Source organism: Pseudomonas muyukensis (assembly GCF_019139535.1).
In the GTDB taxonomy this organism is placed as follows: domain Bacteria; phylum Pseudomonadota; class Gammaproteobacteria; order Pseudomonadales; family Pseudomonadaceae; genus Aquipseudomonas; species Aquipseudomonas muyukensis.
In genome coordinates, this window is record NZ_CP077073.1 from 5,253,080 (window position 1) to 5,368,422 (window position 115,343).

At 66.1% G+C, this 115,343-nt stretch carries 88 protein-coding genes, 4 pseudogenes and 1 riboswitch (2 of these 93 running past the window's edge); of the genes and pseudogenes, 37 read left to right on the forward strand and 55 right to left on the reverse strand.

Going from position 1 to position 115,343, the window contains the following annotated elements:
* From KSS95_RS23370 to hmpA, 13 genes are all read right to left on the reverse strand, one after another.
* A protein-coding gene (locus tag KSS95_RS23370) for an autotransporter-associated beta strand repeat-containing protein (RefSeq protein ID WP_217850093.1) crosses the window boundary here: on the reverse strand, positions 1-14,355 show its 5' portion. 930 nt of this gene lie to the left of the window's left edge; 14,355 of the gene's 15,285 nt are visible here — the first part of the coding sequence; it begins with the start codon at positions 14,353-14,355; the stop codon falls past the left edge of the window.
* 332 nt (positions 14,356-14,687) lie between these two features.
* Positions 14,688-15,071, reverse strand: coding sequence for a YkgJ family cysteine cluster protein (locus KSS95_RS23375; protein ID WP_217850095.1), 384 nt, complete (start codon positions 15,069-15,071; stop codon positions 14,688-14,690).
* A 200-nt stretch (positions 15,072-15,271) separates the two neighbouring features.
* Positions 15,272-16,480: an alanine transaminase gene (gene alaC, locus KSS95_RS23380; RefSeq protein ID WP_217850097.1), complete on the reverse strand. Its 1,209-nt coding sequence runs from the start codon at positions 16,478-16,480 to the stop codon at positions 15,272-15,274.
* Positions 16,481-16,787: 307 nt separating this feature from the next.
* On the reverse strand, positions 16,788-18,548 hold the full coding sequence (locus KSS95_RS23385) for an isocyanide synthase family protein (protein ID WP_217850098.1): 1,761 nt from the start codon (positions 18,546-18,548) through the stop codon (positions 16,788-16,790).
* Between the two features lie 24 nt (positions 18,549-18,572).
* Positions 18,573-19,286, reverse strand: coding sequence for an HAD family hydrolase (locus tag KSS95_RS23390; RefSeq protein WP_217850100.1), 714 nt, complete (start codon positions 19,284-19,286; stop codon positions 18,573-18,575).
* A complete protein-coding gene (locus tag KSS95_RS23395) occupies positions 19,286-20,278 on the reverse strand; it encodes an isocyanide synthase family protein (RefSeq protein WP_217850102.1) in 993 nt (330 codons plus the stop codon). Before KSS95_RS23395 ends, KSS95_RS23390 begins: the two co-directional genes overlap by 1 nt.
* Before the next feature lie 190 nt (positions 20,279-20,468).
* Positions 20,469-21,356, reverse strand: coding sequence for a heme o synthase (gene cyoE / locus KSS95_RS23400; protein ID WP_186658830.1), 888 nt, complete (start codon positions 21,354-21,356; stop codon positions 20,469-20,471).
* 11 nt (positions 21,357-21,367) lie between these two features.
* Complete coding sequence (gene cyoD / locus KSS95_RS23405) at positions 21,368-21,700, reverse strand: cytochrome o ubiquinol oxidase subunit IV (RefSeq protein ID WP_217850104.1); 333 nt, start codon at positions 21,698-21,700, stop codon at positions 21,368-21,370.
* On the reverse strand, positions 21,700-22,323 hold the full coding sequence (gene cyoC / locus KSS95_RS23410) for a cytochrome o ubiquinol oxidase subunit III (RefSeq protein WP_217850106.1): 624 nt from the start codon (positions 22,321-22,323) through the stop codon (positions 21,700-21,702). Before cyoC ends, cyoD begins: the two co-directional genes overlap by 1 nt.
* A 3-nt stretch (positions 22,324-22,326) precedes the next feature.
* On the reverse strand, positions 22,327-24,348 hold the full coding sequence (cyoB, locus tag KSS95_RS23415) for a cytochrome o ubiquinol oxidase subunit I (protein ID WP_134690015.1): 2,022 nt from the start codon (positions 24,346-24,348) through the stop codon (positions 22,327-22,329).
* A 3-nt stretch (positions 24,349-24,351) separates the two neighbouring features.
* Positions 24,352-25,296, reverse strand: a complete 945-nt coding sequence (gene cyoA, locus KSS95_RS23420) for a ubiquinol oxidase subunit II (protein WP_102682486.1) — start codon at positions 25,294-25,296, stop codon at positions 24,352-24,354.
* Between the two features lie 559 nt (positions 25,297-25,855).
* On the reverse strand, positions 25,856-26,362 hold the full coding sequence (locus KSS95_RS23425; protein ID WP_217850108.1) for a disulfide bond formation protein B: 507 nt from the start codon (positions 26,360-26,362) through the stop codon (positions 25,856-25,858).
* A gap of 522 nt (positions 26,363-26,884) precedes the next feature.
* Positions 26,885-28,063, reverse strand: a complete 1,179-nt coding sequence (gene hmpA / locus KSS95_RS23430) for an NO-inducible flavohemoprotein (protein ID WP_217850110.1) — start codon at positions 28,061-28,063, stop codon at positions 26,885-26,887.
* Positions 28,064-28,217: 154 nt separating this feature from the next.
* On the opposite strand from hmpA, the gene norR reads away from it, so the two are divergent.
* The 4 genes from norR to KSS95_RS23450 all read left to right on the forward strand — a co-directional run bounded on the left by norR (position 28,218) and on the right by KSS95_RS23450 (position 32,363).
* Complete coding sequence (norR, locus tag KSS95_RS23435) at positions 28,218-29,768, forward strand: nitric oxide reductase transcriptional regulator NorR (RefSeq protein ID WP_217850112.1); 1,551 nt, start codon at positions 28,218-28,220, stop codon at positions 29,766-29,768.
* A 561-nt stretch (positions 29,769-30,329) separates the two neighbouring features.
* Complete coding sequence (locus tag KSS95_RS23440; RefSeq protein WP_217850115.1) at positions 30,330-31,229, forward strand: chemotaxis protein; 900 nt, start codon at positions 30,330-30,332, stop codon at positions 31,227-31,229.
* Positions 31,230-31,317: 88 nt separating this feature from the next.
* Positions 31,318-31,632: a hypothetical protein gene (locus tag KSS95_RS23445; RefSeq protein WP_217850117.1), complete on the forward strand. Its 315-nt coding sequence runs from the start codon at positions 31,318-31,320 to the stop codon at positions 31,630-31,632.
* Positions 31,629-32,363, forward strand: coding sequence for a YkgJ family cysteine cluster protein (locus tag KSS95_RS23450; protein WP_217850119.1), 735 nt, complete (start codon positions 31,629-31,631; stop codon positions 32,361-32,363). The genes KSS95_RS23445 and KSS95_RS23450 overlap by 4 nt, the downstream gene beginning before the upstream one ends.
* Positions 32,364-32,391: 28 nt before the next feature.
* Here the strand turns inward: KSS95_RS23450 and KSS95_RS23455 are convergent, their stop codons facing one another.
* On the reverse strand, positions 32,392-33,972 hold the full coding sequence (locus KSS95_RS23455) for a methyl-accepting chemotaxis protein (protein ID WP_217850121.1): 1,581 nt from the start codon (positions 33,970-33,972) through the stop codon (positions 32,392-32,394).
* 222 nt (positions 33,973-34,194) lie between these two features.
* Here KSS95_RS23455 and KSS95_RS23460 point away from each other — a divergent pair, with 222 nt between their 5' ends.
* From KSS95_RS23460 to KSS95_RS23490, 7 genes are all read left to right on the forward strand, one after another.
* Positions 34,195-35,358, forward strand: a complete 1,164-nt coding sequence (locus KSS95_RS23460) for an efflux RND transporter periplasmic adaptor subunit (protein WP_217850123.1) — start codon at positions 34,195-34,197, stop codon at positions 35,356-35,358.
* Positions 35,355-38,447: a multidrug efflux RND transporter permease subunit gene (locus KSS95_RS23465; RefSeq protein ID WP_217850125.1), complete on the forward strand. Its 3,093-nt coding sequence runs from the start codon at positions 35,355-35,357 to the stop codon at positions 38,445-38,447. Before KSS95_RS23460 ends, KSS95_RS23465 begins: the two co-directional genes overlap by 4 nt.
* Before the next feature lie 9 nt (positions 38,448-38,456).
* Positions 38,457-39,128, forward strand: a complete 672-nt coding sequence (locus KSS95_RS23470; protein ID WP_217850127.1) for a heavy metal response regulator transcription factor — start codon at positions 38,457-38,459, stop codon at positions 39,126-39,128.
* A gap of 123 nt (positions 39,129-39,251) precedes the next feature.
* A complete protein-coding gene (locus tag KSS95_RS23475) occupies positions 39,252-40,667 on the forward strand; it encodes a heavy metal sensor histidine kinase (RefSeq protein ID WP_217850129.1) in 1,416 nt (471 codons plus the stop codon).
* A gap of 130 nt (positions 40,668-40,797) precedes the next feature.
* Positions 40,798-41,022 (forward strand): hypothetical protein, encoded by a 225-nt coding sequence (locus KSS95_RS23480; RefSeq protein ID WP_217850130.1) that lies wholly within the window; start codon positions 40,798-40,800, stop codon positions 41,020-41,022.
* 203 nt (positions 41,023-41,225) lie between these two features.
* On the forward strand, positions 41,226-42,536 hold the full coding sequence (locus tag KSS95_RS23485) for an OprD family porin (protein WP_217850132.1): 1,311 nt from the start codon (positions 41,226-41,228) through the stop codon (positions 42,534-42,536).
* 323 nt (positions 42,537-42,859) lie between these two features.
* A complete protein-coding gene (locus tag KSS95_RS23490) occupies positions 42,860-44,356 on the forward strand; it encodes a GGDEF domain-containing protein (protein WP_217854070.1) in 1,497 nt (498 codons plus the stop codon).
* A gap of 114 nt (positions 44,357-44,470) precedes the next feature.
* Here KSS95_RS23490 and KSS95_RS23495 read toward each other — a convergent pair whose 3' ends face one another.
* On the reverse strand, positions 44,471-44,947 hold the full coding sequence (locus KSS95_RS23495) for a ferritin-like domain-containing protein (RefSeq protein WP_217850134.1): 477 nt from the start codon (positions 44,945-44,947) through the stop codon (positions 44,471-44,473).
* A 203-nt stretch (positions 44,948-45,150) separates the two neighbouring features.
* On the opposite strand from KSS95_RS23495, the gene KSS95_RS23500 reads away from it, so the two are divergent.
* Positions 45,151-45,372: a DUF3820 family protein gene (locus KSS95_RS23500; protein WP_050703784.1), complete on the forward strand. Its 222-nt coding sequence runs from the start codon at positions 45,151-45,153 to the stop codon at positions 45,370-45,372.
* A 237-nt stretch (positions 45,373-45,609) separates the two neighbouring features.
* Here the strand turns inward: KSS95_RS23500 and KSS95_RS23505 are convergent, their stop codons facing one another.
* The 3 genes from KSS95_RS23505 to ptsP are packed head-to-tail and all read right to left on the reverse strand — an operon-like array spanning position 45,610 to position 51,129.
* Complete coding sequence (locus KSS95_RS23505) at positions 45,610-47,331, reverse strand: PTS fructose-like transporter subunit IIB (protein WP_217850136.1); 1,722 nt, start codon at positions 47,329-47,331, stop codon at positions 45,610-45,612.
* The gene (gene pfkB / locus KSS95_RS23510; RefSeq protein WP_217850138.1) at positions 47,331-48,278 is read right to left on the reverse strand and encodes a 1-phosphofructokinase; all 948 of its coding nucleotides are present in this window, start codon (positions 48,276-48,278) and stop codon (positions 47,331-47,333) included. The genes KSS95_RS23505 and pfkB overlap by 1 nt, the downstream gene beginning before the upstream one ends.
* Before the next feature lies 1 nt (position 48,279).
* Positions 48,280-51,129, reverse strand: coding sequence for a phosphoenolpyruvate--protein phosphotransferase (gene ptsP / locus KSS95_RS23515; RefSeq protein ID WP_217850140.1), 2,850 nt, complete (start codon positions 51,127-51,129; stop codon positions 48,280-48,282).
* 297 nt (positions 51,130-51,426) lie between these two features.
* On the opposite strand from ptsP, the gene cra reads away from it, so the two are divergent.
* Together cra and KSS95_RS23525 are read left to right on the forward strand one after the other, a co-directional pair.
* The gene (gene cra, locus KSS95_RS23520) at positions 51,427-52,422 is read left to right on the forward strand and encodes a catabolite repressor/activator (RefSeq protein ID WP_217850142.1); all 996 of its coding nucleotides are present in this window, start codon (positions 51,427-51,429) and stop codon (positions 52,420-52,422) included.
* Positions 52,423-52,424: 2 nt separating this feature from the next.
* Positions 52,425-53,201 (forward strand): TatD family hydrolase, encoded by a 777-nt coding sequence (locus tag KSS95_RS23525; protein WP_217850144.1) that lies wholly within the window; start codon positions 52,425-52,427, stop codon positions 53,199-53,201.
* Between the two features lie 149 nt (positions 53,202-53,350).
* On the opposite strand, the gene KSS95_RS24950 is transcribed toward KSS95_RS23525, so the two are convergent.
* The 5 genes and pseudogenes from KSS95_RS24950 to KSS95_RS23545 all read right to left on the reverse strand — a co-directional run bounded on the left by KSS95_RS24950 (position 53,351) and on the right by KSS95_RS23545 (position 59,248).
* Positions 53,351-54,064, reverse strand: a complete 714-nt coding sequence (locus KSS95_RS24950) for a methyl-accepting chemotaxis protein (RefSeq protein WP_437179628.1) — start codon at positions 54,062-54,064, stop codon at positions 53,351-53,353.
* 144 nt (positions 54,065-54,208) lie between these two features.
* Positions 54,209-55,330, reverse strand: a pseudogene (locus tag KSS95_RS24955) (HAMP domain-containing protein); the annotation flags it as partial.
* Between the two features lie 276 nt (positions 55,331-55,606).
* Positions 55,607-56,437, reverse strand: a complete 831-nt coding sequence (ampE, locus tag KSS95_RS23535) for a regulatory signaling modulator protein AmpE (protein WP_217850153.1) — start codon at positions 56,435-56,437, stop codon at positions 55,607-55,609.
* Positions 56,434-57,000, reverse strand: coding sequence for a 1,6-anhydro-N-acetylmuramyl-L-alanine amidase AmpD (gene ampD / locus KSS95_RS23540; RefSeq protein ID WP_217850154.1), 567 nt, complete (start codon positions 56,998-57,000; stop codon positions 56,434-56,436). The genes ampE and ampD overlap by 4 nt, the downstream gene beginning before the upstream one ends.
* A gap of 100 nt (positions 57,001-57,100) precedes the next feature.
* Positions 57,101-59,248 carry a DUF1631 domain-containing protein gene (locus KSS95_RS23545; protein WP_217850156.1) on the reverse strand — a complete coding sequence of 716 codons (2,148 nt, stop codon included), beginning with the start codon at positions 59,246-59,248 and terminating at the stop codon, positions 57,101-57,103.
* A 244-nt stretch (positions 59,249-59,492) separates the two neighbouring features.
* Between KSS95_RS23545 and nadC the strand changes: the two genes are divergently transcribed.
* Complete coding sequence (gene nadC, locus KSS95_RS23550; RefSeq protein ID WP_217850158.1) at positions 59,493-60,341, forward strand: carboxylating nicotinate-nucleotide diphosphorylase; 849 nt, start codon at positions 59,493-59,495, stop codon at positions 60,339-60,341.
* 88 nt (positions 60,342-60,429) lie between these two features.
* Here nadC and trxB read toward each other — a convergent pair whose 3' ends face one another.
* Positions 60,430-61,392 (reverse strand): thioredoxin-disulfide reductase, encoded by a 963-nt coding sequence (trxB, locus tag KSS95_RS23555; RefSeq protein ID WP_217850159.1) that lies wholly within the window; start codon positions 61,390-61,392, stop codon positions 60,430-60,432.
* A gap of 328 nt (positions 61,393-61,720) precedes the next feature.
* Here trxB and cysZ point away from each other — a divergent pair, with 328 nt between their 5' ends.
* On the forward strand, positions 61,721-62,449 hold the full coding sequence (cysZ, locus tag KSS95_RS23560; RefSeq protein ID WP_217850161.1) for a sulfate transporter CysZ: 729 nt from the start codon (positions 61,721-61,723) through the stop codon (positions 62,447-62,449).
* Positions 62,450-62,539: 90 nt separating this feature from the next.
* Here cysZ and KSS95_RS24960 read toward each other — a convergent pair whose 3' ends face one another.
* Positions 62,540-62,971: a methyl-accepting chemotaxis protein gene (locus KSS95_RS24960; RefSeq protein ID WP_373694315.1), complete on the reverse strand. Its 432-nt coding sequence runs from the start codon at positions 62,969-62,971 to the stop codon at positions 62,540-62,542.
* A 162-nt stretch (positions 62,972-63,133) separates the two neighbouring features.
* Positions 63,134-63,979 (reverse strand): annotated as a pseudogene (locus KSS95_RS24965) (PAS domain-containing protein); the annotation flags it as partial.
* A gap of 44 nt (positions 63,980-64,023) precedes the next feature.
* On the opposite strand from KSS95_RS24965, the gene KSS95_RS23570 reads away from it, so the two are divergent.
* Positions 64,024-65,232, forward strand: coding sequence for a glycosyltransferase family 4 protein (locus KSS95_RS23570; RefSeq protein ID WP_217850165.1), 1,209 nt, complete (start codon positions 64,024-64,026; stop codon positions 65,230-65,232).
* On the opposite strand, the gene KSS95_RS23575 is transcribed toward KSS95_RS23570, so the two are convergent.
* The 3 genes from KSS95_RS23575 to KSS95_RS23585 all read right to left on the reverse strand — a co-directional run bounded on the left by KSS95_RS23575 (position 65,201) and on the right by KSS95_RS23585 (position 67,563).
* Positions 65,201-66,304 (reverse strand): NADH:flavin oxidoreductase, encoded by a 1,104-nt coding sequence (locus KSS95_RS23575; RefSeq protein ID WP_217850166.1) that lies wholly within the window; start codon positions 66,302-66,304, stop codon positions 65,201-65,203. The two genes, KSS95_RS23570 and KSS95_RS23575, sit on opposite strands and share 32 nt — an antisense overlap.
* Before the next feature lie 144 nt (positions 66,305-66,448).
* On the reverse strand, positions 66,449-66,931 hold the full coding sequence (locus tag KSS95_RS23580; RefSeq protein ID WP_217850168.1) for a glutathione peroxidase: 483 nt from the start codon (positions 66,929-66,931) through the stop codon (positions 66,449-66,451).
* A gap of 146 nt (positions 66,932-67,077) precedes the next feature.
* The gene (locus KSS95_RS23585) at positions 67,078-67,563 is read right to left on the reverse strand and encodes an FKBP-type peptidyl-prolyl cis-trans isomerase (RefSeq protein ID WP_217850170.1); all 486 of its coding nucleotides are present in this window, start codon (positions 67,561-67,563) and stop codon (positions 67,078-67,080) included.
* Here KSS95_RS23585 and KSS95_RS24720 point away from each other — a divergent pair.
* A pseudogene (locus KSS95_RS24720) lies at positions 67,532-67,865 on the forward strand (DUF3565 domain-containing protein). The gene KSS95_RS23585 and the pseudogene KSS95_RS24720 sit on opposite strands and share 32 nt — an antisense overlap.
* A gap of 32 nt (positions 67,866-67,897) precedes the next feature.
* Positions 67,898-69,988, forward strand: a complete 2,091-nt coding sequence (pta, locus tag KSS95_RS23595; RefSeq protein ID WP_217850178.1) for a phosphate acetyltransferase — start codon at positions 67,898-67,900, stop codon at positions 69,986-69,988.
* A 69-nt stretch (positions 69,989-70,057) separates the two neighbouring features.
* On the opposite strand, the gene KSS95_RS23600 is transcribed toward pta, so the two are convergent.
* From KSS95_RS23600 to KSS95_RS23645, 10 genes are all read right to left on the reverse strand, one after another.
* Positions 70,058-70,777: a YiaD family glycine zipper/OmpA-like lipoprotein gene (locus KSS95_RS23600; RefSeq protein WP_134690053.1), complete on the reverse strand. Its 720-nt coding sequence runs from the start codon at positions 70,775-70,777 to the stop codon at positions 70,058-70,060.
* Positions 70,778-70,872: 95 nt separating this feature from the next.
* Positions 70,873-71,517 carry an MBL fold metallo-hydrolase gene (locus KSS95_RS23605; protein WP_217850185.1) on the reverse strand — a complete coding sequence of 215 codons (645 nt, stop codon included), beginning with the start codon at positions 71,515-71,517 and terminating at the stop codon, positions 70,873-70,875.
* A 14-nt stretch (positions 71,518-71,531) separates the two neighbouring features.
* Entirely contained in the window at positions 71,532-71,879 is a 348-nt protein-coding gene (locus tag KSS95_RS23610) for a type II toxin-antitoxin system ChpB family toxin (protein ID WP_217850186.1), read from the reverse strand.
* Positions 71,876-72,154, reverse strand: a complete 279-nt coding sequence (locus KSS95_RS23615; protein ID WP_217850188.1) for an AbrB/MazE/SpoVT family DNA-binding domain-containing protein — start codon at positions 72,152-72,154, stop codon at positions 71,876-71,878. Before KSS95_RS23615 ends, KSS95_RS23610 begins: the two co-directional genes overlap by 4 nt.
* A 159-nt stretch (positions 72,155-72,313) precedes the next feature.
* The gene (locus KSS95_RS23620; protein WP_217850192.1) at positions 72,314-73,006 is read right to left on the reverse strand and encodes a sensor histidine kinase; all 693 of its coding nucleotides are present in this window, start codon (positions 73,004-73,006) and stop codon (positions 72,314-72,316) included.
* Entirely contained in the window at positions 73,003-74,610 is a 1,608-nt protein-coding gene (locus tag KSS95_RS23625; protein WP_217850194.1) for a tetratricopeptide repeat-containing response regulator, read from the reverse strand. Before KSS95_RS23625 ends, KSS95_RS23620 begins: the two co-directional genes overlap by 4 nt.
* A 150-nt stretch (positions 74,611-74,760) precedes the next feature.
* Positions 74,761-77,478 (reverse strand): winged helix-turn-helix domain-containing protein, encoded by a 2,718-nt coding sequence (locus tag KSS95_RS23630; RefSeq protein ID WP_217850195.1) that lies wholly within the window; start codon positions 77,476-77,478, stop codon positions 74,761-74,763.
* A gap of 229 nt (positions 77,479-77,707) precedes the next feature.
* Positions 77,708-79,072 (reverse strand): DUF1329 domain-containing protein, encoded by a 1,365-nt coding sequence (locus tag KSS95_RS23635; protein ID WP_217850197.1) that lies wholly within the window; start codon positions 79,070-79,072, stop codon positions 77,708-77,710.
* A gap of 26 nt (positions 79,073-79,098) precedes the next feature.
* Positions 79,099-81,024, reverse strand: coding sequence for a DUF1302 domain-containing protein (locus KSS95_RS23640; RefSeq protein ID WP_217850199.1), 1,926 nt, complete (start codon positions 81,022-81,024; stop codon positions 79,099-79,101).
* Between the two features lie 331 nt (positions 81,025-81,355).
* The gene (locus tag KSS95_RS23645) at positions 81,356-83,038 is read right to left on the reverse strand and encodes a fatty acid--CoA ligase (RefSeq protein ID WP_217850201.1); all 1,683 of its coding nucleotides are present in this window, start codon (positions 83,036-83,038) and stop codon (positions 81,356-81,358) included.
* A gap of 187 nt (positions 83,039-83,225) precedes the next feature.
* Between KSS95_RS23645 and KSS95_RS23650 the strand changes: the two genes are divergently transcribed.
* The 3 genes from KSS95_RS23650 (at position 83,226) to KSS95_RS23660 (ending at position 86,078) form a co-directional block, all read left to right on the forward strand.
* Positions 83,226-84,191 carry a 2-hydroxyacid dehydrogenase gene (locus KSS95_RS23650; protein ID WP_217850202.1) on the forward strand — a complete coding sequence of 322 codons (966 nt, stop codon included), beginning with the start codon at positions 83,226-83,228 and terminating at the stop codon, positions 84,189-84,191.
* A gap of 51 nt (positions 84,192-84,242) precedes the next feature.
* Positions 84,243-85,241 carry a methyltransferase gene (locus tag KSS95_RS23655; protein ID WP_217850204.1) on the forward strand — a complete coding sequence of 333 codons (999 nt, stop codon included), beginning with the start codon at positions 84,243-84,245 and terminating at the stop codon, positions 85,239-85,241.
* 38 nt (positions 85,242-85,279) lie between these two features.
* Positions 85,280-85,401, forward strand: a riboswitch (yybP-ykoY riboswitch).
* 92 nt (positions 85,402-85,493) lie between these two features.
* Entirely contained in the window at positions 85,494-86,078 is a 585-nt protein-coding gene (locus KSS95_RS23660; RefSeq protein WP_217854071.1) for a TMEM165/GDT1 family protein, read from the forward strand.
* A 108-nt stretch (positions 86,079-86,186) separates the two neighbouring features.
* Here the strand turns inward: KSS95_RS23660 and KSS95_RS23665 are convergent, their stop codons facing one another.
* A complete protein-coding gene (locus tag KSS95_RS23665; RefSeq protein WP_134690064.1) occupies positions 86,187-87,002 on the reverse strand; it encodes a M48 family metallopeptidase in 816 nt (271 codons plus the stop codon).
* Between the two features lie 1,396 nt (positions 87,003-88,398).
* Between KSS95_RS23665 and KSS95_RS24970 the strand changes: the two are divergent.
* Positions 88,399-88,602, forward strand: a pseudogene (locus tag KSS95_RS24970) (HAMP domain-containing protein); the annotation flags it as partial.
* A gap of 111 nt (positions 88,603-88,713) precedes the next feature.
* Positions 88,714-89,457, forward strand: coding sequence for a methyl-accepting chemotaxis protein (locus tag KSS95_RS24975; RefSeq protein WP_437179629.1), 744 nt, complete (start codon positions 88,714-88,716; stop codon positions 89,455-89,457).
* Between the two features lie 37 nt (positions 89,458-89,494).
* On the opposite strand, the gene KSS95_RS23675 is transcribed toward KSS95_RS24975, so the two are convergent.
* Genes KSS95_RS23675 through KSS95_RS23685 form a run of 3 tightly spaced genes read right to left on the reverse strand, consistent with a single transcriptional unit; the run spans position 89,495 to position 90,573 of the window.
* A complete protein-coding gene (locus KSS95_RS23675; RefSeq protein ID WP_217850207.1) occupies positions 89,495-90,115 on the reverse strand; it encodes an SOS response-associated peptidase in 621 nt (206 codons plus the stop codon).
* A 15-nt stretch (positions 90,116-90,130) separates the two neighbouring features.
* A complete protein-coding gene (locus KSS95_RS23680; RefSeq protein WP_217850209.1) occupies positions 90,131-90,391 on the reverse strand; it encodes a putative signal transducing protein in 261 nt (86 codons plus the stop codon).
* On the reverse strand, positions 90,391-90,573 hold the full coding sequence (locus KSS95_RS23685; RefSeq protein WP_217850211.1) for a CPXCG motif-containing cysteine-rich protein: 183 nt from the start codon (positions 90,571-90,573) through the stop codon (positions 90,391-90,393). The genes KSS95_RS23680 and KSS95_RS23685 overlap by 1 nt, the downstream gene beginning before the upstream one ends.
* A 125-nt stretch (positions 90,574-90,698) precedes the next feature.
* Here KSS95_RS23685 and KSS95_RS23690 point away from each other — a divergent pair, with 125 nt between their 5' ends.
* Positions 90,699-91,865: a 1-acyl-sn-glycerol-3-phosphate acyltransferase gene (locus KSS95_RS23690; RefSeq protein ID WP_217854072.1), complete on the forward strand. Its 1,167-nt coding sequence runs from the start codon at positions 90,699-90,701 to the stop codon at positions 91,863-91,865.
* A gap of 111 nt (positions 91,866-91,976) precedes the next feature.
* Here the strand turns inward: KSS95_RS23690 and KSS95_RS23695 are convergent, their stop codons facing one another.
* Complete coding sequence (locus tag KSS95_RS23695) at positions 91,977-92,237, reverse strand: hypothetical protein (protein ID WP_217850213.1); 261 nt, start codon at positions 92,235-92,237, stop codon at positions 91,977-91,979.
* A gap of 158 nt (positions 92,238-92,395) precedes the next feature.
* On the opposite strand from KSS95_RS23695, the gene KSS95_RS23700 reads away from it, so the two are divergent.
* Positions 92,396-92,602, forward strand: coding sequence for a hypothetical protein (locus tag KSS95_RS23700; RefSeq protein WP_217850215.1), 207 nt, complete (start codon positions 92,396-92,398; stop codon positions 92,600-92,602).
* Positions 92,603-92,783: 181 nt separating this feature from the next.
* On the opposite strand, the gene KSS95_RS23705 is transcribed toward KSS95_RS23700, so the two are convergent.
* Positions 92,784-93,368, reverse strand: coding sequence for a YajG family lipoprotein (locus KSS95_RS23705; protein ID WP_217850217.1), 585 nt, complete (start codon positions 93,366-93,368; stop codon positions 92,784-92,786).
* A gap of 783 nt (positions 93,369-94,151) precedes the next feature.
* Here KSS95_RS23705 and mqo point away from each other — a divergent pair.
* Entirely contained in the window at positions 94,152-95,657 is a 1,506-nt protein-coding gene (mqo, locus tag KSS95_RS23710; protein ID WP_217850219.1) for a malate dehydrogenase (quinone), read from the forward strand.
* A 189-nt stretch (positions 95,658-95,846) separates the two neighbouring features.
* Here the strand turns inward: mqo and KSS95_RS23715 are convergent, their stop codons facing one another.
* The 3 genes from KSS95_RS23715 to KSS95_RS23725 all read right to left on the reverse strand — a co-directional run bounded on the left by KSS95_RS23715 (position 95,847) and on the right by KSS95_RS23725 (position 97,340).
* Positions 95,847-96,137, reverse strand: a complete 291-nt coding sequence (locus tag KSS95_RS23715) for a PA4642 family protein (protein ID WP_186659004.1) — start codon at positions 96,135-96,137, stop codon at positions 95,847-95,849.
* A 70-nt stretch (positions 96,138-96,207) separates the two neighbouring features.
* Entirely contained in the window at positions 96,208-96,678 is a 471-nt protein-coding gene (locus tag KSS95_RS23720; protein WP_217850221.1) for a hypothetical protein, read from the reverse strand.
* A 104-nt stretch (positions 96,679-96,782) separates the two neighbouring features.
* Positions 96,783-97,340 (reverse strand): hypoxanthine-guanine phosphoribosyltransferase, encoded by a 558-nt coding sequence (locus KSS95_RS23725; RefSeq protein WP_134690078.1) that lies wholly within the window; start codon positions 97,338-97,340, stop codon positions 96,783-96,785.
* Positions 97,341-97,505: 165 nt separating this feature from the next.
* Between KSS95_RS23725 and upp the strand changes: the two genes are divergently transcribed.
* Entirely contained in the window at positions 97,506-98,144 is a 639-nt protein-coding gene (upp, locus tag KSS95_RS23730) for a uracil phosphoribosyltransferase (RefSeq protein WP_217850223.1), read from the forward strand.
* Between the two features lie 2 nt (positions 98,145-98,146).
* Positions 98,147-99,421, forward strand: coding sequence for a uracil-xanthine permease family protein (locus KSS95_RS23735; protein WP_134690080.1), 1,275 nt, complete (start codon positions 98,147-98,149; stop codon positions 99,419-99,421).
* Between the two features lie 52 nt (positions 99,422-99,473).
* Here KSS95_RS23735 and hemH read toward each other — a convergent pair whose 3' ends face one another.
* Positions 99,474-100,487 carry a ferrochelatase gene (hemH, locus tag KSS95_RS23740; protein ID WP_217850225.1) on the reverse strand — a complete coding sequence of 338 codons (1,014 nt, stop codon included), beginning with the start codon at positions 100,485-100,487 and terminating at the stop codon, positions 99,474-99,476.
* A 13-nt stretch (positions 100,488-100,500) separates the two neighbouring features.
* Positions 100,501-101,406 (reverse strand): TIGR01777 family oxidoreductase, encoded by a 906-nt coding sequence (locus KSS95_RS23745; protein ID WP_217850227.1) that lies wholly within the window; start codon positions 101,404-101,406, stop codon positions 100,501-100,503.
* Between the two features lie 188 nt (positions 101,407-101,594).
* Between KSS95_RS23745 and KSS95_RS23750 the strand changes: the two genes are divergently transcribed.
* The 5 genes from KSS95_RS23750 to KSS95_RS23770 all read left to right on the forward strand — a co-directional run bounded on the left by KSS95_RS23750 (position 101,595) and on the right by KSS95_RS23770 (position 106,670).
* Positions 101,595-102,581: an NAD(P)/FAD-dependent oxidoreductase gene (locus KSS95_RS23750; RefSeq protein WP_217850229.1), complete on the forward strand. Its 987-nt coding sequence runs from the start codon at positions 101,595-101,597 to the stop codon at positions 102,579-102,581.
* 107 nt (positions 102,582-102,688) lie between these two features.
* Positions 102,689-103,657, forward strand: coding sequence for a YbgA family protein (locus tag KSS95_RS23755; RefSeq protein ID WP_217850235.1), 969 nt, complete (start codon positions 102,689-102,691; stop codon positions 103,655-103,657).
* Positions 103,647-104,516, forward strand: coding sequence for a MerR family transcriptional regulator (locus KSS95_RS23760; protein ID WP_217850237.1), 870 nt, complete (start codon positions 103,647-103,649; stop codon positions 104,514-104,516). The genes KSS95_RS23755 and KSS95_RS23760 overlap by 11 nt, the downstream gene beginning before the upstream one ends.
* 22 nt (positions 104,517-104,538) lie before the next feature.
* On the forward strand, positions 104,539-105,981 hold the full coding sequence (gene phrB / locus KSS95_RS23765) for a deoxyribodipyrimidine photo-lyase (RefSeq protein ID WP_217850239.1): 1,443 nt from the start codon (positions 104,539-104,541) through the stop codon (positions 105,979-105,981).
* Positions 105,978-106,670 (forward strand): SDR family NAD(P)-dependent oxidoreductase, encoded by a 693-nt coding sequence (locus tag KSS95_RS23770; protein ID WP_217850241.1) that lies wholly within the window; start codon positions 105,978-105,980, stop codon positions 106,668-106,670. The genes phrB and KSS95_RS23770 overlap by 4 nt, the downstream gene beginning before the upstream one ends.
* Before the next feature lie 149 nt (positions 106,671-106,819).
* Here the strand turns inward: KSS95_RS23770 and murI are convergent, their stop codons facing one another.
* From murI to hemA, 5 genes are read right to left on the reverse strand one after another with little or no spacing between them, the layout of a single operon-like run.
* Positions 106,820-107,617: a glutamate racemase gene (murI, locus tag KSS95_RS23775; RefSeq protein WP_217850243.1), complete on the reverse strand. Its 798-nt coding sequence runs from the start codon at positions 107,615-107,617 to the stop codon at positions 106,820-106,822.
* Positions 107,610-108,365, reverse strand: coding sequence for a molybdopterin-synthase adenylyltransferase MoeB (locus tag KSS95_RS23780; protein WP_217850245.1), 756 nt, complete (start codon positions 108,363-108,365; stop codon positions 107,610-107,612). The genes murI and KSS95_RS23780 overlap by 8 nt, the downstream gene beginning before the upstream one ends.
* Positions 108,359-109,189 carry a peptide chain release factor N(5)-glutamine methyltransferase gene (gene prmC, locus KSS95_RS23785; protein WP_217850246.1) on the reverse strand — a complete coding sequence of 277 codons (831 nt, stop codon included), beginning with the start codon at positions 109,187-109,189 and terminating at the stop codon, positions 108,359-108,361. The genes KSS95_RS23780 and prmC overlap by 7 nt, the downstream gene beginning before the upstream one ends.
* Before the next feature lies 1 nt (position 109,190).
* On the reverse strand, positions 109,191-110,273 hold the full coding sequence (gene prfA, locus KSS95_RS23790; RefSeq protein WP_217850248.1) for a peptide chain release factor 1: 1,083 nt from the start codon (positions 110,271-110,273) through the stop codon (positions 109,191-109,193).
* Positions 110,270-111,547: a glutamyl-tRNA reductase gene (gene hemA / locus KSS95_RS23795; protein WP_134690091.1), complete on the reverse strand. Its 1,278-nt coding sequence runs from the start codon at positions 111,545-111,547 to the stop codon at positions 110,270-110,272. Before hemA ends, prfA begins: the two co-directional genes overlap by 4 nt.
* 1,022 nt (positions 111,548-112,569) lie before the next feature.
* On the opposite strand from hemA, the gene KSS95_RS23800 reads away from it, so the two are divergent.
* The 3 genes in view from KSS95_RS23800 to ispE are tightly spaced (at most 4 nt apart) and all read left to right on the forward strand, a layout consistent with a single transcriptional unit that may run on beyond the window.
* Positions 112,570-114,291, forward strand: a complete 1,722-nt coding sequence (locus tag KSS95_RS23800) for a tetratricopeptide repeat protein (RefSeq protein ID WP_217850250.1) — start codon at positions 112,570-112,572, stop codon at positions 114,289-114,291.
* A gap of 3 nt (positions 114,292-114,294) precedes the next feature.
* Positions 114,295-114,912 (forward strand): lipoprotein insertase outer membrane protein LolB, encoded by a 618-nt coding sequence (lolB, locus tag KSS95_RS23805; protein ID WP_217850252.1) that lies wholly within the window; start codon positions 114,295-114,297, stop codon positions 114,910-114,912.
* Between the two features lie 4 nt (positions 114,913-114,916).
* Positions 114,917-115,343 carry the 5' end (the start) of a 4-(cytidine 5'-diphospho)-2-C-methyl-D-erythritol kinase gene (ispE, locus tag KSS95_RS23810; protein WP_217850259.1) on the forward strand. Its footprint extends 434 nt past the window's final position, so only the first 427 of its 861 coding nucleotides appear in the window; it begins with the start codon at positions 114,917-114,919; its stop codon lies beyond the right edge, outside the window.

A 115,343-nucleotide genomic window follows, 5' to 3' on the forward strand; every position in this document is an offset into this window, starting at 1 on the left:
CGCCTCACGCACGTAGCGCGAATCCTCGATCAGCACCGTCGCGGTACTGGCGTGGATCTCGCCGGACAAGCTGTCGAACGCGGCCTGCGCACCCTGGCTGTCGAGCGGCAGCAGGTTGTTGACCAGCGTCGCCGGCGCCCCGGCACTGCTCAGGGCATTGGCCACGCCGCGCTGGTTGCCGGTGGCGGCAACGTCGGCGAACGAGGTGCCGTTGCGGCTGACCGACAGGGTCACCTGGTTGGCGCCGTAGGCCAGCGCGCTGTTGATGAACGCCGAGTTGGCCAGGTTGGTGGTGGCGAAGGTGCCATTCACCCCGCCCGCGGCGTTGACCACGGTGTACTGGCCGTTGCCGCTGGCGAGGTTGGCCACCATCAGGCTGCCGCCGAGGTTGGCGGTGCCGCCCACGTTCAGGTAGTTCACCGGCGCGGTGCCCAGGTCGATGACCAAGGTCCCGCTGGCGCCGTTGGTGAAGTTGCCCGAGACATTCAGGTTGCCAGCCGGCCCCGGCAGCACGGTGCCGTTGTTGGTCAGCCCGGCGACGGTGCCGTTGCCCGTCAGCGCAGCGCCGTTGGCCACGGTGACCTGGGCGCCGAGGGTGCTGCCCGGATTGGCCGCATCGCCCACTTGCAGCACGCCCTGGTTGACGTTGAAGGCGCCGCTGAATGGCTGGTTGCCGGTTAGCAGCAAGGTGCCGCCGCCTTGCTTGGTGGTGGTGCCGGTACCGCTGAGGGTGCCGTTGAAGGTGCCGTTGCTGCCCTGGGCGAAGACCAGGCTGGCGTTGTTGAGGATGTTGCCTTGCAGGCTGGTGGTGTTGCCGACCAGGGTACCGCCGCTGACGGTGGTGCCACCGCTGTAGGTGTTGGCACCGGCCAGGATCAGGGTACCGGCGTCGAGCTTCTCGATGCCGCCACTGCCCACCAGGGGCGCGCTGACGGTGGCAGTGGCGCCGGCGTTGACCCGTACCGATGCCAGGCTGCCGTCAGGGTCGTTGACCGGGGTCAGGCTGCCGCCGGCACCCGGTACCACCTGGTAGCCGTCGCTGAGGAACTGCAAGCCCTCGAACGACTGGTTGCCGACCACGGTGACGGTACCCGGGGTACCGCCGAACACCGCGTAGCCGCCGCTCCAGCCTTCATTGCTGGTGCCGCTGGCGTTGGTCCAGCCGGTGTTCGAGCCCCAGGTGCCGCTGCCGCCGCCGATGCTGCCATCGGGGTTGGTCTTGCCGCCGTTCCAGAACTGCAGTTCCTCGCCGTAGTTCTGCACCACCAGGTTGATCTGGTTGGCGATGGCGGTCTGCAAGGCCAGGTCGCCCAGCACCACGCTGCCCGGAATGGCGCCGAACACCAGGCCATTGTCGGTGAGCACGCCGCCGTAGCTGAACAGCTGGTACACGCCGGTGCCGAAGCCGCCGGCATCGGTGATGTTCAACGTGCCGTCGAGCACCAGGTTGCCGTTGACCTTGACCACGGTGGTGGAGGCCGCCGGGGCGCCGAGGTTGAAGTCCAGGGCGCTGCCTGAGGCCAGGTCGAGGCTGCCGACGGTGAGCGGCGTGGTGCTCTGCCCGGCCGCCAGGGTGGCGCCGTTGGCCACCTGTACCGCGCCAGCCACGGTGCCGCTGCCGCCCAGGCGGGCGCCGGTGGCGACCTGCACGGTGGCGCTGTCCAGGCGACCGCCCACCAGCAGGCTGCCGGCATTGACGCTGGTGGCGCCGGTAAGGCTGTTGACGCCGGTCAGCAGCAGCTCGCCGGTGCCGTTCTTGGCCAGGGTGCCGGTGCCGCTGAGGTTGCCGGTGTAGCTGCCGTTGCTGTTCTGCTCGAAGGTCAGCGCGGCATTGTTGAGGATGGCGCCCTGCAGGCTGCTGGTGTTGCCCACCACGCTGCCGGCGTTGATCTGGGTGCCGCCGGTGTAGCTGTTGCTGCCGCCCAGGGTCAGCTGGCCGGCGCCGTTCTTGACCAGGCCGCCGCTGCCGCTGATGGCGCCGTTGAGGGTCAGGGCATTGCTGCCGGCGATGGCCAGGGCGCCATTGAGCACGGCGTCGTTGGCCAGGGTCACGGCGCGGTTGCTGTCCAGCGTGGTGCCGGCGGCGGCGGTCAGGGTGCCGCTGCCCAACGCGCTGTCGTTGCCCAGCACCAGGGCGCCGCCGTTGAGCGCGGTACCACCGCTGTAGCCGTTGGCGGCGTTGAGCACCAAGGTGCCGGCATCCTGCTTGGCCAGGCTGCCGGTGCCGTTGAGGGCAACGTTGAGGGTAGCGCTGACACCCGGATTGACCCGCAGGTTGGTGACGCCATTGCCCAGCAGCTCGCCTGCCGCGCCAGCGTCGAGCACGTAGCCGTCGGTGAGGAACTGCAGGCCGCTGATGCTGTGGCTGCCGTCCACGGTGACGGTGCCCGTGGCGCCCTGGAACACCGCGAAGGTGTCGTTCCAGGTGCCGTTGAGCACGCCGTTGACGTCGGTCCAGTTGCTGTTGGTGGCGTTCCAGGTGCCGCTGCCGCCATCGATCAGGCCGTTGGCGACGGTCTGGCTGCCATCCCAGAACAGCACGTTGCTGGCCCCGCCGACCACCAGGTTGACCTGGTTGGCGACCGCGGTCTGCACGGTGAGGTCGGTGACCGGCACCGGCGTGCTGCCAAAGCTCATGCCGTTGTTGACCAGGCTGCCGCCGTAGCTGAACAGGCTATACACCCCGGCACCGAAGCCACCGATATCGGTGATGTTCAGGGTGCCGCCGAGGGTCAGGTTGTTGGCCACGCTGACCAGCGGGCCAGCGCCGGTGCCGGCGGTGCCGAGCGCGGCGTTGAAGTTGGCGCCGTTGCCCAGGCTCAGGTCGCCGGCACTCAGGGTACTGCCACTGGTGGCGTTGAGGTTGCCGCCGTTGGCCACGTTCACCGTGCCGCCCAGGCTGCCGGCACCGGCCAGGCTGGCGCCGCTGGCGACGTTGACGGTGCTGCTGGCCAGGCTGCCATCGACTTTCAGGCTGCCGGCCTGGACGTTGGTGGTGCCGCTGTGGCTGTTGGCGGCGCTGAGGGCCAGGACGCCGACGCCCAACTTGTTGAGGGTACCGCTGCCGCCGATGTTGCCGGCGAAGTTGCCGCCCTCGACATTGAGGCTGTTGCCGGCGGCGATGTCGATCACGCCGCTGCCGCCGATGTCGCCCAGGGTGGTGTTGCCGTCGAGGTTGAGCGTGGCGCCACTGCTGACGTTCAGCTCGCTCTGGGTACCCAGGGCGGTGGTGCCGATGGTGCTGAGGCTGCCGGACAGCAGGTTGAGGACACCGCTGAAGGTGTTGTTGCCCGACAGGGTCAGGTCGGCCAGGCCGCTCTTGTTCAGGGTGCCGGCGCCACTGAGCACGCCAGCCAGGTGCAGGTCGTTGCTGCCAAGCACGTTGAGCACGCCGCCGACATTGACCGGGTTGGCCAGGGTCACGGCGCTGGCGCTGTCGAGGTTGGCATTGCCGGTGACATCCAGGCCGCCGCTGCCGAGGGCGCCGTTGTTGCCGAGCACCAGGGTGCCGGCCTGCAGCTCGGTGCCGCCGCTGTAGGTGTTGGCGCCCATCAGGGCGAAGCGGGCAAGGCCAGCCTTGAGCAGGCGGCCGCTGCCAGCGACGCTGCCGCCGAGGGTCAGGTCGTTGCTGCCCAGCACAGTGAGGTCGCCGCTGACGTTGAGGTTGTTGGCCAGGGTTACCGGCTGGCTGCTGTCCAGGCTGGTGCCGGAGGTGGTGTTCAAGGAGCCGCTGCCCAGGGCGCTGTTGCTGCCCACGACCAGGGTGCCGCCATTGAGCGCGGTGTTGCCGGCGTAGCTGTTGTTGCCGGCCAGCGACAGCCGAGCGCTGCCGGCCTTGACCAGGCCACCGGCGCCACTGATGACGCCGCCCAGGGCCAGGTCGTTGCTGCCGGCGATGTTCAACGGGCCGTCCAGGGTGATGGCATTGCCCAGGGCGACCGCCTGGTTGGCGTCCAGGGTGGTGCCGCTGGCGGCATCGAGCGCGCCGCTGCCCAGGGCGCTGTTGCTGCCCAGCACCAGGGCGCCGCCACTGAGGCGGGTGCCGCCACTGTAGGTATTGGCACCGTTGAGCACCAGGGTGCCGCTGTCGAGCTTGTTGAGCTTGCCGCTGCCGGCCAGGCCGACATCGAGGGTGGCGATCACGCCCGGGTCGACCCGCACGCTGGTGTCGCCGCTGCTGCCGTTGACCAGGTTGAGCGCCCCGGCGGTGCCGGCCAGCAGGCGATAGCCATTGCTGACGAACTGCATGCCGGTGAGGCTCTGGCTGCCGTCGACGGTGACATCGCCTGCCGTGCCCTGGAAGACCGCGAAGGTGTTGCCCCAGGTGTTGTTGGCGGTGCCATTGAGGTCGGTCCAGTTGCTGTTGCTGGCGTTCCACACGCCGCTGCCGCCGTCGACCTGGCCGTTCGCCGTGGTCTGGCTGCCGTCCCAGAACTGCACGTTCAGGCCTGCGGCGCTGACCAGCAGGTTGACCTGGTTGGCCAGGGCGGTTTGCAGGGCCACGTCGCCCAGGCCGACCCCCAATGGCAGGCTGCCGAAGTCGAGGCCGTTGTCGGTCAAGGCGCCGCTGTAGTCGAAGATGCGGTATACGCCGTTGCCGAAGCCACCGATGTTGCTGACGTTGAGGGTACCGTCGAGGGTCAGGTTGCCGCCGACGTTGAACAGCGCGGTGTTGCCGGTGGACGGTGCGCCCAGGCCGGCATCGACGATGGCACCTGCGCCCAGCACCAAGGCGCCGAGGCCCAGGGTGGCGCCGCTGCTGCCAACCAGGTGGCCGCCGCTGGCGATGGTCACCGGGGCAGCGACGTTGCCGCTACCGGCCAGGCTGGCACCACTGGCCACGTTCAGCCCGGCGCTGGTCAGGCTGCCGTCGACTTTCAAGGTACCGGCGTTGACCTGGGTATTGTCTGCCAGGTTGCTGGTCCCGGTCAGGGTCAGGGTACCGCTGCCGACCTTGGTCAGGCCGCCCAGGCCGCCCAGGCCACCGGCGAAGGTGCTGCTGAGGTTGTTGCTGCCCAGGCTCAGCACGCTGCCGACGCCGACATCCACCTGGCCGCTGCCGGTCAGGCTGCCGAGGCTGGCATTGCCATTGAGATTGAGCTGGCCACTGGCGCCGACGTTGAGGGTATCGACGTTGGCCAGCACACCGCTGCCGAGGGTGGTGAGGGAGCCGGCCTGGACGTCGACATTGCCGGCGAAGGTCTTGACGCCGACCAGGGTCAGGTCGTCGACGCCAGTCTTGACCAGGTTGCCGCTGCCGCCGAGGTCGCCGCTGAGGATCAGGGCATTGGCGGCATCGACGGTGAGGTTGGCAGCATTGCTCAGGGCGATGGTGTTGCCCAGGGCCATGGGGGCGCTGTTGGCCAGGACGGCGTCGGCGGTGACCGACAGGGTACCGGTGCCCAGCGCGCCGCTGCTGCCCAGGGTCAGACGCCCGGCGTTGAGCTCGGTCCCGCCCTGGTAGCCGTTGTTGCCATTGAGGGTCAGGTTGCCGCTGCCGTTCTTGCTCAGGCCGGCGGTGCCGTTGAGCACGCCATTGAGGGTCAGGTCGTTGCCGCCATCGACGCTCAGGCCGGCATTGAGGGTAACGTTGTTGGCCAGGGTGGTGCTGGTGGCGCTGCTCAGGCTCGCGGCACCGGCAACGGTCAGGGCGCCCTGCCCCAAGGCATTGTCGTTGCCGACCACCAACCGGCCGGCGCCGAGGGTGGTGCCGCCCAGGTAGTTGTTGGCGCCATTGAGGGTCAGGGTGCTGGCACCGGCCTTGTTCAGGCCGCCGACGCCATCCACCACGCCGGTGAGGGTCAGGTCGGCGCTGCCTGGCAGGTTGAGGGTGCCGCCCAGATGCAGGTTGTTGGCCAGGGTGGCACCGGCGCCAGCGACATCGAGGCTGGTGTTGGCGCCAGTGCTGAGGGCACCGCTGCCCAGCGCGGTGTTGCTGCCGACCACCAGGGTGCCGGCGTTGAGGGTGGTGCCGCCGCTGTAGGTGTTGTTGCCGTTGAGGGTCAGGCTGGCGGCGCCATTCTTGACCAGGCCATTGTTGCCGGAGACCACGCCGCCGAGGGTCAGCGCCTGGCTGCCGCCGAGGGTCAGGTTGCCACCGGCGAGGTTGACCGCATTGGCCAGCACCAGTGCCTGGCTGGCGTCGAGGCCGGCGCCGCCGTTGACGGTCAGGGCCCCGCTGCCCAAGGCGCCGGCATTGCCCAGCAGCAGGCTGCCGGCCTGCAGCGAGGTGCCGCCAGCATAGGTGTTGCTGCCATTGAGCACCAGCTGCCCGGCGCCCAGCTTGTTCAGCGCCCCGGCACCGCTGACTAGCCCATCGAGGGTCAGGCCCTGGGCATTGTTGATCGCCAATGTGGCAGCAGTGCCCAGGCCGATGGCATTGGCCAGTTGCAGCGCCCCGGTGGTGGCCAGGGTGCTGTTGCCGGTCACCGCCAGGTTGCCGCTGCCCAGCGCGGTGTTGTTGCCCAGCGTCAGGGTGCCAGCGCCAAGCGTGGTAAGGCCTTGATAGGTGTTGGCGGCGCCAAGGGTCAGGTTGCCGCTACCGGTCTTGGTCAGGCCGCCGGTACCGCTGATCACGCCGTTCAACGTCAGGTCGTTGTTGCCAGTCAGGCCAAGGGTGTCGTTCAGTACCACCTGGTTGGCCAGGGTCAGGGCGCCGGTGGTCGCCAGGTTGCTGGCGCCGCCGACAACAAGGTTGGCGGAACCCAAGGCCTGGTTGTTGCCCAGGGTAAGCGTGCCGGCATTGAGGATCACGCCGCCAGCCAAGGTGTTGGCGCCACTGAGGGTGAGGTTGCCGGCACCGTTCTTGGTCAGGCTGCCGGCACCGGTGACCAGCCCGCCCAGGCCCAGGTCGTTGCTGCCGGCGATGGTGAGGTTGCCCCCCAGGTTGACGGTGTTGCCAAGAGTGATCGCCGAGGCGCTGTCCAGCGTGGTCCCGGCAGCCGCGTTGAGCTGGCCCAGGCCGAGGGCGCTGGCGCTGCCGAGCACCAGGGTGCCGGCATTGAGATTGGTGTTGCCGAGATTGCCATTGGTGCCGTTCAGGGTCAGGGTGCCGCTGCCGTTCTTGGTCAGGCCGCCGACGCCGATGACGTTGCCGCCCAGGGTCAGGTTCTGTGCCCCGGCGATGCTCAGGTTGCCGGCCAGGTTGATCTGGTTGGCCAGGGTGACGTTGGCATTGCTGCTCAGGGTGGTGCCGCCAGCTGCGTTCAGGGTACCGCTGCCCAGCGCAGTGTTGCTACCGACCACAAGGGTGCCACCGTTCAGGCTGGTAGTGCCCTGCTGGCTGTTGCTGGCGTTGAGGGTGAGCGTACCGGCGCCGTTCTTGATCAGGCCACCGCTGCCGCTGAGCGCACCGTTGAGGGTGAGGTCATTGCTCCCCGGCAAGCTGAGGTTGGCGTTCAGGGCGATGGTATTGGCCAATGCCAGGTTGCCGGTGGTGTCCAGGCTGGCAGCACCGGTGACGGTCAGGCCGCCGGTGCCCAGCGCCTGGGCATTGCCCAGGGTCAGGGTGCCGGCACCCAGGCTGGTGCCACCGCTGTAGGTGTTGGCGTTACCCAGGGTCAGGTTGGCGCCGCCGTTCTTGACCAGGCTGCCAAGCCCCGAGACCACGCCGGACAAGCCCAGGTCGGCGGAACCGGCAACGGTCAGGGCACCGCTGAGGCTGAAGGCGTTGCCGAGGGTGACGGCGGTGTTGCTGTCCAGGGTAGTGCTGTTGGCGGTGCTGACCGCGCCGCTGCCGAAGGCGCTGTTGTTGCCGACCACGATCGTGCCGCCATTGAGCAAGGTGCCACCGGTGTAGGTGTTGGCGCCGTTGAGCACCAGGGTGCCGCTGTCGAGCTTGGCCAGTTGGCCGCTGCCAGAGAGCCCAACGTTGAGGGTCGCGGTGACGCCTGGGTCGACACGCACGGCGAAGGCGCCGTTGCTGGCGTTGACCAGATTCAGGCCGCCGGCGCCGATCAGGCGGTAGCCATTGGTGACGAACTGCAGCCCGGTAGCGGCCTGGGTACCGGCCACGGTGACATCCCCCGCGGTGCCCTGGAACACCGCGAAGTCGCTGCCCCAGCTGCCATTGAGCACGCCGTTGACGTCGGTCCAGTTGGTGTTGCTGCCATCCCAGGTGCCGGTGCCGCCGTCGATCACGCCGTTGGCGACGCTTTGGCTGCCATCCCAGAACTGCACAGTGCTGCTGGCGCCACCGACCAGCAGGTTGACCTGGGTGCCGATCGAGGTCTGCACCTGCAGGTCGCCGGGCAGCATGCTGCCGGGCACGTTGCCGATCAGCAGGCCGTTGTCGACCAGGGCGCCGGTGTAGTCGATCAGCCGGTAGATACCGGTGCCGAAACCGCCGATATCGGTGACGTTGAGGGTACCGTCCAGGGTCAGGTTGCCGTTGACGTTGACCAGTCGGGTGCCGCCACTTGCAGGCGAGCCCAGGCCGACATCGAAGATCGAGCCGCTGTGCAAGGTCAGCGCGCCGGTGGTCAGGGTCGCGCCGCTGTTGGCCAGCAGGTGCGCACCGTCGGCGATATCGACCGGGCCCAGCAGGCTGCCGGTGCCGCCCAGGCTGGCGCCGGTATTGACCTGCACGCCGGCGCTGGCCAGCGAGCCGCTGACATTGAGCAGGCCGCCGTTGACCGTGGTGGTGCCGCCGATGACGTTGCTGCCGGACAGCTCGAAACTGCCGGTACCGGTCTTGGTCAGCCCGCCGGCACCGGCCAGGGCACCACTGAACACGCTGTTGAGGTTGTTGCCACCCAGGGTCAGGGTGCTGCCGCCGCTGATATTCACCGTACCGGCACCGCCCAGGCCACCAATGGTGGCACTGGCGCCGAGGTTCAGGTTGGTGCCGGCGCCGAGGGTGACCCCGAAGGTATTGCCCAGGGCCGTGCCGCCCACCGTGGTGATGCTGCCGCCGAGCAGGTCGATGGCACCGCTGAAGGTATTGTTGCCGCTCAGGGTCAGATCGGAGGTGCCGGTCTTGATCAAGCCGCCGGTACCGCCGACCACCCCACCCAGGGCCAGGTTGGTGCTGCCGCCAAGGGTGAGGTTGGCGCCCAGGTTGACGTCGTTGCCCAGGGTCATCGCCACGCTGTTGACCAGGGTCGCGGCGCCGCCGACGTTCAGCGCGCCGCTACCGAGCGCCGCGGCATTGGCCAGGGTCAGGGTGCCGGCGTTGAGGTTCAGCCCGCCGCTGAAGGTGTTGGCCCCCGACAGGGTCAGGTTGGTACTGCCGTTCTTGGTCAAGGCGCCCGCGCCGCTGATCACCCCGCCGAGGGTGGTGGCGTTGCTGCCCGGCAGGGTCAGGGTGGCGCCACCGGCGAGGTTGATGGCGTTGCCCAGGTTGAGGGCGCCGCTGCCTTCGAGGCTGGCGTTGCCGCCCACGCTCAGGGCGCCGCTGCCGATGGCGTTGTTGTTGCCCAGGGTCAGCAGGCCGGCGTTGAGGGTGGTGCCGCCGCTGTAGGTGTTGTTGCCGTTGAGGGTCAGCCCGGCGCTGCCGTTCTTGACCAGCGCGCCCGTGCCGCTGATCAGCCCGCCGAGGGTGGTGGCGTTGCTGCCCAGCACGGTCAGGGTATTGGCGCCGAGGTTGATGCCGTTGGTCACGGCAACGGCGGTGCTGGCGTCGAGGTTGGCGTTGCCGCCCAGGGTCAGGGCTCCGATGCCCAGCGCGGTGTTGCTGCCCAGGGTCAGGGTGCCGGCATTGAGTTGGGTGCCGTTGGTGTAGAGGTTGTTGCCGCTCAGGGTCAGGTTGGCGCTGCCGTTCTTGACCAGCGAGCCAATGCCGCTGACCACGCCGCTCAGGCCCAGGTTGGCGCTGCCATCGATGGTCAGCGGACCGGCGATGGTGACATCGTTGGCCAGGCTGACCGCAGTGCTGGCATCCAGGTGGGTACCGGCCAGGGTATTGAGGGCCCCGGTACCCAGCGCGGTGTTGCTGCCGACCACCAGCGTGCCGGCGTTCAGGCGGGTGATGCCGCTGTTGCTGTTGGCCCCGGTCAGGGTCAGCGTGGTGGCGCCGTTCTTGGTGATGCCGCCGCTGCCGGCGATGGTGCCGCTCAGGGTCAGGTCGTTGCTGCCGGGCAGGATGAAGTTGCCCGCCAGGTTGAGCGCGTTGGCAAGGTTCAGGCCGGCGGCGCTGGTGTCCAGGGTGGTGTTGTTGGCGGCGTTCAAGGCGCCGGTGCCCAGCGCGGTATTGCTGCCGACCACCAGGGTGCCGGCATTGAGCGCGGTGGCGCCGCTGTGGCTGTTGTTGCCGCTCAGGGTCAGGGTGGCGCTGCCGTTCTTGACCAGGCCGCCAGTGCCGCTGAGCGTGCCGGCCAGGGTCAGGTTGCTGGTGGTAGGCAAGGTCAGGTCGGCGCCGAGGTTGACTGCGTTGTTCAGGGTCATCGCCGTCGAGTTGGCCAGGGTCGCGGCGCCGCCGACGTTGAGCGCGCCGCTGCCCAGGGCGGCGGCGCTGGCCAGGGTCAGGGTGCCGGCGTTGAGGTTCAAGCCGCCGCTGAAGGTGTTGGCGCCGCTGAGGGTCAGGTTGGTGCTGCCGTTCTTGGTCAGCGCGCCGGTGCCGCTGATCACCCCGCTCAGGGTGGTGGTGTTGCTGCCCGGCAGGGTCAGGGTGTTGCCGGCCAGGTTGATGGCGTTGCCCAGGTTGAGGGTGCCGCTGCCGTCGAGGCTGGCGTTGCCGCCCAAGGTCAGCGCGCCAGTGCCCAGGGCGTTGCTGTTGCCCAGGGTCAGCAGCCCGGCGTTGAGGGTGGTGCCGCCACTGAAGGTGTTGTTGCCGTTGAGGGTCAGGCCGGCATTGCCGCTCTTGACCAGGGCACCGGTGCCGCTGATCTGGCCGGTCAGGGTGGTGGCGTTGCTGCCCAGCACGGTCAGGGTGTTGCCGCCCAGGCTGATGCTGTTGGTGGCGGCGACGGCGGTGCTGGTGTCGAGGTTGGCGTTGCCGCCCAGGGTCAGGCCGCCGATGCCCAGCGCGGTGTTGCTGCCCAGCACCAGGGTGCCGGCATTGAGCTGGGTGCCGTTGGTGTAGTTGTTGTTGCCGCTCAGGGTCAGGCTGGCGTTGCCGTTCTTGACCAGCGAGCCAAGGCCGCTGAGCTGGCCGCTCAGGCCCAGGTTGGCGGTGCCATCGATAGTCAGCGGGCCGGCGATGATCGCATCGTTGGCCAGGCTGACCGCGGTGCTGGCATCCAGGTGGGTGCCGGCGGCGGTGTTGAGGGTGCCGGTGCCCAGCGCGGTATTGCTGCCCACCACCAGGGTGCCGCCGTTGAGGAAGGTCGAGCCGCTGTTGCTGTTGGCGCCGGTCAGGGTCAGCGTGGTATTGCCGGCCTTGGTGATGCCACCGCTACCGGCGATCACGCCACTCAGGGTCAGGTCGTTGCTGCCGGGCAGGTTGAGGTTGCCGGCCAGGTTGAGGCCGTTGGCGATGTTCAGGCCGGCGACGCTGGTGTCCAGGGTGGTGTTGGCGGCGGCGTTGAGGGTGCCGGTGCCCAACGCGGTGTTGCTGCCCAGCACCAGGGTGCCGGCATTGAGCGCGGTGGCACCGCTCTGGGTATTGTTGCCGCTGAGGGTCAGCGTGGCGCTGCCGTTCTTGATCAGGCCGCCGCTGCCGCTGAGGGTGCCGGCCAGGTTGAGGTTGTTGGCGCCGGAAAGGGTCAGGTTGGCGCCGAGGTTGACGGCGTTGTTCAGGGTGGTGGCCACAGTGGTGGACAGCGTCGAGGCGCCGCCGACGGTCAGCGCGCCGGTGCCCAGGGCCGCGGCATTGGCCAGGGTCAGGGTGCCGGCGTTGAGGCTCAGGCCGCCGCTGAAGGTGTTGGCGCCGCCCAGGGTCAGGCTGCTGGCGCCGTTCTTGATCAGCGCGCCGGTACCGCTGACGACACCGCTGAGGGTGGTGTTGCTGGTGCCCGGCAGGGTCAGGGTGTTGCCGCCCAGGTTGACCGCGTTGCCCAGGTTGACCGCCACGCCGGCGTCGAGGCTGGCGTTGCCGCCCAGGCTCAGCGCGCCGGTACCCAGGGCATTGTTGTTGCCCACGGTCAGCACCCCGGCGTTGAGGGTGGTGCCGCCGCTGAAGGTGTTGCTGCCATTGAGGGTCAGGCCGGCACTGCCGTTCTTGGCCAACGCGCCGGTGCCGCTGAGCACCCCGCCCAGGGTCGTCGCGCTGGTGCCCAGCAGGCTCAGGGTATTGGCCCCCAGGTTGATTGCGTTGCCCAGGTTGACCGCGGTGCTGGCATCGAGGCTGGCATTGCCGCCCAGGGTCAGCGCACCGCCGCCCAGGGCGTTGTTGTGGCCCACGGTGAGTGCGCCGGCGTTGAGCGTGGTACCGCCACTGAAGGTGTTGTTGCCATTGAGGGTGAGCGCGGCGCTGCCATTCTTGACCAGCGCGCCGGTGCCACTGATGACGCCACCCAAGGTGGTGGCATTGCTGCCTGGCAGGGTCAGCGTATTGCTGGCGAGGCTGATGGCGTTGCCCAGGCTCACGCCGGCACTGGCATCGAGGGTGGCGTTGCCACCCAGGGTCAGCGCGCCGCTGCCTAGCGCGCTGCTGTTGCCGAGGGTCAGCTTGCCGCCGGCCAGGCTGGTGCCACCACTGTAGGTGTTGACGCCATTCAAGGTCAGGTCGGCCGCGCCGGTCTTGGCCAGCGCGCCGCTGCCACTGATCACGCCGCCCAGGGTCGTGGCGTTGTTGCCCGGCAGGCTCAGGGTGTTGCCGCCCAGGGCGATGGCGTTGCCGAGGTTGAGCGCCGCGGCGCTGTCGAGGGTGGCGTTGCCGCCGAGGGTCAGCGCGCCGGTGCCCAGCGCGCTGTCGCCGCCGAGGATGAGCGTGCCGGTGTTCAGGGTGGTGCCGCCGGTATAGCTGTTGATGCCGTTCAGGGTCAGGTTGGCGCTGCCGCTCTTGACCAGCGAGCCGCTGCCGCTGAGCACGCCGCCGAGGGTCAGGGCATTGCTGCCGGGCAGGCTCAGCGCCGCGTTGAGGGTGACGGCGTTGTTCAGCACCAGCGGCACGCTGCCTTGCAGGCTGCCGGCGCCGCTGACGGTCAGGCCGCCGCTGCCGAGCGCCGCGGCGCTGGTCAGGTTGAGGCCGCCCGCGGCGAGGGTGGTGCCACCGCCATAGGTGTTGCTCGCGCCGAGGGTGAGCAGGCCGGCACCGGTCTTGGTCAACCCACCAACCCCGGAAACCACGCCGTTGAGGGTCATGTCGGTGGCGCCGCCGACGTTCAGGCCCGCATTGAGCACCAGCGCGTTGGCCAGGCTCAAGCCACCGACCGTGCCCGCCAGGCCGCCACCGTTGGCGGTGATGACCCCGCTGCCGAAGGCACTGGCGTTGTCGAAGTTGAGCTGGCCGCCGTTGAGGGTGGTCTGGGTGGTGCCGTTGAGCACCTGGCCGATCAGGCTCCAGGTGCCGCTGTCGACGATCAGGCGATTGAAGTTGATGTAGTTGCTGGCGTTGATGGTGCCACTGCCACCGGTGCCACTGCCGCCACCGATGGCGTTCTGCAACGCCAGGGTATTGTCGCCGCCGGCGCCGCCGTCGATCTTGCCGGCCGGCGCGAACGCCAGGTTGGGGTTGCCGGTGACCAACAGGGCGAGCCCGACACCTGCGCCGGCGCTGACAGTGGAGCCGGTCACGGCATTGAAACGGTTGGTGCTGTTGGCACCCATCGACAGGCTGCCGGTCAGGCTGCCGACGTTGGTGAAGGTGTTGCCGGTGGCAGAGGTCTGGAATGCGGTACGCCCGAGCAACGTCCCGGTGTTGGTGAAGTTCACCGTGCCGCCGCCGCTCACGGCGACGATCGGGGTGTCCTCGCTGAGGATGGTCAGGCCCACCAGCGGCGTGGAACCGATGGTCCCGGCGTTGGTGATCGTGGTGGTCCCGGCGGCGCCGTTGCGCACATCCATGGCCATGCCGGTGAGGTTGAGCAGGTTCGCGCCGAGCACCGCCCCCGTGCCCTTGATGGTGCCGCCCAGGTTGTTGTTGATGGTCAGGTTGCCGGAGGTACCGGTGCTGCCGATCACCACGCCCGTGGACTGCAGGCTGAGCAACCCCAGCAGCGTGGGGTCGATGGTGCCTGAGTTGTTCAAGGTGTTGCCGCTGCCGGTCAGCGTCAGCGCGGTGCCCCCTACCCCCAGCAGTACCCCAAGGCCGGCACCGGGCTGGACGTTGACCGTCAGGCCGTTGGTGCTGTTGGAATAACTCGGCGCCAGCGGGTTGGCCGCCCCGCTACAGGTCACCACCCCCGCGTTGAGCGTGCAGGCCGCCAGTGCCTGTTCGCTGGTCAGCCCCAGGGCCATGCCCCCAACCGCCAGACTGACGGCCAGGGATAGTTGAGATAAACGGGCAGGCAAACGGGCGGCAACAATTCTGTCCACGGAGAGCTCCTTCGTGGATCAGGCGGTTCAGTCCCTGAATGCGTGAACAGCGCTTGTTGCAGTGAATCTGGGCACGCGAACGGCGAAACACCTGACCATGGCTACAAATTTTCCTTTGCTGGAATGTGTAGCCGCTCACAGCCGACTGGCTGGGGGTCAGGGTCGATCAAATGGTGTTAATACTTTATCGAGGCGGCACGTGTTTCGCGGGTTTCAGCCGCTTGCTGGTTGGATCCAACCGACGAACGGTCATGGCGAATGGCCAATATGCTCGCAGCGCTGCGACAAAGCCGCCTGCGCAGCGCCTGCCGCGCTTGGCGCTCGAGCAGCCATCAAGCGACCTCGGCGCCCTCCTCTGGCCAATGCGGCTCGTTGGCCCCCGGCGGGGTCAATGGCGGTAGGCCATAGGCGGCACGCGCCTCATCGCAACTGGGGTTGTGCACGCCGTTTTCCCACGACGCCTCGAACTCTCGGCACGGGCTGGAACGGTTCTCATAAATGGAGCACGCCACTTGCGTGCCGATCTCGCCAGCGAGGCTCACGCAGCGGCAAGGCTTGGCGTCGGTACCGATCATGGCGACACGGGTCGGGTTGATCTGCACCACCAGATCGTCGGGCACCAGGCCGCCGGCGGACTGGCACTCACCCCAGAAGAAAGACACACGAAAGTAGCCGCAGCAGGCGCCGCAGGACATGCAAGGATTCTGTTCGGACATGATGGCCAGGAAGGGAGGTTGTTGTTATCCGGGCGAGCGCCCGCGGCGCTATTTGTAATCCAGGCACGAACGGCTGAGAAGAGGGGCACAGCAAAAAAAGATCGCCGCTGATCGGCGCAAAGGCATCGCGGGGCCAGCCCGCCCCCACGCCATGCACGATGTGGGAGCGGGCTGGCCCCGCGATAAGCCAGGGGGACAGCTTACTTGCAGGTCAACCCATCGGCCCGGAACATCTGGCGAATGCCGCGGATGGCCTGGCGGATGCGGTCCTGGTTCTCGATCAGGGCGAAGCGCACGTGATCGTCGCCGTAATCACCGAAGCCAATCCCCGGCGATACACAGACCTTGGCCTCGGCCAGCAGCTTCTTGGCGAACTCCAGCGAGCCCAGGTGTGCATACTGCTCGGGGATCTTCGCCCAGACGTACATCGAGGCCTTGGGGTTCTCGACCATCCAGCCCAGCTCGTGCAGGCCCTTGACCAGCAGGTTGCGACGTTGGCGGTACTGCTCGGCGATGTCGCGCACGCACTGCTGGTCACCCTCCAGCGCGGCGATGGCCGCTACCTGCAACGGGGTGAAGGTGCCGTAGTCGTGGTAGCTCTTGATCCGCGCCAGCGCGCTGACCAACTCGGGGTTGCCGACCATGAAGCCGATCCGCCAGCCGGCCATGTTGTAGCTCTTGGACAGGGTGAAGAACTCCACCGCGATGTCCTTGGCCCCCGGCACCTGCATGATCGACGGCGCCTTCCAGCCGTCGTAGACGATATCGGCATAGGCCAGGTCGTGCACCACCAGCACGTCGTACTGCTTGGCCAGTGCCACCACGCGCTCGAAGAAGTCCAGCTCGACGCACTGGGCGGTGGGGTTGGACGGGAAGCCGAGGATCATCATCTTCGGCTTGGGGATCGACTCGCGGATCGCCCGCTCCAGCTCGTTGAAGAAGTCCACGCCCGGCACCAGCGGTACGGAACGCACCTGGGCCCCGGCGATTACCGCGCCATAGATGTGGATCGGGTAGCTGGGGTTGGGCACCAGCACGGTGTCGCCGTGATCGAGGGTGCCGAGCATCAGGTGCGCCAGGCCCTCTTTCGAGCCGATGGTGACGATGGCCTCGCTTTCCGGGTCGATCTCGACCGCGTAGCGTTCCCGGTACCAGTTGGAGATGGCCCGGCGCAGGCGTGGAATCCCACGGGAGGTGGAGTAGCCATGGGTGTCGTCGCGCTGGGCGACCTGCACCAGCTTCTCGACGATGTGCGGCGGCGTGGCACCGTCGGGGTTGCCCATGCTCAGGTCGATGATGTCCTCGCCACGGCGGCGGGCGGCCATCTTGAGTTCGGCGGTGATGTTGAAGACGTAGGGGGGAAGACGATCGATGCGCGCGAAGCGGCGCGGCGAACCTGGGTTGGCCATGTGTTCCTCGAGAGACGTAAGCGCCCGGAACCGTCCGAGCGACGCTGGCCGCAGCGGCGGCCGAATCAGAAGATAATCCCGTAGAGTATTTTTCGTAAAGGGTAATTTTCTGTTTTATTAGAATTTTTCAGACGCATAAATTGAAAATCAAAAAAAAACAGAACAACACAACCCCTGTGGGAGCGCCCTTGTGTCGCGAAAGGGCTGCGCAGCAGCCCCAGCATTTATGGGGTGCTGCATAAATCCTGGAGCCGCGATGCGGCCCATTCGCGACACAAGGCCGCTCCCACAGAACAGACCTGGCCAGTCAGTACACCTGCACCCGCCACAGCTCACGCGACGCCGAGGCGGCGCTCATCGGCAGGCGCCCGTGCAAGGTCTGGTAGTTGTCGATCAGCACCAGGTCACCCGCCTGCCACTCATGGGCAATCAGGCATTCGGGGTCGTAGACCAGTTCGTCGAGCTGGCTGATCAATGCCTGCTGGAAGTCATCGTCGTGCCCCTGCACTTTCTGTTCGAGGGTCTGCAACGACGACTGGCAACCCTCCTGGTAGCGCAGTACCCGCTCGCCGCTGCGCGGGTCGAGGTCGACCAGCGAGTAGCTGCGCGGCGAACCGCCGAAATAGGTCATGCGCGTGTAGTAGGTCAAATCGATGCCCTGCCACTGGCGGGCGGTGCGCAGGCCAACCTTGCGCAAGGCGTTGCGGCTGTCGACGATGGTGGTCTGCCCCTCGCCCGGTTGTGGCGGCGTCTTGCAATACAGCATGAAGGTGTGGGCGCAGAACTTCGGGTCGCGCTGCACCAGCGGATCGCTGTCGGGCAGCATGTTGAGGTCCCAGTGCAAGGGCGTCTTCTCCAGGGAATGCACCACGCCTTGCGGCTGGTCGGCCGGCTTGACCACGTGCACCTCGCCGAAAGCCCAGCGGTAGATGGTGCCGAAACGCTCGCAGTCGCTGGCGAACTGCTGCTGGTCGGCATACTCGCAGCCCCTCAGGCAGACGAAACCGAAACGCCGCACCAATGCCTGCAAGGTCTCGCGGGACAAGCGCTGCCAGCCCAGGCCCAGCGGATCGGTCACCACCAGCCCGAACAAGGGGAGCTTCTGCAAGGCGAAGTCGAACCCCTCCAGCGCCTCGCCGGCTGTTTCGTGGAACAGCCACGGCTGACCCTGCCAGGTCACCTGCACATGCCGCGCGGGGTCGATCTCGGCACGACCGCGCAAGGTCTGCCGACCGTCCAGCTGAAGCAGCGGTACCGCGTGCCAGGGGCTGGCCACGCGAGCCAGGCCCTCGGCCAGGGCCAGGCTGAACTTGGGCCCGGCGTTGTCGTACTGGTGCACCGACAAGCGCACATGGCCGGGGAAGAAGCGCTCGACCGCGGCGTTCAGTGCCTGGCCCCGCAGCATCATCTGGTAAGCCTTGTGGCTGATCTGACGCAGGTGCTCGTCCTCATCCTGCCCAGGCTGGCGACACAGGCGCAGGTCGTTGTACAGGTGGCTACAGAGCTTGTCGTGGGTGCGCCCCAGCGCTTCGTCCTGGCGGCACTGCTCAATCAAGGCCTCGAGGTTCTTCCATGGCAGCCGCGCCTGCTTGACCAGCGTGGCACGCAGGGCCTCCGGGCTGCTGGCCTGCGGAAACAAGTCCTGCATGCTCACCCAGCGGATGCAATGGGTGGTGCACAGGCTACGCAGCGCTCGGTTGTAGGCACGGCGCACCTCGTCCGGCACCCCGACGATATCGTTGAAGGTAGTGCCGTCGCTGAGAATGGCGATCTCGCAGCCTGGGGCATGCAGCTCGGCGATTTCCTGGGCCAGGCGATCCAGGCGCTCGATGGCCATTACCTCGCCGTAGTCAGGCAGCACGCCGAAGGTCTTGTCGCGCTCGTTCGGCGACTTGCAGGGGAACCCAGGCAGCACCATGCGCAGCGGCTCTGCGCTGTCGAAACAGTGGGCCAGGTCGCGGGCCAGGTGCAGCCTGCCCGCCGATTCGAAACGGTCACCCTCGGCCTTGAGCAGATATCCGTCCAGCACCTGGCTGACGGCGGTGATCCAGCTGTCCTTGTCTTGCATGTCCTGTCTTCCTTGAAAGGGCTGTTAGCGCGAACCGGTCGCCGCTGCGGGATGGCTCGCACTGGGGCGCGCCGGCTCCGGGCGCAGGGCCCGGAGCAGGTGCAGGGGTTGCTCGCAAAAAAACCTCGGGCGCTGTTCGAGCAGGGCCTCGCGCCCGCCGTAGCCCCAAGCGACGGCAGCGGCAGGCATGCCCGCAGCCTGGGCGGTCAGCAGGTCGGTCGGGGTGTCGCCGACGAACAGGCAATGGGCCGGCGCCACCTCCAGCAAGCGCGAGGCTTGCAGGGCAATGTCCGGGGCGGGCTTGAGCGCCGCCCCCTGGCGATGCCCAAGCACCGCGACGAAACCTGGCCTCGGCAGCAATGCCTCCACCACCTGCTCGGCGAGCGCCTGGGCCTTGTTGGTGACCACCACCATGGGCAAGCCCTTGGCGGCGACCGTCTCGAGCAGTGCCAGGCAACCGGCAAACACGCGTGAGCGCTGGACCAGGTTGCCCTGGTAACACTGCGCGTAATCCGCCAGCAGTTGCTCCTGGCGCTGCGCATCGAGGCCCTTGGCGGCGCGCTCGATCATTGCCGATACCCCGCCGCCAATCATCGCCCGCACCTGTTGCAAGGGCAGCGTTGCCAGGCCATGGCGCACGAGTATGTGATTCAGGCTCCAGGCAATATCGGGCAGGGTATCGACCAGCGTGCCGTCGAGATCGAACAGTACCGCGCGCACCTCGTTGTGCGTCGCCATCAGTGAGCACTGGCGTAGTGGCAAGGCCGACCGCGGCGGAACACCAGGCGGCTATAGCGTTCGTCGACATTGCTGCGCCGGTCGAGGGTGACGACCCCACGCCGCTTGACCGCCACCGAGTGCCAGGGGGTTCGCCACAGGTCGCTGGTGGGCACCAGGCGGATGCCGATCTTGCTCGACACCGCTAGCTGCGGGTGAATCGACAGGCGCAGGCAGTGCGGGTAGCGCTTCTGCAACAACGCGCTCCACGCTTCGCTGCGTTGGATGACCCGCTGCGAGGCGGGCTTGGCCACCTTCTTCACCGCGTTCATGCTCATGCCGGCGAATTCGAGCAGGCCCGAGTAGTCCTCGGCGAGGAACCGATGAATGCCGCAATACATCAGCTTCATGTGCTCCTCATTCTCGAAGCGCTGCTGCAACACCCGCAGCGACTGCCCATGCTCGATCATCAGCTCTTCGCGCATGGAGTCCAGGCAGCTCAACTGCGCATAGGCATCCTTGAGGTCGAACAGGCTGAAACGCCCGGGGTGGTGCTGATCGGCATAGCGCTGGATATCGTCGGTATAGGCCTGCACATGCGCATCAGGCACCCGGACCAGGTCGGAGAAAACATACCCGTCCGAACAGATGCGAATGATTGCCCCCGGCGCATGCAAGGCACGGATGTCCTCGCACAGCAGGCCCAGTTCATCCAGGGCATGGTGCTCCGCCAGATCAGGGAGCGGGCCGAGGGTTTTCTGACGATTGGGCGACTTGCCCGGGAAGGCTGGCAGGACCATTTCCACCGGCAGGTTTTGCTCGAGCGCCCGCAAAACCTTGGGCAGATGTGGCGCGAGCACGGCTTCGTCCAAGGTGCCGTCCTGCCCCGGGGCGAGGCTGCGGCGACGGAACAGGCACTCGAGAATGGCCCGTGCAGTGTCGGTGGGCGAAGCGGCTTGGCGTTGGCGCGGCAACGCGCCGCACGCCGACAGAGCGATGCTCGTATCGGTCATGGAACAGTCCTTTGTCATGTGGATGGATCCGGATGGATCGCGGCCAACCTTGGCCGTCAGGTCGTCCTGACCTGCGGCGCATAAAATCCTGGAAAGGTCATGCGCTGTCAACTGGCCTCTCGGCGAATTGTTCCGCGGGGCAAAAAAAAACGCCCCGGCAAGCCGGGGCGTCTTTCACAGCATGAACGTTTCAGCGTGCATAGGTCATCAGCACATCGGCCGCGGTCTGGCTGTCCACGCCCATCATCACGCTCAGCGCAGTGACGGTGAGGATGGAGAAGCCGAATACCTTGCGCGCCCACTTGCTGTCGTCCTCGGCCTTGTAGCCGCCCCAGGCCATGTACAACCAGTACAGGCCCATGGCCGCCGCCACGGCGAGGTAACCCAGGCCGGCGTAGCCGCCCAGGGTCAGCATCAGGGTCGCCAGCACGAAGGCCAGCACGTACAGGACGATCTGCTTCTTCGCCGCGAGGATACCGCGCGCCACCGGCAACACCGGAATGTTGGCGGCGCTGTAGTCCTTGAAGCGGAAGATGGCGATGGCGAAGCTGTGCGGCATCTGCCACAGGCTGAACATCACCAGCAGGGTCACCGCGGCCAGGTCGAAGCTGTTGCTCACGGCGCAGTAGCCGATCACCGGAGGCATGGCACCGGACAGGCTGCCAACCAAGGTGCCGTGCACCGATTTACGCTTGAGCCACAGGCTGTAGAAGCCGACGTAGACCACGAAACCGACCAGGGCGCAGAACGCCGCCAGCGGATTGGCCTGTACATACAGCAGGCTGAAACCCGCCACCCCAAGCAGGGTGGCGTAGATCAGCGCGAGGGGCAGCGACATGCCGCCCTGCACCATGACGCGGTTCTTGGTGCGCTCCATCTTGTGGTCGATGTCGCGGTCGATGCAGTTGTTGAACACGCAACCGGACGCCACCACCAGGGAAGTACCTACCACCACCGCCAGGAACAGGGCGAAGTCCACATGGCCCTTCGCGGCAAGGAAGAATCCGCCTGCCACGGAAAGCACGTTACCGAAAATGATCCCCGGTTTGGTGATTTGGATAAAGTGCTTCACGGACATGCAGTCTTACCTCACTTGGCCAGCATTTCGAAGTGGATGCTGAACATGATCCACAGCGACAGGCCGACCAGCAGTGCAATTACCAGAACGGTGAACAGGAACGTCGACACGTTGGAACGCTGCTCTTTCGAGCGGTCCATGTGCAGGAAGTACACGAGGTGCACTACCACCTGGATGACGGCCATGGCCACCACGATCAGGACGGTCAGGTTCTTCGGCAGGCTTGGGTACATCACCAGGCCGAACGGGATCGCGGTCAGGATGATCGACAGGATGAAGCCGATCATGTAGGACTTCACGCTGCCGTGGTTGCCTTCGTGATGAGTGTCGTGTGCGCTAGCCATTACAGAACCCCCAGCAGGTAGACGACGGTGAACACGCAGATCCAGACCACGTCCAGGAAGTGCCAGAACAGGCTCAGGCAGCTCATGCGGGTCTTGGCGGTCGGCGTGATGCCGTGCTTGTTGATCTGGTACATCATGATTGCCATCCAGATCAGACCGGCAGTCACGTGCAGGCCGTGGGTACCGACCAGCGCGAAGAACGCCGACAGGAAGCCACTGCGCTGCGGGCCGAAGCCTTCGGCGATCAGGTGATGGAACTCATAGATTTCCATCGCGATGAAGCCTGCACCGAACAGGAAGGTCACAGCCAACCAGCCCAGTACACCGGCCTTGTTGCCGGCGAACATCTTCAGCATGGCGAAGCCGAAGGTGATCGAGGACAGCAGCAGGAACGCGGTTTCAACCAGCACGAAGTCGAGCTGGAAGATGTCGTGACCCGACGGGCCGCCGGCGAAACCGCCGGACAGCACCGCGTAGGTGGCGAAGAGCGACGCAAACAGGATGCAGTCGGTCATCAGGTACAGCCAGAAACCGAGGACGGTCATCTGGCCCGAGTCGTGGTGGTGGTCATCGTGTGCATGGTCATGACCATGCGCGCCACCGTGGATTACTTGACTGGACATTGATTACACCCGTTCAAACGATTCGACACGTGCGCCGCCGGCAGGCAGTGCACCAGCGTTGGCCAGCGCTTTCATGCGCTCGCCTTCGATGCGCGCCACTTCTTCGGCCGGAACCATGTAGCCCTGGTCGTCACGCGCGGCGTGGCGAACGAAGACTGCGATGGTTGCCACCAGGCTCGCGCCCACCAGCCACCAGATGTGCCAGATGAAGGCGAAACCGAACACGGTCAGCAACAGGCCCATGAACAGACCGGTGGAGGTGTTGCTCGGCATGTGGATGGCTTCGTACTTGGCAGGCGCCTTGTACGCAGCACCGGCTTGCTTGGCTTCGTGCCAGGCGTCCAGGCCAACATGCTCAGGCATGTGCGCGAAGTTGTAGAACGGAGGTGGCGACGAAGTCGACCATTCCAGGGTACGGCCGCCCCATGGGTCGCCGGTGACGTCCATGTTGTCCTTGCGATCGCGAACCGAGACGTAGATCTGGATCAGCTGGCAAGCGATACCGAACAGGATCAGCACGGCGCCGACCACGGCTACGTACAGGTAGGGTTCCCACAGCGGGTTGTCGGAGTGGTTCAGACGACGGGTCATGCCCATGAAGCCCAGGGCGTACAGCGGCATGAACGCAACGTAGAAGCCGGAGATCCAGAACCAGAAGGCAGCTTTGCCCCACTTCTCGTTCAGGGTGAAACCGAAGGCTTTCGGGAACCAGAAGGCGAAGCCGGCGATGTAGCCGAACACTGCGCCACCGATGATCACGTTGTGGAAGTGGGCGATCACGAACAGGCTGTTGTGCAGAACGAAGTCGGCACCTGGAACGGCCAGCAGAACGCCGGTCATGCCACCGATCGAGAAAGTGACCATGAAGCCCAGGGTCCACATGATCGGCGCGGTGAAGCGCAGACGGCCCTGGTAGATGGTGAACAGCCAGTTGAACAGCTTCACACCGGTCGGAATGGAGATCAGCATCGTCGCCAGGCCGAAGAAGGTGTTGACGCTGGCGCCGGCACCCATGGTGAAGAAGTGGTGCAGCCAGACCGCAAAGCCGAGGATGGCGATCGCGCCCGATGCATAGATCATCGAGTGGTGACCGAACAGGCGCTTGCCTGCGAAGGTCGAGGTGACTTCCGAGAACACGCCGAAGGCCGGCAGGATCAGGATGTAGACCTCAGGGTGACCCCACGCCCAGAACAGGTTGACGTACATCATCGGGTTCCCACCAAGCTCGTTGGTGAAGATGTGGAAGTCCAGATAACGGTCAACAGTCAGCAGTGCGAGTGCGGCGGTCAGGATCGGGAAGGAAGCGACGATCAGCACGTTGGCCCAGGTGCAGGTCCAGGTGAAGATCGGCATGTCCATCAGCTTCATGCCAGGGGCGCGCATCTTCATCACGGTGACGAGGAAGTTCACGCCGGTCAGCGTCGTACCCAAGCCTGAGAGCTGTAGCGCCCAGATGTAGTAGTCGACACCCACCCCAGGGCTGTACTGGATACCCGCCAGCGGCGGATAGGCCACCCAGCCGGTCTTGGCGAATTCACCAACGCCCAGCGAGATGTTGACCAGCAGCACGCCTGCCAGCAGCAGGTAGAAGCTCAGGGAGTTCAGGAACGGGAAGGCAACGTCACGTGCACCGATCTGCAGAGGAACCGCGAGGTTCATCAGGCCGGTGAAGAACGGCATCGCCATGAAGATGATCATGATCACACCGTGGGCGGTGAAGATCTGGTCATAGTGTTCAGGCGGCAGGTAGCCTTCCGAGCCACCGGTGGCGGCGGCCAACTGGGTACGCATCATGATGGCGTCGGCGAAGCCGCGCAGCAGCATGACCATCGCGACGATGATGTACATCACGCCGATTTTCTTGTGGTCGACCGTGGTCAACCACTCGGTCCACAAGTACGACCACTTGCGGAAATAGGTGATGGCACCAACGACAGCGATACCACCGAGCGCGATCATGGCAAGCGTCACCATGACTATCGGCTCGTGATACGGTATCGCCTCCAGAGTTAATTTACCGAACATCTCTTACTCCTCTGCACCGGCAGCTGGTTGCATACTCGATTCCACACCCTTGGTAGTGGCCAGGTCTTTGCTGCCTGCTTCTTCGTGGTTCGGACGACCGCGGTTCATGCCTTCGTACTTGTCGACGATGCGCTGGAACTGGTCAGCCGGAGCCTCGCTGTACAGCGCGACTGGGTTGTTTTCGCTTGCTTTGGCCAGGGCGTCGTATTCGGCCTGGTCCAGTTTCTTCGGCGAAGCCTTCACCTCGGCGACCCATGCATCGAAGTCGGCTTGCGAAGTGGCGGTTGCCTTGAATTTCATACCGGTGAAGCCGGCGCCGCTGTAGTTGGCGGAGATACCGTCGAACTCACCGTTCTCGTTGGCGATCAGGTGCAGTTTGGTGGTCATGCCAGCCATTGCGTAGATCTGGCCACCCAGGCCCGGGATGAAGAAGGAGTTCATCACGGCGTCGGAGGTAACACGGAAGTTGACCGGGGTGTTGGCCGGGAAGACGATCTTGTTGACCGTGGCGATGCCCTGTTCCGGGTAGATGAACAGCCACTTCCAGTCCAGCGCGACCACGTCGATCTGCACCGGCTTCACGTCGGAATCCAGTGGACGGTACGGGTCCAGCTTGTGGGTGGAGTGGTAGGTGAAGTAACCCAGGGCGATGATGATCAGGATCGGGATGATCCACACCGCGGCTTCGATCTTGGTCGAGTGCGACCAGTCGGGGGTGTAGGTGGCTGCCTTGTTGGAAGCACGGTACTTCCAGGCGAACGCCAAGGTCATGATGATCACGGGCACGACCACCAGCAGCATCAGGCCGGTGGCGATCAGGATCAGGTTCTTCTGCTCAATGCCCACCTGGCCCTTCGGATCGAGCAGGGTCCAGTTGCACCCACTGAGTAAAAGCATGCCTAAAAAGGGCAATATGCCAAACAGTCTGGGGTAACGCTTTTTACTCATCTCACGACCTCTAGATCAGCTTGCTTCAATGCAATTTGTGTTTTGGTAGCCAACACTTCGTCCTGCCAAGTGCGGCAATTGGCGCCCGTACTCGCCCCTGCCCGGATCCGACTGCAGGATCTTGGCGTCAAGCGGGTTAGCGGTGCTTATGGTTTCGTAGGCAACAGGCCTGTACTTCAGACCAAGTCCATTTGGTGCGGGAAAACGCGGAGGGGTGTCCGCCCGGTATCGCCGTTGGGCGAAACTTGTCGAAGTCAGCAAATGGAAAGCGCTGCGGCTCCCATCAATCCTGCGACTCGCAAGCAGTGCCGAACGGAAATTGGGGGCGATTGTAGATAGGTCGCCCAACGATGACTATGACTTATTGAGCAACAGTCTTTTACAGAATGCGTAACAATACTGCTCAAAAAATCAACTTCGCGACAGTTTGTCGCACCCCGCTTGATAGCCCTCAACCCCTTGTAGCGCAAGGGCCGAAGCCTGACCTGGGTCAACCGTTGCGCAGGCTTTGCGGCTTATCTGGCTGCGCAATAGACCCAGGTCAATTCGGGACTTTGGTCTAAGCGCGGCGACGGTTGCGGTAGATGCCCAGCGGCACCAGCAGCGCGGTCAGCACGAAGGCAACCAAGGCCCATTGGGCCAGGGACAGGCCGAGAATCGGCGGGTACGGGGTGGCGCAGAAGCCATCGACCTGGAATGCCAGCGGCCACAGCTTGGCCAGCGGCAGGTCGTCGACGATGGGCTGCAGGGTATCGATGCCGCAGCTGACCATCGGGTTGGCGAGTATATACACATGGTTGCCGGCTGCAACGATGCCACCGATGGCGCTGAGCACCACCAGCGCCTCGAAGAAGGTCAGGCTGCGCCGCCCCGGCATGGCCGCGGCGAGAAAGGCGAACACGGCGATGAACAGCAAGGCGTAGCGTTGCAGGATGCACAGCGGGCAGGGGGCCTCGCCCAGCACCACCTGCATGTACAGGGCGCCGCCGATCAGCGCCAGGCAGATCACGCCGAGCAGCACCAGAAAGCGCCGTTCCCGATTCAGGCGCGATGAGAGTTCGTTCATTGCCGATTCCTTCGATGGAGTGTGGCAGCGCGGGCTGCCCGGGGGGCGCCAAGTCTACACGCTGGAGATGACCTTTGAATGCATCGAGGAGGGGCGTGCGCGCGATCCACTGCTGACCTAGGACCGAGCGGGTCGGTTTCGGTTCAACCACCGCGTGTGAAAAACACGGCGGCCCGAGCGCCGGACAGGGGCAGGCCCCTCGACACTCGGGAGTGAAGGATACAGTGATTAAAGGAGGATTAAAGATGAACGCGCGTGTAACCGCGTTCACCTCTTCTTTATATAGAAGATCGGCTATAGGCCCAATCGCTGCGGTTCGGCGCTCGGTCAGGCCGACTGCGCCGAATGTCATCGTCCGCTTCGTTCTCGATTACCCACGGCCGGGAGCATCCGTGTGCTGGCGGCCCGACAGAACGCCGAACCGCAGCGATTGGGATGAAGTCCATCGCGGGGCCAGCCCGCTCCCACGCCGCCATCCTCGGCTTCGTGGGAGCGGGCTGGCCCCGCGATGGGCTCAGCGCTTCACTCCAAAGCCGCCGCAGGCCCGAAGAACTCGTAGCGGCTCTGCCCTTCCGGCACGCCCAGGCCCTTGAGCTGGCGCTTGATCGCCGCCATGAAGCCCTTGGGCCCGAGGAAGTAGGCGTCGATATCGCGCTCACGCGGCAGCCACTCGGCCAGCAGGTCCTGGTCCAGCAGGCCCACTGCGTCGGCAGCCTGGCTGCCATCCTCCTCGGCGTAGCAGTAGAAGCGCTTGAGTTGCGGGTGGCGCGCCGCCAGGCCATCGATCCAGTCGCGGAAGGCATGCACCGCGCCGTTGCGCGCGCAATGGATGAAATGTACCGGGCGTTCGGTCTCGAGGGCCGCCTCGAGCATGGCCAGAGTCGGGGTGATGCCCACGCCGCCACTGATCAGCACCAGCGGCTTGGCGCTGGCGGCCAGGGTGAAATCGCCCGCCGGCGGGAACAGTTGCAGGGTATCGCCCACCTGCAGCTGCTCATGCAGGTAGTTGGAGACCTTGCCGCCCGCCTCGCGCTTGACGCTGATGCGGTACTGCTGGCCGTCGCACAGGGCCGACAACGAATAGTTGCGGCGCTGCTCCTGGCCGTCGATCTCAAGCTTCAGGCCGATGTACTGGCCGGGTTCGGCCTTGAGTACCGGCTTGCCATCGACCGGGGCGAAGTAGAACGAGACGATCTCGCTGCTTTCCTGCTCGCGGCGCACCAGGCGGAACTCGCGGGTGCCGCGCCAGCCGCCGGCAGCCTCTTCCTTCTGCTTGTACAGGTTCTCTTCGGCGCCGATGAGGATGTCGGCCAGCTGGCCATAGGCAGCGGCCCAGGCTGCGATCACCTCAGGGGTGGCGATTTCCTTGCCCAGCACTTCCTCGATGGCGCGCAGCAGGCAGCTGCCGACGATCGGGTAGTGCTCGGGGAGAATCTGCAGGGCCACGTGCTTGTTGATGATCTGGCCTACCAGACCGCCCAGCTGCTCGAGCTGGTCGATGTGGCGGGCGTACATCAGCACGCCGTTGGCCAGGGCGCGCGGCTGGTCGCCGCTGGCCTGGTGGGCCTGGTTGAACAGCGGGCGTACCTCGGGGTACTCGCTGAGCATCATCTTGTAGAAATGGGTGGTCAGGGCCTCACCGCCGCTTTCCAGCAGGGGTACGGTGGCTTTGATGATTGCACGTTGTTCGGCATTGAGCATTACGACAACTCCTGAGCCTGTGGCTTCGAATGGTTGCGTAGGCTATTTCAGCAATCGTGCCAACTTTTATCGTCAACAAAACCGGGGGTTTTCATTGACCGGTGTCAAAAGGACACACTCGCGCGTATAGTCATTTAGACCAACAGGAGTCCATATGACTGCAAAACCCCTGCTCACCGCCCTCCTCCCGCTGGTGAGCGACCTGTCCTGCGACCTGCCCGACCAGGAACGTTATCGCCGCTTGCTCCAGGCCATGCGCGGCCTGCTCCCCTGCGATGCCGCCGCGCTGCTGCGCCTGGACGGCGAATGGCTGGTGCCGCTGGCGGTGGACGGGCTGTCGGCCGATACCCTCGGCCGGCGCTTCCGGGTCAGCGAACACCCGCGTTTCCAGGCCTTGCTCAGCCGCCCCGAGCCCACCCGCTTTCCCAGCGACAGCCCGCTGCCCGACCCTTACGACGGGCTGGTGGATGCCGCCCACGTCGACCTCGAGGTGCACGACTGCATGGGTTGCCCACTGATGGTCGACGAACGCCCCTGGGGCCTGCTGACCCTCGATGCCCTCACCGCCGGCCAGTTCCAGAGCCTCGAGCTCGAGGCCCTGCAAGCCTTCGCCAGCCTGGCCGCCGCCACCGTCACCGTGGCCGAGCGCATCGAGCACCTGGCCCTGCGCGCCGAGGACGAGCACCAGCGTGCCGAGGTGTATCGCCAGGCCAGCGGCCAGGACAAGGAACTGATTGGCCAGAGCAAGGCGCACAAGCGCCTGGTCGAGGAGATCCGCCTGGTCGGCGGCAGCGACCTGACCGTGCTGATCACCGGCGAGACCGGCGTGGGCAAGGAGCTGGTGGCCCAGGCCCTGCACCGCGCCAGCAACCGCGCGGACAAACCGCTGATCAGCCTCAACTGCGCCGCCCTGCCCGACACCTTGGTCGAGAGCGAACTGTTCGGCCACGTGCGCGGCGCCTTCACTGGCGCCCACGGTGAACGCCGGGGCAAGTTCGAACTGGCCAATGGCGGCACGCTGTTCCTTGACGAGGTCGGTGAGTTGCCACTGGCGGTACAGGCCAAGCTGCTACGGGTATTGCAAAGCGGGCAGTTGCAGCGCCTGGGCTCGGACCGCGAGCATCGGGTGGATGTGCGCCTGATTGCCGCGACCAACCGCGACCTGGCCGAAGAGGTGCGTAACGGTAACTACCGCGCCGACTTCTATCACCGCCTGAGCGTGTACCCGCTGCAAGTGCCGCCACTGCGCGAACGCGGCCGCGATGTGCTGCTGCTGGCCGGTTATTTCCTCGAGCAGAACCGCTCGCGCCTGGGCCTGGGCAGCCTGCGCCTGTCGGCCGAGGCCCAGGCCGCGCTGCTGGGGTATGACTGGCCGGGCAACGTGCGCGAGCTGGAACACTTGATCGGCCGCTCGGCGCTCAAAGCCTTGGGGCAGCATGGGCAGCGCCCAAGGATCCTCACCCTGGAGGCGGCGGACCTGGACCTGCGCAACGTGGCACCGGCCATGCAGATAGTCGCCGAAGCGCCGTCGGCCGACCTGCCATTGCCCGAGGGCGGGCTGCGCGAAGCGGTGGATGACTATCAGCGGCAGATTGTCGAAGCATGCCTGAATCGCCACCAAGACAACTGGGCCGCCGCCGCGCGGGAATTGGGGCTGGACCGGGCCAACCTGAACCGGCTGGCCAAGCGCTTGGGCTTGCGCTGAGCGCGAAGCAGGCGATGCGGTGGATGGCACCGGCTGCGCCGGTGTTCGCCGGCAAGGCCGGCTCCTACAACGGTTACGGCCTGCAATACCTGTAGGAGCCAGCTTGCTGGCGAACCAGGCGACGCGGAGGATGGCACCGGCTGCGCCGGTGTTCGCCGGCAAGCCGGCTCCTACAACGGTTACGGCCTGCAATGCCTGTAGCCAGCCTTGCTGGCGAACCAGGCGACACGGTGGATGGCACCGGCAACGCCGGTGTTCGCCGGCAAGCCGGCTCCTACAACGGTTACGGCCTGCAATACCTGTAGGAGCCAGCCTTGCTGGCGAACCAGGCAACGCGGTGCATGGCACCGGCAACGCCGGTGTTCGCCGGCAAGCCGGCTCCTACAACGGTTACGGCCTGCAATACCTGTAGGAGCCAGCCTTGCTGGCGAAGCAGTCGACGCGGTGGCACCGGCAAGCCTTGCGCCTGCTTGCAAACGCCAATAGCAAACTAAGCTAAAGCCCGACAGCAAAAAGCCGATAACCCGGCATCCTCCCCCTCATTCATAGCGAAGGTTGCCCATGGCCACGCAAAAAGCCCGCGCGGACTCCTTGTCCCTGCTGCTGTTCACCCTGCGCAGCGGCAAGCTGATGGCAATCAACCTGCTGAAAGTCAGCGAGATCATCCCCTGCCCGCCGCTGACCAAGCTGCCGGAGGCCCACCCGCACGTCAAAGGCGTGGCCACCCTGCGCGGCAACTCGCTGTCGGTGATCGACCTGTCCCGCGCCATCGGCGAAATGCCCCTGGCCGACCCCGACGGCGGCTGCCTGATCGTCACCGAGATCAGCCGCTCGCGCCAGGGCCTGCATGTGCAGGCGGTGAGCCGCATCGTGCATTGCCTGAGCACCGACATCAAACCGCCGCCCTACGGCTCGGGCAACCGTTCGTTCATCACCGGCGTAACCCGGGTCGACAACACCCTGGTGCAGGTGCTGGACATCGAGAAGGTCATTCATGGCATCGCCCCGCCGGCCCACGAGCCGCACCCAGGCGAAGTCAGCGAGGAGGACGCCAGCCTGCTGGCCGCCGCCAACATCCTGGTGGTCGACGACAGCCAGGTGGCGCTGCAGCAGTCGGTGCACACCCTGCGCAACCTCGGCATCGAGTGCCACACCGCACGCAGCGCCAAGGACGCGATCAATGTGCTACTGGAGCTGCAAGGCACCGAGCGGGAAATCAACATCATCGTTTCCGACATCGAGATGTCCGAGATGGACGGCTTCGCCTTCACCCGCACCCTGCGCGAAACCCCGGATTTCCAGCACCTGTACATCCTCTTGCACACCTCGCTGGACAGCGCGATGAGCGGCGACAAGGCCAAGCTGGCCGGGGCCAACGCGATCCTGACCAAGTTCTCCTCGCCAGAGCTGACCAACTGCCTGGTGACCGCGGCTCGGGCAGTGGTGTTCGAGGAGCGCTGACATATCAAGTCAGGATTTTCCTGGCTTGATGCAGGAGAATGTTCGGGCATAATTCGCGCCCTTCGGATGTTCATTGCCGGTATCGCGTATGAAATATCTCAGCTCTACCCTGATCGCCTGCGCCCTGCTCCTCAGCGGCGCAGCCCACGCCTCCAGCAGCCAGGCCTGGAACGACCAGCGCCAGCAGATGCTCAAGGCCTGCCTGGCCGCCAGTCAGTTCAAGGATGCCCACGCCCTGGGCAAGCCCGCCGAGTTCGACGACCAGGTCGGCTACAGCGCACTGCTGATCGAAGGCGTCTACCCGCAAAAACACATGAATAACCGCAGCGGCACCGAGCTATGCCTGTACAGCCGCCAGCAGCAGCATGCGGTGGTCACCGAATGGAGCCCAGGCAAACCGTGAGCGAGGCACTGCGTTTCGCCTGCACCGGTTGCGGTAAATGCTGCACCGGCCACCACGTGCCGCTGACCCTGGCCGAAGCCCGGCAGTGGGCGCTGTCCGGTGGCCAGGTGATCGTGTTGATCGAAGGCTTCCTGGCCGATGGCCCTGGCATGCCGGCAGACCAGCGCGAGCATGTGCTGCGCCGTTCGCACCCGGTGGCTTGCGGTGAGGCGCAGTTGCAGGTCTCGGTGACCTTCGCCGCCTTCAATCCGGGGCGCTGCCGCAACCTCGATGACAATGACCTGTGCGGCATCTATGAAAGCCGCCCGCTGGTCTGTCGCATCTACCCGGCGGAGATCAACCCGCACCTGCCGCTGCGCCCGGAAAACAAGGATTGCCCACCCGAGGCCTGGGAGCAGGGACCGGTGCTGATTCACGGCAACCTGCCGGTGGATGAGGCGCTGCGTGCCCTGATCGAGGCCTCACGTCAGGCCGACCGCGACGATATCGCGGCCAAGGTGGCGATCTGTCAGGCACTGGGGATGACCACCAGTGCGCTGAAAGGTAACGGGTTTACCGCGTGGTTGCCGGACATGGCGGCGTTTGCCTCGGTGCTGGAGCAGGCACCACGGGCGGTCGATGGACCGTGGGCGGTGCATGTGCAGGACGCGGCGCTTGCGGCCGGTCTACAGGGTCAACGACTGCAGGTGACGGGCGAAGCGCCGGTCTACTACGCATTCATCGGTTTCTAAGCCATTTGTAGGAGCGGCTCGGCCGCGCCTACAAGCGCCGCCAGAACTCATCCGCCAACCGCCGCAGGTCCTTGGCCAGCTCGGCCACGTCACTGGCACTGCTGTGGCTGCGCTGCCCGACGCTGACCGTCGCCTCGCTGGCCTGGCGAATGCGGGTGATGTTGCGGTTGATGTTCTCGCTGACCTGGCTCTGCTGCTCCACCGCCGCGGCGATCTGCAAGCTCATCTCGTTGATCTGGTTGACCCGCACGCTGATGCTGTCCAGCGCGTCGCTGGCCAGTTGCGCCTGCTCGACACTGTGCCCGGCATGGGCGCTGCTCTGCTGCATCACCTGCACCGCGGCCCGGGCGCCGTCCTGCAGGGCGGCGATCATGCGCTGGATATCGTGGGTCGACTGCGCGGTACGCTGGGCCAGGCCACGCACCTCGTCGGCCACCACGGCGAAGCCGCGCCCCTGGTCACCGGCCCGCGCCGCCTCGATGGCGGCATTGAGCGCCAGCAGGTTGGTCTGCTCGGCAATGCCGCGGATCACGTCGAGCACCCCGGAGATCTCGCTGCTGTGGTTTTCCAGCTGTTCGATCACCTCGCTGGCCTCCACCAGCGAGCCGGCCAGGTCCTGGATCGCACAGCGGTTGCGATCGACCAGCTGGTGCCCGGCCTGGGTCTCGTCCTCGGCCTGGTCGGCGGCCATCGAGGCCATCTGCGCGCTGCTGGCCACCTGGGCGACGCTGGCGCTCATCTGCTGGATCGCGGTGGCCACCTGGTCCGCTTCGCCCTGCTGCTCCAGGCTGTTGGCATGGCTGCTGTGCAGCGCCTCGGCCAGCGCGCCGGAATGCCCGGCCAGGCGCGACGAGGTATCGCCGATACGCCCCACCACCGCGCCCAACTGCGCCTTGAGCATGCGCATGGCGAACTCGATCTGGCCCAGGCCATCGCGCCGGCCTGTGTACAACTGCTGGCTCAGCGGGTTGTCGGCAATCGCCAGGGCCTGGCGACGCAGGCGCTCGTAGGGGCGCAACAGCCACTGGATCGCCAGGGCGCTGAGGCTTGCGGCCAACGCCATCTGCACCAGGGTGACCAGCCAGGAGGCGCTATGCCACCACTGCCCGACGCCGATCACCAGTGCACACACCGCGCCCACCGACAGCGCCAGGCGCGCGCCAAGCCCGGCTACCGGCAAGCGCTGGCGCCAGTCGCGCCGGCCCTCGCGCAAGCGCGCATAGCAGCGCTCGGCCGCCTCGACCTGGGCCCGGCCGGGCTTGGTCCGCACCGACTGGTACTCCAGCGCCTGTCCGCCACTGCTGATCGGCGAGACGAAAGCACTCACCCAGTAGTGGTCGCCGTTCTTGCAGCGGTTCTTCACCAACCCCATCCACGAATGCCCGGCCTTGAGCGTCTGCCACATCTGGGCAAAGGCCTCGGCCGGCATGTCCGGGTGGCGGACGATATGGTGGGCGTTGCCCAGCAGGTCGTGCTGGGTGAAACCGCTGACCCGGACGAAATCGTCGTTGGCATAGGTGATACGGCTGTCCAGGTCGGTGGTGGACAGGATATTGGCGTCGCCGGGGTAATCCACTTCGCGACCGGTAACGGGCATATTGCACTTCATCGGAGGCTCTCGTTGTTGTACGGGAAAATCGGCAGGGCGTACGACTCTAGGGGCAAACGCCGGGGCAATATTGATCCACGGCAGGGTATTGGCACTTGGCCATCAACCGCTCGAAACTGACAGCCGTGACAGCCAGGCGTCACGCTGGCGACCCGATCGGCGCGCTATAACCCTGGCTACCCCAGACCCGTTCCCAGCCCTCCGGCCAAGGTGCCCGCCCCGATGCGACGTCCGTCCCGCCCCCTCGTTGTTGCCGCGCTGGCCCTGCTGATGCTGACCGCCGCCGGCCTGTGGCTCGGCCAGCGCCCCAGCCCCCCGCCCAGCCGCGCCGCCAGCGCGGTGCCGGTGCGGGTGGTGGCCGTGGTCGAGCAGGATGTGCCGCGCTACCTCAGTGCCATCGGCTCGGTGCTGTCGCTGCACAGCGTCGAGGTACGGCCACAGGTGGAGGGCGTGCTGACCCAGGTGTTGGTCAAGGAGGGCCAGTGGGTCAAGGCCGGCGACCTGCTGGCCAGCCTCGACGACCGGGCGATCCGCGCCAACCTCGACCAGGCCCGCGCCCAGCTGGGGCAGACCCAGGCGCAGCTGCAGGTGGCCAACGTCAACCTCAGGCGCTACCAGCTGCTGAGCACGGACGACGGCGTGTCCAAGCAGACCCTCGACCAGCAGCAGGCCCTGGTCAACCAGTTGCAGGCGACCCTCAAGGGCAACCAGGCCGCCATCGACAACGCCGCGGTGCAGCTCAGCTACACGCAGATCCGCTCGCCGGTGACCGGGCGCGTCGGCATTCGCAACATCGACCCCGGCAACCTGGTGCGCAGCAGCGACACGCAAAGCCTGTTCAGCGTCACCCAGATCGACCCCATCGCCGTGGAGTTCGCCCTGCCCCAGCAGCAACTCCCCGTCCTGCAGAGCCTGCTGAAAGCGTCGATCCCCGCCGAGGTCGAGGCGTACATGGACGCCGACGGCGAACGCAACCTGCTCGCCAAGGGCCACCTGATGCTGATCGACAACCAGGTCTCGGCCAGCACCGGCACGGTGCGGGTCAAGGCCGAGTTCGACAACACCGACGGCCGCCTGTGGCCCGGCCAGCTGGTCACCGTGCGCCTGCGCACGGCGGTGGACGAGGGCGCCCTGGTGGTGCCGCCACCCGTGGTGCAGCGCAGCATCGACGGCCACTTCGTCTACCGCCTGGACGGCGACAAGGTCAGCGCCGTGCCGGTCAAGGTGGTGTACCAGGACAGCACGCTGAACATCATCGCCGGGGTCAAGGCTGGCGATCGCCTGGTGCTGGACGGTCAGTCGCGGCTCAAGCCCGGCAGCACCGTCGAGGTCACGCCCGAGGCCCCCGCCCCGGCGGCGATGGCCGACCGCAGGAGCCAGCCATGAACACCCGCAACGGCGTCTCGGCCTGGTGCATCGACCACCCCATCGCCACTTTGCTGCTGACCTTCGCCCTGGTGCTGCTCGGCGCCATCGCCTTCCCCCGGCTGCCAGTGGCGCCCCTGCCCGAGGCGGACTTCCCGACCATCCAGGTCACCGCCCAATTGCCCGGCGCCAGCCCCGAGACCATGGCCTCCTCGGTCGCCACCCCGTTGGAGGTGCAGTTCAGCGCCATCCCCGGCATGACCCAGATGACCAGCAGCAGCGCCCTGGGCTCGACCAACCTGATCCTGCAGTTCACCCTCGACAAGAACATCGACACCGCCGCCCAGGAAGTCCAGGCGGCGATCAACACCGCCACCGCGCGCCTGCCCCAGGACATGCCCAGCCCGCCGACCTGGCGCAAGGTCAACCCGGCCGACAGCCCAGTGCTGATCCTCACCGTCAGCTCCACGCAGATGCCCGGCAATGAGCTCAGCGACTACGCCGAGACCCTGCTGGCGCGCCAGCTCAGCCAGATCGACGGGGTCGGCCTGATCAACATCACCGGCCAGCTGCGCCCGGCGATCCGCGTGCAGGCCCAGCCCGAGAAACTCGCCGCCATCGGCCTGACCCTGGCCGATATCCGCCAGGCCATCCAGCAGACCAGCCTCAACCTGGCCAAGGGCGCGCTGTACGGCGAGCACAGCGTGTCGACCCTGGCCGCCAACGACCAGCTGTTCCACCCCGAGGACTACGCGCGGCTGATCGTCAGCTACCGCGATGGCGCGCCGGTGCACCTGTCTGACGTCGCCAAGGTGATCCAAGGCGCCGAGAACGCCTACGTCAAGGCCTGGTCGGGCCAGCAACCGGGCCTTAACCTGGTGATCTTCCGCCAGCCCGGGGCCAACATCGTCGACACCGTGGACCGGGTGATGGACGCCCTGCCGCGCTTGCAGCAGATGCTGCCGGCCGCGGTCGAGGTGTCGGCGCTGCAGGACCGCACCCAGACCATCCGCGCCTCGCTGCACGAAGTGGAACTGACCCTGATGATCGCCGTGGCCCTGGTGATCGGGGTGATGGCGCTGTTCCTGCGCCAGTGGTCGGCGACCTTCATCGTCTCCAGCGTGCTCGGCGTGTCGCTGATCGCCAGTTGCGCATTGATGTACCTGTTTGGCTTCAGCCTCAACAACCTCACCCTGGTGGCCATCGTCATCGCCGTCGGTTTCGTGGTCGACGATGCCATCGTCGTGGTGGAGAACATCCACCGCCACCTGGAGGCCGGCGACGACAGCCGCAGCGCCGCGCTCAAGGGCGCCGGCGAGATCGGCTTCACCGTGGTCTCGATCAGTTTCTCGCTGATTGCCGCGTTCATTCCGCTGCTGTTCATGGGCGGGGTGGTTGGCCGGTTGTTCAAGGAGTTCGCCCTCACCGCCACGGCGACCATCCTGATTTCGGTGCTGGTATCGCTGACCCTGGCGCCGACCCTCGCCGCGCTGTGCATGCGCCGCCCACCCGCCGAGCAGCACGGCGGCCTCGGCCAGCGCCTGCTGCGCGGGTACGCAAAAGGCCTGGACCAGGCGCTGGCCCACCAGCGCACCACCCTGGCGGTGTTCGGCGTCACCCTGGCGCTGGCGGTGGCCGGCTACGTGGCCATCCCCAAGGGCTTCTTCCCGCTGCAGGACACCGGCTTCATCCTCGGCACCAGCGAGGCGGCGGCGGACGTGTCGTATCCGGCGATGATCGAAAAACACCAGGCCCTGGCCAGGATCATCGAGGCCGACCCGGCGGTACGCGCCTTCTCCCACTCGGTCGGGGTCACCGGCAGCAACCAGACCATCGCCAACGGCCGCTTCTGGATCGCCCTCAAGCCCCGCGGCGAGCGCGACGTCTCGGCCAGCGAATGGATCGACCGCATGCGCGCGAAGCTGGCCCAGGTGCCTGGCATCGTCCTGTACCTGCGGGCCGGCCAGGACATCAACCTCAGTTCCGGGCCGTCGCGCACCCAGTACCAGTACGTGCTCAAGAGCAACGATGGGGTGGCCCTGAACCTGTGGACCCAGCGCCTGACCGAACGCCTGCGGGACAACCCGGCGTTGCGCGACCTGTCCAACGACCTGCAGCTGGGCGCCAGCGTCACCCGCATCGACATCGACCGCCAGGCCGCGGCGCGTTTCGGCCTGACCACCAGCGATGTCGACCAGGCGCTGTACGACGCCTTCGGCCAGCGGCAGATCAGCGAGTTCCAGACCGAGACCAACCAGTACAAGGTGATCCTCGAGCTGGACGCCCGCCAGCGCGGCAAGGCCGAGAGCCTCAACTACTTCTACCTGCGCTCGCCGCTGTCCGGCGAGATGGTGCCGCTGTCGGCCCTGGCCCATGTCGCGCCGCCCAGTACCGGGCCACTGTCGATCAGCCACGACGGCCTGTTCCCGGCCGCCAACCTGTCGTTCAACCTGGCACCGGGCGTGGCCCTGGGCGAGGCGGTGCAGATCCTCGAACGCACCCAGCGCGAGCTGGGCATGCCCGACGCCATCACCGGCAATTTCCAGGGCGCGGCCCAGGCTTTCCAGAGTTCGCTGTCGAGCCAGCCGTACCTGATCCTCGCCGCGCTGGTGGCGGTGTACATCATCCTCGGCGTGCTCTACGAGAGCCTGGTGCATCCGCTGACGATCATTTCCACGCTGCCGTCGGCGGGGCTCGGTGCCCTGATACTGCTCTGGGCCATGGGCCAGGACTTCACCATCATGGGGCTGATCGGCGTGGTGCTTTTGATCGGCATCGTCAAGAAGAACGGCATCCTGCTGATCGACTTCGCCCTGGAGGCCCAGCGCAACCAGGGCCTGACGCCCGAGCAGGCGATCCACCAGGCGTGCCTGGTGCGTTTTCGCCCGATCATCATGACCACCCTGGCCGCGTTGCTCGGCGCGGTGCCACTGATGTTAGGCGTTGGCGCCGGCGCCGAGCTGCGCCAGCCGCTGGGCATCGCCGTGGTCGGCGGCTTGCTGGTGAGCCAGGCGCTGACGCTGTTCACCACCCCGGTCATATACTTGGCCCTGGAGCGCCTGTTCCACCGCCGCCGGGCCACCGTTGCCCCCGCGCCGACCGCCAGTTGAGACAAGACCATGCGTGTACTGATCATCGAAGACGAAGAGAAAACCGCCGACTACCTGCATCGCGGCCTCAGCGAACAGGGCTTTACCGTCGACCTGGCGCGCGACGGCATCGACGGCCTGCACCTGGCCCTGGAAGGTGACTACGCGGTGATCGTGCTCGACGTCATGCTCCCCGGCCTGGACGGCTATGGCGTGCTGCGCGCGCTGCGGGCGCGCAAGCAGACGCCGGTGATCATGCTCACCGCCCGCGAGCGGGTCGAGGACCGCATCCACGGCCTGCGCGAAGGTGCCGACGACTACCTGGGCAAGCCGTTCTCGTTCCTTGAACTGGTGGCCCGGTTGCAGGCCCTGACCCGCCGCAGCGCGGTCCACGAACCGTTGCAGATCCAGGTCGCCGACCTGTGGATCGACCTGATGGCGCGCAAGGCCAGCCGCGCCGGACAACGCCTGGAGCTGACCGCCAAGGAATTCTCGCTGCTCAGCGTACTGGCCCGTCGGCAGGGCGAGATCCTGTCCAAGACCGCCATCGCCGAGCTGGTCTGGGACATCAATTTCGACAGCGACGCGAATGTCGTCGAAGTGGCGATCAAGCGCTTGCGCGCCAAGCTCGACGGGCCGTTCGACAACAAGTTGCTGCATACCATTCGAGGCATGGGTTATGTCCTGGAAAACCGTGGGTAGCCTGGGGGGCGCTGCGCGCCCCTTTCGCGACACAAGGCCGCTCCTACAGCGGATCGCGTCCCCCTGCAGGAGCGGCCTTGCGTCGCGAAAGGGCTGCAAGGCAGCCCCAGGGAGCGACAGCCCATGACCCTTTTCCGAAGCAAACCCGGCAACTCCATCGCCCTGCGCCTCTCGGCGCTGTTCACCCTGGTGGCCCTGGCCGTGTTCGTGCTGATCGGCAGCGCCTTGTACCGCCAGGTCGACCGCAGCCTCGACCTGCTGCCCGAAGCCGAACTGGACGCGCGCTTCAGCGTGCTCGAGTCCACCCTCAACCGCTACGGCACCGCCGAACACTGGGCCAAGATCAACAACAAGCTCAACCTGCTCAGCGAAGAAGACCGGCGCATCCGCTTCTGGGTGGTGAGCAGCGACCCGGCCTTCGAGTACGGCCAGCCCAGCCAACAGCTGCGCGCCTTCGCCGAGGGCGCGCCAGGCATGCGCGACCTGCGCCTGGCCGACAGCCCCTACCCCTACAAGGTACTGGTCAGCGAACTGCCGGCCCTGGGCGGGCGCCCACCGCTGCGCTTTCTGATCGGCATCGACACCGAGACCTTCTGGCAGGCCCAGCACAGCCTGCTGGTGGCCATCGTCGGCCTGGCCGCGCTGGGCGTGTTGCTGGCCTCGCTGCTCAGCTACTGGGTCGCGCGCATCGGCCTCAAGCCCTTGCAGGCCCTCTCGGACGAAGCCCAGACCCTGGCCCCGCCGCGCCTGGACGGGCGCCTGCAAAGCCACGACCTGCCGCCGGAACTGGCGCAGTTCGCCAGCGCCTTCAACGCCGCCCTCGACCGGGTCAGCCAGGCCTACACGCAACTGGAAGCGTTCAACGCCGATGTCGCCCACGAACTGCGCTCGCCGCTGACCAACCTGATCGGCCAGACCCAGGTCGCCCTCACCCGCGGGCGCAGCGCCGAGCACTACTTCGAGGTGCTGCAATCGAACCTCGAGGAGCTCGAGCGCCTGCGCAGCATCATCAACGACATGCTGTTCCTGGCCAGCGCCGACCAGGGCAGCAAGGCCACCGCGCTGACCCAGGCATCGCTGGCCGAGGAAGTGGCCACCACCCTGGACTACCTCGACTTCATCCTCGAGGACGCCCAGGTCAGCGTCAGTGTCAGCGGCGACGCCCAGGCACATATCGAGAAGGCCCAGTTGCGCCGGGCGCTGATCAACCTGCTGAACAATGCCGTGCAGCACACCGCGCCGCACCAGGTGATCGAGGTGCGCATCGAGGCCGATGAACAGCAGGTCAACATCGCCGTCAGCAACCCTGGCCCGGCGATCGCCGACGAGCACCTGGCGCTGCTGTTCGAGCGCTTCTACCGGGTGGATGCCGCCCGGGCCAACAGTGGGGGCGGCAACCACGGCCTGGGCCTGGCGATCGTCAAGGCCATCGCCTTGATGCACGGCGGCAGTGTGTTCGTGCGCAGCGAAGCGGGCGCCAATACCTTCGGCATCAGCCTGCCGAACGCTCAACTACGCGGGTTTGCGGTAAAAATCTGATACTTTCACCCGTGATCATTACCTTTTATGCAACAGTGCTTATCCAAACGGCCTCTGTTTCCAGGGTGTTTACAGGGCTAACTTTAGCCCTGTCATCACTCGCACTTGCTCTGCAAGAAGGTTGCATCAAATGTCCAACAGTATGGGTATTGCCAGCGTCTTCGTCCTGTCGTCCCTGTTGTTGTCGCCCCTGGCCATGGCCGAAGAATCGCCGGCCTTCGTCGCCCGTAACAGCGAACTTGCCGCTGTCCATCAACAGGCCCGCGACGCCTATGCCGCCAAACCAGCCGACGCGGTGAAAGACTCGCAGCAGACAGCGTCCAAAGTTTCCGCCGACAGCGATATCGATAGCTGATCGGCCATTTTCGATTCGAAGTTTTCCCTTGGCTACACCATGGGCACCGCCTGTGACGATATGTTAGCCTTTCAAAGCCGCTGCTAATCAGCGGCTTTTTTTATGTGTCGAAAATATCAGCAGGGATGTTGCGTCTCTAATAAGAGATTGGCAGACACGACAATAAAATCTGCCCAACCGCTTGACCAAAGGAGTTTGTACCGGTGCTTTCCGCGTTTCGTTTCACCCCGTTGTTCGTTGCGTTGGCCGCAACGATTCCCGTCGCCGCCCAGGCCGAAGAAGCGCAAGCCGAGGGTTTCATCGAAGGGTCCTCGCTCAACCTGCATTTTCGCAATGCCTACTTCAACCGCAACGAAAAGAACCGCAAGGTAGAGGACAAGCGCGAGTGGGGCCAGGGCGCCGTGGCGCGCTTCGAGTCCGGCTACACGCCAGGCACCATCGGCTTCGGCCTCGATGCCCACGCCATGATCGGTTTGAAACTGGACGGTGGCTCCGGCCATGCCGGTACCTCGATCCTGCCGAGCGAACCGGGCGACAAGGCCCGCCATGCCTTCTCCACCGCCGGCGGCGCGATCAAGCTCAAGGGCTTCGACACCGAGTTCAAGGCCGGTGACCTGTTCCTCACCAACCCAGTGATCGCCGGTGGCGAGAGCCGCATGCTGCCGCAGACCTTCCGCGGCGTCGCGGTGACCAACAACAGCATCGACGGGCTGATGCTCGAAGGCGGCAAGGTCAGCTTCACCAAGCCGTACAACCAGAGCGGCCACCGCCGCATCAACACCTACTACAGCAACCAGACGCCCGAGCAGGACAGCCAGAACCTGAGCTGGGCCGGCGCGTCGTGGAGCGGCACCGAGCACATCACCGCCAATGTCTATGCCGCCGAGCTCAAGGACATCTGGAACCAGTACTACGCCGACTTCGACTACACCTACGTGGTCAACGACCTGGTCAGCCTGAACCCAGGCGTGCACTTCTATCACACCCAGGACACCGGCCAGTCGAAGCTGGGCAGCATCGACAACAACACCTGGAGCGTGCACTTCACCGTGGCCGCCGGCTACCACAGCGTCACCGCCGCCTACCAGCGGGTCAACGGCAACACGCCGTTCGACTACATCAACCTGGGTGACAGCATCTTCCTCGACAACTCGCGCATGTATTCGGACTTCAACGCGCCAAACGAGCGCTCGTGGAAGCTGCAGTACGACTACGACTTCGCCGGCCTCGGCGTGCCGGGCCTGAGCACCTCGCTGTCGTACTCGCGCGGCAAGGCCGACCTGACCAAGGCCAGCCAGGACACCGAGTTCTATGACTTCTACAACGCGGACGGCAAGAATGCCCGGCACTGGGAACGTGACTTCGACCTGAAGTACGTGTTCCAGGAAGGCCAGCTCAAGGACCTGTCGGTGCTGCTGCGCTATGCCACGCACCGGGCCAACGCGGCGTATGCGAGCGAGCAGGACAACGACGAGTTCCGGGTGATCGTGGATTACCCGCTGAACGTGTTCTAACGCGGTAGATCCGTTCGGCGTTTGAATTTCAGCGCCTGCGAGACCGAGCGCCGCCCGCGCGGCGCTCAATCTACCCGGCACTGCAAAACGTGCGGCGAACACCTGGTGCAATCGCCGGGGTCGCTTAGCACAGCTCTTTCGCAACACAAGGCCGCTCCTGCAAAGTCAGCCGCTCGTTGCCTGGGCCCGGCCCTCCTGCATCATTTCCGTCGGCCAAATCGCCTTTGATCTTGTCCGACAATCCCCGCTTGCCTAGAATATCGCCGCCGCTTTTCGGCCCATTCCCCAAGGATCCCGGGGCTTATGCAGTTGCGAGCATGACGTTGCCCACCCGATCACCACGATCCGCCCTGTACAAGTCGCACCCCGAGCTGGTCCTCAACCTGGGCAGCTGCCTCGCCGTGCTCGCCATCGTGGCCATCGTCAGCTACCTGCTGGTCCGTGAGCGCGACAGCGTCGAACAATCGGCCATGCGCTCGTCGAGCAACATCGTGCAACTGATCGAAAGCGACATCCTGCGCAACGTCGAACTCTACGACCAGTCGCTCAAGGGCCTGATCTGGGCCGTGCAGCACCCTGAGCTGCTCAAGGTGCCGCCCAGGCTGCGCCAGCAGATTCTCTTCAACCAGGCCTTCTCCGCCCCGGTGCGCGGCGACATCCTCTGGCTCGATGCCAAGGGCGACGTGCTTGGCGACTCCACCAGCGCGCTGCCGCGCCAGGCCAATTTCGCTGACACCGTGCCCTTCCAGTCCCACCGCGATCAGCCGCGCCTGGGCCTGCTGATCAGCCCGCCATTCAAGGCACGGCTGGGCGACCTGGACTGGTGCATCAGCTTCAGCCGGCGCATCTCCGGGCCCAATGGCGAGTTCCAGGGCCTGGCGGCCGGGGCCTTGCGCCTGTCCTACTTCAACGCGCTGTTCCAACGCCTGGACATCGGCGTGGACAGCAGCGTCAACCTGCTCAACACCGATGGCCAGCTGCTGGCGCGCCAGCCAACCCGCCCGCAGGATCCGCTGATCGGTAGCAGCTTGCGCGAGCGTCCCAACTTCAAGCGCATCCTCGGCGAGCGCAGTGGCAGCTTCACCGCCCGCTCGACGGCCTATGAAGGCCAGCGCCTCTACACCTTCGCCCGGGTCGCCGACCTGCCGCTGATCGTGCTGGTGGCGCACTCGGCCGACGAGGTGTTCCAGTCGTGGCGACGCACCGCAATCGTGGTCAGCGTGGCCACTGGCGTGCTGTGCATCGGCATCCTCTGGCTGACCTTGCTGCTGGGCCGCGAATTGCGCCGGCGCCAAGACGCCGAGCAGGGCCTGGCGACCCTGGCCGCCACCGACAGCCTCACGGGCCTGGCCAACCGCCGCCGCCTCGACCAGGTGCTGCGCCAGGAATGGGCCCGCGCCCAGCGCAACCGCAAACCACTGGCGGTGCTGATGGTGGATGTGGATCACTTCAAGGCGTTCAACCAGCGCCATGGCCACGCCGGCGGCGACCATGTGCTGCGCGAGGTGGCCACCACCCTGCAGCGGTGCATCCGCCGACCGGCGGACCTGGCGGCACGCTATGGCGGCGAGGAGTTCCAGGTGGTGCTGCCAGAGACCGAACTGGCCGGCGCGCTGCTACTGGCCGAACGCATTCGCGCCAGTGTCGAGGCGATGCCGCCGTTCGGCGACGATGAACGCGCGGTGACGGTGAGCGTGGGGATTGGCCTGCATGCGCCGGGTGGCGCACAGGACCTGGCGGGTTTGCTGGGGGATGCCGACGAGGCGCTGTACCGGGCCAAGGCCAATGGTCGCAATCGGGTTGAGGGGCCGAGGGCCTAGGGGCTGCTGCGCAGCCCTTTGGCGACACAAGGCCACTCCTACAGGAAATTGCGTTCCCCTGTTGGAGCGGCCTTGTGTCGCGAAAGGGGCGCAAAGCGCCCCCAACGATCCCGCTTACGACCGCGCGCGGGCCGCGTTACGCAGCGCCTTCACCTGGTCATGATTGCGTTGCACGCCTTGCAACTGCTTCTCCACCAGCGCGTAGGACGCGTCATTGGCCGTACGCCCCAGCTTGACCAGCTTCTCGCGCCCGTCCTTGTACGCCTTCAACGCATGGTCCTCGCCGCGCTCCACTTCATTGAGCACAGCCTCCTCGTCCTTGCCGGTGACCATCGACTTGAGGTTGACCCAGCCCCGGTGCAGGTCGCCGCTGATGCTGGTGCTGGTTTCCGGGTCGCCGCCCAGGCGCCGCACCTCGCTCTGCAACTCGGCCGCGGCACTGGCGCACTCGCCGGCGCGTTGCACGAAGAATGCCTTCAGCTCAGGGTTCTTCACGTCGTCCGCAGACGCCTTGAAGCCCTTCTCACCATCCTTGCTGTACTCGATCAGGTCGTTGAGTACGTCGATCGTGTCTTTGTTGGGATTGCTCATGGCAACAACTCCTTGGCAGGTGATAGTCACCTTTACTGGAGCAGGCTTCATGCCAAGCCAGGAAATTAAAAAATATTGTTTTAAATCAATTAGATACAAAACAACAAGACATACCATGAATCGGCGTTCTGCATGATCGCCGCTTGGGTCGTCGTGCAGTTTGCAGTATGGTCCGCGCTCAACCCGCCACAGGCCGCTGCCCGATGAAACCCGAATCCCTGCAACTGCTGGTCACCCGCACCATGCCCTTCGGCAAGTACCAGGGGCGGATCATCGCCGACCTGCCGGGCGATTACCTGGCCTGGTTCGCGCGCAAGGGCTTCCCGCCCGGGGAGCTGGGCGGGTTGCTGGCCTTGATGCACGAGATCGACCACAACGGGCTGGGCGATCTGCTGAAACCGTTGCGGGGCAAGCCCCGGGGGTGACGGCCGCGCTCATGGAACAAACCGTAACTCATTGCTTTAGCGAGTCCCTGTGGGAGCGGCCTTGCGTCGCGAAAGGGCTGCGTAGCAGCCCCGGCAATTTCGATGGTGGCTCAGAACCTGGGGCCGCTGCGCGACCCTTTCGCGACGCAAGGCCGCTCCCACAGGGGGATAGTTCTCTGCGCAACAGCGTAGCCCGAAGGACTGGGCGATCCTCTACAGCGATTGCACAGTGCCTGGCTAGCCCTTGGCCGGCGCCACTACCATCTCCACCTGTTCGTTCTTCTTGATCACGGCATACACCACCGCCGTCAGCAGGCTGCCGGCCACGATCGCCAGCAGGTACAGCAGGGCATGATTGATCGCGTTGGGGATCAGCAGCACGAACAGGCCGCCATGGGGCGCCATCAGCTTGCAGCCGAAGTACATCGACAGCGCCCCGGTCAAGGCACCGCCGGCGATGCTCGCCGGGATCACCCGCAGCGGGTCCTTGGCGGCGAACGGGATTGCCCCTTCGGAAATGAAGCACAGCCCCAGCGCCAGCGCCGCCTTGCCGGCCTCGCGCTCGCTCTGGGCGAACTTGCGCCGGGCCATGAAGGTGGCCAGGCCCAGGCCAATCGGCGGCACCATGCCGGCCGCCATGGTCGCGGCCATCGGCGCGTAGCTGGACGATGCCAGCAGGCCCACCGAGAACGCATAGGCAGCCTTGTTGATCGGCCCGCCAAGGTCCACGCACATCATGCCGCCCAGCAGCAGCCCAAGCAGCACCGCATTGGCGGTGCCCATGCTGTCGAGAAACTGGGTGAGCCCTGCGAGCATGGCCGCCACCGGCTGGCCGACCACGTAGATCATCACCAGGCCGGTGAACAGGCTGGCCAGCAACGGAATGATCAGGATCGGCTTGAGCGCCTCGAGGCTGCTCGGCAAGCGCACCCAGCGGGCAATGGCCTTGGCGCAGTAGCCAGCGAGAAAGCCGGCGACGATGCCACCGATGAATCCTGCACCCAGGGTGCTGGCCAACAGGCCGCCGATCATCCCCGGCGCCAGGCCAGGGCGGTCGGCGATGGACCAGGCGATGTAGCCGGCCAGCAACGGCACCATCAGCTTGAAGGCCGCTTCGCCGCCAATCTGCATCAGTGCAGCGGGCAAGGTGCCGGGCTGCTTGTACGCCTCGATGCCAAACACAAATGACAGCGCGATCAGCAAGCCACCCGCCACCACCATCGGCAGCATGAACGACACCCCGGTCAGCAGGTGCTTGTACACGCCGGTTTTCTCGGCCTTTTGCCCTGCGCTGGGCACGCTATCGGCACTTTCCACCTTGCCCTCGGCCAGCGCCTTGTCCAGCGTGGCGCGGGCCTGCTTGAGGGCGATGCCGGTGCCGCAGCGGTAGATGCGCTTGCCGGCGAAACGCGCGGCGGGCACTTCGATATCGGCGGCCAGCAGCACCACGTCGGCCTCGGCGATGGCCTCGGCCGGCAGCGGGTTGCGCGCGCCGACCGAGCCCTGGGTTTCCACGCTGAGCTGGTAACCCAGGGCCTGGGCGGCCTGTTGCAGCGCTTCGGCGGCCATGAAGGTGTGGGCCACGCCGGTCGGGCAGGCGGTCACCGCGACGATTTTCGGCGCGCTGCCCTGCGGGGCCGGCGCCGCCTCGTGTACCCGCGCCCCGGCGGCGGCCTGGTCAAGAAACCCCTCGCGGTCCGCGAGCGCCTGGGCCGGCGTGCTCTGGTACAGGCGCTTGCCCGCGAAGCGCGCCAGCTCCACAGACCCGGTGCTGACCACCAGCACCCAGTCGGCCTCTGCGATCTGCGCCGCAGTCAGGCGACGCTCGGGGTGCTCGGCATCCTGCACCTCGACGCAGGTCTTCCAGCCGCGACGCTGGGCCGCGGCGGCCAGCAGGCGCGCGCTGAGCACGCTGGACACCTGACCGTTGGGGCAGGCGGTGACAATGGCGATGTTCATCAGCAGCCCTCTTCTTGTTGTTCTGCCAGGTGCACGGCAGCTTCCAGGCGGGCCAGTTGCTCGCGATCATGGATGCCGAAACCGACCTGGGTGACCGCCTGGGCGGCGATGGCGGTGGCGCGACGCAAGGTGGCGGCGGGCGCCTCGGCCTGGAGCAGGCCGTGGACCATGCCGGCGACCAGCGAATCACCGGCGCCGACGGTGCTGGCGATGCGCACTTTCGACGGTTGCGCATGCAGTGCCAGGCCGGCGGCGAACCAGGTCACGCCCTGCTCGCCCTGGGACACCACCACATGTTCGATACCGCTGGCCAGCAAGCGCTGCGCGGCGGCACGCTGGCCGAGCGGGTCAGGCACCGGCAGCCCGAGCACCTCGCCCAGTTCCTCGGTGTTGGGCTTGACCAGCCAGGGTGCGGCCTCGAGGCCGGCGCGCAAGGCTTCGCCGCTGCTGTCCAGGGCCACCTTCAACCCGTGCGACTTGAGCATCAGCAGCAGCTCGCGCAGCCACTGGGGGCTGATGCCCCGCGGCAGGCTGCCGGCCACCACCACGGCGTCATGCCCCGGGGCCAGCTGGGCCAGACGTTGCAGCAAGGCGCTGCGGGCGGCCTCGTCGACCTGCGGCCCAGGCCCGTTGATATCGGTGACCTGGCCATCGGCCTCGACCAGCTTGATGTTGCTGCGGGTTTCCCCTGGCACCCGCACGAAGCAGTCGGCGAACCCACGCCAGGCAATCAGCGCCTCGAACGGCGCCAGGTTGTCCTGGCCGAGGAAGCCGCCGACCGTCACCTGATGGCCGAGGTCGGCCAGCACCTGGGCCACGTTCAGCCCCTTGCCGGCGGCATGGCTGTGCTGGGCCTGGCTGCGGTTGACCGCGCCGGGGCGCAGGCGATCGAGGCGAATGGTGATATCCAGCGCCGGGTTGAGGGTAAGGGTGAGGATCTTGGCCATTTCAGTAACGCTCCAGCAACGCCCGGACTGCCTCGGCGCTGTCTTGTTGCAGGGCCTCGCGCGCCAGGGCGCGGGCCGTCGAAAGGTCGGCCTGGCGCACCAGGGCCTTGACTTCGGCGACGCTGCGGGCGGCGACGCTCAGTTCGTCCACCTCCAGCCCCAGCAGCACGGCGACCGCCTGCGGGTCGGCCGCCAGTTCGCCGCACACGCCCACCCACTTGCCCTGGGCATGGGCGGCGCGCACGGTCATGTCGATCAGCGCGAGCACCGCCGGGTGCAGGCCGTCGGCCTGGGCCGACAGGCTCGGGTGGCCACGGTCGATGGCCAGGGTGTACTGGGTCAGGTCGTTGGTGCCGATGCTGAAGAAGTCCACCTCGCGGGCCAGTTGCGGCGCCAGCAGCGCGGCGGACGGCACCTCGACCATGATGCCCAGCTGCAGGTCGGCGACCGGCGTCTGCTCGCGCAGGCGCTCGACCATGGCCTTGGCCGCGCGCCACTCCTGCATCTGCCCGACCATGGGGAACATGATGCGCAGCGGCCGCTCATCGGCGGCGCGCAGCAAGGCGCGCAGCTGGTCTTCCATCACCTGCGGGCGCTGCAAGGTCAGGCGCACGCCGCGCACGCCCAGGAAAGGGTTCTCCTCGGCGGCGATCGGCCAATAGGGCAAGGGCTTGTCGCCGCCCACGTCGAGGGTGCGTACCACCAGCGGGCGCCCGCCCAGGCCGTCGAGCACGCGGCGGTACTCGGCCTCCTGGGTGGCCACGTCGGGCAGTTGCGGGTGGGCCATGAAGATCAGTTCGGTGCGCAGCAGGCCGATGCCCTCGGCGCCCTGCTCCACCACCTTGTCGATGCCGCTGCTCTGGCCAATGTTGGCGAACACCTCGATGGCGTGGCCGTCGCGGGTCACTGCCGGCTCATGGCGGTTGGCCCAGGCGATCTGCAAGCGCCGCTCGCGGGCATCGCGCTCTGCCAGGGCCCGTTGCAGATGAGCCTCGGGCGGTGCGACCGAGACGTGCCCGCGCTGGCCGTCGAGCAGCAATGGCGTGCCATTCTCCAGCAACAGCACCGCCGCCCCAGCCCCGACCACCGCCGGGATGCCGAGCGCCCGGGCGACGATGGCGCTGTGCGCCGTGGCGCCGCCTTGGGCGGTGACGATGCCGGCGACCCGTGCCGGGTCCAGGCGCGCCACATCGGACGGGCCGACCTCGCGCATCACCAGCACGTAGGGTTGTTCGGGTTCGGCGGCGTCGCGCACGCCGCACAGTTGCGCCAGCACCCGGCGGCCAATGTCGCGCAGGTCGGCGGCGCGCTCGGCCAGCAGCGCGTCATGCAGCGCCTCCTGCTGGCGGGCGGCGGCCTCGATCACCGCCATCCAGGCGGCAGCGGCGCTTTCGCCCTGGGCCAGGCGCAGTTCGACCTCATCGCCCAGCGCCGGGTCGGCGAGCATTTCCTGATGGGTGACGAAGATCTCGCCAATGGCCGCGGTGCTGCGCTGCACCAGGGTGTGCAGGTCGGCGTGCACCCTGTCGATGGCCTGGCGCAGTTTCGCCCGTTCCTGGGCTGGGGACTCGCCCCGCAGCGGGTAGTCGATCTCGCGTTCGACGCAGACATGGGCCGGGCCGCTGGCGATGCCCGGCGCTGCCGCAACGCCTTGCAGCGTGCTGCCCGGCAACGGTGCTTGCAGGGTTTCGACCGGCGACAGCTGGGGCTGTTGGGCCTGCGGCAACGGTTCGACCGCCTCGCCCAGGCCCTGCTCGATGGCGGCCAGCAACACCGGCAGCGCCTCGGCGGCGATGGCCGGCTCGGCGATCAGCTCCAGCGCCTGGCCACGGCGCGCGCCGAGGCTGAGCAGCTTGCTCAGGCTCTTCACCGACACCGCCGGCTGGGCGCTGTCGAGCAGGCGCAGGCGGATTTCGCCGGCAAACCCCTTGGCCAGTTGCGCCAGCACCTTGGCCGGGCGGGCATGCAGGCCGTGGGGGTTGGCCAGCACTACCCGGGCGCTCGGCCAGTCGGCCAGCACTTCGCCACCCAGCACTTCGAGCACGGCGCGGCTGCTGGTGGCTTGGTAGAGCATCTGCCCGCGGCCTTCGATCAGCACTTCGCACAGGCGCTCGAGCAAGGCCTCGTGGGCCGCGCCGAGGCTGGCCAGGCAGAACAGGCCATTGAGCGGTTGCCCGCGGTAGCGCAGCGGCTGCTGCGGGGTGAGGAAGGCCAGGCCGGGCTGGCGTACCTGACGCTCGCTGTGCAACCACCACAGGCCTTCGCCCAGGGGCAGTGGCTCGGCCTGTTGCAGCACCGCGGCGAAACCGCTGTCGACACAGCCGGCGCGTTGCAGCAGGCGGGCACCGCGCCAGGCCAGTTCGTCGAAGTCCTCGGCGGCCAGGTTCAGGCCGACCAGTTGCGCATCCAGCGCCAAGGCCTGCGGCGCGCCTTGCAGCAGCTTGAGCAGCGCCTCGGCGCTACTGGCCCGGCGCAGCGCCTCGACCAGGTCGGTTTCGCCCAAGGCGCGGGTGAGCAGTTGCAAAAGGCGCAGGTGTTCATCGGAACGCGCGGCGATACCAATGGCCAGGTAGACGGTCTGGCCGTCGCCCCAATCCACCCCCTCGGGGAATTGCAGCAGGCGCACCCCGGTGGCGAACACCAGGTCGCGGGTCTGCGGCGTGCCGTGGGGGATGGCGATGCCCTGGCCAAGGAAGGTCGAGCCTTGCGCCTCGCGGGCTTGCAGCCCGGCCAGGTAACCCTCGGCCACCAGGCCATCGGCGACCAGTCGGTCGGCCAACAACGCCAATGCCGCGCCTTTGTCGGCGGCGCGCTGGCCCATGGCAATCTGCTCCACGGCAAGCTCGAGCATGACCCTCTCCTTTTGCGACGCCCACGTCGGGCGCCGAGGTATTGTTGTGAAATGGGCTGGCAGATGTCGTGACAACGTTCAACGCCAGTGGCGATTTCAGACTTGCAAGGCAGGAAATTTCACCAAGCTGAAACGTTTAATCTGACCAAGCGGCCACGTTACTCGATAATCTGCCGACGAAAAAGCCCCATCCTGTCGGACAATTGCGACAATGGTCGTCTGCGCGCGGGCTCGCCAATGGGTGAAACTACCCGGTCAAGCCACGCAGCCAGCCCCGGAAATAACAAGGAAAATTCGGTGAAACTCAGCGATATCGCCCGTCTGGCCGGTGTGTCCGTGACCACCGCCAGCTACGTCATCAATGGCAAGGCCGAACAGCAGCGCATCAGCAGCAGCACCGTCGAGCGCGTGCGCGCGGTGGTCGAGGCACACGGCTTCACGCCCAACCCCCAGGCCGCCGGCCTGCGCAGCCGCCACACGCGGACACTGGGCTTCATTCTCCCGGATCTGGAGAACCCCAGCTACGCCCGCATTGCCAAACAGCTGGAACAGGGCGCCCGCGCCCGTGGCTACCAGCTGCTGATCGCCAGCAGCGACGACCAGCCCGACAGCGAACGCCAACTGCAGCAACTGTTCCGCGCCCGGCGCTGCGACGCGCTGTTCGTCGCCAGTTGCCTGCCGCCGCAGGACGACAGCTACCGCGCCTTGCAGGCCAAGGGCCTGCCGGTGATCGCCATCGACCGGGGCCTGGACCCGACGCATTTCTGCTCGGTGATCAGCGACGACCGCGACGCCAGCCGGCAACTGGCGCAGAGCCTGCTCAAGACCCAGCCGCGCAGCATCGCGCTGATCGGCGCGCGCCCGGAACTGTCGGTGAGCCAGGCCCGCGCCGGCGGTTTCGACGAGGCGCTGCGCCAGTTCGACGGCGAAGTCCGCCGCTACCAGGGCGAGGCGTTCAGCCGTGCATGCGGCCAGCAACTGATGACGCAATTGATCGATGAACTGGGCGGCCTGCCGGATGCCTTGGTGACCACCTCCTACGTGCTGCTGCAAGGCGTGTTCGACACCCTGCAAAGCCGCCCGGAAGGTTCGCGCCAGCTGCAACTGGGCACCTTTGGCGACAACCAGTTGCTCGACTTCCTGCCGCTGCCGGTCAACGCCATGGCCCAGCAGCACGGCCTGATCGCCGCCACCGCACTGGAGCTGGCCCTGGCCGCGATCGAGGACAAACGCTACGAGCCCGGCGTGCACGCCATCGGCCGTACCTTCAAGCAACGCATCGGCAAGGCCTGAGCATGCGCCTGATCGACACCCACACGCACCTGGACTTCCCCGACTTCGACGCCGACCGCCCGCGCCTGCTGGCCAACGCGACGGCGCGCGGGGTGGAGCGCATGGTGGTGCTGGGGGTGTTCGAGGGCAACTTCCAGCGGGTCTGGGACCTGGCCTGCGCCGATGAGCGCATCCGCGCGGCATTGGGCCTGCACCCGGTCTACCTGGAACAGCACCGTCCCGAGCACCTGGGCCTGTTGCGCCAGTGGCTGGAGCGCCTGCGCGGCGATCCGCGGCTGTGCGCGGTGGGCGAGTTCGGCCTGGACTACTACCTGGCCGAGCTGGACCCGCAGCGCCAGCAGGCGCTGTTCGAGGCCCAGTTGCAAATGGCCTGCGACTTCGAGCTGCCGGTACTGCTGCACGTACGCCGCAGCCACGCCCAGGTGATCGCCACGCTCAAGCGCTACAGGCCGGCGCGGGCGGGGATCATCCATGCCTTCGCCGGCAGCTACGAAGAGGCCCGGGAGTACATCAAGCTGGGCTTTCGCCTGGGCCTGGGCGGCGCCGCCACCTGGCCGCAGGCGCTGCGCTTGCGCAAGACCTTGCCACGCCTGCCGCTGGACAGCGTGGTGCTGGAGACCGACGCGCCGGACATGGCCCCGGCCATGTACCCCGGCCAGCGCAACAGCCCGGAGCATCTACCCGAGATTGCCGGGGCACTGGCCGAAGTCATGGGGATCGAACCAGGGCTGCTGGCCGAGGCCAGCAGTCGCAACGCCTGCGAGGTGTTTGGCTGGTAGCCCGACACGCATCCCGTGTAGGCGCGGCCTTGTGTCGCGAAAGGGCTGCGTAGCAGCCCCAATTTCGGTGTTGACGCAAAGATCGCAGGGGCCGCGTTGCGGCCCATTCGCGACGCAAGGCCGCTCCTACAGGGACCAGTTTTCCTTGATCACACCCTGAACGCGCCGATCAACCGCTTGAGCTCGACCACCTGCGCCGACAGCGCCCGGCTGGCCTCTTCGGTCTGGCAGGCGCCTTCGGTGGTGTCCTGGGCGGCGCGGTTGATCGCCACGATGTTCTGGTCGATGTCATGGGCCACGGCGGTCTGCTGCTCCACCGCGGCGGCGATCTGCTGGTTCTGTTCGACGATGCCGCCCACCGCGCCGAGGATATTGCCCAGCGCCTGCTGCACCTGGCGCGCCTCGTCGACGGTGCCGGCGGCCATCTGGTGGCTGCTGCCCATCACCCGCACCGCCGCGCCCACGCCTTCGCGCAGGCGCTGGATCATCTGCGCGATCTCCTCGGTGGAGTCCTGGGTCCGCTTGGCCAGGGTGCGCACCTCGTCGGCGACCACGGCGAAACCACGGCCCTGCTCACCGGCCCGCGCCGCCTCGATGGCGGCGTTGAGCGCCAGCAGGTTGGTCTGCTCGGCAATGCTGCGGATCACCTCCAGTACCCGGCCGATGGCCTGGCTGTCACCGGCCAGCTGGTTCACCGCGGCCACGCTCTGGTCGATCTCGCCGGCCAGGCGGGCGATGCTGCCCTGCTGGCTTTGCACCAGGTCGCGACCCGAGGCGCTTTCGTGGTTGACCCGCTGCGCGCCTTCGGCAGCCAGCGCGGCACTGCGGGCCACCTCCTGGGCGGTGGCGCTCATCTGGTTCATCGCCGTGGCCACCTGTTCGATCTGTTCGCGCTGGCCGCTGACCGCCTGGTTGCTGCGGCTGGACACCGACAGCACCTGGCCGGCCTGGTCCTCGACCGTGGTCACGGTCTTGCCGACCTGCTCGATCAGGCCGCGAATGCGCCGCACGGTTTCATTGAACCCCCGGCCCAGTTCGCCCAACTCGTCGCGGCTGCTGGCCTGGAAGCTGACGGTCATGTCGCCGGCGGCCACTTTGTCCATGGCGCTGCCGAGGCTGCCGAGGGTCTGCCGGGTGGACACGTAGAAGCCGCTGTACAGGTAGATGATCAGCAGGAACACCGTGGCCAGGGCCACCACCAGCGCCACGGTGCGCAGGCGGTGCTGGGCGAGGCGATCCTCCAGTTGGCCGTGCAGGTGGGCCAGCACCGCCTCGTTGAGCCGGTAGGTCTGGGCCATCAGCTCGCTGGTCTGCTGGTAGAACCCGGCCCAGGGCGCATCCAGGGTCTCGGCCACCACCACCTGGTCCTCGAACAGCGTCGCGCCCTGCTTGACCGTGGCCTGGCTGGCCTGGGCGCTGACACCCAGCGCCGCCGTGGCCTGGCCATCGCCGGCCAGGGCGTCGTCCAGGCGCAGGGCGTAGTCGGCGGACAGCCGTTCCAGGCGTTGCAGCAGGTCTTCGAAACGGGCGCTGCCGGAGGAGTCCATGAAGCCGCGGCCCAGGGCCACCGCGCCCATCGCCCGACCTTCGCCCAGCGCCTGGGTGACTAGCGCCGTGGCGCTGCCGACCAGTTCGCTGAGCTGGCGCACCGAGGCCTGGCTGTCCTGGCTCAGCCCCGACTGGCTGGCGACCAGCTTGCCCAGTACCTGGGCCTGGGCCAGCAGCTTGTCGAACAGTGCCGCCTTGTTCTGCAGCGAGGTCTCGCCGCGGGCAGTGCTGAAGGCAACGGCCAGTTCGCTGCGCTTGGCTTCGAGCACCGGGTCGCTGCTGCCCAGGCCGTCGAGCTGGGCCTGGACCTTGTCCTGCAAGGCGCCGATGCGGGCTTCGAGATCGCCGGCCTGGCCCGACTGGCCGAGCACGGCGTTGATCTGCAACAGGTTGCCCAGGGTTTCCAGGTCGCCACGCAGGGCCAGGCTCTGGGCCAATGGCGCCAGGCCTTGCAGCTCGCCGCGGGTGGCCTGGAGCTGATGATAGGCATCGCGCACCAGGTAGAAGCTGGTGACCAGCATGGGCAGGAAGAACAGGACGCTGATCAGGCTGAACTTCATGCCGAAGCTCAGCCGGTTCATCAGTGCGATGGCCGGATAGAGCAGACGCTTCACAGGTCACCTCCTTGAATTCTTGTTGTTCTGCGGGGTAGCACTAGGCCATCTTCGGGCCCGTGCCTTGTATAGCGCAGAATGAACGCAAGGTTTGTAACTTAAGGTTAAGCGCGCGCTGGATGGCACCGACTGCGTCGGTGTTCGCCAGCAAGGCTGGCTCCTACAGCGCTCTCCACAGGGGGTGGCACCGACTGTGTCGGTGTTCGCCAGCAAGGCTGGCTCCTGCAGCGTTCTCCATAGGGGTCAGATCAGCACGGTCCACAAGGCAAAGCAGGCGTACCACAGCACCGCGCAACGCAGCAGCAGCTCCCACAGGCTGTCCAGCCGCTCCAGGCCGCGCTGGCGGTCTTCCTCTTCGGGAATGTCGTCCGCCACCCGGCCGACCTTGGCCACCAGGTGCCCGGCACTGACATGCCAGTCGAGCAGTTCGTGCAACATCACCCGGGTCACCGCGACAAAGTTGCCGACCAGGGCGAAGCTTACCGTCATCACCCGCACCGGCAGCCAGTCCAGGGCATGGCGCATCTGCCCAGCCAGGGTCCGCAGCGCCGGTTGGCGGCTATGCTCGGTGGTCAGGGCCAGCAGCCGATAGGCCAGCGCCGCCCCCGGGCCCAATAGGAAATACCAGAAGATCACCGCGAAGAAACTTTGGTAGGCCTGCCACAGCAGGTGCCCCTGGACCCGCTTGATCAGCCCCGGGGCATCGTCCGCGGCCAGGCCCAGGTCGCGCTCGGCCACATGCAGCGCGGCCTGCTCGTCGCCCCGGCGCCAGGCATCGCGAAACGGGCCCAAGGCCGCCTTCACATCGCCACGCCCCAGGCTGTAGATCAGCACCAGCAGGTGCACCGGCAGCGCCAGCAGGCCATAGGCCACAGGCTCCAGCACATGCAGCAGCAACACCAGCAACGCCACCGGCGCCAGGATCAGGATCGCCAGGGTCCACCACGGATGGACCTTGCCACTGCGTTCCAGGCGCACCAGCTCGCCCAGGAAGAAACCATCGCGTTGCACCTGTTGGCGCAGGGCTGAGAATTTCTCCACCCACAGCGCCAGCACCAACACCAGAAAACTCATGCCTTGTCCTCATTGCGTTGCAGCTCAGCGCGGTAGCGCGGCCAGTCGAAAGCCGGGCCAGGGTCGGTCTTGCGCTGCGGGGCGATGTCGCTGTGGCCACAGATTCGCCCAAGGTCGATCACCGGCCAGGCGCTGCGGATCTGCTGGGTCAACTGGGCCAGGGCGGTGTACTGGGCATCGGTATAGGGCAGCTCGTCGGTGCCTTCCAGTTCGATGCCGATGGAAAAGTCGTTGCAGCCCTCACGCTCGCCAAAGCGCGACACCCCGGCATGCCAGGCACGCTCGAGCAGGGAGACGAACTGGGTCACCGCGCCATCGCGCTCGACGAACAGGTGCGCCGAGACGGTGAGCTGGTTGATGGTTGCAAAATAGGGATGCTCGTCAGGGTCGAGGCGGTTCTGGAAGAACTGCTGGACCTTGCCGGTACCGAAGCAGGCAGGTGGCAGGCTGATGTTGTGGATCACCAGCAGCGATATGGCCTCGCCGTCGGGGCGGGCGTTGCAGTTCGGCGAGGGGCAGTGGCTGACGCCAGAAAACCAGCCGGTCGCACGGTCCAATTGCATGGAGCAGATCCTGAATGACGCCACGGGCAGGCTGTCAGTATGCCGCGCCTGTACCGCCCGTGCATGTAAATGATTGTGCAAAAAATGCGCGCCCCTGGCCCTAGGCTTGCTGCACGCGCAGCTGCTCCAGAACCGCCTCCAGGGCCCGTTCGAACAACAAGCCATCGTCGAGCAAGCGCAGCTCGCCGCGGCGCAAGGCCACCGCCAGGCCGTTGCGGTTCCATTCGCGCACTTTCAGGCCAGTCCGGTTGGCGAACACAAAGCGGTCATGGCTGTCGATGCGTGCCACCAGCTTGCAGCGCAGCGGCTCGTCATCGTCCATCACTTCGACCCAGGTGCCCAGGCGCAGGCGTTCGACTTGGCGAAGAGCCGGTTCCTGGTCATCGAGCGGCGCGCAGGGGGCGTGGGTCGCTTCATCGGCGATGGCCAGCACGATGTCGTGCTCCACGCGCGCCTCGACCAGCGCCTCGTCGAAGTCAGGCTCGCCGCCGCAGGCCCGCAGGTGCAGCTGCTCCAGCAGCAAAAAGAATTCACGGGTCGCCGCCGAGTCCAGCGCCACGCCCGCCAGCCCCTCACGCAAGGCCTTGAGCAACCCCGGCACTTGCTCCAGCAGGCGGGCCGGGTCTGCGCTGGGGGCAATGCTGGCGAGCAACCCGTCCATGGTCGCCAGGCCCTCGGCCCAGGCCTGGGAGTCTTCGCCCTGCTTGAGCCAGGCCAACAGCAGCACCTGGCTCCAGGCCTGCACCAGCATCTGCACCACCACCTGTGGCAGCACCTGGCCGCGCAGGCGCAGGTTGAGCGCCTGCTGCACCCGCTGGCGGGCCAGCAAGGTGCGGGCACGGCCTTCCTCGGCGTCGCGGGTCCGTTGTTCGAGCAGTTCGTTGCGCCGGCGTTCGTCCTGACTGAACAGCAGGAACTCCTCGAGCAGCTCGCTGAACAGCTCGCAGTCTTCGGAAAAATCATTGAGCAGGCGCTGGACGATCCGCTCGACCCGCAGGTGCAAGCCGTCGCGCAGCCCGTCACCCTCGACTTCCCAGCCAATCGCCGCAGCGGCGATTTCGTTGAGCAGGCGCCGTGCCGGGTGACTGGCCCGGCTCAGCAGCCCCTTGTCGATCAAGGCCACTTTCAGCAGGGGAATATGCAGGCGGCCGATCAGCCCGCGCAGGCTCGCCGGCAGGTTGTCATCCGCCTGGATGAAGGCGAACAACAGCTCGACCAGGTTGATCATGTCCTCGTCGGCGGTGGCGATGCGCCGGCGCGTGCCGCTGCGCACGCTGACCCGCAGCAGCAGTTGCTCGAGCTGTTGGCCGAGCTTGAAGTCGTCCGGCTCACCGGGTGCCGGCACATAGTGCTGCAAGTGGGTCAGCAGGCGCAGCAGGTCGTCAGTACTGATCGGCTGCGCCGCGCTGAGCGTTTGCAGGCGCGGCGCCACACGACCGCGGCTGGGCGCCAGCAGCGCCTGCAACGCGCTGAAGAAGGCCTGCCCGGCGCTATCGGCGCCCGGTTCGTGCAAGGCGGGGTTGCTCGGCGCACGCCGGGCAATGTGCCGGCGGTCCTCGGCGCGGCGCCGCGGCGCCGGCAGCAGTTCCGGCAGCACGCCGGCACTGGCCAGCAGCTGGTTGGCCTCGCCATAGAGCAGGTCGAGGTCGCGCAGGACATAACGCTCGAACAACTTGAGCAACACCAGCTTGACGTTCGTCCCCACCCCCAGGTCGCGCCCGGCCTGGAGGAAGAAACCGCACAGGCTGCCCGGGCCCAGCGGGTTGCGCGCAACCTCGATGTCCAGTTCCAGCAGGGTTTCGAAACGCAGGTTCAACTGTTCGAGCACAAAGCCCTCGCGCGACTGCACCCGCTCGACCATCGCCTGCACCGCCAGCGAACGCTCCAGCATCGGGCTGTGCAGCGCCAGCTGGGCGTTGACCATCGAGGCCAGGGCATCGCACTGGCCGATACGGGCAAAGGCTTCGTAGAAGGTATCGAGAAAGCCGCGTTCGATGCTCTTGCGCTTCAGGCGCAGGTCACGCATGGCTTCGAAGTACAGGTTCTGGTCGAGGCGATCGCTGGCCTTGTCGGCCATTTCGAACAGGGTGTCGTCGGCGTTGTCGAACAATGCCTGCAAGCCCTGGCGCAGTTGCAGGGCGGCCTTGTCACGCACCTGCAGGAGCAACACGGGAAGGCACGGCGAGGGCGCGCGGGCACCCCGGTCGAGGGTGGTCGCCAGGGGCACCACCTTGCCTTCTTTCTGCATCCCGTACTCCTTGCTGGATGTTGCGTTGTGCCACCGGCGGAAAATCGTCAAAGCTATGACGCCAAATACAAGGCGCCATTATCAGGGAAAACGCTGACAGCTGCTAGCGCGCATTCTTATGCACCCAACTGACCCTGCAATCGGCCAAATGCTCACCCGCCCCGACCAAAGGTCATCGGCGCGGCAGCTGCACACGCCGCCCCCCTGCCCTATAATCGCCGGCACCTAGCTTGTGGAGCCGACCATGCCGAACCTACGCCTCGCCGACCTGACCGCCGAAATCGAAGCCAACGTGCGCCGCGCGTTGCTCGAAGACATCGGCAGCGGCGACATCACCGCCCAGCTGATTCCGGCCGAGCGCCTGGCCAAGGCGACCATCATCACCCGCGAGGACTGCGTGATCGCCGGCACGGCCTGGGTGGATGCGGTGTTCCGCCAGCTCGACCCGCGCGTGGCGGTGCACTGGCAGGTGGCGGACGGCGAGCGGGCCACGGCCAACCAGGCGCTGTTCCACCTCGAAGGCCCGGCGCGCTCGCTGCTCAGTGGCGAGCGCACGGCGCTGAACTTCCTGCAGCTGCTGTCGGGCGTGGCCACCCGCGCGCGCTTTCTGGCCGACCTGGTCGAGGGCACCCAGGTGCGCCTGCTGGACACCCGCAAGACCCTCCCGGGCCTGCGCCTGGCGCAGAAGTACGCGGTCACCTGCGGCGGCTGCCACAACCACCGCATCGGCCTGTACGACGCTTTCCTGATCAAGGAAAACCACATTGCCGCCAGCGGCGGCGTGGCCGCGGCCGTGACCGCGGCGCAGCGCATCGCCCCCGGCAAGCCGGTGGAAATCGAGGTGGAAAGCCTGGATGAACTGCGCCAGGCGCTGGCCGCCGGGGCCGATATCGTCATGCTCGACGAGCTGAGCCTGGATGAAATGCGCGAGGCGGTGCGCATCACCGCCGGCAAGGCCAAGCTCGAGGCCAGCGGCGGGGTCAACGAGACCACCCTGCGGGTGATCGCCGAAACCGGCGTGGACTACATCTCCATCGGCGCGATGACCAAGGATGTGAAGGCGGTGGACCTGTCGATGCGACTGAGCCTGTGAGGCACATCGCGCAGATGAAAAAACCGGCATAAAGCCGGTTTTTTTGTACGCCCCGTTCGCCGGCTTGCCGGCGAACCCTACGCAACGCTTAGAACGCGGCGTTGGCCAGGCCGTCCAGATAACGCTCGACGTCCAGGGCTGCCATGCAACCGGCGCCGGCCGAGGTGATGGCCTGGCGGTAGACGTGGTCGGCCACGTCGCCGGCGGCGAACACGCCTTCGACGTTGGTGGCGGTGGCATTGCCTTCACGGCCGCCAGCCACCACCAGGTAGCCGTCCTTGAGGGTCAGCTGGCCTTCGAACAGCGAGGTGTTCGGGGTGTGGCCAATGGCGATGAACACGCCGTCGACCTTGATCTCGTCGAAGCTGCCGTCGTTGTTCTTCAGGCGCGCACCGGTCACGCCCATGTTGTCACCCAGCACTTCGTCCAGGGTGGCGTTGAGCTTGAGCTCGATCTTGCCTTCGGCGACACGGGCGTGCAGCTTGTCGATGAGGATCTTCTCGGCGCGGAAGGTATCGCGACGGTGCACCAGGGTCACCTTGCTGGCGATGTTGGCCAGGTACAGTGCCTCTTCCACCGCAGTGTTGCCGCCGCCGACCACGGCCACCGGCTTGTTGCGATAGAAGAAACCGTCGCAGGTGGCACAGGCCGACACGCCCTTGCCCATGAAGGTTTCTTCCGACGGCAGGCCCAGGTAACGGGCGCTGGCACCGGTGGCGACGATCAGCGCGTCGCAGGTGTAGGTGCCGCTGTCGCCCTGCAGGGTGAACGGCTTGTTGGCCAGGTCGACGGCGTTGATGTGGTCGAAGACGATCTCGGTCTCGAAACGCTCGGCGTGCTCTTGCATGCGCTGCATCAGGGCCGGGCCGGTCAGGCCATGGGGGTCGCCCGGCCAGTTGTCGACTTCGGTGGTGGTGGTCAGCTGGCCGCCGGCCTGCATGCCGGTGATCAGCAGCGGCTTGAGGTTGGCGCGGGCGGCGTAGACCGCGGCGCTGTAACCGGCAGGGCCGGAACCGAGAATGATGACGCGCGAATGACGTACTTCAGACATGTCGAACTCCTGTCGAGCGGGCCGCACGGGGCCGGCATCGGGGTACCGGCTGCGCCAGCTGGAATTAAAACGGACCCACGCAGCACTTGGGGAAGGCTACAACGCGTTGGCCCAAAACCGTAAAAAGATGAGCGCACTGTAGCGAGGCCGCAGAGATTAAGGAAATATCCTTCGACAATCCACCTTATAGACAGTCTCTATGCCCGGCGGCCACCGACAGACATTGTCCTGGCGCATTGTTACAGGCCGTTTCGCCAACGCCCGGCGCCTTTCGTCGGCGCGCCAAACTCGGTAAGGTCAGCGCGTTTTCCTTTTGCGGAGCATTCCGATGCAAGCCCCTGCCCTTTCCGGCCCACAGTACCTGCGCGAAGGCCTGAAACTGGTCCTGAGCCCCAGCCTGCGGCTGTTCGTGCTGCTGCCCCTGGCGGTCAACCTGCTGCTGTTCGGCGGGCTGATCTACTTCGCCGGGCACCAGTTCAGCCTGTGGGTCGATGCGCTGATGCCGACCCTGCCCGACTGGCTGAGCTTCCTCACCTATATCCTCTGGCCGCTGTTCGTGGCGCTGGTGGTACTGATGGTGTTCTTCACCTTCACCCTGCTGGCCAACGTCATCGCCGCGCCGTTCAACGGTTTCCTGGCCGAGAAGGTCGAGGTGGTGGTGCGCGGCCAGGACACCTTCCCACCGTTCAGCTGGGCCGAACTGCTGGCCATGGTGCCGCGCACCTTCAGCCGCGAAATGCGCAAGCTGGGCTATTTCCTGCCACGGGCCATCGGCCTGTTCATCCTGTCGTTCATCCCGGTGGTCAACGTGATCGCCGCACCGCTGTGGCTGGTGTTCGGTATCTGGATGATGGCCATCCAGTACATCGACTACCCGGCGGACAACAACAAGATGAGCTGGCAGGACATGCTCGCCTGGCTGCGCAGCAAGCGCTGGCAGTCGATGGGCTTTGGCGGGATCACCTACCTGGCGCTGATGATTCCGGGGGTCAACGTGTTGATGATGCCGGCGGCGGTGGCAGGCGCCACGCTGTTCTGGGTGCGTGAGCGCGGCTGACCCACACAACCCGTAGGCGCCAGCTTGCTGGCGAACCGGATGCACCGCGTCGCTTCGGTTCGCCAGCAAGCTGGCGCCTACCTGGTCAGGTCAGGAGCTGAGCTGGCTGGAAAACTGCCCCACCGCATCCACCACCTTCTTCGCCCCTTCCTGGATCTCGACGATCACCCCGCCGGTATCGGCGGCCAGGGCCAGCCCTTGCTCGGCCTGGCGCTTGCTAGTGTCGATGATGTCCACCGCCGCCTGGGCCAGTTGCTCGTTCTGCTGCACCACCTTGGCGATCTCCTCGGTGGCGCTGCTGGTGCGCGAGGCCAGCTGGCGCACTTCGTCGGCGACCACGGCGAAACCCCGGCCCTGCTCACCGGCCCGCGCCGCCTCGATGGCGGCATTGAGCGCCAGCAGGTTGGTCTGCCCGGCAATGTCGCTGATGGTCTTGATGATCGCGCCAATCACCTTGGACTGCTTGTCCAGCGCCTGGATACCGTCGGCGGCGTCCTGCATCGACCCTTCCAGGCCACGCATCACCTCGACGGTCTGGGTCACCACGTCGGTGGCCTTGCGCGCGCTGCTGTCGGTCTCCAGCGAAGTGCTGTAGGCGATGTCCGCCGCCTGGGCCACGGCCAGCTCCTGGTTGACCTGGTCGGTGATCACCGTGGCGAACTTGACCACCTTGTAGAGCACGTCGTGGGCATCGATGATCGGGTTGTACGAAGCCTCCAGCCACACCACCCGGCCATGGGCGTCGATGCGCTTGAAGCGCTCGGCGACGAACTCGCCACGACGCAGCTTTTCCCAGAACGCCTGGTAGCCCGCCGAGTTGGCCTCTTCCGGCTCGCAGAACATGCGGTGGGATTTGCCGCGCACCTGCTCCAGGGTGTAACCCATGGTCTGCAGGAAGCGATCGTTGGCGGTCAGTACCTGGCCGTCGAGGTTGAACTCGATCACCGCGGTGGAGCGCATCAAGGCCTTGATCAGGCTCTCATGCTCGCGGGAGGTCTCGATGGTGCGGGTCAGGTCGCTGGAGTGCAGGGAGAAATACTTGATCCGCCCTTCGCTGTTCTTCACCGGCTGCAGGATCGAACGCAGCCAGGCTTCCTCGCCGTTGCCGCGCAACAGGCGGAAAGCGCCGTTGAGGTGCTCGCCACGGGTAATGGCTTGCTTCATGCGCTGGTAGAAGTCGAGCTTCTTCACATGGGGCGGGACAATGTCCTCGATATTGCGGCCGATCAGCTGTTCGGCGCGGTAGAGCATCTCGGTCTCGAAGTTGCCGTTGACCGACTCGATGCGCCCCTGAGGGTCGAGCTGGAGGACCAGCATCTCGCTGTCCAGGCTGTTCTTGACCTGCTCGATGGACATCAATTCTTCGCGCAGTTGCTGGATTTCTTGCTTCAGTTTGCTGTTGAACATGGCCGCTCTCCCGGAGCGTATTCCTGTAGTCGAATGCAATTGCATCGGCTGCCTGCGCTGAGTTCTTGAGTGCTTTGCAAGGAAATATTCAAACAGCTGAAAGTGCCGAAAATCAGGCGTCATATCCCCGTCACACGGGCGTCACATGGCCGCAGGACACTTTTCCCATGAGCACACCGTCCTTGCGCATCACCCTGGTCAGCGAAACCTTCCCACCCGAGATCAACGGCGTGGCCAACACCCTTGGCCGCTTGAGCGACGGGCTGCGCCAGCGCGGCCACCAGGTGCAGCTGGTCCGCCCGCGCCAGGCCAGCGACATCGGCCCGGGCGACCCCGAGCAGTTGCTGCTGTGCCGCGGCTGGCCGCTGCCCGGCTACCCTGGCCTGCAGTGGGGCCAAGTGTCGATGCACAAGCTGTGGCGGCGCTGGCGCCGGCAGCGCCCGGATGTGCTGTACATCGCCACCGAGGGCCCGTTGGGGCTGAGCGCCCTGCGCGCCGCCCGACGCCTCGGGGTGGCGGTGGTCAGTGGTTTTCACACCAATTTCCCGCAGTACTCCGGCCAATACGGCCTAGGCCTGCTGTCGCGGCTGCTGACCCATTACCTGCGCTGGTTCCACCGACGCACCGCGATCACCCTGGTGCCCAGCGCCAGCCAGCGCCTGGAGCTGGAACGCCGGGGTTTCGAACGGCTCGGGCTGATGGCCCGTGGCGTCGACGCGGCGCTGTTCAACCCGGCGCGGCGCAGCCAGGCCCTGCGTGAACAGTGGGGCTTGGCCGCGGACGAGATTGCCGTGCTGCACGTCGGCCGCCTGGCGGCGGAAAAGAACCTGGCGCTGCTGAGCCCCTGCATGGCGGCGCTGCAACGAAGTTATCCACACAAGCGCCTGCGCCTGGTGATCGTCGGGGAGGGCCCATCACGCGCCCAGCTCGAGCAGCAACTGCCCGATGCGCTGTTCTGTGGCGCGCAGCGGGGCGAGGTACTGGCCGAGCACTACGCCAGTGGCGACCTGTTCCTGTTCCCGAGCCTGACCGAGACCTTCGGCAACGTGGTACTCGAGGCCATGGCCTCGGGCCTGGCCGTGGTCGCCTACGACGAGGCCGCCGCCGCCCAGCATATCCGCCACGGCCACAGCGGGGCCCTGGCCATGCCCGGGGACCAGGCCGCGTTCATCGACGCCGCCTGCTGGCTACTGGAAGAAAACGAGACCCTGCGCCGGGTGCGCCTGAATGCGCGCCAGCACGCCAGTCGCCAGGGCTGGCCGGCGATCATCGAACAGTTCGAGGGCTACCTGCACGGTGCCTGCCGCGGCGTACACGCGCCGGATACGCCGGCGCCGCTGCTGATCAAGCCAGGGTCGTCAGCGCCTGGCGGCTGAATGGCAGTACCTCGGCCTCGCGGCCATCGCGCACCTTTTGCGCCCACTGTGCATCCACCAGCAACGCGCGGCCCACGGCCACCAGGTCGAACTCCTGATCCTGCAAGCGGCGCAGCAGCCCCTCCAGGCTGGCCGGCTTGGCCACCTTGTCGGTGTCGATCATGAACTGCAGGAACTCACCGTCCAGGCCGACGCTGCCCACGGTAATGGTCGGCTTGCCGGTGAGCTGGCGGGTCCAGCCGGCCAGGTTCAGCGTGCTGCCCTCGAACTCCGGCTCCCAGAAGCGACGGGTGGAGCAGTGGAAGATATCCACACCCGCCTCGCTCAGCGGCTGGAGAAATGCCGCCAGCGCTTCGGGGGTGTGCACCAGGCGGGCGTTGTAGTCCTGCTGCTTCCATTGCGAGAAGCGCAAGATGATCGGGAAGTCCGGGCCCACTGCGGCGCGCACCGCCTGGATCAGCTCGATGGCGAACCGCGAGCGCGACGCCAGGTCGCCGCCGTACTCATCGTCGCGGCGATTGCTGGCCTCCCAGAAGAACTGGTCGATCAGGTAGCCATGGGCGCCATGGATCTCCACCCCGTCCATGCCGATGGCCTGGGCGTCGCGCGCGGCCTGGGCGAAAGCCTCGATAACCTCGCGGATATCGGCGTGGCTCATCCCCTGCACCAGCACCTTGCCGTCCTTCTCCTTGCCGCTCGGGCCGTGGCCCGGCACGCTGCCATCGGGCTCGGTGCCCAGGCGCCGGACGCTGCCCACATGCCACAGCTGCGGCACGATACGCCCGCCCTCGGCGTGCACGGCATCGACTACCCGCTTCCAGCCGGCCAGGGCATCCTCACCGTGGAAGCGCGGCACGTTGGGGTAGCCGTTGGCGGCCTTGTGGCCGACCGTGGTGCCCTCGGTGACGATCAGCCCGACACCGGCAGCGGCACGGCAGCGGTAGTACTCGACCACGCCGTCATGGGGCACGCCGCCGGGGCAGAAGGTACGGGTCATCGGCGCCATCACCACGCGGGTCGGCAGCTCGAGGCTACCCAGGGTGAAGGGCTGGAACAGAGGGTTGCTGGACATGCGGCGCTCCCGGCACGGGTGAGGAAATGTGCCAGAGCTTAGGGGCAGCGCGGGAGCCGGCCCAGCATTATTGATTGGGGTGATTGACGGGTATCGCGGGAGGACCGGCCGGCCTCATCGCCGGGCCGGCCTGCAGGCCTGCGTTCAAGCCAGGGCTTTCTCGATGGCCTGGACCACGCTCGGATCGTCCGGGGCGGTACGCGGTGCGAAGCGCGCCAGGACCCGGCCGTCCTTGCCCACCAGGAACTTCTCGAAGTTCCAGGTGATATCCCCCGGAAACTCGGCGCCCTCGCCAGCCAGCAGGCGGTACAGCGAATGGCGTTGCGGGCCATTGACCTCGAGCTTGGCCCCCAATGGGAAGCTCACCCCATAGTTGAGGCTGCAGAAGTCCTGGATTTCCTTGTCGCTGCCCGGTTCCTGGCCGGCGAACTGGTTGCACGGCAGGCCGAGCACGTTGAAGCCCTGGCCCTTGTACTGCTGGTGCAGTTTTTCCAGCGATGCGTATTGCGGCGTCAGGCCACACTTGGAGGCGACATTGACCACCAGCACCACCTGGCCCTTGAACGGGGCAAGGGGCAGGTCGTGGCCGTCCAGCGCCTTCAACGTCAGGTCGTGAAATGCACTCATGATGAAATCCCCTCTCAGGTTGCCAAGTGTCGCTGGGGCGAATCCCGCCCACTAAAAAGGCGCGCGGCCAAACCGTCCACCCTCCCGAGGAGGGCAAGTCCGGCTTGCCCGAGCGCCTGGCGACTCTCTGAGCTTAGCGCAGAAAATCAGTGGTGATGGCCACCTTCACCGTGGATGTGACGGTGAGCGATTTCTTCTTCGCTGGCCTCACGCACGTCGACAACCTTGACCTTGAAGTTCAAGCGCTGGCCGGCCAGCGGGTGGTTGCCGTCGACGGTCACGTCGTCGCCGTCGATGTCGCGGATGGTGACGATCTGCATCTGGCCGTCCGGCGCCGAAGCGTGGAACTGCATGCCGACTTCCAGTTGGTCGACGCCTTCGAACATCTTGCTGCTCAGGGTGCTGACCAGTTCGGCCGAGTATTCGCCGTAGGCGTCTTCTGGCTCGATGGCCACGGTCAGCTCGTCGCCGGCCTGTTTGCCTTCCAGGGCTTTTTCCAGGCCCGGGATGATGTTGGCGGCACCGTGCAGGTAGACCAGCGGCGCACCACCGGCGGAGCTGTCGATGACCTCACCAGCGTCGTTGGTGAGGGTATAGTCGATGGAGACAGCCTTGTTGGCGGCGATCAGCATGGGGGCGAGACCTTTTGCAAAAGAATGTAGAGCGCACCAGTGTAACCAACGCATCGCGTGATTGCGAACGCGGCTCGGACGATACACGGCCCATCAGTCGGATCATCGGCTTCCATCAGGACGAGGAAAGTCACTGGGTGGTCGAGCTGTCCTGCGGGCACACCCAGCACCTGCGCCATCAACCGCCCTGGCAGGCCCGCCCCTGGGTACTCGACGCCGACCAGCGCGCGCGCCGCATCGGCCAGGCATTTGCCTGCGGCTGGTGCGCTCAGGGTACGGTTAGCGATACCCTTGGCCGTTGAATTCCTTGCACCGCTTATTTCGAGAAGCACGCATGCAGACATTTTTCATCGCGCCGACCGACTTCGGCGTCGGCCTGACCTCCATCAGCCTGGGCCTGGTTCGTACCCTCGAACGCGCCGGGCTGAAGGTCGGCTTCTTCAAGCCGATCGCCCAGCCACACCCCGGCGACACCGGCCCGGAACGCTCCAGCGAACTGGTCGCCCGCACCCACGGCATCAAGCCGCCCACCCCGCTGAGCCTGGCCCATGTCGAGCGCATGCTCGGTGACGGCCAGCTCGACGAACTGCTCGAACAGATCATCCGCCTGTACCAGCAAGCCTGCGTCGGCAAGGACGTGGTGGTGGTCGAGGGCATGGTGCCGACCCGTCACGCCAGCTATGCCGCGCGGGTCAACCTGCACCTGGCCAAGAGCCTGGACGCCGAGGTGATCCTGGTGTCGGCGCCGGAAAACGAAGTGCTCAGCGAGCTGTCCGGCCGTGTCGAGCTGCAGGCCCAGCTGTTCGGCGGCCCGCGCGACCCGAAGGTGCTCGGGGTGATCCTCAACAAGGTGCGCACCGAGGAGAGCATGGCCGAGTTCGCCACCCGCCTGCGCGAGCATTCGCCGCTGCTGCGCGGCAACGACTTCCGCCTGCTCGGCTGCATTCCCTGGCAGGCCGAGCTCAACGCCCCGCGTACCCGCGACGTGGCCGAGCTGCTCGGCGCCCAGGTGCTCAACGCCGGTGACTACGACCAGCGGCGCATGAACAAGATCATCATCTGCGCGCGCACCGTGGCCAACACCGTGCCGCTGCTGACCTCCGGAACCCTGGTGGTGACCCCGGGCGATCGCGACGACATCATCCTCGCCGTGTGCATGGCGGCGATCAACGGCGTGCCCCTGGCCGGGCTGCTGCTGACCAGCGACAGCAAGCCCGACCCGCGCATCCTCGAGCTGTGCCGTGGCGCCCTGCAAGCGGGCCTGCCGATCCTGTCGGTGAGCACCGGTTCGTTCGACACGGCCAACCAGCTCAATTCGCTGAACCGCGAGATCCCGGTGGACGACCGCGAACGCGCCGAGTTCATCACCGACTTCGTCGCCAGCCACCTGGACACCGCCTGGCTGCACCAGCGCTGCGGCACGCCGCGCGAATTGCGCCTGTCGCCGGCGGTGTTCCGCTACCAGCTGATCCAGCGCGCCCAGCAGGCCAACAAGCGCATCGTCCTGCCCGAGGGCGCGCAGCCGCTGCTGGTACAGGCCGCCGCCCTGTGCCAGGCCCGTGGCATCGCCCGCTGCGTGCTGCTGGCCAAGCCCGAGGAAGTCGAGGCGGTGGCCCGGGCCCAGGGCATCAGCCTGCCGCCGGACCTCGAAGTGCTCGACCCGGAGCTGATCCGCGGGCGCTACGTCGAGCCGATGGTCGACCTGCGCAAGAGCAAGAACCTCAATGCGCCGATGGCCGAGCAGCAACTGGAGGACCCGGTGGTGATCGGCACCATGATGCTCGCCCTGGGCGAGGTCGATGGCCTGGTCTCGGGCCTGGTGCACTCCACCGCCAACACCATTCGCCCAGCCCTGCAACTGATCAAGACCGCCCCCGGCAGCAGCCTGGTGTCGTCGGTGTTCTTCATGCTGTTCCCCGACCAGGTGCTGGTCTACGGCGACTGCGTGATGAACCCGCACCCCAGTGCCGCGGAACTGGCCGAGATCGCCCGGCAGAGCGCGGAGTCGGCCGAGTCGTTCGGCATCGCCGCACGAGTGGCGATGCTCAGCTATTCCAGCGACTCGGCAGCCAGCGACGAGGAAGTGGAAAAGGTCCGCGAGGCCACGCGCCTGGCGCAACAGGCCGAACACGACCTGTTGATCGACGGGCCGTTGCAGTACGACGCCGCCGCCAACCCGGAAATCGCCCGGCAGTTGGCGCCAGCGAGCCCGGTCGCCGGGCGCGCCACGGTGTTCGTGTTCCCCGACCTGAACACCGGCAACACCACCCACAAGGCGGTGCAGCGCAGCGCCGACTGCGTCAGCCTCGGGCCGATGCTGCAAGGCCTGCGCAAGCCGGTCAACGACCTGCCGCGCGGGGCGCAGGTGGACGACATCGTGCATACCATTGCGCTGACGGCCATTCAGGCCAGCACCGTGCGCTAACGCATCGCGGGGCAAGGCGCATCGGCGCACCGCTGCGACTTGCCCCGCGATCGGTTACCGCCCGGCGACTTAAGGGTACTGCTGCACGGTCCCCTGCTGGTCATACTGCTGACCCGGGATCGGCTTGAGGTTCACTTCGACCCGACGGTTCTGGGCACGGCCATTGGCATCGGCGTTGCTGGCGATCGGTTGGTCCGGGCCCATGCCACGCACGCTGACCCGCGACGGGTCGACCCCCTGGGAGGTCAGATAGGTGCTGACCGCCTGGGCACGGCGCTGGGACAGGTCCATGTTGTGCTGGCGGCTGCCGGTGCTGTCGGTGAAGCCGACCACCTCGATGGTGTTCTGGTTGAACTGCTTGAAGGAACCCGCCAGGTTGTTCAGCGGTGCATAGAAGCTGGGGGAAATGTTCGCCGAATCGGTGGCGAACGTGATGTTGCCCGGCATGATCAGCTTGATCTGGTCGCCCTGGCGCTGCACCTCGACGCCGGTGTTGGCCATCTTCGCGCGCAGCTCGGCTTCCTGCTTGTCGGCGTAGTAGCCATAACCCGCCGCGGCGGCACCTACCGCAGCGGCGCCGATCAACGCCCCCTTGCCACGGTTGTTGTGGTCGATGGCGGCACCGGCGATGGCGCCGGCCAGCGCACCGAGGCCACCGTACTTGGCGGTCTTGCTCATCCCTGTGGAGCCCTGCGCCTGGCCCTGGCTGTCGTAGGGGTTGGGGCTGGCACAACCGGACATCAGGGCGGCGGCGGTAGCGACGATAATCAGACGACGCATGGTGAACATGGACAAGCTCCTACTGAAATTCATTAGTGCAACGGATCACATACGGATCTATGCCAGCCTTGGATTACAGCGCAGCGGAAAAATTCCATGAAACCTCAGGCACGCACGAACGGGTTCTCGCGCATTTCCTCGCCGAGGCGGGTGTCCGGGCCATGGCCGGTCACCACGATGGCCTCTTCATCCAGGCGGTACAGCCGCTCCTTGATGGAACGAACGATAGCCCGCTGATCGCCCCCCCACAAATCGGTACGCCCGACGCCACGGCGGAACAAGGTGTCGCCGGCGATCAGCAGCTTGTGCTCGGCGAACCAGAAACTCATCGAGCCCGGGGTATGCCCTGGCGTGTGCAGGGCCACGCCGCAGCCGCAGGCCAGTTCCTCGTCGTCGGCCAGCCAACGGTCCGGCGACGGCACCGGGGTGTAGGGCATGCCGAACATCTGGCATTGCATCTCGAGGTTGTCCCACAGCGGCTGGTCGGCCTTGTGCAGGTGCAGCGTGGCGCCGGTCAGCGCCTTGAGCTTGCCCGAGGCGAGGAAGTGATCGAAATGGGCATGGGTGTGGATGATGCTCACCAGGGTCAGGCCATGGTGCTGCAGGCGGGCGAGGATCTTCTGCTCGTCACCGCCTGGGTCGACGACGATGGCCTTCTTGCTCAGCGGGTCGCCGATCAGGGTGCAGTTGCACTGCAACGGGCCGACGGGGAAGGTTTCGCGGATGAGCGCTGTCGCAGGATTTGCCATGAAGGGATAACCAACTACTCGAATAGTGTTTGAACGCGGGCCAGCGCATCCTGGACGACCGCTTCGGGAACAGACTCGATACGCTTGGCGTTTCTCGCCTCCAGATCAACGATACGTATCTGGTTGCATAGCATGACGCCCTGCGTCTGGGTACCGGCACCGCTGAGCGTTACCGCGAAACCCGCGTGCCGCGCAAAGTCCCCGCCCTGAGAAATCGGCGCGATCACCGCAAGCCCGCAAATGTTGAACGTGGTCGGTGTCAGGATCAGCGCAGGTCGCGCTGCGCCCTGCTGTTCACGACCGACCGTGGGATCCAGGTTGACCCTGACGATGTCCCCTCTGGCGAACTGGGCACGCCTCACATTTCACGTCCAACCGCAGACAGGCTATTCCAGGCGGCCATGTCCTCTGGTTCTGGTGCATTCAGATCACACTGTGCCATCAGCTCTTCAAGCGTGTATTTGGGCTTCGCCCTGACAGGCTTGAGCACCATGCTTTCGCCAGCCGTGTCCAGACTCAGGGTCGCCCCCACTTCAAGACGCATCTGCTTGAGGACTGTGGAGGGAATTCGAATAGCGGCGCTGTTTCCCCACTGCTGAATCTTGATCTGCATAAGTATCTCCCACGGTAGATACATAGTAGAAACCCTCCCAGCGATAGCAAGTGAAATGTAGAGACCAGGTATCTACACTGCCACGCCTCCAACGCCCAAGAAAGACCACTTGATACCAGTGGGAAACGCCTCACTTGATCTTGGGACGCGATCCCAGTTTGGCGACAAAGCACAACACCGACATCAAGGCAAATACAAGCGGAACAACCCGCCCCCCAGCGCCCCGCCGTTGGCAATCTCGATCCGCCCGCGCACGCCGTTGCGCTCATGCAAGGCGGCAATCCGCGCCGCGAAGTACAGGCCCAGGCCAGTGCTGCCGCTCTGCGAATCGATACCCTGCACGTAGTCATGCTGGCGCTCGAGCATGCGCTGTGGATAACCGGTGCCGTCGTCATTGACGCTGATCACCAGTTGCTCGCCCTCTTCCTCGATGCTGATCAGCAGGGCATGACCGGCATAACGGATGGCATTGGTCAGCACATTGGCCACCACCGAGGCGACCAGTTCGCGGTCGAAGAAGCCCAGCGGGCTTTGCGTCTCGATGCGCCAGGTGGCCAGGATGTCGCGGTGCTTGATCACGTCTTGCTGGGCGGCGAGCTGGGCTTCGATGAAATCGTCCAGTTCGTGGTAGTCCGGGCAGATCGGCAGCTGGTTGACCCCCAGCTTGTACAGGCCCAGCAACTGCACGAGCATGCCATTCAGGTGACTGAGTTCATGCTCCACCACGCCCTGCTCGGTACCGCCGCGCAGTTCCTCGGGCAGGCGCGCCAGCCACTGGCTGTGGGCATGGGTCAGCGCCGACAGGGAGTTCTTCAGGTCATGCACGGTGGAGGCGATCACCGTGGAGAAATCCAGCCCCTGGTTATCCTGGCTCATGCGCCAAATACCCGGATGTGCAGTTTGCGGTAGCGGTCGTAGCGGCTGTCGCTGCTGGGGATGCCCGCCACGCTGGTCAAGCAGTCGCGGCACTCCTGCATCAGCGTCGGCGGCGGTGTTTCACCGCCGATGCGCAACAAGGCCTGGGCGGTGTTCAGGGCGATACTGATGTTCTTCGGTTGCAGCGACAGCGCCTTGCGGAACATCCCCAGCGCCTCGTTGAGCTGGCCGCCCTGGTAACTGCGCACGCCCTGGCGGTTGAGGTCGACCGCCTCGGTCACGGCGCCGAGCACGGCCGGGTCGTCGGTGAGCTTGGCCACGCTCTGCATGACCTTGGGATCGTCACCGTAGGTTTCCACGCAACCCTTGAGAATCGAGGTACCCGCTGCGTCCTGGCCCAGTTGCTGCAACTGCTTGGCCACGGTCAGCGCGGCCTCGACCGAGAAGAACTGGTCCATCTTTTCCAGGCGCTGCATGGCCTGCTCGGTCAGCTTCGCCGCGGTGTCCGGGTCACCGGCCTGCTGCAGGCTGGCCGCCTTCATCAACCGTGCGCGCACTTGCAGGCCCTGGTCCTCGACGTTTTCCTTGGCCACTTCGCTGAGCACGGTATTGATCTCGACCCGAGTACGGGCATCGAGGCCATTGCCGGCGTTCTTGTTCATCAGCGCCTGGACCAGGCCCAGGTTGCTTTCGGCATCCTTGTAGCGCGAGCTCTGCCCCTGGTTCACCGCATGGCGGTAGGCCTTGGACGCGCTCTCGAAATCGGCGTTGTCCAGCGCCAGCTTACCCAGCGCGGCCTGGCGGCGCACGGCCAGCGGCGACAGGCGCACGGCCTCCTCGAGCATGTGCTGGGCACGCTTGCTCTCGCCCTGGGCCACCAGTACTTCGGCCATGCCGTCGTACAGGTTGGGCATGATCGGGAAGGCTTTGAGCGCCTGCTCGTAGACACCTTGCGCCTGGGCATTCTGCCCGCGCTTGTGCAGCAGGCTGCCCAACGCCGCGTACACCCAGGGCTGCGGCCGGCTGGCGAGGATGTTCTGGAGGAACTTCTCCAGTTCGTCGAAGCGATTGAGATCGCGCAGGGCGTCGGCCCGGTAGCGCAGGCACAGCGGCGCGAAACGCGGGTCCTTCTTGCACAGCTCGGCACAGGCACCGAGCACCTCGGCCGGGCGGCCGCGGTCCAGGGCCTGGAGAATCGGCTTGAGCAGCGTCTTGCGCTGGGTCAGCTTCTCCAGGCGCTGGGCAAGCCCAACCCGGTTGAAGGGCTTGGTCAGGTAGGCATCGGGCTCGTGCTCGATGGCGCTGAGCACGATGGACTGGCTGCTTTCGGCGGTGACCATGATGAACACGCACTCATGGCTGATCAGCTTGTCGATGATCAGGTCTTCGAGCACCTGCTGGCCGTTCTTCTTGCCATCGCCCAGGTGGAAGTCCTGGAGGATGAAGTCGTAGCGCTTCTGCCCGCACATGCGCAGCGCCTGTTCGCCACTGTCGGCCGTGTCGACATCGCGCACGCCGAGCTCTCGGAGCATGGAGCGGGTCGACGTACGGAAGTCGGTGTAGTCGTCGACGATCAGAAAGCTTTTTTGCCCGTACTGCAGCATCAACACGACCTGTACTGGAAGAAGAGGGAAAGTGGCGCGAAGCGATACATGCCGCCGAGACCTGTATCGGCAGCGGGTCGGAAAAGATGAGTGCGGCACGCCAGGGCCACGAAGTGGCTCAAGGCCACTATTTTATCGCCGTGCGTGCCTTCAAGCCAACAGGCCGAGCGCTTTGGCCCGGGCCACCGCCTGGGTACGGCGCTCGACCCCCAGCTTGCTGTTGATGTGGCTGGCGTGGGTCTTGACGGTGTGCAACGAAATGAACAGCTGTTCGCTGATCTGCTGGTTGGAGCAGCCTTGGGCAATCAGTTCCAGCACCGCCAGCTCACGGCCGCTCAAGGCCTCGGCGATCACCGGCAGGCTGGGCGCCGACTCGGGCAGCCGCGCCAGCAAGTCGCCCTGCACGGCGCAGGGTGCCCGGGCCAGCAACTGCTCGCGCAGCCACTGGGGCTGATCATCCAGCAGGCGCTGGAACGCTTGCTGGGCGCCACCCTGGGCAGCCTCCAAGGCCTGGGTCAACAGCTTCGCGGCCTCGGCTTCACGGCCTTGCTCGAGCACCAGCTGAATGAGCTGGCACAAGGCACTGACCACCAGGGTCATGCCGCCGCTGGCCCGCCCCCGCTCGACCAAGGCACCAAGGCGCGCCTCGGCATCGTGCGGGCGCTCCAGCACCCGCTCCAACAGTGCCTGCTGCAATTCGATGTGCAGCGGTAACAGGGGGTGGAACTCAGGTGCAGCCGCAGGCTGCTCGCCGCCATAGGTCTGGCCGAGACGCGTCAGCCACGACTCGGCCAGGTCGGTGCGGCCCTGGGCCAGCCACAACTCGCACTTCACCAGGGTGATCATGGCCAGGTAGAAGATCGGCGGCACGTCCCAGATGTGCATCAGCCGCTCGGCCTCGGCCAGCTCGGCGAACGCCTCGGCGAAGCGCCCCTCGCGGCCGTCGAGCGAGGCGATCACGCAGTGCCCGATCAGCACACTGATGTCTCGGCAACTGCGCGCCTCGCTCAAGCCTGCCCGCAACCGGGTGCGCCCCGGCCCCGACTGCAGCCGCGCAGCCAGCAGGTAGCCTTCGTACAGGGTGAGGCGGGCGCGCACCGCGTACAGGCGTTGCCCGGATAGCCCCTGCAAGCGCTGCAAGCCCTGACGCACCTCCTCCAGCGCCCGCAGGACCTCGCCACGGGCATGCAGCACCCTGGCCCGGTCATAGTGGGCCAGCGCTTCGAACAACGGATTGCCGACCCGCTGGGCCAGCTCGAGGGCCTCGCGGTTCCAGCCCCGCGCGCGCCAGAAATCGCCATCGGCAATGGCCAGGTTGGACAAGGTCGACAGACACACCAGGCGCTGTCCATAGCGCTTGCAGGGCAAGCTTTGCAACGCTTCGCCGCAATAGGCCAAGGTGCGTGCACGATCACCGCGGCCACGGGCGATCACCCCGCTCAGGGCCAGCCACTGGGCCAGCATGGATTTCTGCGCGGTGGCCGAAGGGGCCGGCAGGAAGCGGCTCAGGTAGGCCGCCAGCTCCTCGGCGGCATCGAGCTGGCAGGCCAGGCCCAGCGCCCAGCTGTACAGCACGATCAGCCGTGGCGTGCTGATCAGCAGGCTGTCGGGCAGGTCCATTTTCCAACGCAGCAGCATGCCGACGTTCTGTTCGGCCAGCAGTTGCTCTTCCGACAGGCTCTGTACCAGGTCGGCCGCCACATCCAGATGGCCGGCGCGCAGCGCCTGCTCCACCGCCTCGTCGAGCAGGCCCTGGCCCTCGAACCAGCGACAGGCGCGCAGATGCAGCCCGGCGAGCGGCTCGCTGGCCTGGCGGCTGCGCAGCAGGTCGGAGAACAGATGGTGATAGCGGAACCAGGTGCCATGCTCGTCGAGCGGCACCAGGAACACCTGGTGGGCCTGCAGGTAGCGCAGTACCTCGGCGCTGTCGTGCCGCTCGCGCAGGGCATCGCACAGCTCGGCGCAGAAGCGCTCCTGGCAGGCGGTGTCGTAGAGGAAGGCCTGGACCGCCGCGGGCAGGATCTCGATCACTTCTTCGAGCAAATAATCGCGGATCAGCCCCTCGCCCCCGTGCAAGGCCTGGGGCAAGGCATGGTCGTCACCCGACTCGCTGGCGGCCAGTTGCCAGAAGCGCAGGCCAGCCACCCAGCCGTCACTGCGCTGGATCAGGTTGTCGAGGGCCTGGCCGCGCAAACCGGTGGGCTGGCGGCCGATCACCGCCAGCGCTTCGTCCGGGGTCAGGCGCAAGTCCTGCTCGTTGAGTTCGACCAGTTGCCGCGACAGGCGCAGGCGCGCCAGGTGCCAGTCGGGGCGCTGACGGCTGGTGACCAGCAGCACCAGCCCAGGCGGCAGGTGGTTGAGAAAAAATTGCAGGCAGCGGTCGAGTACCGGCCCCTGGGCCAGGTGGTAGTCGTCCAGCACCAGCAGCAACGGCGTGTCGGGTTGCAGGTAGAGCGCCAGCTCATCGAGCAGGCCGTCGAGCCACTCTTCGAAGGCGAACGGTTGATGGCGCTGGCGCATCTTCAATAGGCCCAGGGCCTGCCCGCCGAGGGCCGGGCAGAACTGTTGCAGGCCCTCGAGCAGCCGCTCGAGGAAACGCCCCGGGTCGGCATCGCGCAGGCTCAGGCCCAGCCACAAACTGCGCCAGTGGCTGGGCAGCGCCTGGCAGAACTCGATGGCCAGCGAGCTCTTGCCAAACCCGGCCGGGGCGTTCACCAGCAACAGGCGCCCCGCCAGGCCGCTTTGCAAGCGCTGGCACAGGCGTGCGCGGGGCACATGCGCCTCCGGCAGGGGCGGGCGGAAGAAACGCCCGTCCAGCAGGCCCAGGGCCTGGCTGGCGACTCCATGCGTACGGGACAAGTCTGTCATGGCCGGCTCGTTCTGATTGGAGTAATGCGGCGGGTGCGGATGGTTGCGAGACTAGCGGCAAACGCCGCGCATTTGAAGATGATGCTGGGCCTTTGGCCCAAAAAGACTACAACAAAACGAAACAACGCCAAGGATGCGTGCCAAGGATGCCTGCCGAGGGCGCGGGAACAGAAACGCCCCGGCAAGCCGGGGCGTTCTGGGGGATCACACGGAGTGAACAGCGATCAGTTCATCGCACACCTGCCTGGCGCAGGGCCGCCGGCTGGAAGTCGGCCTTGCTGGCGCTGAAGCCGAAGTTGTACGCGCTCTTCTCTTCGTTCTTCATGCCCAGTGCCAGGTAACGGCCCGATTGCAGGTCGTAGATGGCTTCCAGGGTGTACCACGGTACCTGCACGTTGTAGTACGGCTGGGCGTGGGCTTCCGATACCCGCCACAGCTGGTTGCGACCGTCGTACTGGTCGATGACCGCAGCCTGCCAGGTGTCCTCGTCGATATAGAAGTCACGCTTGGCATAGATGTGCCGCTGGCCTGGCTTCAGGGTCGCGACCACATGCCACACGCGGCGCAGCTCGTAACGCGCCAGGTCCTGGTTGATGTGCCCGGCCTTGATGATGTCGGCGTACTTGAGCTTCGGATCATCCAGCTTGTAGGCGTTGGAGGCGATGTACATCTCCTTCTTGCCTTCGAGCTTCCAGTCATAGCGGTCCGGCGCACCGTTGTACATGTCCAGGTTGTCGGAAGTACGCAGGCCGTCGGCAGCGGTACCCGGGCCGTCATAGGACACCTGCGGCGCCTGGCGTACACGACGCTGGCCGGCGTTGTAGATCCAGGCCTTGCGCGGTTCCTTGACCTGGTCGAGGGTCTCGTGGACCAGCAGCACGGTGCCTGCCAGGCGCGCCGGCGCGGTCACTTCCTGCTTGAAGTAGAACAGGATGTTGCCGGGGTTGGCCGGGTCGTAGTCCTTCATCTTGTCGCGGAAGACGAACTGGTCCTGGAAGTACACCAGGCTGTAGGAGCCATTCTGCTGCGGGGTGGCCTGGGTGACCAGGCGGGTCACGCTGCCGCCGCGGTAGCGGGTGATGTGGTTCCAGATCACTTCCAGGCCGTCCTTGGGAATCGGGAACGGAATGGCGGTGCGGAAGTTCTCCAGGCCGTTGCCGCCGGCGACCAGGGTGGTCTTGGTGGCGTTTTCCTTGATCGCGGCGAACACCTCGTCCGGCGCGGTGGCGCCGCGGTGGGTCTTGTACACCGGGAGCTTGTAGCTGTCCGGGTAGCGCTTGAGCATGGCCAGCTGGCCAGGCGAGAGCTTGTCCTTGTACTGCTCGGCGTTCTGCGCGGTGATGGTGAACAGCGGCTTCTCAGTGCCATAAGGGTCCGCCAGGAAGCCCTTGCTGTCAGCGCTGCCGGCGCTCTTGGACAGCGGCTCCCACGGGCCGATCGAGCCATCGGCGTTACCGGCCTTCTCCGCGCCCATCGGCGTGAGCGACGCGCCCAGCTTGGCCGCCTGGTCGGCGGAAACCGCAGCCATGACGCTGGTCGCCAGCAGGGACATGCCCAGTACACCGGCCTGCAGCAGACGTGTGGTCATTTTCATTCTGTTGTCGTCCTGGATCAAAGTGCTTAGAAGTTCACACCGAAGCTGAGGGCGACGAAGTCGCGATCATCCACGGTGGTGTACTTGCCATCGAAGAAGTTGGTGTACGACAGGCTCGCCGTGTAGGTGTTCTGGTACTCGGCGTCCAGGCCCAGGCTGACCGCCTTGCGGCCTTCCTCGAAGTTGCCGCCGGGGCCCGGCGAGTAACCGTCGACGTCATGGGACCAGGCCACGCTTGGGCGCAGGTTCACGCCGGCGAAGACGTTGTTGTAGTCCCAGATGGCGCGTACGCGATAACCCCAGGAGTCGGAGGTGGTGAAACCGTCGTTTTCGCAGTAGCGCGAAAGGTTGTTCTGCGGGGCGCCGGCCAGCGTGGTGGCGTTGAGGCTCTGGCAACGACCGCCAGGCAGCGGGCCAGGCCCATAGACCGGGTCACGGCCGTAGCGCATCTTGGAGGTGCTTTCCAGGCCGCCCACGTGGGTCCAGCCGACCTCGCCGACCATGGTCAGGCGCTCGGCGCCCATGACCTGGTCGAAGAAGTGGGTGAACGTGGTTTGCAACTGGGTGATTTCCTTGCGGCGATAGCCCGGCTGGTCGGTGTCCGGCACGCCCTTGAGCACCGAGGCATTGGGGTCGAGCGGGGTCAGGCCCGAATAGAGGATATCGGTGGTGTTCAACTGCACCGGGGCGTTCGGCCGATAGCTGATTTCGCCGCTCCAGGCCGTGCCGGTGGGCAGGGTGGTGGAGAAGCTCAGGCCGTACAGGCGAATGTCTTCCGGGTACTCGACGTAGTAGCTGGAGTTACCGGCCACATACAGGGGCATGAGTTGCTGCAGCAGGGCCGGGTTGGTGGCGGCGCCGGCCGGCACCCCGGCACGGACCAGCGCGCCAGCCAGGTTGGCTGGGTTGTAGAAGCGCGACCCCGCACCACGACCACTGAAGATCGGTGCACGGCTGTGGTAGTTCATGAAGTAACCGCCGAACTCGGTGTTAAGCGGTTCGTACATGTAGCGCAGTGCCAAGCCGAACTGGCCGCTGTCGCGGGCGTCACGGTCCGGGCCACGACGCACGATCACGCCTTCATCCGGCGAGCCCCAGCTGACGCCCTGTCCCTGCAAGGCGCGCATGGTCGGCCCGGCCAGGGCCCCCAGGCGCCCGGCCACGGCCGACTGCTTGGCCAGTACTGCCAGGTTGTTGTCGCAACCATCGGCGATCACGTCTGGCTGCGAGAAGAAGGTGCCGCAGTTGTCGACGACGGTCTGGTCCCACTCGATCTGGTAGAAGCCTTCGGCGGTCAGGTTGTCGGTCAGGCTCTGCGACAGGTAGAACATGTTGACGGGGATCAGGCCTTCCTTGATCTCCGCGCCCGGGCGACGGAATGCCGAGACATCGATGGGGTTGATGGAGTTGATGCCGCCACCGATGAAGGTACTTTCGCCCCAGCTCACCACCTGCTTGCCGAAGCGCACGGTGCCTGGCAGATCGGCGATGGAGTAGTTGTGATAGACGAAGGCGTCGAGGATCTGGGCGCCCGAGGACTTCGCGCCCTCCTTGCGGTTGGAGTCGCTGATGTCCTTGAACTCGCGGCCTTCGTCCTTGAGTTCGAAGTCATACCAGTACTTGCCGCGGACGAACACGCCGGTGTCGCCGTACTTGAGCTCGAGGTCGTGGATACCCTTGAAGATCTTCGAGAAGGTCTCGCCCTTCTTGAAGTTCAGGTGACCGTCGTCGGAGGTCTGCGACAACCCCCTGCCGCCGTTGTTGGCCCCGATGAGGTTCTTGTTGGGGTTGGCCGTCGACCAGCTGGCGCCGATGGAGAGCGACGAGTCGAACTGGCCTTCGATTTCCCCGATGTTGAAGCTGACAGCGAAAGCAGGACTTGCGAGCGTAGAAGCGAGGCTGACGGCCAGGGGCAGACGTGCCCGGCGCCAGAACGGGTTTGCAGATGTCATCGACGCTACTCCATGTACTTTTTTGTTATGGCAGTGAGTCCTTTCAGAAACGGCTCGAGCGCCTGGCCAAGCAGGCTCTTGCCCAAGGCGCCACGCACAAGGTGCGCGGTGCCCTCCCCCATTCCTGAAAATCCCCTGACCCGACTATAGCCAGCGCCCACAGGTGCTTGATCCCTCTAAAGTGTGATTTGCACCCCCTGCGGGTGGCCCACCACGAATGGCCGCCCTGTGTGCCAGCAGTGCTCAAGCATGGCTCAATTTCATCGTTTGACAAGGCACCGTCCCCTCTAGCCTGCGGGTCGCACCCAAAGAGGCACGACCCGCGCAACGGTTACAGGGTGGAAAGGAACGCACTGTTACTGGCTTGCCACTGGCTGATATCCAGGCGGATGCGCTTCTTGTCGAGTTTGCCGACACTGGTCTTGGGAATTTCAGTAACAAGGGCGATCTGGCTGGGAATCGCCCACTTGTTGATATGGCCCTGCTCGACGAAAGGCTTGAGGTGTTCCTTGAGTGCCCGGGCATCGATGCTCATGCCGTCGCGCGCCACCAGCAGGGCGAAGGGCCGCTCGCCCCATTGCGGGTCGGGCACGCCGACCACCGCCACTTCGCGCACCGCCGGGTGGCGGCTGACCAGGTCCTCGAGGTCGAGCGAGGAAACCCACTCACCGCCGGTCTTGATCACGTCCTTGATGCGATCGCGGATGTCGATGTAGCCCATGCCGTCGAGGGTGGCGACGTCACCGGTGTGCAACCAGCCGCCCTGCCAGAGTTCCTCGCCCTTCTGCGGCTCGCGGAAGTAGCCCATGGTCAGCCAGGGCGCGCGCAGCACCAGCTCGCCCTGGGTTTCGCCATCGGCGGGGAGGAAGTTGCCATTGCCGTCGACGATGGCGGCCTCGACCAGTGGCACCGGCACGCCGGCCTTGATCCGGTAGCTGGTGCGCTCGTCCTCGCTGCCCGCCTGTAGTTCGTCGTTGAGGTGCGCGGCACTGATCAGCGGGCAGGTTTCCGACATGCCGTAGGCGGCGGTGAGCTGGATGCCCCGGGCCAGCGCTGCCTGGTACAAGGCGCGATTGAGCGCGCTGCCACCGATGATGATCTTCCAGCCACCGAAATCCTGGCCGGCCGCCGACGGGCAATTGAGCAGCATCTGCAGGATGGTCGGCACGCAGTGGGAGAAGGTGACCTTTTCCTCGCGCCACAGCCTGATCAGCATGTCCGGCTCGTAGCGCCCCGGATAGACCTGCTTGATCCCCATCATGGTCGCCGCGTAGGGGATGCCCCAGGCGTGCACGTGGAACATCGGCGTGATCGGCATGTAGACGTCGTTGCTGCTCAGCAGCCTCACGCTGTCCAGGCTGCCCAGTACCGATGTTTCGGCCAGGGTGTGCAGCACCAGTTGGCGATGGGTGAAGTAGACCCCCTTGGGGTTTCCGGTGGTGCCGGTGGTGTAGAAGGTGGTGGCCACCGAGTTTTCATCGAAGTCGGGGAAATCGTAGCGCGGGCTGGCGGCGGCCAGCAGCTGCTCGTACTCGCCCACCAGGTTCGGCAGGTCGGCGGATTTGTCCGGGCCGTCGGTCAGCAGCAGGGTCTTGTCGACCGTGGTCAACTGGCCGGCGATGGCTTGGTAGAGACCGATGAAATCACTGTTGACCAGCACGAAGCGGTCTTCGGCGTGGTTCATGGTGTAGAGGATCTGCTCGGGCGACAGGCGCACGTTGATGGTGTGCACCACTGCGCCGATCATCGGAATGGCGAACATGCACTCCAGGTAACGGTGGCTGTCCCAGTCCATCACCGCCACGGTGTCACCGGCCTTCACCCCCGCGGCGGTCAATACGTTGGCCAGGCGGGCGATGCGCTCGTTCAACTGCGGGTAGGTCAGGCGGATCTGGTCGCGGTAGACGATCTCGCGGGTCTTCTCGTAGCGGCTGCCGGACATCAGCAGGCGTTTGATCAGCAGCGGGTACTGGTAGGCGCCCTCGGCGGGCTTGATGATGCGCGTCTGCAACATGGGTATCCCTTTTCGTCAAAGCGGGCAGGACTTTTCAGGCACTTACTGTAGATCGGTGACGCACCGGTCAAATCAGCCGAAGGAATGATTTGCGCCCCTCGAGGTATGAGTGCCACGACATTGACGAAGGGCGCCAAGCGACCAGACACTGCGACCACAGCTTGCCGTCCAATCACCGGAGCCCCTGATGCCCAGCCCACGTCGCGCCGTGTTCCTCGATCACCAGTCCCTGGACCTGGGTGACCTCGACCTTTCGCCGCTGCATGCCCAGTTCGATGAATTGCGACTGCACGCCGCCACCACGGCGCAGCAGGTCGCCGCACGCCTGCAAGGCGCAACGGCGGTCATCAGCAACAAGGTGATGCTCGACGCCACCACCCTGGCCGCCAACCCGCAGCTCGAGCTGATCCTGGTGGCCGCCACCGGCACCAACAACGTCGACCTGGCCGCCGCCCGCGCCCAGGGCATCACCGTGTGCAACTGCCAGGGCTACGGCACCCCCTCGGTGGCCCAGCACACCCTGGCGCTGCTGCTGGCCCTGGCCACCCGGCTGTGTGACTACAACCAGGCGGTCGCCGCCGGGCACTGGGCCAAGGCCAGCCAGTTCTGCCTGCTGGACTTCCCCATCGTCGAGCTGCAGGGCAAGACCCTCGGCCTGCTCGGCCACGGCGAGCTTGGCGGCGCGGTGGCGCGCCTGGCCGAAGCGTTCGGCATGCGCGTGCTCAGCGGGCAGATCCCGGGGCGGCCGCCGCGCGCCGGGCGCCTGCCGCTGGACGAGCTGCTGCCGCAGGTCGATGCGCTGACCCTGCATTGCCCGCTCAACGAACAGACCCGGCACATGATCGGCGCTCGCGAGCTGGCGCTGCTCAAACCCGGCGCGCTGGTGGTCAACACTGCCCGCGGCGGGCTGATCGACGAGCAGGCCCTGGCCGATGCGCTGCGCGCAGGGCACCTGGGCGGCGCGGCCAGCGACGTGCTCAGCGTCGAGCCACCGGTCAATGGCAACCCCTTGCTGGCGGCGGACATCCCGCGCCTGATCATCACCCCGCACAGCGCCTGGGGCGCGGTGGAGTCGCGCCAGCGCATCGTCGGCCAGCTCGCCGAGAACGCCCAGGCGTACTTCGCCGGCCAGGCACGGCGAGTGGTCGGCTGACGCCGCGGCGGCTCTGCTACACTGCGCCACTTTTTTCAGGAGGCGTCGTCCATGGACCCGCGCAGTGAAGTATTGCTCCGCCAGGCGGAGCTGTTCCAGGGCCCGCTGCTGATCGCCGGTGCCCAGGCCGACGGCCTGCTCGGTCAATTGCCCCAGGCCCATGGCTGGACCTGGCATGCCGGCGACCAGGCCCTGCTGCACAGCCGCTTCAGCGGGCGCAGCCACTATGGCGTCGAGGTGCCCGAGGTGGCCTTCGAGGCCGCCGTGCTGTTCCTGCCCAAGTCCCGCGAGCTGGCCGCCTACCTGCTCAATGCCCTGGCCTCGCGCCTGGCTGGGCGCCCCCTGTACCTGGTGGGCGAGAAGCGCGGTGGCATCGAAGGCGCGGCCAAGCAGCTGCAAGCCTTCGGCAAGCCGCGCAAGCTCGACAGCGCGCGGCATTGCCAGCTGTGGCAGGTAAGTGTCGACAACGCCCCGCAGGCCAAGCCCCTGGAGAGCCTGGCCGAACGCTTCGAGCTGGCGCTGGCGGACGGCCCGTTGCAGGTGATCAGCCTGCCGGGCGTGTTCAGCCATGGCCGCCTGGACAAGGGCACGGCGCTGCTGCTGGAGCACCTCGACGACCTGCCCTGCGGCGCTGTGCTGGACTTTGGCTGTGGCGCCGGGGTGCTTGGGGCAACGATCAAGCGCCGCTACCCGCAAAGCCGGGTCACCCTGCTCGATGTCGACGCCTTCGCGGTCGCGGCCAGCCGCCTGACCCTGGCGGCCAATGGCCTGCAAGCCGAGGTGATCAGTGGCGACGGCATCGATGCCGCGCCAGCCGAACTGGACCTGATCCTGAGCAACCCGCCGTTCCATACCGGGGTGCACACCGATTACCAGGCGTCGGAAAATCTGCTGAAAAAATCACGACAACATCTGCGAAAAGGCGGCGAAATACGGCTGGTTGCCAATAGCTTCCTGCGCTATCAGCCGCTGCTGGAAGAGGCCCTGGGCAACTGTGAGATCCGCGCCGAGGCCCAGGGCTTTCGCATCTACCGGGCAACACGCGGATAAAAACAGGGCTTGCCGAAAGCGCCTGGCCTAGGCAGAATCCGCTCCGTCCTAGGGGAGTAGTCTCCCGCGAGCGCCCTGCTCGCCCGGCACGCGTCAACACACTTGGCCCACAGGCCATGGCGCGTGCGACCCACGATCTGCGCAGACAGGTCCAGGGTTTGACAAGACCTATGACACGCACACCTTACCCGGGGCGGGGAGGTCGTACGTGTCATAGCCGTGTCGGCCCGCCCCCGTAGGAATCTCCTGATGCTGGAATCACTGCTCGTCCCCACCGCCATCGTTGCCCTCGCTGAAATCGGCGACAAGACGCAATTGCTCGCGCTCATCCTGGCGGCACGTTTCCGCAAGCCCTGGCCGATCATCGCCGGCATCATCGCCGCCACCCTGGCCAACCATGCCGCGGCCGGTGCCGTGGGGGCCTGGGTCAGCAGCTTCTTCAGCGAGTCGGTGCTGCACTGGATTCTCGCCGCAAGCTTCACCGCCACCGCGCTGTGGACCCTGGTGCCGGACAAGATGGACGATGACGAAAGCAGCAACGCGCGCCGCTTCGGGCCGTTCGTGACCACGCTGATCGCGTTCTTCCTGGCGGAGATCGGTGACAAGACCCAGGTGGCCACGGTGATGCTGGCGGCGCAGTACCCGCACCTGATCATGGTGATCATCGGCACCACGTTGGGCATGCTGATCGCCAACGTGCCGGTGGTGCTGGCCGGCAACTTCGCGGCGGAAAAACTGCCGCTGACACTGATCCGTCGCCTGGCGGCGACGGCGTTCTTCGTGCTGGCCGTGGTCGCGGTGTATTCGGCGATGAAGACCAGTGGCTGGATAGGCTGAAGACCCTGTAGCAGCCAGCCTTGCTGGCGAACCAGACAGCGCGGTGCCTGGCACCGGCTTTGCCGGTGTTCGCCGGCAAAGCCGGCGCCTACAGGGGGACCCGGTGAATTACTTCTTGGCGGCCTGATACAGCGGCATCACCTTCGGGATTGCCGCCTGCAACGAGGCGATACGGCTGCTCGAGGCCGGGTGGGTGCTCATGAACTCTGGCGGCGCGCCTTCGGACGCCTTGCTCATCTTGTTCCACAGGGTGATCGCGGCGTTCGGGTCGTAGCCGGCGCGGGCCGACAGTTCCAGGCCGATCAGGTCGGCCTCGTTCTCGTTGGCGCGGCTGTTGGGCAGGGTCATGGCGTAGTTCACCACGGTGTCGGCCATGGCCATGCTGTCCTGGCCCAGGCCGAAGATGGCACCGGCGCCCTGACGGGCCATTTGCACGCCGTAGGCCTTGGACATCGCCTCACGGCTGTGCTCGCGCAGGGCGTGGGCGATCTCGTGGCCGACCACGGCGGCGATCTCGGCGTCGGTCAGCTGCAACTGATCGATCAGGCCGGTGTAGACGATGATCTTGCCACCCGGGCCGCAGTTGGCGTTCAGTTCATCGCTCTTGATCACATTGACTTCCCAGTTCCACTGCGCGGCATCCGGCCGGAACTGTGGCGCCTGGGCGATCAGGCGCTTGGCGATGGCCTGCACGCGCTTGGCGTCGTTGCTGCTCTTGTCCAGCACGCCCTTGCTCGACGCTTCGCCGAGGGTCTGCTGGTACGACTGGGCGTACATCTGGTTGACCTCGTCGGTCGACAGCATGCTGAACATGTACTGCTGGCGCTGAACGCCCACGGCACCGCCACTGGTGGTATTGACCGCCTGGCAGCCGCCCAGCAGGACACCGGCAGTCAGCAGGCTGACAACGAATGACTTACGCATGAAAACACTCCCTTTTTACATGCCGCGTATCCTAGTGTGGTGTTTCACAAATAACGACCCTAATTTGCGGTGCTTTTTGCGCTCATGCTGCGTTGTCGCTCCTCGCCGTAGCTGGGCTACGACTCGTCGCGACGCCTTGCTTGAGCACAAAAATCACACGCGAATTATGGGTCGTATTTGCAAAACACCACACTAGGCCCAGTCGCCCGCCCCTGCCAGAGCCGCAGGGAAGATTTCTCGCCGTCGCCTCATGCTTTGGTATTAGCCCGCCGATAACACCTGGTAACGACCTCCTTGCGCGCGGAGCTTTGCCATGAAGTTCAAGTCGATCCAGTTTTCCGTGGCCGCCCTGGCCGGTGCCATCGTGCTGAGCATTGTCGCGGCACTGGTGCTGTACGCGGTGTATGCCGGGCAACGGACCCAGGCCCTGGTGCAACAACGTACCCAGCAGCAGTTCGAGAACGTCATCGAGCAGCGCCTGGCGGCCCTGGCCCGCACCCAGGTCAGCGAGATCCAGCGCGGCCTGGAGGCGCCGCTGGCGATCGCCCGCGGCCTGGCCACCGGCAACGCGATGATCGGCATGCAAGGCGCCGACGGCCAGCCCCTGATGCGCGTCGACCGCGAACACCTGATCAACCAGCTCAAGCGCACCGTGCAGGCCAATCCGAGCGTGCTCGGCGCCTACCTGGGCTGGGAACCGAACGCCCTCGACCACGCCGATGCGCGCTACGTCGGCAGCAACCTGGTGGGCATCGACAGCGCCACCGGGCGCTTCCTGCCCTGGTGGTTCCGCAACGCCGACGGCAGCCTCGGCCAGGACAAGCTGGCCGATGTCGACGACCGCACGGTGCTGGCCACCGGCGTGCGCGCCAGCGAGTACTACCTGTGCCCGAAAGAGTCGAAAAAAGCCTGCGTGATCGACCCCGCCCCCTACAAGGTGGGCGACAAGCTGGTCATGCTCGCCTCGTTCGTCGAACCGATCATGATCGACGGCCAGTTCCAAGGCATGGCGGGCGCCGACCTGTCGGTGAACTTCATCCAGGACCTGCTCAACACCGCCGATCGCCAGCTGTATGACGGCGCCGGCGAGCTGGCCCTGGTCTCGAGCAACGGCCGCCTGGTGGCCTACACCCGCGACCCGGCCAAGTTCGGCGAAAAAGCCAGCGATGTGCTGGACAGCGAGGAAGCCGCCACCCTCAACACCCTGAGCGGCGAGCAACTGCACTACGAGGTGGACGCCAGCAAGGACCGCATCGAGCTGTACCTGCCCTTCAAGGTCGCCAGCACCGATGCGCGCTGGACCCTGTTGCTGGAGCTGCCGCTGAGCACGGTCATGGCCGACGTCAACCAGTTGCAGCAGGACCTGGCCGACCAGCGGCGCACCGATATCACCGGCATGACCCTGGTCGGCCTGGCCATCGCCGCCGTCGGCCTGCTGGTGATCTGGCTGCTGGCCCTGGGCATCGCCCGCCCGCTCAAGCAGATGGTTGCCATGCTCGAGGACATCGCCCAGGGCGAGGGCGACCTGACCCGCCGCCTGCAAAGCGACCGCGCCGACGAACTGGGCGCCATCGCCAGCGGCTTCAACACCTTCCTGGCCAAGTTGCAGGCGATGATCAGCCAGGTGGTCAGCTCGGTGCAGAAAGTCAGCGACTCGTCCGAGCACACCGCCGACATCGCCATCCGCACCAACCAGGGCGTGCACAAGCAAATGGCCGAGATCGACCAGGTGGCCACCGCCGTGCATGAAATGACCGCCACCGCCCAGGACGTGGCGCGCAACGCCACCCAGGCGGCCCAGGCTGCCAGCGAGGCCGACCGCGCGGCCAACCAGGGCCTGGACATCGTCCGCGACACCTCCAACGCCATCAGTGCCCTGGCCAGCGAAATCGGCCGGGCGGTGACCGTGGTCCAGGACCTGGCCCGCGACAGCGAGAACATCAACGCCATCCTGGTGGCCATCCGCGCCATTGCCGAACAGACCAACCTGCTGGCGCTCAACGCCGCCATCGAGGCGGCCCGCGCCGGTGAACAGGGCCGCGGCTTCGCCGTGGTCGCCGACGAGGTGCGCAACCTGGCGCAGAAGACCCAGCAGGCCACCGAAGAGATCCAGCAGATGATCCAGCAGTTGCAGCAAGGCACCCGCGAAGTGGTCAAGGTGATGGAGGACAGCCAGGGCAAGACCGACGACAGCGTGCTGCAGGCCAGCCGCGCCGCCGAGGCACTGGAGAGCATCACCCAGGCGGTGTCGGTGATCAACGACATGAACACCCAGATCGCCAGCGCCGCCGAAGAGCAGAGTGCCGTGGCCGAGGACATCAACCGCAACGTGATCAACATTGGCCAGGTGGCCGGCGAAGTCGCTGGCGGCGCCGACGAGTCGAGCCAGGCCAGCGCCGAGCTGACCAAGCTGGCGGAGCAGCAGCGGCGCTTGATCAATCAGTTCAGGGTTTGACCCGAGGCCGCGCAGGTACTCCTGTAGGACCGGCCACCTAGGCGGGCGTCAGGCACTCCGGCCCATTGAGCTGCGGGTCGTTGACGAAATACGCCAGCGCCCGCTCGCGCAAGGCCGACGGCGGCTTGGCCAGTAACTCGTGCAAGCGCGCCATCGGTGTTTCCGGATCCAGCCACAGCGCCTGCTCGGCCTCATCCAGCATCAGCGGCCGGCGCTGGTTCATCGCGGCTTGCGTCACCACCGCGCAGCTCAGCCAGGCCTGCTCCTGCACCGGGTACACCTCCCACAACGCCGCGAAGAACAGCGACGCACCCTCCCCCGGCGTCACCCAGTACGGGCGCTTGCGCGCCGTGCCCCGCCATTCGTAAAAACCATTGGCTGGCATCAGGCAGCGCCGCTGGCGCAGGGGCTCGCGGAACATCGGTTGCTCGGCGACAGTTTCGGCGCGGGCCTGGGCGGGGGTGCGGGACAGGTCGGTCAACCACGCCGGGGTCAAACCCCAACGGGCGCTGGCCAGCTGCAACTGACCGTCGAGCTGGCGCTGGATCAGCACCGAGGCACCGGGCGAGATGTTCCATTGGGCCTGCTGGCCCGCCGGGAAACCGGGCAGCCCGGCAAAGGCCTGGGACCAGCGAAACAGGGCGTAGCGTCCACACATGGGCGAATTCAAAACCTAGCAGATCAGGGTTCCGGGATAACTCTCCGGTTCGTCGCCGGCAAGTGGCTGGGCAGCATTGTACGCATCGATCAACTGCCGTGCGTATTCGGCCTGCTCATCGGCCACCGCCAGGCCCAGCAAGCCCTGGATCGGCAGCTCGCCCATGGCGCCCATCAGGTCGCGCCCCACCAGGTGCACCGCGATACCCTCGCTGGCCAGCATGCCCATCAGCATCTGCGCCTCCAGCAGGCTTTCCGGCTCGTAGATCCGTTGCATCAGTCGTTCTCACCGTAGACATCCAGCATCCACTCCTGGCCATGCACCTGCAGCACGAAGCGGATAGGCTTGCAGCACACCTGGCAGTCCTCGATGTACTCCTGATCGCCCCCGGACAGGTCCACCGAGGTTTCGACTTGCTCGCCACAATAGGGGCAATCGTAGATCGCAGTTTCCAGCATCGCGGCCTCCGGGGTGAGTTGTGCGTATAATTGCCGGTCTGTTTACAGGGCCTGAGTGTGTCCGAGCCGTTTTTCGGAACCCGCCCTTACCTTATTACCCTAGCCGTTTCCAACAAGAGAGCATGATGGGCGAATTCGATGCCATCCGACCGTACGACGACGCTGAGGTCCCTGCCGTTCTGGCACGGCTGCTCAGCGACCCGGCATTCCTCGATATCCTCACCCACTTCCGCTTCCCGCGCGCGGCGGGCGCCTTCGGCTGGCTGCTCAAACCGCTGATCGCCCGGCGCCTGCGCCAGGAGTTCGCCGGGGTCACCTGCGTCGCCACCCTGCAGGACAAGGTCGAGTACTACGTCGACCGCACCATCGACCGCGCCACCGACGGCGTGACCTACACCGGCGTCGAGCAGCTCAAGGCCGGTACCGCCTACCTGTTCCTGGCCAACCACCGCGACATCGTCATGGACCCGGCGTTCGTCAACTACGCGGTGTACCACGCCGGCCTGCCGACGCCGCGCATCGCCATCGGCGACAACCTGCTGCAAAAGCCGTTCGTCAGCGACATGATGCGCCTGAACAAGAGCTTCATCGTGCACCGCTCGATCAGCGGCCGCCGCGAGAAGCTGGCCGCCTACCAGTTGCTGTCGGCCTACATCAACCACTCGATCCGCCACGATTGCGTGTCGATCTGGATTGCCCAGGCCGAAGGCCGCGCCAAGGACGGTGACGACCGTACCGATTCGGCGATCCTCAAGATGTTCCACATGAGCCGCAAGGACGAGCCGTTCGGCGCAGTAGTCCAGAGCCTGAACCTGACGCCGGTGTCGATCAGCTACGAATACGACCCCTGTGACCAGGCCAAGGCCCGCGAGCTGTACATCCGCGCCACCACCGGCAGCTACACCAAGGCCCCGGGCGAGGACGACAACAGCATCGCCCAGGGCATCACCGGCTACAAAGGCCGGGTGCACATCAACTTCGCGCCACCGGTGACCGAGTACCACGAGGACACCAAGCAGCTGGCACAGGCCATCGACCGCCAGATTCTCGGCGGCTACCGGCTGTTCCCGGTGCATTACCTGGCGTATGCGATGTGGGCGCAGAAGGACCCGACGCTCGAGGTGCCGAGCGCGGACAAGCTGTTCCCCGCCGATGAACTGGCCAAGGCCAAGGAAGAATGGCAGCGGCGCCTGGACGCTTGCCCGGTGGAACACCAGCCCTACCTGGTGCAGCAGTATGCGACGCCGGTACGCAACCAGTATCAGGTCAAGCGCCAGCCGGCATCCGCCTGACAACGCACCTGTAGGCGCGGCTTTAACCACGATCACCCGCAAAGCGGGTGCCAGGCACCGCGTTGCCTGCATCGCGGCTGAAGCCGCTCCTACAGGGTAGGCGTCAGCGATTCAGACCCAGGTGCTGAACCAGGACAGCAGCAGGGCCATCGCCAGGCACGAGAAGCCGAGGATGTAGAAGTAGCGTGGCACGCGCTGCTCGAAGGCATCGACCATGCCGTCCTCCACCGCCAGGCCTTCACGGGCCACCGCCTCGCGGCGTCGGGCACTGTGCAGCAGCAACCCGCCCGGGCAGGTGATGATCAGGGCCAGCAGGTTGATCAATTTGGCTGGATGGGCGGCCAAGAAGCCCCAGAGCATTTGCAACGACATTGCGCGACCTCGGTATCACGTGCGGCAAAGCCCGGCATTCTACCCAAGCCCCAGCCCGCCACCGCGACTTTGCGACCAGCTGTCATTTAATTTCATCTGTCACACGCTCGTCATCAAGACAGGCCACCCTGTCGGCCTTCAACTGACCGGAGCTTGTCATGCTGCACGCCGAAAACCAGGACCGCCTCTACCTCGTCGCCCAGAGCGACGAACAGCAGGCGCTGATCGATGGTTTCGCCATCAATGTCCAGGATCGCCAGTGGCTGGTGTATTGCGCCCTCGGCGGGCATGCCCACGACGACCTGCCGGAAATCGACCCGCACACCGGGATCAGCCTGCTGGATTTCACCGTACAGGCCGCCTGAGCCAGTCGCGACGATCTCGGTAGGAGCCGGCCTTGCCGGCGAACACCGGCAAGGCCGGTGCCAGGCACTAAGTTGTTTGGCTTCGCCTGCAGCTGGCGCCTACCCATTGCCGAGTTGCCCGCCCCCAATAAAAAACCCGCTGCCTGAGCCCAGGCAGCGGGTTTTCTTTGGCGCGAAAGCCTTACTCGCCCAGTACCTGACCGACGGTCGGGTCCTTGAACAGGCGAGTCAGGGCATCGCTCAGCACATCGCTCACCAGCTTGGTGTTGGTCTCCTGGTTCGGCGCCATGCCGAAACGCTGGTCCAGCGACGCACCGTAACGGCCGCTGTAGCGACGGTTGGCGTTGGACACGTCGGCACGGAAGGTGGCGCCGATGGTCGCCTCGGTCACGTACATCTTGTCCTTGGGCGACTGGTACTTGAGCTCGGCCAGGGTCACGGTCAGCTGCGGGGCATTGGCGGCGTTGGGCGTCGGGGTGAAGCCGAGCAGGCGCACCGCGGCTTCGGCCTGGGCCTGCAGCTTGGGCACTACGTCATTGCCGTTGACGGTAATGGTGCTGGTCTCGGGGTACATGCCACCGCGGGTGCCCAGCGACTGCGAAGCGCGCCCATCGACCACCCTGACCACCACCGGCTGGCCATGCCCGACCGGGGCCAACTGCTGGGTGAGCTTGGGTTGCGGGCTGAGTTGTTGCGGGCTGTGGGCACAACCGGCCAGGCTCAGGCTGGCCACCGCGAACAAACCGACCAACAGACGTTGCAACATGCGCGTTTCTCCAGAAAAAGCCGCAAAGGCCCACAGTATACCTAGCGCCACGCGGTAAGCGGCAAGCCGCAAGAAAAAGCGGCCATGACGCCCCCCACTCGCGCGCAGCAGCTTCGCCAGCCTCCAGGTTTGCGCCCATGCAAGCCGCCACTGGCAGCAACGCACCCCGTCGGCCTGACAAACGCTGCAATAAAAACCCAACAAGTACGCCCTTTCCGCCCGCGACATCGTTATAATCTCCCCCCGATTATAAGGACGTCTCCTGATCGGGCCCCGCATTCGCCGCTTGAACCCGGCACCCTCGACGCTTCGCCCACAGAGAGCCTTCCACTCAGGTCTTGCATTGGCTGTCGTGCCTGCTGTTCCCGGCCTTCCGCTTCGCATGAACCTGCGGGTTGCCATCGCGCAGTCCACTTTTGAGGTTCACGACTCCAAAAGAGCGTGAAAAAACGGTTTTTCACAACTTCACGAGAGTGTGGCGAGCAAATGAACAGTCTGGCATGTGTAAAAGCGGCAGATGTGTCCCGAACAGCCCTGAACAGACGGCAAAAGCGCTCATCCTGGATGGGAGCCTGAGGCCGGTCCATAACGCACGACGGTTCACTTGACCATAAGTCGAATTGCCGCACCTGTGGCAAACGGGGTTCAATACCTGAACACCCAAGACTGATTGGCGGTGTCCGCGGAAGTTGCAAGAACTGCGAAGAGTCGGACATGGCGATCCTGGCCACCCCAGGGATCCTATGCTGTCAATTAGGTGCTGTAGATTGTGGAGACGCGTTAATGGCGCAGAACGAATCGGTTGATGTGGTACTGGTAGGCGCGGGCATCATGAGTGCCACCCTGGCCGTACTGCTCAAGGAGCTCGACCCGACCCTCAAACTGGAGGTCGTCGAGGCGATGGACTCCGGGGCCGCGGAGAGTTCCAACCCCTGGAACAACGCCGGTACCGGCCATGCCGGCCTGTGCGAGCTGAACTATACCCCGCAGGCCGCCGATGGCAGCATCGACATCAAGAAGGCCGTGCACATCAACACCCAGTTCGAGGTTTCCCGCCAGTTCTGGGCGTACCTGAGCAAGAAGGGCAGCTTCGGCTCGGCGCGCGCGTTCATCAACCCGGTACCGCACCTGAGCTACGTCGAGGGTGACAAGGGCGTTTCCTTCCTCAAGAAGCGTTTCGAGATGCTCAAGCAGCACCACGCCTTCGCCGAGATGGAATACACCGAAGACAAGGCCGTGATGAACGACTGGATGCCGCTGATGATGCCAGGCCGTCCGGCCGACCAGCACATCGCCGCCACCCGCGTGCTCAAGGGCACCGACGTCAACTTCGGCGCCCTGACCAACAAGCTGCTCAAGCTGCTCGGCGACACACCGGACGCCCAGGTCAAGTACAGCAAGAAGGTTGTCGGCCTGCGCCGCAACGGCAGTGGCTGGACCGTGAGCATCAAGGACGTCAACAGCGGCGGCAGCCGCGAAGTCGACGCCCGCTTCGTCTTCCTCGGCGCCGGCGGCGCTGCCCTGCCGCTGCTGCAGCTTTCCGGCATCCCGGAAAGCAAAGGCTTCGGTGGTTTCCCGGTCAGCGGCCAGTGGCTGCGTTGCGACAACCCGGAAATCGTCAAGCAGCACCAGGCCAAGGTCTACAGCCAGGCCGCCGTTGGCGCGCCGCCGATGTCGGTGCCGCACCTGGACACCCGCGTGGTCGACGGCAAGAAATCGCTGCTGTTCGGGCCCTACGCCGGCTTCACCACCAAGTTCCTCAAGCACGGCTCGTTCATGGACCTGCCGCTGTCGGTGCGCATGGGCAACATTGGCCCGATGCTGGCCGTGGCCCGCGACAACATGGACCTGACCAAGTACCTGGTCAGCGAAGTGATGCAGTCCATGGAGCAGCGCCTGGAATCCCTGCGCCGCTTCTACCCCGAGGCCAAGGCCGAGGACTGGCGCCTGGAAGTGGCTGGCCAGCGCGTGCAGATCATCAAGAAAGACCCGAAAAAAGGCGGCATCCTGCAGTTCGGCACCGAGCTGGTCTCGGCCCAGGACGGCAGCCTGGCCGCACTGCTCGGCGCCTCGCCAGGCGCGTCGGTAACTGTGTCGATCATGCTCGAGCTGATCGAACGCTGCTTCCCCGAGCAGGCCAAGGGCGCCTGGGCCGCCAAGCTCAAGGAGATCTTCCCGGCACGCGAGAAGACCCTGGCCACCGACGCGGCCCTGTACCACAAGATCAGCGCCGACAACGATGTGGCCCTGGAGCTGGTGGAAAGCAGCCCGGCCAAGCATTACGCCTGATCTGGCAGATACGAAAAAACGCCCCGCGGGGCGTTTTTTTGTGCCTGTCTGGCTGCACCCACCGTTCCTTTGTAGGAACGGCCTTGTGTCGCGCCAGGGCTGTGCAGCAGCCCCAGATTTATGCCCTACCTCAATATCGCCGGGGCTGCTTCGCAGCCCTGGCGCGACACAAGGCCGCTCCTACTGGAATCAACCGCGGGCCTTGTCGATGATCTCGATGTACTCCGGCGCATTGCGCTGGTCGGCGATCGCCTCGACGAAGGTCTTGCCATGCTCGTCCTTGCCATCGAGGTCATAGCCCGCTTCGACGAAGAAACCCACATAGCGCTCGAAATCGTCGACCCGCAGGCCGCGGTAGCCCTTGATCAGCTTGTGATGCGATGGCGAGGTCAGGCCATCGGCCGGCTCGAACTGCAGGAAGGTCTTGATGTAGTCATCGCTGATCTCATCACCAATCACTTGTTTCTTGTCTTTACGCATCGCCGACTCCAACTGGGCCATCACGGGCATTTTCAAAGGCGGGCAGTTTACCCCCGCGCAGCGACGGGCCTCAACGCGTACGTACGCTACCGGTGTGCAAGTCGGCCCAGACATGACCATTGGCATAGGTGAGGAACTGCACGTAGAGGGTCTCGTTGCGCAGCAGGTCGATGATCACCCGGTAATCGGCCAGCGGATAGTTCAAGGTCAAGGTGCGGGTTTTGTCGTCGTACACCGGCTTCTTGAGGCTCTTGCCACCCTCGCCATCGAAGTTGACCAGCACCTGGCCGATGGTCGAGCCCTTGCTCAGCGGCTTGCCCTTCAGGCGCATCTGCAACGAGGCGGTGATCGGGATCGGCTGCTGGTCGGACTGGCGCTGGGTGCCGACCACCACGCTGTAGTCGGTGACCTGCAGCAGTTGCTGGCTGGTCGGCGCTGCCTGGCGCAGGGAAAGGTCGTCTGGCGGGAGAAACTGGCTGTGCAGCGGGGCTGCGGACAACGGCAGGCTCACCGCCAGCAGCAGAAGGATGATCGCACGCATTTGAGGCTCCTTGGCTTGAAGCGGCATCCTAGTGTGGTGTCTCACAGAAACGCCACACTAGCATGGCGAGCGAAGCAAGGTGACGGGGCCCGGCCCCGCACGCATTACAGGCCCTTGACGGCGAAGATGCCGTTGGCGTTGCGCCAGTAGCCCTTGTAATCCATGCCGTAGCCGAAGATGTAGCGGTCCACGCAGGACAGACCGAAGTAGCTGGCTTTCAGGTCCGGGCTGGCCTTGCGGTCATGGTCCTTGTCGATCAGCACGGCAGTGTGCACCGCACGGGCGCCGGCATGCTTGCAGAACTCGATGATGGCGCTGAGGGTGTGGCCTTCGTCGAGGATGTCATCGACGATCAGCACATCGCGGTCGATGAACGACACTTCCGGCTTGGCCTTCCAGAACAGCTCGCCACCGCTGGTCTGGTTGCGGTAGCGGGTGGCGTGGATGTACGAGACTTCCAGCGGGAACTGCAGGTGGGTCAGCAGCTTGCCGGCGAAGATCAGGCCACCGTTCATCACGCAGAACACAACCGGGTTCTTGTCGTGCAGGTCGACGCAGATGCGTTTGCCGACCTCGGCGATGGCCACCTCGACCTCGGCTTCGTTGTACAGGCAATCAGCCTCGTGCATCACTTGACGGATATGCTCGAGATCGGCGGACATGGCGCGCTCCAGGGGGTGCATTTTGGAAAAGCGGGCAAAGGTACGCATCCGCTCGTCTCAGATCAAGCCTTTATGGACTAACGTGCACAATGACTGCACGACATCAAGGACTGAATAGATTAATCTAGCGCGGTTTTTTTGCCCGCCTCCCGGAGCCCTCCCCCTATGCCTACTCGTGAGATCCGCCATCCGCTGATCCGCCACAAGCTCGGCCTGATGCGCCGTGCCGATATCAGCACCAAGAATTTTCGCGAACTCGCCCAGGAAGTCGGTGCACTGCTGACCTATGAAGCCACCCAGGACCTGCCGCTCGAAACCTACGAGATCGACGGCTGGTGCGGCAAGGTGCAAGTCGAGAAGATCGCCGGCAAGAAGATCACCGTGGTACCGATCCTGCGCGCCGGTATCGGCATGCTCGACGGCGTGCTCAGCCTGGTGCCCGGCGCCAAGGTCAGCGCCGTCGGTGTCGCCCGCAACGAGGAAACCCTCGAAGCCCACACCTACCTGGAAAAGCTCGCGCCGGACATCAACCAGCGCCTGGCCCTGATCATCGACCCAATGCTGGCCACCGGCGCCTCGATGGTCGCCACCATCGACCTGCTGAAAAAAGCCGGCTGCAAGGAGATCCGCGCCATGGTCCTGGTCGCGGCCCCCGAAGGCATCGCCGTGGTGGAAAACGCCCACCCGGACGTGCAGATCTACACCGCCTCGATCGACCAGCGCCTGAACGAGCACGGCTACATCGTGCCGGGCCTGGGTGATGCCGGCGACAAGATCTTCGGCACCAAGCAGAAGGACGCCTGACCATGCAGGACGGCTTCAACGACCCGCTCTGGCGCCAGGTCGTTTCGGGCGCGCAGATGCTCTTCGTGGCATTCGGCGCGCTGGTGCTGATGCCGCTGATCACCGGCCTGGACCCTAACGTGGCGCTGTTCACCGCTGGCATCGGCACCTTGCTGTTCCAGCTGGTCACAGGCCGTCAGGTCCCGGTATTCCTGGCCTCCAGCTTTGCCTTCATCACCCCGATCATCCTTGCCAAGGGCCAGTTCGGCCTGGCCGAGACCATGGGCGGCGTGATGGCGGCGGGCTTCGTGTACACCTTCATGGGCCTGATGGTGAAGATCAAGGGCACCGGTTTCATCGACCGCATGCTGCCGCCGGTGGTGATCGGCCCGGTGATCATCTCCATCGGCCTGGCCATGGCGCCGATCGCCGCCAACATGGCGATGGGCAAGGGCGGCGACGGCGCCGCGCTGATGCCCTACAAGACCGCCATGCTGATCTCCATGCCAGCGCTGCTGACCACGCTGATCGTCGCCGTGTTCGGCAAGGGCATCTTCCGCCTGGTGCCGATCATCGCCGGCGTGCTGGTGGGCTTCGCCCTGTCGTTCGCCTTCGGCGTGGTCGACACCGCCAAGATCGCCGCCGCGCCCTGGCTCGAGGTGCCCAATTTCACCGCGCCAGCGTTCAACTGGCAGGCGATCCTGTTCATCGTCCCGGTCGCCCTGGCGCCGGCGATCGAGCATATCGGCGGGGTGATCGCGGTGGGCAGCGTGACCGGCCGCGACTACCTGAAGAAGCCGGGCCTGCACCGCACCCTGCTGGGCGACGGCCTGGCGACCACGGCCGCCGGCCTGTTCGGCGGGCCGCCCAACACCACCTACGCCGAAGTGACCGGCGCGGTGATGCTGACCAAGAACTACAACCCGAAGATCATGACCTGGGCGGCGATCTTCGCCATCACCCTGGCCTTCATCGGCAAGTTCGGCGCACTGCTGCAGAGCATCCCGGTCCCGGTGATGGGCGGCATCCTGTGCCTGTTGTTCGGCTCGATCGCGGCGGTGGGCATGAACACCATGATCCGCCACAAGATCGACCTGGCCGAAGCGCGCAACCTGGTGATCGTCTCGGTGACCCTGGTGTTCGGTATCGGTGGCGTGCTGATCGGCAGCGGTGACGGCCCGGATGATTGGGGCCTGAAAGGCATCGCGCTGTGCGCGGTGGTGGCCATTGCCCTGAACCTGATCCTGCCGGGGAATGATGGCTGGAAGAACAAGAAGCTAGATGATCAGTTGCCCTGATCGGGCCGCTGCGTTCGTGGGAGCAGGTTAGCCTGCTCCCACGATTACTTGGTCAGGCCCTCTCGCACATTCCCGCCAGCACCCCCACCCACTGCGGGTGATCATTCAGGCACGGCACCAGCAGCAACTCCCTGCCGCCCGCCTCGATGAACTGCTCGCTGCCGCGCATGCCGATCTCTTCGAGCGTCTCGATGCAGTCGGCAACGAACGCCGGGCACATCACCAGCAGTTTCTTAACCCCAGCCTTGCCCAACTCGTCCAACCGCGTTTCGGTATAGGGCTCGATCCATTTGGCGCGCCCCAGGCGCGACTGGAACGACACCGACCACTTGCCCTCGGGGATGCCCATCTTCGTCGCCAAGGCCCGCGCCGTGGCCAGGCACTGACCGCGATAGCACACCGCGCGCATGTCGGCGCTGGCATCCTTGCAGCAGTCGGCGGCCTGGAAGTCGTGCTGGCCGGTGGGGTCGAGCTTCTTCAGGTGCCGTTCGGGCAAACCATGGAAGCTCAGCAGCAGGTGATCGTAGTCCTGCTCCAGGTAGGGCCGGGCACTGGCAGCCAACGCCTCGATGTAGTCAGGGTGCTCGTAGAACGGCTGCAAGATGCGGGTTTGCAGGGGCAGCTTGCGCTCGGCGATGGTCTGCCTGGCCAACTCGACCACCGTGGTCACCGTGCTGTCGGCGAACTGTGGATAAAGCGGCGCCAGGGTCACCTTGCGCACGCCTTGGGCTGCCAGGCGTTCCAGCACCTCGGGCAGCGCCGGCTGGCCATAGCGCATGGCGATTTCCACCGGGCCGTGGGGCCAGTGGGCCGTCATCGCCTGTTGCAGGCGCCGGGTCAGCACCACCAGCGGCGAACCCTCGTCCCACCAGATCGAGGCGTAGGCATGGGCCGACTGCTCCGGGCGCTTGATCAAAATCAGCGACACCAGCAGCCGACGCACCGGCCAGGGCAGGTCGATCACGTACGGGTCCATCAGGAACTGGTTGAGGTAACGGCGCACATCGGCCACCGAAGTTGAAGCCGGCGAACCCAGGTTGACCAGCAGCAGGGCATGATCGGTCATGCAGCGTCCTATGTCAGAGGCGGCTGGACAGGTCGTCCAGGGCCGATTGCAGATCGTTGAAGCGGAACGTGAAACCCGCCGCCAGCAAGCGTACCGGGCGGGCACGCTGGCCACCGAGCAGCAGCGTCGACAGCTCGCCGAGCCCGGCCTTGAGCAGCAATGCCGGCATCGGCATGAATGCCGGGCGGTGCAGGGCGCGGCCCAGGCACTTGGCGAACATGCGGTTGCGCACCGGCTCTGGCGCGCAGGCATTATAAGGACCGCTGGCGTCGTTTTGCTGCACAAGAAAATCAATCAAGGCGATCTGGTCATCTATATGGATCCACGGCATCCACTGCCGACCATCGCCCAACGGCCCGCCCAGGCCCAGTTTGTACGGCAGACGCAGGCGCGACAAAAAGCCGCCATCGGCGGCCAGCACCAGCCCCGTGCGCACCAGCACCACACGCATGCCAAGGGCCTGGGCGCGCTGCGCGGTTTCCTCCCAGGCGATGCACAGCTGGCTGGCGAAGTCCTCCTTCACCGGCGGCGAGGCTTCGCTCAGCTCACGTTCGCCGCCATCGCCATACCAGCCCACTGCAGAGCCCGACACCAGCACCTGCGGCCGCTGCTCGCGGCTGGCCAGCCAGGCCAGCAACTGCTCGGTCAGGGTCACCCGGCTGGCCCACAACAAGGTGCGTCGGGCCGCCGTCCAGGGCCGGTCGGCAATCGGCGCACCGGCCAGGTTGATCACCACATCCACCCGGTCATCGCTGGCGATTTCCTCGAGCCGGGCGACCCCGCGGACATCGCGGCCACAGATTTTCGCCACCTCCCCGGGGCGGCGGCTCCATACGCTCAGGCGATGCCCCTGCCCCCGCCACAGCTGGCAAAGGTGTTGGCCGATCAGGCCGGTACCGCCGGTCAGCAATATATGCATGGCTGTGTCCTCACACTTCGCGGCCGTGGTCTATTTTTAAGATCAAGGCACTTTTTTGACCGAACGCTCTCGGATAAACATAGGCCAACCTGCCCTACTCGAGCGGAATAACCTTATACAAAGATTGTGCATTGTACAGGTTTGCCTGGCAGCGTAGGCTGCATACAGCTAGGTTCGAAGAGGCCATCATGACAGTACCTATTGCCATCATCGGTGCCGGTATCGCCGGCCTGTCCGCCGCCCAGGCCCTGCAAAAGGCCGGGCAGACCGTCCACCTGTTCGACAAGGGCCATGGCAGCGGCGGCCGCATGGCCAGCAAGCGCAGCGATGCCGGCGCGCTTGACCTCGGCGCTCAGTACTTCACCGCCCGCGACCGGCGCTTCGTCGAGCAGGTGCACCAGTGGGTAGACGCCGGCTGGGCGGCGCAGTGGAAGCCCCAGCTGTACAACTACCGCGCTGGCGAACTGACCCCATCCCCCGACGAGCAGGTGCGCTGGGTCGGCGTGCCGCGCATGAGCGCCATCACCCGCGGCCTGCTCAAGGATGTCACGGTCAACTTCGGCTGCCGCATCGCCGAAGTGTTTCGCGGCAAGCAATACTGGCACCTGCAGGACACCGAGGGCTGCAGCCACGGGCCGTTCAGCCGCGTGGTGATCGCCGTGCCCGCACCCCAGGCCACACCACTGCTGGCCGCCGCGCCGAAGCTCGCCGCGGTCGCCGCCGGCGTGCAGATGGAACCGACCTGGGCCATCGCCCTGGGCTTCGAGACTCCGCTCGACACGCCCATGCAAGGCTGCTTCGTGCAGGACAATCCCCTCGACTGGCTGGCACGCAACCGCAGCAAGCCGGGGCGTGACGAGCAGCTCGATACCTGGGTGCTGCATGCCACCTCCAGCTGGAGCAAGCAACATATCGACCTGCCCAAGGAAGAGGTGATCGAACAGCTGTGGGGCGAGTTCGCCGAACTGGTCGGCTGCGTGGTACCAGCCCCCACGTTCGCCCTCGCCCACCGCTGGCTGTACGCACGCCCGGCGGGCAACCACGAATGGGGCACACTGGCCGATGCCGACCTGGGCTTGTATGCCTGCGGTGACTGGTGCCTGTCGGGGCGGGTCGAAGGCGCCTGGCTCAGCGGCCAGGAAGCGGCGAAGCGTTTGCTGGAACATCTGGAATAGCGGCTCGGCGCACTTATACAAAAAAGATGCTTTGTATAAGTTTGCGTTTGTGCTGGAATTGACTTGTACAACATCCACCCCCTGTACAAGTTACTCCGGAGACCGCGATGCACGCGCCGCCGCTCACCCTCAAGCCACGCCTGGCCATCAGCGCCTGCCTGACCGGCCAACCGGTGCGCTACAACGCCGGCCACAAAGCCTCCAGCCTGTGCCTCGAGCTGCTCGGCGAGCACTTCGACTGGCTGGCGCTGTGCCCGGAAGTGGCGATCGGCCTGGGCACCCCGCGCGAACCGATTCGCCTGGTGGGTGACCCCGAGCACCCTGCCGTGGTCGGCACGCGCAATGGCGGCACCGACCTGGCCGGGCCACTGCGTGCCTATGCCGAGCAGATCGCCGAGGAAGTCGACGACATCTGCGGCTACATCTTCATGCAGAAATCGCCGTCCTGTGGCCTGGAGCGGGTCAAGGTCTACCAGGACGACGGCCGCCCGGCCCACCAGGGCGGTCGCGGTGCCTACGCGGCGGCATTCTGCGCACGCCGCCCGGACTTGCCGGTAGAGGAGGAAGGCCGCCTGCACGACCCGGTCCTGCGGGAGAACTTCATCGCCCGGGTCTACGCCTACGCCGACTGGCAACAGTTGCTGGGCCAGGGCCTGAGCCGCGGTGCGCTGATTGCTTTCCACTCGCGCTACAAATACCTGCTGATGGCCCACAACCCTGAAGCCTACCGCCGCCTGGGCCGTTTGCTCGGCAGCCTGCGCCGCGCCGACGACCCGGCGCTGGTCGGCCCGCGCTACTTCAGCCAATTCATGCAGGCCCTGCGCCGCTGCGCCAGCCGCGGCACCCACGGCAATGTGCTGCAGCACCTGAGCGGCTACCTGCGCAACGACCTTGGCCAGGCGGACAAGGCGGAGCTGCAGCAGATCATCGGCCAGTACCAGCAGGGCATGGTGCCCCTGGTGGTTCCTCTGACCCTGCTGCGCCACCACCTGCGCAAGCACCCTGACCCGTACCTGCTGCAACAGGCCTACCTGCAACCTCACCCCCTCGAACTGGGACTGCGCAATGCCATCTGACCCCCTGCTGCCCATTGGCGAGGTCGCCCGCCTGACCGGGGTCAACCCCGTCACCCTGCGCGCCTGGGAGCGCCGCTACGGGCTGATCAAGCCGCAACGCACACCCAAGGGCCATCGGCTTTATCCACAGGACCAGGTCCAGCGGGTTCACGACGTGCTGCGCTGGCTGGACCGCGGCGCTGCGGTCAGCCAGGTGCGCGAACTACTGGACCATGCCGCCGAAGCGCCAGCGCCGATCCAGGGGGAATGGGGCTCGCGCATCGAACAGCTGATCGAAGCCGTCGCCCGCCTGGCCCAACGCCCGCTGGACCAGCTGCTGAACCAGGCAATGGCGCTGTATCCGGCGGTGACCGTTTGCGAACGCCTGCTCCTGCCCCTGCTCGAGGCCCTGCACCAGCGTTGGCAGAGCCACTTCGATGCCCGCCTGGAGCAGGTGTTCTTCCATACCTGGCTGCGCAGCAAGCTGGGCGCCAGGGTGTACCACGACAACCACTCCCTGGCCGGGCCCTGCGTGCTGCTTGCCCGCACCGACGATACGCCGTTCGATGCCGAGTTCTGGCTCAGCGCCTGGCTGCTGAGCAGCAGTGGCCAGGCCCTGGAGATCCTCGAGTGGGCGGTGGAGCCGCGCCAGTTGCGCCACGCCATCGAGCACTTGCAACCCCGCGCCCTGGTGCTGCACCTGGGGCGCCACCCGGACCTGGCAGGGCTCACCCGCGCCTTGCACGGCGTCACCACACCCAAACTCCTGGGCGGCGCCGCGGTCCTTGTCCATGAGACCGCGCTCAAGGCCATGGCCCTGCCTGGCCTGCAGCTGTTCGCCACACCACCGGCCGCGCTGCGCGCGCTCCAGCAATCATGACCGTTTACAAGGCGCTCTCTGCATGCAACTGATCTGGCTGCGCAACGACTTGCGCATCGACGACAACACCGCCCTGGCGGCCGCCTGCCAACGTGGGCCGACCCTGGCCCTGTGGATCGCCAGCCCGGGCCAGTGGCAAGCCCACGACGATGCGCCGTGCAAGGTCGACTTCTGGCTGCGCAACCTGCGCCAGCTGCGCCAGGCCCTCGAAGCCCTGAACATTCCGCTGCTGATCCGCCACGCCGACACCTGGACGACGGTGCCGCAGTGCGTGCTGGAGGTCTGCCGGCAACACAAGGTGCAAACCGTGCACTGGAACGACGAATACGGCCTCAACGAAGCCCGCCGCGACCAGGCCACCCAGCAACACCTGCGCCAAGCCGGTGTCGACGCCATTGGCCACCTCGACCAGTTGCTGTTCCAACCGGGCAGCATCCTCACCCGCAGCGGCCACTACTTCCAGGTGTTCAGCCAGTTCAAGCGCGTCTGCCTGGAGCACCTGCACCGTGACCTGCCGACCCTGGCCCCGCCGGTGCGCCGGCAGGCGCCGCTGGCGATCGCCAGCGACCCGATACCCCAGCAGATCGACGGTTTCGCAGCCCCCAGCGAGGCCCTGCGTCGGCACTGGCCCGCCGGCGAAGAGCAAGCGCGGCAACGCTTGACCCGCTTCGTCGACGAACGCATCGAAGACTACCAGCAGTTGCGCGACCTGCCGGCCAAGGCCGGCACCAGCCAGCTCTCGCCCTACCTGGCAGCGGGGGTGGTTTCTGCACGCCAGTGCCTGCACAGCGCACTGGCCGGTAACCGCGGCGAGTTCGACAGCGGCAACCTCGGCGTGCAGACCTGGGTCAACGAACTGCTCTGGCGCGAGTTCTACAAGCACGTGCTGGTGGGTTACCCGCGCGTTTCGCGACATCGCGCCTTCCGCCCGCAGACCGAGGCCCTGCCCTGGCGCACTGCGCCCGACGACCTGCAAGCCTGGCAGCAAGGCCGTACCGGCTTTGCCATCATCGATGCAGCCATGCGCCAGTTGCTGCACACCGGCTGGATGCACAACCGCCTGCGCATGATCGTTGCCATGTTCCTCAGCAAGAACCTGCTGATCGACTGGCGCCACGGCGAGCGGCATTTCATGCGGCATCTGATAGACGGCGACCTGGCCGCCAACAATGGTGGCTGGCAATGGAGCGCTTCGACCGGCACCGACGCGGTGCCCTATTTCAGGATCTTCAACCCGATTACCCAGTCGCAGCGTTTCGATCCGCAGGGGCGTTTCATCCGTCATTGGCTACCTGAGCTGCAGGCGTTGGACGATAAATCGATTCACTACCCCGTGAAATCTGCCGATCTATTTGCTACTAATAATTACTCGAACCCGATAGTCGATCTCGAACGCAGTCGTCAGCGGGCATTGGCGGCCTTCAAGGGCTTGTCCGGCTGGCAGGATCAGGGGGCCTTGCCTTGAGTACAAGACGCAGTTTCTGGGTAACAGGTGCCAGCCACGGACTGGGGTTGGCCATGGTGGAACAGTTGCTCGATCAAGGGCATCGCGTTGCCGCCAGTGGCAGGGATAGCCAGCAGCTCGACGCCTTGGGCGAACGCCACGGGGCCAGTTTGCTGCGCCTGCCCGGCCTGTTGACCGAGGCCAGCCAGGCCGTTGCCATGCGCCAGCGGCTGCTGGACAAGTGGGGGGCACTCGACGGCCTGATCATCAACGCCGGTGCCTGCGACTACCTGCCGGACAACACCACCCTTGGCAACCTGTTCGAGATGATCGTGCAGAGCAACATGAGCGCCAGCGAACGCGCGCTCAATTGCGCCCTGTCGGCGCTGATGCAAGGTGAGCGGCCGCAGGTGATGGTGATTTTCAACCGTTACTCGGCCTTGCAACTCTATGACCCGAGCCAGCCACCCAGTGGCGTCAACAGCCTTCCCAAAGGGGTGCGCGAGCAACGCCAGCTGTTGCTGGACCGCGGCATCGACCTGACCGTGGTGGCGCCGCCGCCAATGAGTGAGGCGCTGATGCCTGAAGCCTGGACCGCGCAGAGCGCCGCTGCAGTGCTGGTTGCAGAGCTGGAGCAGCGCCACCCCGAGTTGATGCTCGAGGCCCTGGGCATGAACAACTTGTGGCCGTTACCGGAGCATGTGCGCTAGCCAAGCGCCGCGATGGATGGCACCGGCCATGCCGGTGTTCGCCGGCAAAGCCGGCTCCTACAGCGCTATCCCGGCCACCCCCGACCCGTAGGAGCCAGCCTTGCTGGCGAACCAGGCGCCGCGGTACACGGCACCGGCCATGCCGGTTCCTACAGGGGAAAACACTGCACGCTGGCGGTACCTGTCCATAGCAGCGGCAACACCCGCTGCAAGGCACCGGGCTCGCCACTGCTCCAGAACTCGGTCGCCCGCGCCGGCCCTTCGGCCAGCAGCTCGCGCGCCGCCAGCAAGCGCTGCAGTTGCCGCGCCACGGCCGCTCCGGTGTCGATGATGGCAAGCCCAGCGGGCACCATCTCGGCCAGCAGCGGGCGCAGGAAGGGGTAGTGGGTACAGCCAAGGATCAAGGTATCGCAACCGGCCGCCAACAAGGGTTGCACATAGCCCAGCAGCAATTGGCGCAGTTGCGCACTGTTCAGGTCACCCGCCTCGATACGCTCGACCAACCCTGGGCAAGGCTGGGTAACCACCCGCACATCGCTGGCGAAGCGGTCGAGCAAGGCGGCAAACCTGGCGCTTTGCAGCGTGCCGGTGGTGGCCAGCACGCCCACCACGCCGGAACGGGTCGCCGCCGCCGCCGGCTTGACCGCCGGCTCCATCCCCACCAACGGCCAATCGGCATACCGCTCGCGCAGGTCGGCCACCGCCGCCACGGTCGCCGTGTTGCAGGCCAGGACCATGGCCTTGGCACCCTGGGCCTGGAAGAACCCGGCGATATGGCGCAGGCGCTGACGGATATAGTCCGGTGATTTCTCGCCATAGGGCACATGGCCGCTATCGGCGACGTACAGCAGCGATTCATTGGGCAGCAGGCGCTGGATCTCGGCGAGCACCGACAAACCGCCGACCCCCGAGTCCATCACGCCCACCGGCGCCGAACGCTCAGCCATGGCGGTTGGCGCACACGGCGCAGGCCGGGTCGCGCTTGACCCGCAGTTCGCGCATGCGCGTGCTCAGCGCGTCGATCAGCAACAACCTGCCCACCAGCGGCTCGCCGAAGCCGGCCAGCAGCTTCAGCGCCTCGAGGGCCTGAAGGCTGCCCACCAGACCGACCAGCGGACCAATGACCCCAGCCTCGCTGCAGGTCAGCTCGGCCTCGCTGCCATGGCCGTACAGGCAGTGGTAGCAAGGGCTGCTGTCGCGACGGGTGTCGAACACCGACAACTGCCCCTCGAGACGGATCGCTGCGCCGCTGACCAGCGGCTTGCCGGCCGCCACGCAAGCGGCGTTCACCGCTTCGCGGGTGGCGAAGTTGTCGGAGCAATCCAGCACCACATCGACCGCCGCCACCGCAGCGGCCAGCGAATCCTCATCGAGCGCCCGGCGATGGGCAACCAGGGCAATCTCTGGGTTGATCGCCAGCAGGCGCTTGATCGCAGAATCAACCTTGCTCATGCCAACGCTGTCGCTGTCATGGATCACCTGGCGCTGCAGGTTGGTCAGGTCGACAGTGTCGAAGTCGGCCAGGTGCAAGGTGCCGACACCCGCGGCAGCCAGGTACAGCGCCACCGGCGAGCCGAGCCCGCCAAGGCCGATCACCAGGGCCTTGCCGTGTTTCAGGCGCAACTGGCCGTCGATATCCACCTGCGACAGCAGGATCTGACGGCTGTAGCGCAGCAGTTCCTGGTCGCTCAGCATGGCAGGCGCCCCAGGCTGATACGCTCATGGCCACCCAGGTCGACCCGGCTGGCGACCTCGACGAAACCGGCCGCGACCAGCAACGCGCGCACGGCAGGGGCCTGGTCGTAGCCATGCTCGAGCAGCAACCAGCCACCGGCCACCAGGTGCGCAGGGGCCTGGGCGACGATCACCCGCAGGTCGTCCAGGCCATCCTCGCCGGCCACCAGGGCGCTACTCGGCTCGAAACGCACGTCGCCGGCCACCAGGTGCGGATCGGCGGCGCGGATATAAGGCGGGTTGCTGAGAATCAGCTCGAAGCGCTCATCGACCAAGGCCTCGAACCAGTGGCTGCGGCGCACCTGGACATTGCCCAGGCCCAGGCGCTGGCGATTGCGCTCGGCCAGGGCCACGGCCTCGTCGACGCGGTCGACGGCGCTGACCTGCCAGGCCGGGCGCTCATTGGCCAAGGCCAGGGCGATGGCCCCGGTGCCAGTGCCCAGGTCGAGCACCCGGGCCGGCGTGGCGGGCAGCAGCTCGAGCGCGGCCTCCACCAGCAGTTCGGTATCGGGGCGCGGAATCAGGGTATGCGGCGCCACTTCCAGGTCGAGCTTCCAGAACCCCTGCTGGCCGAGGATATAGGCCACCGGCTCGCCGCCACGACGGCGCTCGAGGTAGCCGGCGAAGGTCTCGGCCGCTTCGCTGCTGACGATCCGCTCGGGCCAGGTGTGCAGGTAGCTGCGCGACTTGCCCAGGGCCGCGGCCAGCAGCAGCTCGGCGTCCAGCCGCTCGGTCGGCGACTCCGGCAACTGCGCGTTGCGCAGCAGGCTGGCGATGATGGTCATCTCAGTCTCCCAGGGCGGCCAGCTGATCGGCCTGGTATTCGGCCAGCAACGGCTCGATCACGGCCTCCACGCCCCCGGCGAGGACATCGTCCAGGGAGTAGAGGGTGAGGTTGATACGGTGGTCGGTCACCCGGCCCTGTGGATAGTTGTAGGTGCGAATGCGCTCGGAGCGGTCGCCCGAGCCCACCAGCAGCTTGCGCTCGCTGGCGATGGCGTTCTGCGCGGCGCTGGTCTGCATGTCGTTGAGCTTGGCCGACAGCCAGGACATGGCGCGGGCGCGGTTCTTGTGCTGCGAACGCTCTTCCTGGCACTCGACCACGATACCGGTGGGCAAGTGGGTGATGCGGATGGCCGAGTCGGTCTTGTTGACATGCTGGCCGCCGGCGCCGGAAGCGCGGTAGGTGTCTACCCGCAGGTCGGCCGGGTTGATCTCGATCGCCACCTGTTCGTCGGGCTCGGGCAGCACCGCCACGGTGCACGCCGAAGTGTGGATACGGCCCTGGGATTCGGTCTCGGGCACCCGTTGCACGCGGTGCGCGCCGGACTCGAACTTGAGCTTGCCATAGACGCTGTCGCCTTCGACGCGGGCGATGATTTCCTTGTAGCCGCCGTGCTCGCCCTCGTTCTCGGAGAGGATTTCCAGGCGCCAGCCGCGTTTCTCGGCATAGCGCGAGTACATGCGGAACAGGTCGCCGGAGAAGATCGCCGCCTCGTCGCCGCCGGTGCCGGCGCGGATTTCCAGGAACACGTTGCGCCCGTCGTTGGGGTCCTTGGGCAGCAGCATGCGCTGCAACTGCGACTCCAGGCCGAGCAGTTGCTCCTTGGCTTCGCGCACTTCCTCGACGGCCATCTCGCGCAGGTCGGGGTCGGCGTCCTTGAGCAGCGCCTGGGCGCCCTCGAGGTCGTCCTGCACCTTGCGCCACTCTTTATAGGCACCGATCACCGGCTCGACCTCGGCGTACTCGCGCGAGTAGGCGCGAAAACGCGTCTGGTCGGAAATGACTTCGGCGTCACCCAGCAGCGCGGTGAGTTCCTCGAAGCGGTCCTGGAGCGTGTCCAGTTTATTCAGCAGCGACGCTTTCATTGCGGGGATTTATCCGTCGAGCCCTCGTCGAGGGCAAAGAGTTCCTGGGCCATGGCCAGCGCATCGAGGCGGCCTTCGGCGGAGAGCTTTTTCAGTTGCACGCTAGGCGCATGCAGGAGTTTGTTGGTCAGGCCCCGGGCCAGTTGCAGCAGCACGTCCTCGGGGTTGCCACCGTTGGCCAGCAGGCGCTGGGCCTTTTGCAGCTCTTCGTCGCGCAGGCGCTCGCTCTGTTGGCGGTAGGCCCTGAGCACGTCTACCGCGGCCAGCTCGCGCAGGCGCACCATGAAGTCGTCGGCGCCGGCCGAAACCAGTTCTTCGGCAGCCTGGGCCGCGCCCTGGCGGCTCTTGAGGTTTTCCGCGACCACTTCGTGCAGGTCGTCGACGGTATACAGGTAGACGTCGTCCAGCTCGCCGACCTGCGGCTCGATATCCCGCGGCACGGCGATATCGACCATGAAGATCGGCTTGTGCCGGCGCTGTTTCAGGGCGCTTTCCACCGCGCCCTTGCCGAGGATCGGCAACTGGCTGGCGGTGGAGCTGATGACGATGTCGCTGTTGACCAGTTCCTGGGGGATATCGGACAGCAGCACGGCGTGGGCGCCGAACTGTTCGGCCAGGATGCTGGCGCGCTCGAGGGTGCGGTTGGCCACGACGATGCGGCGTACGCCCTGCTCGTGCAGGTGGCGGGCGACCAGGGTGATGGTCTCGCCGGCGCCGATCAGCAGGGCCTGGCTGCGGCCCAGGTCGGAGAAGATCTGCTTGGCCAGGCTGACGGCGGCGAAGGCCACCGACACTGGGTTCTCGCCGATCGCGGTGTCGGTGCGCACTTGCTTGGCGGCGCTGAAGGTGGCCTGGAACAGGCGCCCGAGCAGCGGGCCGACGGTGCCGGCCTCGCGTGCCACGGCGTAGGCCGACTTCATCTGGCCGAGGATCTGCGGCTCGCCGAGCACCAGCGAGTCGAGGCCGGAGGCCACGCGCATCATGTGCTTGACGGCGTCGTGGTCCTCATGGACGTAGGCGCTGGCGCGCAGTTCGTCGAGGCTCAGTTGGTGGTAGTCGGCCAGCCATTGCAGCACGGTGTCGGCGGCAAGGTGGTCCTGCTCGATATAGAGTTCACTGCGGTTGCAGGTCGACAGGATCGCCGCCTCGCGGCTGGCGGTCAGTCGGCACAGCTGCTGCAGGGCGTCGACCAGCTGTTCTGGAGTAAACGCCACGCGCTCGCGTACGTCTACCGAGGCAGTCTTATGGTTGATACCAAGTGCAAGAAAGGCCATGCAAGGTCGCTGATAGGGACGTGAAGCCGGTAATTGTCCTACTTCGCAGGTTCCAGAACAACCACCGTTCGCTATTGTGCTGATGCGGCCAGGCTATCGACCGCCCCACGCGCGCCCATACTCGCATCTCTATCGGCTTGCGCCTTTGCCTTTGCCTTTGCCGATCAAGAGGCTAACGCCAAACCTTGCGAGCGATAGCTGCGCCAGTGCAGGCGCCGCCCCTAACTTCGCGACTTCAGGAGGCCGAACGCAGGCCTTGCGAAGGGAGGTGACGGGCATGGATGCCCGTCAAGCGCTGGGGCCCAGGATGGGCCCTACAGCGCGGTCCTCCCGGGAGCAAGGCCGCAGTGAGGGAACCCCGGAGCGAAGCGTAGGGGCCGGATGAATGGAGCGCAGCGTTTTTTGGTTACTTTTTGTCGCGTTTGACAAAAAGTGACTCGCCGTAAAGGCGAAAAGGTGACTGCGCGTCGACATAGCAAATGAATGCGCTTACACCTGTAGAAACCCACACCGAACGACTTTGACTTTCAGAGCATGAGTTTCGAAAGCTATACGCGCATTCATTGGCGATGGCGACGCATAGTCACCTTTCCGCCCTTACGGCGGGTCCCTTTTTGAAGCATCAAAAAGGAACCAAAAAATGCTCGCTCCATTCATCCGGCCCCTACGCTTCGCTCCGGGGTTCCCTCGCTCCGTTCTTGCTCCCGTGGGGACCGCGCTGTACGCCCCATCCTGGGGCGCAGCGCTCGACGGCCATCCATGGCCGTCGCCCCACTACGCAAGAACTCCGCTCGGCCTCCTGAAGTCGCAATTTGTGTTGCCTGAACTATCGCGCGCTTAGAAGCAAAAGCAAACACAACGGCAACGGCAGGGTGTTGCACGGCCGCTTGCGAACCACCACCGCCACGCATTGTCCCTATACTCCGAAGCGCCGCTTCACACCACGACCTTCGCAGGTGGGTTTGCCATCGCGCTTGTGTCATCATGCTCCGACCGCCGGTTTAGCCTCTTTATAAGCCTCTATGAACAAATCCTACGCATTGCTGCTTGCCCTCGCCCTGCTTCAAGGCTGCCAGAGCCTGGCCCCGAAGACGGACGCCCAGACGCCCGTCGCCGACGCCGACAAGCGCGCGGAAAAGCCCGTGGTGTACGGCTCGTTCAAGCAGGACACGCTCTACAGCCTGCTGGTGGCGGAGCTTGCCGGCCAGCGCAACCGCTTCGACATCGCCCTGGCCAACTACGCCGACCAGGCGGAAAAAACCCAGGACCCCGGCGTCTCCGAACGCGCCTACCGCATCGCCGAGTACCTCGGCGCTGACGAGCCGGCCCTGGACAGCGCGCTGATCTGGGCCCGCAACGACCCGCAGAACCTCGACGCCCAACGCGCCGCCGCCATCCAGCTGGCCCGCGCCGGGCGCTACGACGACGCCATGGTCTACATGGAAAAAGTCCTCCAGGGCCAGGGCGACACCCACTTCGACTTCCTCGCCCTGTCCGCCGCCGAAACCGACCAGCACACCCGCGACGGCCTGATGCAGAGTTTCGACCGCCTGCTGGTGAAATACCCAGACAACGGCCAGTTGGTGTTTGGCAAGGCGTTGCTGCTCAACCAGGACGACAAGCCCGAACAAGCCCTCGACCTGCTCGAAAGCCATCCGCCACAAAACGGCGAGATCGCCCCGGTACTGCTCCGTGCCCGCCTGCTGCAAGCCCTGGACCGCGGTCCCGAAGCCCTGCCACTGCTACGCGGCGCCATCCGCGACAACCCCGACGACAAGCGCCTGCGCCTGACCTACGCGCGCACCCTGGTCGAACAGGACCGCATCGACGACGCCAAGGCCGAGTTCGAAAGCATGCTGCAGCAGTACCCCGAAGACGACGAGATCCGCTACTCGCTGGCCCTGGTGTGCCTGGAAACCAAGCACTGGGACGAAGCCGAAGGCTACCTGCAGGAACTGGTCGAACGCGACGCCAACGTCGACGCCGCCCACCTCAACCTCGGGCGCATCCGCGAAGAGCGCAGCCAGCCGGCCGCCGCCCTGCGCGAATACGCCCTGGTCGGCCCCGGCCCCGACTACCTGCCAGCGCAACTGCGCCAGGCCGATATCCTCATCGCCAACGGCCGCAGCGCAGAAGCCTCGCGCCTGCTCGCCGAGGCCCGCGAGGCGCAGCCCGACTATGCCATCCAGCTGTACCTGATCGAGGCCGAGAGCCTGGGCAACAACGGTAAGCAAGCCCAAGCCGGGCAGGTGCTGGAGCAAGCCATCAAGCGCTACCCAGACGACCTCAACCTGCTCTATACCCGCGCCATGCTCGCCGAAAAACGCGACGACCTGGCGCAACTGGAAAAAGACCTGCGCGCCATCCTCGCCCGCGAGCCGGAAAACGCCATGGCCCTCAACGCCCTGGGCTACACCCTGGCCGACCGCACCAGCCGCTACGCCGAGGCCAAGGCCCTGATCGACAAGGCCCACCAGTTGACCCCGGACGACCCGGCCGTGCTCGACAGCCTGGGCTGGGTCGCCTATCGCATGGGCAACCTCGAGGAAGCCGAGCGCCAATTGCGCCTGGCCTTCGAGCGTTTCCCCGACCATGAAGTGGCCGCCCACCTGGGCGAAGTCCTGTGGGCCAACGGCAAGCGCCGCGAAGCCCGCCAGGTCTGGGCCAAGGGCTTCGAAGCCCAGGCCGACAGCCCTATCCTGCGCAAGACCCTCCTGCGCCTGACCGGATCCGAGAGCCTGTAAACCATGTTCCTGCGTCATTGCATCACCTTCACCCTCATCGCCCTGCTCGCCGGCTGTGCCGGCTTCGGCAGCAAGGAAGCCGTGCAAGGCCAGGGCAGCCCGCAACTGTGGCGGGCGCACAAGCAACAGCTGAGCAGCCTCGACGGCTGGCAGATCAACGGCAAGGTCGGCATCCGCGCCCCGCGTGACTCCGGCAGCGGCACCCTGTTCTGGTTGCAACGCCAGGATTACTACGATATTCGCCTGGCCGGCCCGCTGGGCCGCGGCGCCGCGCGCCTGACCGGGCGCCCAGGCGGCGTGGTGCTGGAGGTGGCCAACCAGGGCCGTTTCGAGGCAGCGAACCCCGAGGCGCTGCTGCACGAACAGCTCGGCTGGCGCCTGCCGGTGTCGCACCTGGTGTGGTGGGTGCGCGGCCTGCCCGCCCCCGACAGCAAGAGCCAGCTGACCCTGGACGGCGACAGCCGCCTGGCCGACCTGACCCAGGACGGCTGGCGCGTCGAGTACCTGAGCTATATAGAGCAGAACGGCTACTGGCTGCCCGAGCGCCTGAAGCTGCACGGCGAGAACATCGACGTGACCCTGGTGGTCAAGGACTGGCAGCCGCGCCAGCTGGGGCACTGACAGCATGCTCAAGCTGACCCTGCCGGCCCCGGCCAAGCTCAACCTGTGGCTGCACATCACTGGCCGTCGCGCCGACGGTTACCACGAGCTGGAAACCGTGTTCCAGTTCCTCGACCACGGCGACGAACTGAGCTTCGCCCTGCGCGACGACGGCCAGATCCGCCTGCAGACAGAAGTCCCTGGCGTGCCCCACGACAGCAACCTGATCGTGCGCGCCGCCCGGCAGTTGCAAGCCCAGGCGGGCACCACCCTGGGCGCCGACATCTGGCTGGACAAGGTGCTGCCCATGGGCGGCGGTATCGGCGGCGGCAGCTCCGACGCGGCGACCACCCTGCTGGCCCTGGCCCACCTGTGGCAACTCGACTGGAACCAAGACCGCCTGGCCGCGCTGGGCCTGACGCTCGGCGCCGACGTGCCGGTGTTCGTCCGTG

Bases quoted from the DNA above. Each gene is read 5' to 3' on its own strand.
- KSS95_RS23725 (WP_134690078.1), bottom strand. From the start codon at position 97,340: ATGTCCGCCGATCTCGAGCATATCCGTCAAGTGATGCACGAGGCTGAT.
- KSS95_RS23630 (WP_217850195.1), bottom strand. From the start codon at position 77,478: ATGACAGACTTGTCCCGTACGCATGGAGTCGCCAGCCAGGCCCTGGGC.
- ampD (WP_217850154.1), bottom strand. From the start codon at position 57,000: ATGCAATTGGACCGTGCGACCGGCTGGTTTTCTGGCGTCAGCCACTGC.
- ampE (WP_217850153.1), bottom strand. From the start codon at position 56,437: ATGAGTTTTCTGGTGTTGGTGCTGGCGCTGTGGGTGGAGAAATTCTCA.
- hmpA (WP_217850110.1), bottom strand. From the start codon at position 28,063: ATGCTCAATGCCGAACAACGTGCAATCATCAAAGCCACCGTACCCCTG.
- KSS95_RS23620 (WP_217850192.1), bottom strand. From the start codon at position 73,006: ATGAGCCAGGATAACCAGGGGCTGGATTTCTCCACGGTGATCGCCTCC.
- alaC (WP_217850097.1), bottom strand. From the start codon at position 16,480: ATGGCCAACCCAGGTTCGCCGCGCCGCTTCGCGCGCATCGATCGTCTT.
- mqo (WP_217850219.1), top strand. From the start codon at position 94,152: ATGGCGCAGAACGAATCGGTTGATGTGGTACTGGTAGGCGCGGGCATC.
- KSS95_RS23735 (WP_134690080.1), top strand. From the start codon at position 98,147: ATGCAGGACGGCTTCAACGACCCGCTCTGGCGCCAGGTCGTTTCGGGC.
- KSS95_RS23385 (WP_217850098.1), bottom strand. From the start codon at position 18,548: ATGCAAGACAAGGACAGCTGGATCACCGCCGTCAGCCAGGTGCTGGAC.
- KSS95_RS23575 (WP_217850166.1), bottom strand. From the start codon at position 66,304: ATGTCCAGCAACCCTCTGTTCCAGCCCTTCACCCTGGGTAGCCTCGAG.
- KSS95_RS23780 (WP_217850245.1), bottom strand. From the start codon at position 108,365: ATGCTGAGCGACCAGGAACTGCTGCGCTACAGCCGTCAGATCCTGCTG.
- KSS95_RS23470 (WP_217850127.1), top strand. From the start codon at position 38,457: ATGCGTGTACTGATCATCGAAGACGAAGAGAAAACCGCCGACTACCTG.
- KSS95_RS23645 (WP_217850201.1), bottom strand. From the start codon at position 83,038: ATGTTGCAGACGCGCATCATCAAGCCCGCCGAGGGCGCCTACCAGTAC.
- norR (WP_217850112.1), top strand. From the start codon at position 28,218: ATGACTGCAAAACCCCTGCTCACCGCCCTCCTCCCGCTGGTGAGCGAC.
- lolB (WP_217850252.1), top strand. From the start codon at position 114,295: ATGTTCCTGCGTCATTGCATCACCTTCACCCTCATCGCCCTGCTCGCC.
- KSS95_RS23755 (WP_217850235.1), top strand. From the start codon at position 102,689: ATGCACGCGCCGCCGCTCACCCTCAAGCCACGCCTGGCCATCAGCGCC.
- KSS95_RS23455 (WP_217850121.1), bottom strand. From the start codon at position 33,972: ATGAAGTGCAATATGCCCGTTACCGGTCGCGAAGTGGATTACCCCGGC.
- cyoD (WP_217850104.1), bottom strand. From the start codon at position 21,700: ATGGCTAGCGCACACGACACTCATCACGAAGGCAACCACGGCAGCGTG.
- KSS95_RS23525 (WP_217850144.1), top strand. From the start codon at position 52,425: ATGCGCCTGATCGACACCCACACGCACCTGGACTTCCCCGACTTCGAC.
- prfA (WP_217850248.1), bottom strand. From the start codon at position 110,273: ATGAAAGCGTCGCTGCTGAATAAACTGGACACGCTCCAGGACCGCTTC.
- KSS95_RS23635 (WP_217850197.1), bottom strand. From the start codon at position 79,072: ATGAAAATGACCACACGTCTGCTGCAGGCCGGTGTACTGGGCATGTCC.
- KSS95_RS23715 (WP_186659004.1), bottom strand. From the start codon at position 96,137: ATGCGTAAAGACAAGAAACAAGTGATTGGTGATGAGATCAGCGATGAC.
- KSS95_RS23625 (WP_217850194.1), bottom strand. From the start codon at position 74,610: ATGCTGCAGTACGGGCAAAAAAGCTTTCTGATCGTCGACGACTACACC.
- KSS95_RS23495 (WP_217850134.1), bottom strand. From the start codon at position 44,947: ATGAGCAATCCCAACAAAGACACGATCGACGTACTCAACGACCTGATC.
- KSS95_RS23440 (WP_217850115.1), top strand. From the start codon at position 30,330: ATGGCCACGCAAAAAGCCCGCGCGGACTCCTTGTCCCTGCTGCTGTTC.
- KSS95_RS23750 (WP_217850229.1), top strand. From the start codon at position 101,595: ATGACAGTACCTATTGCCATCATCGGTGCCGGTATCGCCGGCCTGTCC.
- KSS95_RS23685 (WP_217850211.1), bottom strand. From the start codon at position 90,573: ATGCTGGAAACTGCGATCTACGATTGCCCCTATTGTGGCGAGCAAGTC.
- cysZ (WP_217850161.1), top strand. From the start codon at position 61,721: ATGCAAGCCCCTGCCCTTTCCGGCCCACAGTACCTGCGCGAAGGCCTG.
- KSS95_RS23460 (WP_217850123.1), top strand. From the start codon at position 34,195: ATGCGACGTCCGTCCCGCCCCCTCGTTGTTGCCGCGCTGGCCCTGCTG.
- ptsP (WP_217850140.1), bottom strand. From the start codon at position 51,129: ATGCTCGAGCTTGCCGTGGAGCAGATTGCCATGGGCCAGCGCGCCGCC.
- nadC (WP_217850158.1), top strand. From the start codon at position 59,493: ATGCCGAACCTACGCCTCGCCGACCTGACCGCCGAAATCGAAGCCAAC.
- upp (WP_217850223.1), top strand. From the start codon at position 97,506: ATGCCTACTCGTGAGATCCGCCATCCGCTGATCCGCCACAAGCTCGGC.
- KSS95_RS24950 (WP_437179628.1), bottom strand. From the start codon at position 54,064: ATGAACCAGATGAGCGCCACCGCCCAGGAGGTGGCCCGCAGTGCCGCG.
- KSS95_RS23720 (WP_217850221.1), bottom strand. From the start codon at position 96,678: ATGCGTGCGATCATCCTTCTGCTGCTGGCGGTGAGCCTGCCGTTGTCC.
- cyoB (WP_134690015.1), bottom strand. From the start codon at position 24,348: ATGTTCGGTAAATTAACTCTGGAGGCGATACCGTATCACGAGCCGATA.
- KSS95_RS23395 (WP_217850102.1), bottom strand. From the start codon at position 20,278: ATGACCGATACGAGCATCGCTCTGTCGGCGTGCGGCGCGTTGCCGCGC.
- KSS95_RS23665 (WP_134690064.1), bottom strand. From the start codon at position 87,002: ATGCGTAAGTCATTCGTTGTCAGCCTGCTGACTGCCGGTGTCCTGCTG.
- KSS95_RS24975 (WP_437179629.1), top strand. From the start codon at position 88,714: ATGGCCGAGATCGACCAGGTGGCCACCGCCGTGCATGAAATGACCGCC.
- KSS95_RS23375 (WP_217850095.1), bottom strand. From the start codon at position 15,071: ATGTCCGAACAGAATCCTTGCATGTCCTGCGGCGCCTGCTGCGGCTAC.
- murI (WP_217850243.1), bottom strand. From the start codon at position 107,617: ATGGCTGAGCGTTCGGCGCCGGTGGGCGTGATGGACTCGGGGGTCGGC.
- KSS95_RS23655 (WP_217850204.1), top strand. From the start codon at position 84,243: ATGGACCCGCGCAGTGAAGTATTGCTCCGCCAGGCGGAGCTGTTCCAG.
- KSS95_RS23705 (WP_217850217.1), bottom strand. From the start codon at position 93,368: ATGTTGCAACGTCTGTTGGTCGGTTTGTTCGCGGTGGCCAGCCTGAGC.
- trxB (WP_217850159.1), bottom strand. From the start codon at position 61,392: ATGTCTGAAGTACGTCATTCGCGCGTCATCATTCTCGGTTCCGGCCCT.
- cyoC (WP_217850106.1), bottom strand. From the start codon at position 22,323: ATGTCCAGTCAAGTAATCCACGGTGGCGCGCATGGTCATGACCATGCA.
- KSS95_RS23465 (WP_217850125.1), top strand. From the start codon at position 35,355: ATGAACACCCGCAACGGCGTCTCGGCCTGGTGCATCGACCACCCCATC.
- KSS95_RS23695 (WP_217850213.1), bottom strand. From the start codon at position 92,237: ATGTCGTTGCAAATGCTCTGGGGCTTCTTGGCCGCCCATCCAGCCAAA.
- KSS95_RS23760 (WP_217850237.1), top strand. From the start codon at position 103,647: ATGCCATCTGACCCCCTGCTGCCCATTGGCGAGGTCGCCCGCCTGACC.
- KSS95_RS23700 (WP_217850215.1), top strand. From the start codon at position 92,396: ATGCTGCACGCCGAAAACCAGGACCGCCTCTACCTCGTCGCCCAGAGC.
- KSS95_RS23500 (WP_050703784.1), top strand. From the start codon at position 45,151: ATGAAACCCGAATCCCTGCAACTGCTGGTCACCCGCACCATGCCCTTC.
- KSS95_RS23505 (WP_217850136.1), bottom strand. From the start codon at position 47,331: ATGAACATCGCCATTGTCACCGCCTGCCCCAACGGTCAGGTGTCCAGC.
- KSS95_RS23425 (WP_217850108.1), bottom strand. From the start codon at position 26,362: ATGAACGAACTCTCATCGCGCCTGAATCGGGAACGGCGCTTTCTGGTG.
- KSS95_RS23640 (WP_217850199.1), bottom strand. From the start codon at position 81,024: ATGACATCTGCAAACCCGTTCTGGCGCCGGGCACGTCTGCCCCTGGCC.
- KSS95_RS23580 (WP_217850168.1), bottom strand. From the start codon at position 66,931: ATGAGTGCATTTCACGACCTGACGTTGAAGGCGCTGGACGGCCACGAC.
- cyoE (WP_186658830.1), bottom strand. From the start codon at position 21,356: ATGTCCGTGAAGCACTTTATCCAAATCACCAAACCGGGGATCATTTTC.
- hemA (WP_134690091.1), bottom strand. From the start codon at position 111,547: ATGGCCTTTCTTGCACTTGGTATCAACCATAAGACTGCCTCGGTAGAC.
- KSS95_RS23675 (WP_217850207.1), bottom strand. From the start codon at position 90,115: ATGTGTGGACGCTACGCCCTGTTTCGCTGGTCCCAGGCCTTTGCCGGG.
- KSS95_RS23545 (WP_217850156.1), bottom strand. From the start codon at position 59,248: ATGCAGAAAGAAGGCAAGGTGGTGCCCCTGGCGACCACCCTCGACCGG.
- KSS95_RS23800 (WP_217850250.1), top strand. From the start codon at position 112,570: ATGAACAAATCCTACGCATTGCTGCTTGCCCTCGCCCTGCTTCAAGGC.
- KSS95_RS23650 (WP_217850202.1), top strand. From the start codon at position 83,226: ATGCCCAGCCCACGTCGCGCCGTGTTCCTCGATCACCAGTCCCTGGAC.
- KSS95_RS23690 (WP_217854072.1), top strand. From the start codon at position 90,699: ATGGGCGAATTCGATGCCATCCGACCGTACGACGACGCTGAGGTCCCT.
- pta (WP_217850178.1), top strand. From the start codon at position 67,898: ATGCAGACATTTTTCATCGCGCCGACCGACTTCGGCGTCGGCCTGACC.
- KSS95_RS24960 (WP_373694315.1), bottom strand. From the start codon at position 62,971: ATGCGTGGCCTGGAAGGGTCGATGCAGGACGCCGCCGACGGTATCCAG.
- KSS95_RS23475 (WP_217850129.1), top strand. From the start codon at position 39,252: ATGACCCTTTTCCGAAGCAAACCCGGCAACTCCATCGCCCTGCGCCTC.
- KSS95_RS23600 (WP_134690053.1), bottom strand. From the start codon at position 70,777: ATGTTCACCATGCGTCGTCTGATTATCGTCGCTACCGCCGCCGCCCTG.
- KSS95_RS23570 (WP_217850165.1), top strand. From the start codon at position 64,024: ATGAGCACACCGTCCTTGCGCATCACCCTGGTCAGCGAAACCTTCCCA.
- KSS95_RS23585 (WP_217850170.1), bottom strand. From the start codon at position 67,563: ATGCTGATCGCCGCCAACAAGGCTGTCTCCATCGACTATACCCTCACC.
- KSS95_RS23605 (WP_217850185.1), bottom strand. From the start codon at position 71,517: ATGGCAAATCCTGCGACAGCGCTCATCCGCGAAACCTTCCCCGTCGGC.
- phrB (WP_217850239.1), top strand. From the start codon at position 104,539: ATGCAACTGATCTGGCTGCGCAACGACTTGCGCATCGACGACAACACC.
- KSS95_RS23680 (WP_217850209.1), bottom strand. From the start codon at position 90,391: ATGCAACGGATCTACGAGCCGGAAAGCCTGCTGGAGGCGCAGATGCTG.
- KSS95_RS23445 (WP_217850117.1), top strand. From the start codon at position 31,318: ATGAAATATCTCAGCTCTACCCTGATCGCCTGCGCCCTGCTCCTCAGC.
- KSS95_RS23390 (WP_217850100.1), bottom strand. From the start codon at position 19,286: ATGGCGACGCACAACGAGGTGCGCGCGGTACTGTTCGATCTCGACGGC.
- KSS95_RS23615 (WP_217850188.1), bottom strand. From the start codon at position 72,154: ATGTATCTACCGTGGGAGATACTTATGCAGATCAAGATTCAGCAGTGG.
- KSS95_RS23745 (WP_217850227.1), bottom strand. From the start codon at position 101,406: ATGCATATATTGCTGACCGGCGGTACCGGCCTGATCGGCCAACACCTT.
- hemH (WP_217850225.1), bottom strand. From the start codon at position 100,487: ATGACCGATCATGCCCTGCTGCTGGTCAACCTGGGTTCGCCGGCTTCA.
- KSS95_RS23480 (WP_217850130.1), top strand. From the start codon at position 40,798: ATGTCCAACAGTATGGGTATTGCCAGCGTCTTCGTCCTGTCGTCCCTG.
- pfkB (WP_217850138.1), bottom strand. From the start codon at position 48,278: ATGGCCAAGATCCTCACCCTTACCCTCAACCCGGCGCTGGATATCACC.
- cyoA (WP_102682486.1), bottom strand. From the start codon at position 25,296: ATGAGTAAAAAGCGTTACCCCAGACTGTTTGGCATATTGCCCTTTTTA.
- prmC (WP_217850246.1), bottom strand. From the start codon at position 109,189: ATGACCATCATCGCCAGCCTGCTGCGCAACGCGCAGTTGCCGGAGTCG.